Raw genomic sequence first — 115,343 nt, 5'->3', positions numbered from 1 at the left:
AAAGTGCCACTTTACCACGTGGGTCTGTAATTTAAGACTCCAGAGAGCCACTTTCTGTGTTTCACCCCTCCACATAGACCTTGATTACAGGTGTGGTGGGGAGGGAATGAAATTGTGAAAGATTTTAAAAAATCTGCCTCTACAGAAGGTGTACAGTGAGAGCCCGCAGTAATTGGACCGGCAAGGAAACTATGCTTAGTGAGCGTACTCCTTGCCGATTCATTCCAATTTCTATTTTTCGGGAGAGATCACGATACTACTTCTATGCACCTCTTGTGGTTGCAATGTAATCAAGGCATCCAGACAATTTGCATGCTCGACACACACAAAGGTATTCCATGCTTCGGCAATCTCAGGATTTGCCATCCCGGAGATTTGCCCAGGATTCCAGACTAATACCTGATTGAATGCGTCATGATGTAGGGCGATAACTCTTGTGTCGTTGGAATCTTTCAAAACAACATCTTCATTGACCTTTTCAAACAATCTTACAAACTCATCAGATACCGTCACCGGTCCAGATTGGATATACCGTTCTTCGTTAGCAAGTCGATTGCGTGCTTGCAACCCTTCAAGACCCTCCACTCTACACTGTTGCACATCATCGACAGAGAAATAGGTATGAAAAGCTTCTTCATAGGTAAAACTTTCCGTATCGGTGTTTCTTACTTCTATTTCCACAGTAAGCGAATGTGCCACACTTACCGTAAGATTGATAGCAAAACGATGTGGCCATATGGTACGGGTAGTCTCATCGTCGCAAGTAGATAATACCAAGGTGGTTGATTTGTCTTCACCAGTAGAAATCCGTTCAAGTTTCCACACTTGTGTACGGACTAGACCATGAAGAAACAGATCATCGCGATGTGGATGCTTGCCGAACCAGGGAAAACACACCGGTATGCCCCCTCGAATCGGCACTCCTTTTTCGAATGCACTATGTGGACTCATGAATAATACTTCCGATGTGCCCTTCGGTTTGAATGAAGCTATATGTGCTCCATATAAGAATATAGTACATTCAGCGAGGTCATTGTCTATATGGATGGCTGGAAGTCCTCCAGGACCTTCGACAATTGATGTCTTTCGTTCTTCTACAGGGGGAGCATTGAATTTCATAGCGGTTCTCTCCATTTGTGATAAATACCACATAATATTTTTTTTGACAAACCAACAAATATAAGATATCATCTATCTAAGATATCAGCAATGCTGAAGGAGGCATGTCGTGAAAAGGATTATTGCAATCACTTTACTCGTGCTGTTGGTTGGATCAACTATGTTGTTCGCAGCCGGAGCACAAGAGTCACAAGCGGAGAAGAAGTATGTTTTGAGGTTCAATCACGTGCTTACCCCACAAGATCCCTACCATGGGGCATTTTTGAAATGGGCAGAAGCGGTGAAGGAGAGAACCAATGGCGGTTTGACAATTGAAGTGTATCCAAGTGCTCAATTAGGAGTCGAGGAGGACATTCTTGAACAGATTCGCCAGGGAGCGAATATCGGTCAAAACACCGATGCAGCCCGGTTGGGAATGTATGTCCCCGATATGGCAGCTATGAACGCACCCTATTTTGTCGAAACGCTTGAAGAAGTTGAGAAACTCAAGTCAATTCCTGTTATGCAAGAGTGGAAGGCTGAACTTGAAAGAACGCAAGGTTTCAAAGTACTCTCATTCTTCTGGGTACAAGGCTTCAGACAGATGGTTACTAACAAACCGATTACCAAGCCGGCGGATCTTGCAGGGCAAAGGATCCGAACTCCAGGCGCTCCGATATGGCAAGAGTCAATCAGATCTATAGGAGCGACCCCAGTAGCCATGAACTATGGGGATATGTTCTCAGGTTTACAGACTAAAGCCATCGATGGTCTTGAATTGTCATTCACTGCAACTGCAACTGGAAACTTCCATGAAGTCTGTGACTATGTAAGCGAAACAAAGCATATTCTGCTTATCAACTTCCAGGTAATCAGTAGCAAATGGTTCGACTCTCTTCCCGAAGAATATCAGACGATCCTAGAAGAGGAGTGTAACAAGGCTGGTCTCGAAGTATCCCGCCAATATCTTGAGGAGATCGACCCGAAGAACCTCGAATTGCTCAAATCGAGAGGGATGAAGATTATTCCTGCATCTGAAATCGATATGAAGGCATTCAAAGCCGCAGGTGATGCTGCGTATGAAAAACTTAATCTCACAGCAGCACGCGATCGCGTCTACAAAGAGTTGGGAAAATCGAAGTAATGTCTTTTTATACCGCGGATCGCACGATAGGTTCCGCGGTATCTCCTTCTCTCTATCGGTGGCGAGTGCGTGCCGAATCCTTAATCCTACACGCACCGCATTTTAGTATATGCAGATTTTAACGTGTTCAACCGGGCAAAGGGAGCATTTCATGCGAAAATTTTATGAACGTGTATGCAAAACAGAAGTAATATTGTCGGCTGTGTTTCTTAGTATCAGTTGTGTATTGATATTCATTGCAGCCATAGCCAGATCAATTGACCATCCTTTCAACTGGTCGCAAGATCTATCGCTATTTCTCTTCGCATGGAGTGTATTTCTCGCAGCGGATGTTGCCTTGCGCAATGACAAGTTGGTGAAGATGGAATTACTGCTTCTTAAGGCTTCAGAGAGAACTACGAGGATAATTACGATTATCAACTATATCCTCATAGTTTTATTCTTGTCAGCATTGGTAGTATATGGCATAAAACTCAGTTTTATCTCCTATAGAAGAGTGTTCCAAGGTATTCCCGGATTCAGTTATACCTGGGTAATTCTTTGTGTACCTGTCGGATGCTCGCTCATGATCATTACATCGGTGCTCAAGCTCAAACAACTGCTGTCTCCAAAGCAGCAACAAGAAATTCAAGGGGAGGCATGACATGTTGTTGGTAGGAATCTTGTTCATTATTTTTCTTGTCATGGGAATGCCGGTAGCTTTTGCCATAGGAGTCGCCGGAATGGCGTTCTTCCTGCAGCATCCTGAATTACCGTTTACTATTACGGTACAGTTGCCCATTTCTCAGACCCAAAACTTTGCCATGTTGGCAGTTCCCCTATTCATATTCGCCGGTAACCTGATGAATTCTTCGGGTATTACCAAACGTTTGATGAAACTCTCTTCGGTACTTACCGGACATATGCATGGAGGCTTGGCGCAAGTAAGTGTGGTGTTATCCTCTTTCATGGGCGGTGTATCGGGTTCTGCGATAGCCGATGCTTCGATGGAAGCACGGGTCCTCGGTCCCGATATGATAAAACGTGGTTACTCTCGTGGATATACAGCCAATGTCATTAGCTGGACAGCCCTGATTACCGCGACGATACCTCCCGGAGTTGGTATAATTCTGTATGGTACGGTTGGAGAGGTCTCAATCGGACGTCTGTTCGCCTCTGGCATTCTTGTTGGCTTGCTTATGATGATCGCATTAATGTTCACCGTATGGCTTACATCCACGAGAAGAGGGTATGGTGCGGAGCGGGAGAAAGCTTCAGCAAAAGAGGTCTTCTCTGCATTGGGAGAGTCTATCTGGGCTTTGATGTTCCCGATACTGCTCTTGGTCGGTATCCGAAGTGGAATTTTTACTCCATCGGAAGTGGGTGCCTTTGCATGTGTGTACGCCATTATCGTAGGTACGGTGGTGTATCATGAGTTGAATTTCGAAATTATCGCCAAGACTCTGGGAGATACCGTGATTGACGTCGGTGCGATAATGTTCATCATCGCTCTCTCTGGGATATTCGGTTATGGTATTCCTTTGGAAAACATCCCTGCATTGCTGACCAGCACTATTTTGAGTATTTCCCAGAGTAAATACATTGTCATGCTCATTATTTTGTTATTTTTAGTCATCCTCGGTATGTTTATGGACGGTTCAGTGGTGATTCTACTTTTTACCCCGATTTTTCTACCGCTTGCCAAAGCCGTAGGGATCGACCCTGTCCATTTTGGAATCCTCTTCTGCACGATCATTACAATGGGGAATATGACTCCACCTGTAGGATTGGCTATGTATGCGGTCTGCCAAGTCCTCAACATTTCAATTAACGACTATGTACGAGAAATGTGGGCATTTCTCATTACTATCATGATCATGGTGGGAATATTGATGTTCTTTCCACAACTTGTGTTGCTATTACCGAACCTCTTGTTCGGTTGAACCACTACTACGGAATAAAAGAGGTGCGTTATGAGACTTGAAGGGAAAACAGCCGTTATTACAGGAGCTGCACGTGGAATCGGCAAGGAAATTGCAATCAGGTTTGCCGAAGAAGGTGCTGCTGTAGTCTTGGTCGATATGCAGCCATCCGAGGAGACAGAATCACAAGTTCGTGCTTTGGATGGACCGGTATTGTCACTTGCTGTGGATATCACCGATTACCATGCCATAGAATCGATGATGACCCGTATTCATGAATGGCGGGGCTCAGTCGATATTCTGGTCAACAATGCGGGAATCATAACCCGTGAGGGAATTCTCGATTTGACGAAGAATCAATGGCAAAAAATAATGGATGTGAATCTCAACGGGACTTTCTATATGTGCAAGGCGATCCTACCGGACATGGTAGCGCAAAGATATGGAAGGATTGTGAATATCACCTCCATAGCGGGAGTGATCGGGGATATTACCGCCAGTCCCGCATATGGTACGAGTAAAGGTGCGGTCAACACACTGACTAGATCGTTAGCACGCCAGATGGCTGAATACGGTATTACGGTGAATGCCGTTGCACCCCATGCAATTGAGACCGATATGAGTGCCCAGTGGTCTGATGAAAAACGATCTAGTGTGATAGAATCGATTCCTTTGAACCGGATGGGTACAGCTCGTGAATGTGCTCATGCAGCGTTGTTTCTTGCCTCAGATGAGGCGTCATTCATCACTGGTGAGACGTTGAACCTAAATGGTGGCTTCTTGATGGATTGAGATCATGCATCTAACCGTTCTTTGCTGGTAAAAAATGATCCACTGAGGATATTTTCCCTACTTATATGCAAATGTTTCTCGATGATTTCTACTGCGATCGGAGAATGTTTTTCTAGCGCTTGTACGAGATCGATATGATCTTGAAATGTTTGTGAATAATTGGGTTTGATACCGATATCATACATATAGTTCATATTCAGATGTAGGTTCAATTCTTTGTAAGAACGGATAATGAACTCATTGTCACAAAGTGAACAGAGCTCAGAGTGAAATTGCCAGTCGAATTTAATATAGGTGCGCAGGTCCACCGGTTTATTAGCCAACGTCGAAGCCATAGCTTCAGTAAGTACCCGAAGTGGTTCCAATCGCTTGGTATCGATGTTTTGATAGACTGATTTGACGGAATAGATTTCCAATAATTCCCGCACCTCTATGGCAGATAGGATTGTTTTCTTGGTGGGTGTTTTCAACACACACATGCTTCTTGGGCGAATCTCAACCAATCCGTCGACTTCAAGGCGCTTCAGAGCCTCGCGAATCGGCATCATGCTTACATTCAATTCATCGGCAAGTTGCTTGGTACTGAGCGTATCGCCATAATTGAATCGTCCCCCTATGATTGAGTCACAGAGATAATGATACACTTGTTCTGCCAGACTACGTTTTTCGATTACTGAAGGAGGGTCTTGTTTCATGTCTACCACCTCGAATTGCCTACACTTATTGGATAGTTCACTGAAATCTATTATATCAGATTCTAAAAACTATGCAACGACTCTTCTTCTCTCTTGTCTCGCTTACTGCCCGTCCCCTCCTTGACCAAGGAGCCAAATTCGGGCATTTTCAACGAATTGGCATAGCCTATACCCCAATATAAGAGGAACACAGCCCTATGCAGACCTTTATTCCAGATGTGGTTTTAAAGGGTGAATGAGTAGAGGCTTCCGAAGAGCACGAATATTCTGGAAAAGATTTCATTCCGTTGTATCTCACGAAAATATTACAATTGATTTCCCGTCCTCTTTTAAGTACTCTTGTATGCATGCAAAGCAACAGTGAAGATAAAATGATTCTTGAAAGTTATATTCCATTGATGAAATTCTTGGCACAACTGATGCCCGATACGGAATTCGTATTACACGATGTTTCTCGACTGGAGAAATCTATCATTGCTATCGAGAACAATCAGATCAGTGGGAGGAGTGCTGGTGATCCTGCAACTGATCTCGTTTTAAGAATTATGAAAAGGAAGGAGTACGAACAAAAAGACTATACTCCAGCATACACCAGCACGAATGAAAGTGGACGGTTTTTGAATTCGGGCACATTCTATATCAAGAATAAAGATCGGTTGATTGGATTGTTTTGCGTAAATACTGACCAAACTGCGTTGCACAAAGTAACAAAAGCAATCGATGAGTTGATAAAATCTAGGACTCCTGAAGTTGAAGAGCATGAAAGTCCGACTAATTTCGATGAGAAACTCAGGCATTCGGTGAATGATATTCCCGTAGAGAGTGTCTTGACGATTCTCAAGGAACGTGACGTTGAAGTGAATGCTTTAACCCAAGAAGAGCGACAAGAGATTATTGCAGAACTGAATAATCGTGGAGTATTCCTATTGAAGGGTGCGGTTACGAGCATTGCACGCGTACTTCATGTTTCGGAAGCTACCATATATCGCTATTTAAGAAGAATCTCATAGATTTCCTTTGACAACGTAATAAAAATCTTTTATCATGCAAATAAATTTGCATTATAGAGGTGTATTATGAAGGAAATCTTTCACAGTGAAAACGCTCCTGCAGCTGTCGGTCCTTATTCACAGGCGACGGGAATCGAATCTTTAGTATTCGTCTCTGGCCAATTGCCGATTGACGTGAAAACGGGAAAATTCGCATCCGAAGATGTTGTTGGACAGACCCATCAATGCCTTAAGAATCTCTCTGCAATCCTCGAAAAAGCAGGTAGTTCGCTTGCCCATGTTTTGAAGACAACCGTGTATCTCAAGAACATTAGCGATTTTGGCGCAATGAATGAAGTCTATGCAACCTATTTCCAAGAGAATCCTCCAGCACGTGCTGCATTTGAAGTCGCATCCCTTCCAAAAGATGCATTGGTGGAAATCGAAGCGATAGCGAGTAAATCATGAAAGACATTAAAGAAAAAATGAATAGTCGCTTCTCTTCCCTGAAAGGGGGACTGTTCGAGACAGTGACAAAGGCAGATGTTGGGGAGGGAGTGGGAAAGCTGATAGAACAGGGTGTCGATATCATGGCGTGGGCTGACCCATTTTTTCCCGATCCTTCGATTCCTGATTCGGTGAAGAAAGTGATGGTTGAAGCTTTGGAAGATGGTTTTCCGTCCCATTATTCCATGCCGATCGGAAAGTTCGAGTTGCGTGAAGCGATCTCGAGAAAAATTCAACGCACAACAGGATTACAACTTGATCCAAGTAGGAATATCATTGTCACACCCGGTTCCGATTCAGGATTATTGTATGCGATGATGCCATTTATCTCACCTGGCGATGAAGTTCTGGTCCCTGATCCAAGTTATCCAAGTAATTTTCTCAACCCAAAACTTTTAGGTGGGGTAACAGTTCCGGTTCCCCTACATTCTGAGGACAAATGGCAATTGTCCATTGAGGAGTTGGAAAAACGGGTTTCGGATAAGACCAAGATGCTGGTTCTTTGCCACCCCAACAACCCCACAACTACAGTATTCCGAAAGGATGTGTTGGAGAAAGTGGCGAAATTTGTGATTAAGCATGATCTGGTATTGGTATGCGATCAAGCATTTGAAGATCACATCTATGACGGTATTGAATTCATCGCTCCAGCAACAATCGAAGGAATGTGGGAAAGGACCGTTACAGTCTGTTCAATCTCCAAAGGCTTAGGATTAAGCGGTTTTAGGATTGGCTATATCTATGCTGATGAGAAGATTATGGATGTCCTATATGGCGGAGCTGTAAATGTGTTGGGAGCATCAGCTACAGTCACTTCGATTGGAGCTATTAAGGCATTGGACGACGAGAGTATCCTTAAGGATATCAATCTTCGCTTGGAACGCCGGAGGAACTTAGTCCATGAAGTGTTCAAGGATAATCAATCTATAAGAATCCAGAAAAGCGAGAGTGGGTTCCTTACGTGGATCGATGTATCACGATTGGGTACTTCGAGTGAAGTCGTAGCTCACATCTTGGAGCATGCGAAGATATTGGTAAATGAAGGTACACCATATGGAAAACAGGGGGAAGGTTACATTCGGATAGTAACTGGATGTTTTGCTGATGACGAACGAGCTAGAGAAGCTTGTGAAAGAATCAACGAGGCTCTTAAAGCCTTAGCTAAAAAAAAGGGAGTATAGTATGGAGAAGAAGTCAGTTTTGGAGTTCAGGGGAGGTTGGCGCTTTTCATTCGTACCGCTGGTAGTATTTTTTATTTTCTGTATTTTGTTGTTTCTTGTTTACTTATCATATGATATGCATGCATTGGCGATGGGTGGATTTCTCGGGCTACTTATTGGTGCTCCGTTTGCTAAGGATTATAAAAAATACTGGGATTCTGTAATCAAAGGTATAGCGAGCCCCAACTCGGTCACCATTGTTATTATCCTTTTCATAATTGGAATGTTTTCGCAGATGATGAAGGATAGTAGTGCTTCTGAAGGCTTTGTCTGGGTCGCAAACAAAATTGGAATGAAAGGAGGGATGTTTGTTGCATTTACATTCCTTGCCACTTGTATCATTTCAACTGCTACAGGATCTTCTATTGGAACGATGTTCGCAGCATTCCCGATTTTCTTTGGTTCGGGTATCGCTCTAGGTGCGAATCCAGCTTTTCTCGCTGGAGCAATCACCAGTGGCTGTATTTTTGGTGATAACCTCGCACCTATTTCAGACACAACAATCGCTTCTTCCTCAACACAAACGTATCGAGACAAGGAAAGGACCGCTGAGATTGCAGGTGTCGTCGCTAGTCGGTTCAAATACTCTCTTGTGGCTTCTATAGCTGCATTCGTTATTTATCTGATTATTGGTGGTATTGGGGGTACTGTCGATGCTAATGTCGGGGCATTAGGAGATCCCAAAAGACTGTTCATGCTCATTCCCGTCACCTTACTTCTGGTAGTTGCCGTAGTGAGTCGGGATCTGTTCAAAGCTATTTCAGTGGGTCTCGTTACTGGAATTATCACGGGGTTGGCTACTGGAATATTTACATGGGATAGCCTGTTCGCCTCTTCAGGTGAATTGGGAAACCATGTCACTGGGTTCTTACCAACCGGTGTGGAAAGCATTATGAGTACCGTCACTTTGGTTATCTCAGTTTTTGGTATTATGGGAGTTCTTCAAGCTGCTGGTGCTCTGGACCTCTTGGTAGAGGCCATCCTAAAAAGTAGGATGGGACAGACAGTTAAGGGAACTGAAGTTGCTATCGGATTAGGAGCATGCCTGACTACCATGATTTTCGGTGGCGTGACAAGTGCTTCAATCCTTACGTTCGGTCCAGTAGTAAATGAGATTGGGAACCGTAAAGGAATTCATCCCTATCGTCGAGCGAATTTACTTGATGGTTTTGTAAACAGCCTTCCTGTTGTCATTCCATTTCTCAGTGTCTTCGTTTTCATTTCTGTAGCCCTCAGTGGGGTGAGTCCTGTTGCTATAGCTGGAGGTTTAATCTATCCAATAACACTCTTTGTCACGCTTGTTTTTGCAGTAGCTACTGGATGGGGACTCCGTTATGAAGGTGAGAATGGGGAGCAACTCAAAGAGCCCCTAAGTAATTGAAGTAAAATTTCTTTTAGACATGAACTATGAGGCACATCGAGTTAGTATAGGCGATGTGCCCATTTTACATTGTTGGGTTCTCCATCAATTTCCCTGTGAAGTAGTGATTGGGCATGCAAACTTGCCCCTGTTTTACGCTCCTCCTTGACCAAGTGAGGAAATTCGGGCATTTTCAACAAATTGGCAACAGTTTTCGGTAGATCAAGAGTATTGAATCAGCCATGTAAAGGAACAAAGCCCTATGCAACCATCAAAGAAATCCACAATAACTTCAGAAGTAGATATGCACTCCTGGCGTCATCAATCCCCCGATGCCTGGGGTTTCCATACCGTGATATCACCCGATACATGCGACAGCACTGTCTCTTATGTATTTAGGTTGAACCTGGCCTCAAGGGATTCGCATACCTTGATATCGGGGAAGTTGGAAATGGCGGTAACTCTGATACAAGGTGAAGCCAATCTGTCGGGTAACGCCGATCTTCCTCAAGCTATGAAGCGCTTCGATTCCTTCTACATTCCAGCGGATACCGAGGTAGTCATCACAGCAAGTACCGATTGTGTCTTCTATATCGGTGGTGCCCAGTACGCAGGAATCGGAAAGACCTCCTTCCGCACCTATGATGAGAAGCTCCCCATAGGTGACATCCACCAGATTCATGGGAGTGGAGCAGGACAACGGGAGGTAATGTTTACCCTAGACCCTGAGACACCAGCCAGCCGACTGATCTGCGGTCTTACATGGAGTGGAGATGGCGGGTGGACGAGCTGGCCACCACACCAGCACGAAAAGGATCTGGAAGAGGTATATTGTTACTTCGATATGCCGACGCTAAAGCAGGGCTTCCACCTGAGCTACCTGGAAAGCGGCGCTTTAGAAGATGCCGTATTCCACGAAGTCTCTTCGGGGACGATGGTTGAGGCCCCGCGAGGATACCATCCTACCGTGGCTACACCAGGGACTAAGAATGCGTATATGTGGATACTGGTAGCATTCACACCAGAGAGCCGTCGGTACGATCTAGCTAAGAACGACCCGGCATTCGCATAAGAGTAGGACAAAACAAGGAGAGAAACATGGATTATTTTACCATCAAGGGAAAGAAAGCGATTGTAACCGGCGGATCACGTGGATTGGGAAAAGGAGTGGTTGAAGCATTCCTAGCTTACGGTGCAGAGGTGGTTATCATAGCTCACAGCGATAAAACAGCCGATATCGCCGCCGAGTATCGCAATAAGGGACAAGTATGCCATGGCGTGGCATGTGATCTAGCTGATCGGGCCGACCGTAAACGCGGTTTCGATGAAGCGGTTGCCTTCCTTGGTGGTGATCTCGATATCTTGGTGAATGCTGCGGGTATCCAACGCAGGCACAAGTCAGAGGAATTCCCCTTAAAGGATTGGGATGATGTGTTGGAGGTGAATCTGACAGCAACATTCGATTTGTGCCAACGGGCAGCGAACATCATGTTGCCCAAGGGGTATGGCAAGATCATCAACTTCGCCTCATTGCTCAGTTTCTTCGGAGGCTTCACCGTTCCCGCCTATGCAGCTAGCAAGGGTGGGGTAGCCCAGCTTACCAAAGCCTTTGCCAATGAATGGGCATCCCGTGGAATCAACATAAACGCTATTGCGCCAGGATATATGGCAACCGATATGAACAGTGCCCTCTTGGCGAACGAGGGGAGAAACAAAGAGATCACAGCCCGTATCCCAGCCCAACGATGGGGAACAGGAGAGGATATGGCCGGCATCTCACTCTTTTTGGCTTCGAAATCCTCCGACTATGTGAATGGAACGGTAATAACCGTGGATGGTGGCTACCTCGGTCGGTAGACACGTTGCCTCATTCTAAAGACCTTTCATCACTCCCGGTTTGGCTCAACTCGAACCGGGATTTTTTCTTTTCGGGGATATGAGGGAAAGCATTTTCCTTGGTTCTTTCCGTATTAATTCTCTTGTTCTGATACTCTACCTATGATGGTACCGAAAGAAGCGGATTTATCCCTTCAAGAATATGTTCTTCTAACATGTTTTCCTTGTAGAACCCATATTAAAATTCTGATAACAATGCTTGTACTTGTTCAAATGCATCCCGTCTTATCATTTCGATTTCTTGCTCATTTCGTAGATCCAGAAAATTCGAGACATCTACGGGTCCTGCATGATCTATAGAAGCGAACTTCTCAGATAGTTTTGTTTTCATTCCCTGTACAAGAGGGGTTTCTGAATGCATAGAAAATTGAGATGCCAACTGTCCAATCCCATTACGGTAATGTTTAATCAGAAAATAGATGTCATAGGCATCTTTGGCTTTACCACGTCCCATTGCGGCTGTTTTCATGACTAAGTAGGGGACTGTAGCAACAACATTAACTTTTGCTGTTTCAATGGCACCGTCTGAACGTTGTGCTGTCACCTTGATTTCGTGCGGTTTAAATTTGAATGCGAAATCTCCTCCTGTAGCTTTCAGAGCTTTGAGTCCTTGGATATGTTGGCTCCATTTATGTTCATTGGTTCCACCATACATCCCAGCGAGGATATCAACATCGACATCAAATCGAGTGCCATTGATTACAACCTGTTTTAGAAATGAGAAATATTTTTCAGGATGTACTTGATACCCATTTTTCAAAAGGATTCTCTTCATAGTCTGATAACCTTCGTCCTGTAAAGCTAGATGGTTAATCAATACATCCACGTCGACACTCCCTACATGTCCTTGCTTCGGGAACATTAACTCTGGAACCCATCCACCTACTATGCGGATATCGTCATTGTATTGCTCAAACAATGAGCAAAGCTCTACCAATACTCGGTATGCTGCGTCCTTTTGGCCTCCCGAATAATCAATACAGGTGTGTAGATGATCATCTTCATTCACTTGATTATCTCCTTTGCTAGGATTGCTTCCGCCATTTCTTCACCACGTCCTTTCAACCTCATGCAATCAAGATACGCTTGTACTGGGGATACCACCAGAGCTTCGTTGATTTCTCTTGAATCATGGAGCAACTCATCGCTGGATAGTACAAGTATCTGTATGTTCGCCCCCGTATCAACTGGCTTGCAAACTGCAGTTTCCAAAAATGATTGTACATCCCTAACCCTAAGCAGCAAGTGAACCTTGTTGTATCTGACTACGGGGGTGTATCTTGCGCCCCCAGAAAAGCCTGAAAGAAAACATTCGACTCCACATTCAGTTTTGATTTTGCGTACCCTTTCCTCGAATTCTGAGATCGACAGAAGCGTATAACAATCCAACAATTCAAATAACGCTGCTTTCTTCGAATATGCTTCACTCCAAGCTTGCATGATCAATTGTGGAGCGATGATTCGCAATCCATCCGAGGTCATCCGAGCCCATAGTTGCTCACAGAGGTAGTCCTTTACTTTTGAAACTTGTCCTATACTGCAAAGGAGTTTTTCAGAAATGAGGCTCAATTTCCAAGATTGTGTTGTATCACTCATTATCTCACGAAGGATCAACGAAGATACTTTCGAAGAAGGATCAAATATGGTTTTTGCCTTGCGTTTCATAGCAAACTTGTTTGGATGTCCTTGGTCGCTTATAAAAAGGGAATGAACCAATATCCTACAGTTGCCTGATAAATCCATGTATCCCATATTGAAAATTTCACACTGTTTTGCAGACTCGTTGGATATGTATGGAGCCATGATTACAGGATACGTATTCTTTTGATTGTGTTCCCTGTCCCTTTGTCTATTGGCAAAATTGGCGATAATTGAGGGAAACGCTCTATTCAAGACAGTCACATCAAGATATTCAGTCGATGAATCGATGAAAATGAGACTGGCAATGAATCCGTTCTTCTTATCACGTATAAAGTCACATCGTTCTATTATAGGGATTATCGTTAAGGTTGTAAAAAGTTGATGATATTCTTTCGGATATAGTGTGGTAGTTACTTTCATTAAAAAGCCTCCTTTCACCACCGTGGTGAAACCATTATATATAGTGAAATCTAAAATAGCAATAAAAAATATACTATCATTAAGAATCATGCTTTCACCACCGTGGTGAAAGCATGGTACATAGTGAAACTTGCATTACATGGTAGCTACCCGACTAGTCTCAGCTATACTTCTGAAGTTAAAAATCAGGACCCCTTCAGAACACGTCTAATTCGTTGGTCAACGTGGTACTGTGAAACACAGCGAAACACATAAACCCCCTTTGCAGTAGTCTAATTCGCAGCCCTGCGTGGTGAGGTGGGTTTTTCACCAGGGTGATAATTTCTTCATTCCAAAATATTTTTGGCTTTTCTTTAGGAATTCTAGTTAATGTACTCATTGATAAGGGGGGGGTATACTTAATAAAAAATTACAATATAAAGATTAAATTAATATTACCTCTTTGTATAAATTCGTTGAATAAGCTGTAAGAAATTTTGATAAATTTTTGTTGAATTTGTGGATAGTGTGAGTTACAATTCCATCAGGAGAAAACATTTTCCACGATACGGAAAAGTGTGATTCTCCTGTTTTAATGGTTTTAAGAACCCAAGCTTGTGTTTGGGAAAAAAATAGGAGGTCTTTTATGGGTATGAAAAAGGTATGTAAACTTCTAGGGATTAGCTTAATTCTAGTAGTGATTGTATCTGGTAGCCTTTTTGCTGCAGGAGCGGAGGAGTCCCAAGCAAAAGAAGAAGTTGCCACAATAAAAATTTGGCAACATTTGGACAATCCAGATGATCCGTACTTCTACAATCTGATCGATAGGTTCAATGAACAGCACCCTAATATTAAAGCAGAATTTGAATTGATTCCTTGGGGCGGTGCATTTGACTTGTACACAACCAGTCTAGTAGTAGGAGATGCTGCAGACGTAATTTTTTACGCTACACCCACTTGGGGAAGTGCATTTTGGGATATGGGTGTTCTTGAGCCTCTTGATGATTATATCGCCGATTGGGACAAAGCTGATTTGGTCGAAGATTCTGCATGGTCAAGTTCACGAGTGTCTGCAAATGATCCTGTATTCGGAATTCCTGTCGTATCACTTCCAGGTGTAGTCTATTACAGAAAAGATTGGTTCAAGCAATTAAATATTGAAGTTCCTGAGACGAAGGAAGAGTTCCTCGCAGCTGCAAAGAAAATCACTGAAAATATTCCTAATGCTTATGGTTTTGGTATGAGAGGAGCTCGTGGTGGAACAGGCCAGATGTTGTCTTTCATATTGCCTGCAGTGGGAAATAAGTGGTTCGACGAAAATGGTAATAGCACATTTAGAAAGCCAGAAGCAATTGCTGCAGCTGAATGGTATATTAATTTGCACAAGACTGCTCGAGTTACTCCTCCAAGTGCACCAAGTGATGGATTTGCAGAGATTATGGATGGATTCCGTAGCGGTCTAACAGGCATGATTGTCCACCATATTATGAGTGCTAATGCTCATGTGGAAGCTTTGGGAGAGGATAAAGTTGGTATCATGTACATTCCAGAAGTCGGTGGGAATCGTTGGGTTGAAGCAGGACTTCACCACTATATTATTCCCAAGGCATCTAAGAATAAAGAAGCGGCCTTTACCTTCGCTTCATGGATGGCCGAGCCCGAGCAGGCTGCATACTATGGGCACTATATCGGGTCAATTCCTGTCGTGAAGGGTGCAGCGGAAGCTGACTCATACTTTAAAGAAAGTGAATTTGCCATGACATCGGTTGAATCCACTGCATGGGCTTATAACCCACCATATATTGATACTCTTGGTACTTTCTGGGAGCAAGTATGGCCTGCAAGGACTCAACAGGCACTATTGGGTGAGATCACACCTGCACAGATGATGAATTATTTCGCGGATGCTTTAGAAGGTAAATAGTCTGAACTATCCAGGCGGTGAACGATTCGCTCTTCACCGCCTCTATCTTTGTTAGATAAGGAGGTCTAAGTGATAAGCTTGACATACAAACAAAAAAATACCCTTAGGCCATATGTTCTACTTCTTCCTGCATATATTGCAATCTTAGGAGTAATCGCATTTCCAATATTTAGGGCATTGGTGATGTCATTCCAGAGTTATTCCTTGCTTAAACCGAATGATATCAAGTTTATTGCATTTGGTAACTATTACAAGGCTTTGCAGGATCCGGTCTTTTGGTCTTCGCTTGTAAAAACTGGGGTATATGTTTTTGGAACTGTCTTATTCCAATTCTTATTTGGATTGATTTTCGCACTAATGTTGAACAGTACAAGTTTTATTTCCCGGGTTTCTAGAAATTTGATTCTTATACCTTGGGTAATTCCTGGAGTTCTGGCAGCTTTTATGTGGCGATGGTTATTTAATGCAAATTATGGTCTGTTTAATACAATCTTGAAGAGTATGGGGCTGATCAACGAGAATATTGCGTGGTTGACCTTGCCGGATACGGCCATGTTTGCTGTCATCGTCGCATCAATATGGAAAGGGGTACCTTTCTTTACCTTGATGTTGCTCGCTGGTCTACAATCGGTTCCGAAAGAGCTTTATGAAGCGTCCAAGATTGATGGCGCTTCAAAGTGGCAACAGTTGTTCAGCATAACAATTCCTTCAATTATGCCTACAATTGTTACTACAACTTTATTAAGAATTATTTGGACAGCTAATTTTGTAGATATTATTTTCAATATGACAGAAGGAGGTCCTGGATATAGTACTCAAGTACTTTCAGTTTATACGTTTATGACTGCTAGAAGTACTTTGAACTATGGATATTCTGCCTCTTTATCCATATTTATGACAATTCTTCTCATTGTTGTAATCATGATTTATGTATCCCGTGCACGGAAAGAAGAGATTATATGATGACAAGATATTTTACATACAGAAAATTTCGAAAAAGTATTCCCGATCTACTAATTATTCTTGTGATTCTGGTGATGTTATTCCCTTTCTTATGGATAATTCTCACTTCAATTAAACCTTCAAAAGAAATAATAACTCTCGAGTTACAATTTTTTCCTACTAAAGCAACGTTTGAACACTATCGGAGTGTATTCAGTACTCTCCCATTCTTTAGATATATTACCAACAGTCTTATCGTTGCATTAGGTTCATCGATCCTCTCTTTGATTATCGCGACAACCGCAGCATATAGTGTTTCGCGCTTTAGGTTTAAAGGAAGAAGCTTCACCATGCTTCTATTCTTAACCTTGAATATGTTTCCTGTTGTTCTTCTTCTGATCCCTTTGTATGTAATCTTTCTAAAGTTAGGTATTTTGGATACTTATATTTCGCTAGTAATTGCCTATTCAACTTATTCCATACCTTTCAGTTGTTGGATGTTAACCGGTTTTTTCAATTCGATACCGAATGAGCTAGAAGAATCTGCTATGGTAGATGGTTGTACTCATGGAGGAGCCTTTATAAGAATAATACTTCCTCTAGCGACATCTGCCCTAGTTGCTACTTTGATTTATATCTTTATCTATGCATGGAATGAATTTCTCTTTGCTGTGACATTTACGAGAAGTGTTGAGACTCGCACTTTACCAGTTGGTTTATCCACCTTGATAGGACAGCATGTTCTTAATTGGGGGCTCTTGGCGGCTGGTGGTGTGATTAGTTCGATACCTGTAATTATTCTTTTTATGTTCATCCAAAAGAGTATGGTAGCAGGATTAACAGCTGGAGCTGTAAAAGGATAATACGATGAATGAGACTGTCGGAATTTCTAAAGCACAATTATTCTTACAACAAATTAAACGACAAGAAGTGCCTTTCGGAGGACATGTTTTTCTGCAAGATCCAATGATAACCGAGATTATGGCCCTCACCGGATACACATATATTTGGATTGACGGAGAACATTCTTCCTATACCGCAGAAAAAATCTATGCACATATCTTAGCTGCACATGCAGGGGGAGCATTATCATTTGTACGAGTCCCATGGAATGATCCTGTTCGACTGAAACCAATCCTCGAATTGAATCCTGACGGGATAATTGTACCAATGATCAATAGTAGAAAAGATGCGGAAAGAGCTGTTGAAGCGTGTACATATCCTCCCAAAGGGATTCGTGGGTTAGGACCAAGAAGGTCTAATCAATACAATAATATGGATTTCTCTGATTACGTGGAGAACACACGAAAAACGTTCCTTCTAGCTCTTCAGATCGAACATGCTGATGCTGTAGAACATTGCGATGAAATACTGGAAGTTGAAGGCTTTGACTTGGTCATCCTAGGACCTTTGGATATGTCTGCTTCGTTAGGATGTCCTGGAAAAATTGGCGGTGATAAGGTTAAATCTGCATGCTTGAGTGTATTGGAAAAATGTAAGAAAGCTGGCATACCCTGTGGTATTTCCTTGGGATTCAATGATTTGACTCTAGTAAAGTGGTGGCTAGACAATGGTATCGACTTTCTTTCGAGTGGCGATGATCTGGGTTTTATTCAAAGTGAGTCGGCGAGAGTTTTGGAAAATCTTAGTAATTTTAAAAAGGGAAAATAGTATATGCCATTAACAAGTGCAAAAGAGATGCTTCAAAAAGCAACAATAGAGAACTATTGTGTAGGAGCTTTTAATTTTACAAGTTTTGTGCAAGCAAAAGCCATTATCAAAGCTGCTGAAGAAATGAATGCTCCAGTAATACTACAAACATCGGTCAGTCCTGCAAAATTCTATTCGCCACATATGATTGTTGGAGCAATCAAGAGTCTGGCTAATAATAGTACTATTCCAATATGTCTTCATCTGGATCATTGTACCGATGTCGACTTCTGTCTTGAATGTGCTGATGCCGGTTACACGAATATTATGTACGATGGTTCGAGTCTGGATTTCGACAAGAACATCGAAAATACAAAAAGAGTAACCGAGTATTGCCATTCTATTGGAAATATCAGTGTCGAGGGTGAGTTGGGTACTGTTATGGGCGTAGAGGATCAGATTGTAGTCAATGAAGATGATGCTGCTCTATGCCCAGTCGATAAAGTTTTGGAGTACGTTGAAAGATCCCAAGTCGATTTGTTCGCGCCGGCAATAGGCACAGCACATGGTGTATATAAGACCGCCAATCCTTTTATTGATTTGAAACGATTGAAAGAGATTTTTACTCTATTGCATAAACGTGATTCGATTGTTCCTTTGGTTATACATGGAGGAACTGGGTTACAGCAATCGATGGTGAAACAATTGATTGTCAATGGTGGAGCCAAATTTAATGTATCTACCGAATTGAAACATGTACTGATCGACACAACCTTCAATTATCTAACAGGACATCCTTCGGAATATAATCCTGGGAAGTTAGACAAAGAGGTCTTCAATGCTCATGTTGAAAAAATCTCCGAATGGATTGGGATTTTAGGTTCTGGCGAAAAAGCGTAAGGAGTTGAATTACATGATAGAGGCAGTTTTTTTTGATCTGGACGGAGTTTTGGTCGATACAGAGAGGCAAGGTCATCGAGTAGCTTTCAATAAAGCTTTCAAAGAGTCCGAAATAGCTGTTCAATGGGATGAAAATCTATACCATGAATTACTTTCAGTCGCTGGGGGAAAAGAGAGGATAGCATACTATTTTAGAAATATTGTTGGCCGTTTGCCGGTAGAATCAGATAAATTTGAGGATTTTGTAAAAACATTACATAAAAGGAAGACGGAGATTCTGATCGAGATGATAGGTACTGGGGAGTTGCCCTTAAGACCTGGTGTTCGTCGATTTATTGGGGAAATAGTAGGAACGAATAAGAAAATCGCACTTTGTACCACCTCAAATAGGAATTTTGCCGATAGTGTACTTAAGTTTCTCTTGCCTGAATTTTCTTTCGATTTGGTTTTGGCGGGAGATATCGTGAAAAAGAAAAAACCAGATCCAGAAATATACAATATGGCACTAGAAATCTTAAAGATATCTCCCCAATCAGTATTGGTCGTGGAAGATTCCCAGAATGGAGTTCAGGCTGCAGCTGCAGCTGGAATCAAAGTTTTGGCGACAACCAATGCATACACGGAATCTGAAGATCTTTCATCCGCAACGATAATTGTTGATAGTCTAGGGGATGAATATACTCCCGCAAATTGTACAAAAATCCCTAGCGATTTTCATTTAGGTCCAATGATTCACTTCTCTGATATTGAAGAAGTGATTACAAAAAAATCTTAAGGATGGAGGAACGTATGCTGAAAGGAATTTGGGCGCCATTGACAACCCCATTCAATGATCAAGATGAGATAGACTTTGATGCCTTGGTTCATAATATTCTTCGCTATGAGAAATCTCGGCTGGAAGGATATCTATTGCTCGGAAGTAATGGTGAGCCTCGTAGTATGCTCGAATCGGAACGTAGAAAGCTTTTGGAATTTTATGCGTCCCAACCGATTGAGAAAAATGTTATGGTGGGAATATCTGTTGAATCAATGAAACAGGCAAAATATGCTATACATCAGGTAACAGATCTAGGATTCAATACATGTCTAGTGTCCCCTCCATCATATTTTTCGAAAATGGCTGATGGGGAGGTTATTGTTGATTTTTATCTACAACTCGCCGCTAGCTCATCTATTAAAATCATCCTATATAACTGTCCCGGCTTTCTTAATAATGTTGCAATCAGTCCCAAATTGCTCCACCGGTTCTTCGGAAACCCAAATATTATCGGAATTAAGGATTCTGGGTCATCGGGACCATTTGCATTCCTCAGCAGGGCAAATTTGGATAATCCTGATTTTTCAATTTTGTCAGGAACGGCAAACTTCCTTTATCCTGCACTGCACTGCGGTGCGACAGGAGGCGTTGTTTCCTTGGCAAATGCGATACCTGATACATGTGTGGAATTGTATGATCTCTTTTTGAAGGAAGAATATTCACAAGCAAGAGAGCTGCACAATCGCCTTCAACGGATTAATCAGGAAGTTTCAGGCATCTACGGTGTTGCGGGAGTCAAAGCAGCCATGGATATCTGTGGTTATAACGGGCTGAACCCAAGATCTCCCTATAGAAAATTGGATGAGAATCAAAGAGCAAAAATACGGCAGATTCTGGAAAAGGAAAGAATGATTTGAGAAATACTATGAGGATATTGGGAGTTGATATTGGAACTACCTCTTTGAAGATGGGTATTTATGAGGTCAAGGAAGATTTCTCTCTCTCATTGATCCAAACCTATTCTGAAACCTATCCTCTCAATCCACAAAAAGATGCTAGCTTCTCTGATATTAATTCAGAGCATTGGAAACAAGCCTTCGTGCATGGATGTGAAGCAATGAAGGATGATTTAGCCCTCGTCAAAGCAATTGGATTATCAGGTAGCACTCCAGGATTCACCCCCATGGACTCTCAAGGTGAAGCTCTCTTTCCTTCGATCTTGATGTTTGACCAAAGATCGAGAAAACAAGCTCAACAAATAATTGATACAGTTGGAGAAGATGCAATTTTACAACGCACAGGTAATCTGCCTGTTGCAGGTGGGTGTTCCTTGGCTAGTCTATTATGGATTAGAGAGATGTATCCTGAGATTGATGAAAATACTGTATGTTACGGTCATTCCAATACGGTACTCGGAGCTTGGTTAACTGGCGAATTTGGTATTGATCCTTCTTCAGTTTCACTTTTTGGTCTGAATAATGCCAATGCTGGGAACATGGAATGGGATGCAGAACTTCTCGAGATGTTCGCTATAGACAGGAGTAAACTTCCCAAGATAATTCGATCTTTCGACTCGATAGGTACCGTGAAACAAGAGTTGGCAGAACAACTGGGATTTCATGAGCCACCAGCCGTGGTAATCGGGGGGAATGATGCCGCCGTAGCGATGTTTTCCCTTGATGAGCTACAGGTGGGAGACGTTATCAATATTAATGGTACTTGTGAAATATCTTCTGTTCTCCTTGATAAGTTCATACCCTCGAAAAATTACAATATCAGATCCCAAATCATTCCTGGTCAATGGTTAACTCTCTATGTGATGAACGCTGGAGGAAAAGCCTATGAATGGTTTCGAGATGTTTTTTGTAGTGAAATGGATTACCGGGCTTTCTTCGATAATTTCGTACCTTCAGCTTTGACATCATATGCCAACAAACAATCTGATGTAGAATATATTCCATTCCTCATGGGGTCCCGTTATTCCCTTGAAGCATTAAAAGCAGGATTTACAAATTTGACTCAGGATACCACGAGAGAAGAGATGTTGGTTGCTATGGTTCGTTCTCTTTGTTCATACCAGCGTAACCATTTGGACGAATTGGATCAGAAGATATCGCTTTCCAATAAAATATTTATCACTGGAGGGGCTGTTAATGAAGCAATCATCGAAGCGAAGCGCAGATGGTATAGAACAGCTGACTATTGTTTTACAGAACAGTCTTCGATGAAAGGAGCTGCAAAACTTGCAGCAAAATATGTAGAGTCAAATTCCCTATAGATGGGAAAATATAAAAGGAGTATCACATGAAAATCACTCGAGTTCAAACACAGGTTCATCGTTATGAAAGTGCCCGGCCACTTGCAGACGCAAATTTTCCGTATGGTCAAAGTTCTTGGGCATCTTTAGCAATATTAATCACTACAGATGAAGGACTACAAGGAACTTCAATAACTTTGCCAGCAGCAGAACAAATGGTTCATAATCTTGCTCCCTTGTTGATAGGAAAAGATCCACGAGGAGTAAAGGGTTTATATAAGACCTTGGTTGATTATGTTTTTAAAAGTGGATGTAGAGGAATAGCCAGTGAGGCAATTGCAGGACTTGATCTTGCTTTATGGGATTTGAAAGCAAAAGCAAATGATGAACCTTTGTATCGAACTTTGGGAGCATCTAGTCCAAAGGTAAAGGCTTATGCTAGTGAAATCGGATCTTCACTATCGAGCAAAGAGTTGAAAGCCTTCTACGACGAAATGGCCAAGCTTGGAATAACTATGGGAAAAGTGAAAATCGGCTTGGACCAAGAATTTGATATGGCTCGCCTTCGTATTGTTCAGGATGCATTGTCTGTTAATGGTCGTAAGGGACAGGTAGCTATAGATTCCAATGAATACTGGGCGCCTAAAGAGGCGATCAGACGTATTCGGGAGATTGAACAAGAGTTTGACTTAGCCTGGGCAGAAGAACCTGCTGGAAGATGGAATGTTCAAGGGCTCAAAAAAGTTTCTGATAGCATAACCGCTGCGGTTGCAAGTGGAGAGAACTTGAAATATGTCACTGAATTTGTTCCACATTTTGAAGCGAACTCCATGGATATAGTTGAGATCGGTAATTACACTACTGGAATAACAGGAGCGCTCCATGTTGCAGAATTGGCATATGCATATGAATTGCCAGTATGTGTCATGAATACACCAGGTAATTTTATGGGACATTTTGCTGCAGCTCTTCCTAACCACATGATGATAGAGGTTGTAAATGCTTGGGAAGATTGGGGCTACACAGTCGATAATAAGATTGAGGATGGTTGGTTAATCTGTGGAGATTCGCCAGGATTTGGAATAACTTTCAGTGAGGACTTACTCGAAAAATTCAGGCAACAAGAACAGGTTACCTATAAGTCTTTTGTGATGCCTGGAAGACGTGAAGGTGCAGGTCTTTATGTTCTAGCTCCTGGATTTTCTGAAGACGACCCAAAATAATTGGAATCTTTTAATGATTTTGGTAAGTTCAATCGGCAATACCGCAAGGTGTTGTCGATTGGAAGCCATTATGCCAAAATACGGTACACTTATTAAAAGGAAGTCTTATGAAAGTTCAGTCTATCGACAGGACCTTTGATCTTATCGAATTGTTATCTTTTGAACCAAATGGCTTAGCTTTAACTGCTATTGCTCAAAAAGTTGATTTACCAATAAGTACGGTATTTAGATTATTAAGTAATTTGGTTGAGCGTGGATACGTTGAAAAAAGAGATAGTGGAATCTATAAGATAGGTCTGAAATTTATTGAAATCTCTGCTTTATTCCTCAATAGACTTGAACTGAAAACAGAAGCACATCCAATTTTAGTCGAATTGACCAAACGTGTCGGTTTTGTATCATTCATGGCAATTAATATTGAAGATCACGTATGTTATACGGATAGAGTCGATACAAGTGATACATTAAGAAGTTATTCTTACATAGGACAACGTAGATCACTTTTTTCTACAGGACTGGGTAAATCTTTATTATTAAGATGGGAGAAGGATTCCTTAGAGAAATTTATTTTAGAGCATGAATTGACGAGACGAACACACAATACGATTACAGATCGAAAATTCTTGTTAAAAGAGTTGGAAGAAAGTCGCAAACGTGGGTGGACATATGATAATGAAGAAGACCAATTAGGGTTTCGCTGTATTGCTGCCCCAGTCAGGGACTATCGAAAGGAAGTCATTGCTGCGATTAGTGTGAGTTGGGCTTTGGAGTATTTTGATGAAGTCGATGAAGAAAAAGTAGCTTCTGCTGTTGTCCATGCAGCTACCGAAATTTCTAAGAGATTGGGATGTATCTGGACTTCATAATCTAAGATAAATTATTTGAAGTGGGTGTTTGATGAAAAAAATTTATATTTGTGATTGTGATCATTCCAATATTGATCAGGAGAAAGCTGTCTTTGAAAGTGCTGGTGTAGAATATCGATGGCTTCATTGCAAATCGCAAGAAGAGGTTATTGCACAGTGTCAAGGTGTTGATGCCTTGTTGAACCAATATGTTCTGATGGATAAAAAAATATTTGAAAGTATTCCTTCACTAAAATGTGTGGTCCGCTATGGTGTGGGATATGACAACATCAATATTGAGGATGCTACAAGATATGGAGTGCAAGTTTGTAACATTCCTGATTATGGTGTAAATGAAGTTGCTGATCATGCTCTAGCGCTGATGTTAGCGTTAGTTAGAAAGGTAGATAAAATAGTAGCCCAAACTCGGAAGGGTGTATGGGATTATAAACAAACTATTCCAATTCATCGTGGTAGTTATAGAACTGTGGGGATAATCGGCGTAGGAAGAATTGGATCAGCTTTTGCAAAGCGTGTAAAAGCCCTTGGTTACACTGTGATCGGTTACGATCCCAGATATGAAGTTGAGTCAAATCAGTTTCCTGATGATATCGGTTATGTTTCTTTGGAAGAAGTATTAGAAAAATCTGACATCGTTTCTGTACACTGCTCTTTAAACGAATTGAGCAATAATTTGTTAAATGAATCAACAATTGGAAAAATGAAAAAGGGTGCGTATCTCATCAATGTATCGCGTGGTGGGATTGTAGATGAGAAAGCACTGCTTGAAGCTATCCGATCCCATCATTTGGCTGGAGCTGCTTTGGATGTCGTGGAGTCTGAACCGCTGATAGCGGGTGATCCGATTTTAGCTTGTGAAGACATTATCGTAACTCCACATATGGCTTGGTATTCGGAAGAATCCGCAAAAGAGTTGAAACAAAAATGTGCTGAAGAAGCATTACGGTACGTACAAGGATTACCGGTACGATATCCCATAAATGATGTGGCTATCGCACAAGGAAAATGATGATGAAAGCAATAGTATATAAAGGTAAAGATCAAATCTCACTCGAAGAGATTGAACTACCAAGACCAAAGAAAGGTTGGGCTTTAGTGAAAGTATCCCATGTTGGAATTTGTGGTACTGATTTGAATATATATGCGGGTACTCATCCTCGAGCAAAGGCTCCCCTAGTTATGGGACATGAATTTTCTGGAGTATTGGAACAGGATACTTCGCAAATACCGAAAGGAAGCAGAGTTACTTCATACCCACTTCTGTCCTGTGGAAAATGTGAAGCGTGTCTAACTGGTAACAGTCATGTATGTAGTACTCTTGGTCTGTTGGGTATAGATTGTGATGGAGCTATGGCTGAATATATTCAAGTCCCTATAGAAACTTTGGTGCGGTTGGGAGATGGTGTATCGAATGAATTGGGAGCCTTGGTTGAACCAATAGCTGTGGCAGTGCATGCGCTTCGTGAATCCAACTTCACCTCAGGTGACAATGCCGTTGTATTCGGGTGTGGAACGATAGGATTGGTTACAGCATTGACTCTCAGACAATTCGGGGCATCCTCTGTAACCATGGTAGAGACCAATCCACTTAGAGCAGAATTGGCAAAAAATCTTGGATTTAATGTATTGGACCCTACGGATACGCATTTTTTTGATAGAGTTTCAAAAATTACTTACGGAACTGGCTTTGATTGGGTTTTTGACTGTGCTGGAGTACAAGCGGTAGCTGGACTCTTATTGGATACCGTGAAAGTGAAGGGGAAAATCGTAATTATTGCAGCATATAAATATCCTGCGAGTATGCCTTTGATTAAAGGCATGTTCAAAGAAGTATCTATCCAGTTTGTCAGAGTCTATAGAAAAAAGGACTTTGAGATTGCAGCCCTACTTGCAGCCAAGGAACCATTATACAGAAAGATCATCACCCACGTTCTTGATAGCAAAAGTTGTCAAGAAGGGTTTGATTTGCTCTTATCAGGTAATTCAGATGCCGTAAAGGTGATGTTTGCATTCTAACAATCATAGTGATAGGCAATGGAAGTACGTTTGGTTTGAGGAAAACAATGAATTCTTACAGATGGCACGAGTGGAATAATTTCGGAGGTTTTTATGTACAAGGCAAATGAAGGACGTTACGAAACCATGCAGTATAATTACTGCGGAAAGAGTGGACTCAAACTACCTGCGGTCTCGCTCGGATTATGGCACAATTTTGGTGACATCACTTCGGTCGCGAATTCCCGAGAGATGATCCACACCGCATTCGATCTGGGAATCACGCACTTCGACCTAGCGAACAACTATGGACCACCCCCAGGATCGGCTGAAAGCAATTTCGGAAAGATCCTGCATCAGGATCTGAGTGCATACCGTGATGAGATGATTATCTCGACAAAAGCGGGTTATGATATGTGGCCGGGTCCCTATGGTGATTTTGGTAGCCGGAAATACCTGTTGGCGAGTCTGGACCAAAGCCTGAAGAGGATGGGACTTGATTATGTCGATATCTTCTACTCCCACCGATTCGACCCCGATACGCCCTTGGAAGAGACGATGGGAGCCCTGGAAAGCGCCTATAAGCAGGGAAAAGCTCTCTATGTCGGAATATCTTCCTACTCGGCGGAGAAAACCCGGGAAGCATACGAAATCTTGACATCACGCAATGTGCCGGTCTTGATCCATCAGCCAAAGTACTCCATGTTCAACCGCTGGGTGGAAGAATCATTGTTGGATACCGTGGAGGAACTGGGAATCGGTACCATCTGCTTCTCTCCATTGGCACAGGGGTTGCTCTCGGACAAATACCTTGGGGGAATTCCCGAGGGAAGCCGGGTAACCAAGAACAGTTCACTGAAGAAGAATATGCTGTCCAAGGAGAACTTGGAGCGGATTTCCAAACTCAATGAGATAGCGAAGAGACGTGGGCAGAGCCTAGCGCAGATGGCATTGGCTTGGGTGTTGAGGAGAAAAGAGGTTACCTCTGTCCTTATTGGAGCAAGTTCTTCTGAGCAGATTCGGGAGAATGTGAAAGCATTGGATAATCTGGCATTCACCGATGCCGAATTGGCCGAGATCGATAGCCATGTGCTCTAGATTGTCAAGAAAGTTATATACTACGAAGCTTGTTGCTCTCCTCCTTGCCAATACTCGCCAACTCGTCGTAGAATAGCAGGTGATGAGGAGGCACTCCATGATAGAGAAGAGAGAATTCGGCAAAACCACCGCTTTTGGTGAACCGGTAATGGCATACACGTTGACCGCTGGTGATTACAGCATGACCGTCTCTACCTACGGAGGGACCATCCTCAACCTCATCGTGCCTGATGCCCATGGACGTAAGGCCGATATCGTATTGGGCTATAAAAGCCTTTCTGAATATGAGAAATGCACCACCTACTTCGGAGCCCTCATCGGCCGCTTCGCAAACCGTATCAAAGGTGGCAAGTTCACCATCGATGGCCGTAATTACCAGGTCCCCTGCAATGACCATGGGATTAATTCCCTCCATGGTGGACCGGAGGGACTCAATACCAAGATCTGGGATGTCCTCACCAGTGAAGTCGACGGCGCTCCCGCCCTGCACATGTCGTATGTGAGTGAAGATGGTGAGATGGGCTTCCCCGGAACGCTGAAGGTCCATGTCGATTATATCCTCTATCCCGAAGGTAAGCTCGAAATGACCTATGCTGCCATTTGCGATCGGACCACACCGGTGAACCTTACCAACCATGCCTACTTCAACCTTGCTGGCGATGGAAGCGACGTCCTCAACCACGAGTTGAAACTCTACTGCGACAAATACCTTCCTGTGGATGACCAGCTTATCCCAACCGGGGAGGTCAAATCGGTTGAGGGTACTCCCTTCGATTTCACTTCAGGAAAGACGATTGGCAAAGATATCGAAAAGGCCGGAGGGTACGATCACTGTATGGTGCTCACCACAAAAGGCGATCATCTCAAGAGCTGTGCCTATGTGAAGGAACCGAAATCGGGAAGGACCATGAAGGTCAGTACCACCATGGAGGGGGTACAGTTCTATAGCGGAAACTTCCTTGATGGAAGCGATACATCTCGAGACGGGCATCCCTATACCCAATACACCGGTTTTTGTCTGGAGACACAACACTTCCCCAACGCTATGAACCACAAGGACTTTCCCAACTGTCTCTTGCACCCTGGTGAGACCTACAAGCACACCACATTATTAGAGTTCAACATCTAAGACTTCTGTGGCAAATTTGGACCAAGTTCACGTATATACTGTGATCTAGAAGGCTGTAAATATACAGCATTCTTGAAATAGCAGCAAGAATTTGCCATAAATATTATAATTTTTCCACAATGTATTGATTTTCCATGGTATAATCAGATCAACCTCAAGAACATTCACACTGCAGGACGCAATCGACAGCAACTCGTTCGCTGCTATCTTTTTACGCAGCCCACTTCGTAGCAGATGCAAAAATCTGACTCGCAAGTGGCATAAACGTGTAGTGAAAAATTCTTATAACTATATACTGTAAAACAAAATAAATAAAATTTTATCTTGACAGCACACTTTCCATCCTCCACACTTATACCTGTCCTGATCAGGCATCACGATACTACAGATAAAGGAGAATCATATACATGAAGTATTATGCCCTAATAGCACTGCTCGCTGTAGCAGTTCTCGTACTCATAGGATGCACTGGTTGCGACTCCAATCCTGGTAACACCACCGTAGACCTTTCGACCGACCGGGCACTGCTATGCAATGACCTGGGCTGGGTAGCCCAGGAAGATGATTATGTGGTCAGAAACTGGGAGGGTGAAAAGATAGTCGATGCTTTCCGAATAGAAGATTTTACAGCAAACAACGGGACATTACAGGGGGCTCTGATAGACGATGATACAACGAATTATGAAATCGACAAGGGAACTGTGACTTTCGAAAACAATGAAGTCACCATCGACTTCCAGAACTACGGTCCCTATACTATTCGTATCACCGCCAACAGTGAAGACCCCCAGCCGGTTTTGAGCCTCACTGCACTCAGTGACGATGCTCCTATCGATAAGATGTATTTTTCCCTATCAGGAGGTGATGCTTAGGAAAAAAAACAAAAAATCAGTCATTTGGGAATCGGGCGCTAACTGCATTCTTGAGGCAACATAGTGGTTGATATAGCGTCCGGTTCCTCTTTTGTAACGTAACACCACTCATGGTTGTTCTTTCCATATCTGCCAACGAGGAGAGGCCAAAAAAGATGAGACCGTTTGTCCGAATCTGTAACAACCTCATGACCCACACCAGTTTCCATAGCATCAAGGTCGGCACCTTTCTCATCCCTGCCTACTCCATCATCTGGCTTGCGCTACGAATTAGCAGTCTGTTTTTCAAAGAACAGTAGATAGCCAAGATATTCTGGTATTTGGCTCATCAGTAACATTCTTATCACTGTATACACAATACTCCAGTTATCATTATCTAGATTTGTTTGCCTAGTGCATGGTTTTCTATAAGCGAATCTATAAATAAACAAAAAAGTTGTTTATCTTGACTTCTGAACTTACGAACATTATACTAACCATGAGAGTGAAGAAAGGAAGTTCGTTATGTTATTATATTATAAAGTAAGAAACTATCGTTCGATTGAATATGTGGAAGTCAACTTTCGGTTTGCTGAAAAGAAAGCTCCAAATGGTTATAAAGAGAGAGAAATACTACCTTTTATCGGAATTGACTCGATACGAGGTGTTCCTACTCTAGCCTTGTACGGACCGAATGCCTCTGGGAAAACCAATATTATCAAAGCCTTCGACACATTGCAGAGGATTGTGAGAAATCGTTTCAAAGAGAGTTTATCGTATCCCAACAAGCTTCAAGACGTTGGTGAGGAATCGGGCTATGAACTTGGTTTCTGGTACAAAGGTATTACTTTCCAATATTTCTTATCACACGATGATAGACAAATCACCAAAGAGAAATTGATTGTTGATACACATCTAGTCTTTTCGATTGAAAAGAACTTTTTGGATTATGCAAAGCCGTCGAAAGAAGTCTACACACTAGATAAATTGAGGACCATCTTTAAAGTTGAATGTTTGGACAAGGAAAAACATTTTAATACCCCGTTTCTCTCAGTCATTGGGAAAAACTACGCAAATTTGAATGATACCATCACTAGTGCTTTCACATACATTACCCGAAATCTGGAGATTTATAAGAAAAATGATTTTCCTTTCGATTATTGCATGACACGTTTGGCCAATGGCAAGGATAAAAAGCAACTACAGAGTGCCTTTGATCGTATCGTCTCTATTTTACGAAAATTGGATATCGATATAACCAAAATGGAGTACCAGCGGAATGAATTGAATGTGCTACCCGATACCATAGACAAAGAAAAATTTGAGTATGTTTTTTTTCCAAAAAAAGATCTTGTAGTGGAAACAGATATAAAGTCATATCATCGAAATCACCAGGGAGACGAGATTCCATTGGAGTTCCTACAAGAATCTGCCGGAACCCGGAAGATTGCATGTCTTCTGGGAATAATCCTTGCAGTCTTGGACCATGGCCATATCCTCATTGTCGATGAACTGGAAAATTCGATACATCCGCTTCTATTGGCAGAACTTATAAGGCTTTTCAAGGACAGACGATATAATAAATCCAACGCACAATTGGTCTTTACCACACACAATACCGATGTTATGGATCATGAGCTTATGAGAATCTCAGAAATCGGAATTGTGAGTAAAACGTCCAAGTCTGGAACCCGATTCGTACGGGTCTCTGATTTTGAAGGGGTTCGAAATGTAACTCGATTTCGCAAGCAATACTTAGATGGGAAATTCTCAGGCATCCCATATCCCTATATCTAAGAATGGAATGATGGTTATGAGGTTCTTTTCAAGGATCTTGTTGGAGGATCCTATCAAAAAGGAGAAATTCCATTTGTCATCGATAGGAATCATCTGGAAAATCTCATAGCGAATCTTGAGAATGATTCGATTCCTTTCGATTCTGATTTCCATCGATACATCCTCAACTATTTGAAAAAGTAAGATACCATACGCATCAGGGTAGCCTTGGGACGACGTCTCCTGGCTCCAATGTTCTACCTAGGGGAACGATACTTCATACTTCTGTTGTTTTCTCTCGGTCGCTCTTAACGAAAATATCCGAGTTCTTCCAACCAAGCCACATCATCCTCGTCAAGCTCGGGACACAGTGTAGTGCGGGCTTCCCACGCAATCGCGCTATGTTGGAGTATCCCCAATGATTCTTTCACGCGTGCCGCATCGGCATGGGGACCACAAATCTCGGAATATTTATACCACGGTGCCTTGATATCCATAGCGACGTAATCTACACACCCTGCATCAAGCAATTGAGTCAGCATCCTCGGATTGCTCCCATTGGTATCGAGCTTGACAGAAAAATCCATAGAGCGAATCTCCTCCAACAATATCTGCAGTCCGGCATGGATAGTGGGTTCACCACCGGTAACCACCACACCATCGAGCAATCCCCTGCGTGTTTCCAGGTAAGCATAAAGCTGTTCAGGAAAATCGATGTGGCTGCGCTCACGCGATCGCAACATTCCTCCATCGGAATCTGAAGTGGACAGGGGCTCACCGAGCCCCTGAGTAGGATACGAAACGCTATTTTCGGCCGCCTGTAAGGGAATAAGCGCCTTATTATGACAATAGGTGCAATTCCAGTTACAGCCCTGCAGGAATACCACACACGCAATATGCCCCGGATAGTCAATCAATGAAGAACCCAATACACCTGCGATTTTCACACGACCTCCTTGGTTCCCTCAGTGGGAACGCGATACAGGGTCCGCTGCTTGTATTCTTCCTGCTTACCCTGGTGGAAATCCCGCACGGGACGGAGATACCCAACCACGCGTGTCCAGACCTCGGTTTGTTTACCACAGACAGGGCAGGTATGTTGTTCGCCAACAAGATAGCCATGGTCCTCACAGGTCGAGAAGGTGGGGGTAAGAGAGACATAGGGGAGACGATAACGGGAGAAGATCCGCTGCAAGAGACGCTTTGCTACTGCTGTGGATTCAATGCGCTCTCCTAGGTAGAGATGCAACACTGTTCCTCCAGTATATTGGCATTGCAGGTCATCCTGTAGGTCCAATGTCTCGAAGAGGTCGTCGGTAAAACCGACGGGCAATTGGGTGGAATTGGTGTAGTAGGGGACATCAGTTCCAGCTGTAATGATATCGGGGAAATCCTCCTTGTCCCTTCGGGCAAGACGATAACTGGTACCTTCGGCAGGAGTGGCTTCGAGATTGTAGAAATTACCACTGCGCTGTTGGTATCCCTCGATCAACTGACGTAATCGATCCAGGGTACGTAATGCGAAGCGCTGGCCGTTCTCGGTCACCAGACTACCAGAAGAGCCGAAAAGATTCAGACAAGCCTCCTCCATTCCCACTAGGCCGATAGTGCTGAAATGGTTTGCCCAGTACGCCCCCTCCTTCTCCTTGATTGATGATAACCATCTTGCACTGAAGGGATACATGCCACGTTGGGTTTCCCGTTCGACGACCTTTCGTTTCAACTCAAGACTTTGGAAAGCCAAATCGGAGAGTATCTCCAATTTCCCAAGGAAGTCCTTCTCATCATAAGAAAGATAAGCCAGCCGGGGAAGATTGAGTGTGACCACCCCAATGGAGCCCGTCAGAGGATTGGAACCGAACAAGCCACCACCGCGTTTACGTAGTTCTGTGGTATCCAGACGAAGACGGCAGCACATCGAAAGTGCATCCTCTGGTGACAAGTCGCTACTCACATAATTTGAGAAGTAGGGAATACCATACTTGCAGGTCATTTCCATGATAGCATCGGCAACCGGCCCATCCCATGGGAAATCTTTGGTCACATTGATAGTGGGAATAGGGAAGGTAAATACGCGGCCGCTTGCATCGCCCTCCATCATCACTTCACAGAAGGCCAGGTTGAACAGATCCATCTCCTTCTGGAAATCGCCATAGGTGGAATCTTGTACCTCTCCGCCAATTATCACACCCTGGTCCCGCATTCTGGAGGGTACGGTAAGGTCCATGGTCAAATTGCTGAACGGACATTGGAAACCGACCCGAGTAGGGACGTTCATGTTGAAGACGAATTCCTGCAAGGCTTGTTTGACTTCGGTGAAACCCAATCCATCAGTACGGATAAAGGGAGCGCAGTAGGTATCGATGGAGGACCAAGCTTGCGCTCCGGCACTTTCACCTTGGGTGGTGAATGTGGCATTGACGATTTGTCCCAAAAAGGAGCGCAAATGCTTTGCCGGTCTGGAAGATACTTTTCCGGTGATACCACCGAATCCCATCGTCAACAGTTGCTGCAGGTCCCACCCGCAACAATAGGGACCATAGAAACCCAGATCGTGGATATGAAGGGATCCACTTTGGTGGGCTTCACGGATTTCGGTGGGGTACACCTCATTGAGCCAATAGCGACGGGTGAAAGCTTCACGGATATAGTTGTTCATCCCATTGATCGATTTCCGTGTATTGGCGTTCTCTTGGATCATCCAATCCTTGTCATCCAGATAATCGTTGAACAACCGGGTAGTGGCATCGATCAGGATTCTTCCCTCACGGACTTTCCGACGTTCCTCACGATAAAGGATATAGGCTTTCGCGGTAGCCGATGCACCGCTGAGCATCAACTGCTCTTCTACCGCATCCTGGATCGTCTCCACATCGACCGAGGTGGTCGATCCGTTTTCCAGCTGTTGCAGTACTTCTTGGGTGAGCTTTTCGCTATCGATCGATTCTTCGGCTACACGGGCAGCCTTTTCCACAGCAAGGGCTATCTTCTGTCCATCGCAAAAGACGACCTGCCCATCTCGTTTGACGACACGAGTAATCATGGGTTCCTCCTGCTGTCAGAGGATGTAATGAAACAACAGGAGAACAAAAGGACGCAATTCGCCCATTTTTGCACGCCAATGCCATACTCCGTGACAGCGTGTCCATACAGGGAGGTCTTCTGGCTCAGGCTCAGCGGAGCATTGTCTCCTTCCCAGATTACTCCAGTGGATGCGACAGACTCCTAACCTTCACAGCGGCGGGACCGCGTGGGTATCCGTACCCAACTTCCCTGTCCTGTATGCACAATATATAGTGTAGGTGTACCGTACGGTACGCTACCCATAGTAAGGGAGCCTGCCTCCAATGTCAACGAAAAAGATGCCGGGCTTGTACCTAGCTCCATCCTTAGTGATATTGCTATCGATAGATCTCTACAATTAGATGCTCTTCTTGCATAATCTATGACCAGTAATTAGACTATTCCTATGAATACAGAGAAAACAAAAGTCATCACCACTATAGACGGATACATAGCTCAATCCAATCCTGAGTACCGGCAGATCCTCACTCAGATTCGTAACATCATACGAGAAGAGGCACCCATGGCTACAGAAAAGATTAGTTATGGTATGCCCACGTTCTACTACAAGGAGAACCTCGTTCACTTCGCTCTAGCGAAGAAACACCTCGGTTTCTATCCTACTCCCAGCGGAGTCCAAGCTTTTGTCTCTGAACTTGGTCCCTACAAATGGTCCAAGGGTGCCATACAGTTTCCACTTGATCAACCTATCCCCTATGATCTTATTCGGAGGATAGTCCGGTATCGGGTGGGGGAGGTTGTGGGTGAAAATAGGTAATTACCCTGCTTTAGATGGATAAGATTTTATAACCTCGTTACCACATGATTGAATATTTCACTCTTTACGAGCCTTCAATTATAAAGTAGGTATGTATTTGTGCACTTCACTACCAAACTGTCAAAAAAAGCGCCTCTCCATACGAATCCTAGTTGCGTCCTCCCTTCCCATCTGCTACTATAATCTTCAATGGGTGAAAGCTAACCGATATAGAAATACTATTGGTAACCTTTTACTCCGATACATGGTTTCTTTTGCATTACTGCAAATATGCGAGGGGGACAATACACCGTGCTTGTTCCGGCATTCCGGTGTATCGCGCAGCCAGTGAGTATGGCAACCTCTCCACCACTGAAAATGGTGGAAATGGCGAAGCTGTGCATTGCTAGCAATGCCGCATGTATCAAGACCTAAGTTCTAATCAAGCAATAACGTGAGCAAAAGTATCGAGTGGCAATGCCCGCTCGAATACCGGTGCCCACCACTTTTGTTCATTTGTTGAACACTTTTAACCACAAAACCATGTATACAGACACCCATGCCAAAGAACTAGCCCTCCTCAATTACATTGAGCACAACGCCCATGCAACACAGCGTGAACTCAGTGAACAGGTAGGCATGTCCCTTGGCGCCATCAACCTTTTGCTCAAGACCCTCATCAAGAAAGGCTTCGTGAAGGTTGAGAAACTTACCCCCAATTCAGTCAAATACTTTCTCACCCCTGCCGGCATAGCCGACAAACTCGATCGTACCTACTCCTATATCGTACGTACTTATCGTGAGATAGACCACATGAGAAACCGCATTGTCACCGTAACCAACAACCTTGCAAGCTTACACCAAGCAGACAAGATACTGTTCTACGGTCCAAAGGACGACTTCTCCCTCATGGTTACCGATCTTGTGAATATAGAGAGTTTCGATATCCCCGTCACTGTCTGCCATAGTATGGAAAGGGTGAAGGGGGAGAGTGGGGAGTTTAAAGCTGAGGATGAAAAAGTTCAGCATGGTGATGGGAAGACTGGAATTTCAAAGATTGAAGATCGAAAGAATGAAAGTCGAAAAAACGAAATCGATCAACATCAGGGTAGAAGCAAAGAAAGTGCAGAGATTGAAGAATCTAAGATTGAATTCTTGAGGAATGAAAAAGTAAAGATTGAAGAGCAAAAGATTCAGAGCGATAAGATTGAATACATAAAGAATGAAATTTCTACCCCCATTATTGTCTGGCGAGAGGATGATGAACGAGAATTGAAAGCTATTGGCTTGAGAAGTGTGAATTTGTTGGGGATGGTGAGTGTGCTGGGTCCGAAGGAAGTGGCGGTGTATGAATGAGAAGAGGATATTTCTTTCGTTTTCAACCATGTTCTTTTCTAGTGGGTTAGAGCTACATATAAGAGGAAGCAGACTGGAACGTTTGGGCAATATTCGGCGTTATCGTTAGTCGTTTTGAAGAATAGGATGAGTGATAGATATACGGGAATAAGGTCTGGGGGCTCGAAAGCTGCATAAATATGCAGGAATCGAGGGGTTTTGGGATATTGGATTGGTTGAGTTGAAGCAGGATGGGAGAGGGCAAAGAAGAGGGTGCCCACACCATAATTTTGGCGCAGAGCTGAAATTGGTGGTGGGAAACTTATGAACATAGGGTGGGAGTGTTGAGTTCCTGCCCTATCTGTTTTCAACATGATAGTAACTTTATATGGGTAATGAAACCTTGGAACTTGAAGAATCAACAACTCAAAAGATGGTTGCTCCATCGAAAAACTATCTGCATATTAAGAGAGTAGTTGATTTCATCTGTTCTCTATTGGCTTTAATTGTCCTCTCTCCCATATTCCTGATTCTCATCATTGCCATTAAGCTTGATTCTAAAGGTCCTGTCTTGTTCAAACAGAAACGTGTTGGTATTCATAAGACACATTTCAATATTCTCAAGTTCAGGACCATGCGTATTGATACTCCTAATGATGTCCCGACTCATCAGCTCAAGAACCCTGAGCAATATATTACCAAAGTAGGTAAGTTCCTCAGAAAGACTAGTTTGGATGAGCTTCCCCAGATCTGGAACATTTTCGTTGGTCAGATGTCTGTCATTGGCCCCAGGCCAGCTCTGTGGAATCAGTATGATCTCATTGACGAGCGAGACAAATATGGGGCCAACGATGTTCCTGTAGGTCTTACTGGTTGGGCACAGATAAACGGAAGAGATGAGCTTCCCATTAGACTAAAAGCAAAGCTCGATGGTGAATACGCCAAGCGTATTGGCCCATGCATGGATATTCGTTGTTTCTTCGCTACCATCTTCTCAGTCCTCAAAAGTGACGGGGTGAGAGAAGGGGGGACGGGGAGTGAATAAGTTGGTAGTAGTATGAAACGTATTCTGATTACAGGCGCAAATAGTTACGTAGGAACCAATGTGGAACGTTGGCTAATGCGGGAACCAGATAAGTATCAGGTTGATACTTTTGATATGATTGATGGCTCCTGGAGAGAGAAAGACTTTTCTGGTTATGATGTAGTCTTCCATGTAGCTGGTATTGCGCATGTGAATGCCAAGAAGAATATGGAATCCTTGTACTACAAGGTGAATACTGATTTAACAATTGAAACTGCCCAACATGCTAAGCAGTGTGGTGTGAAACAGTTTATTTTTATGAGTAGCATAATTGTCTATGGTGAGAGCAAGTCTCTTAAACCTGTTGTAATCACCAGAGAGACAGAACCAAAGCCCAACGGTTTTTATGGTAACAGTAAGCTTCAGGCAGAGATTGGAATAAAGAAGCTGGAAGACCAAGACTTCAAGGTTGTGATACTCCGTCCTCCTATGATTTATGGTCCTGGTTCCAAAGGAAACTTTTCAAAGCTTATTGCCTTAGCAAAGAAAACACCAATCTTCCCTGCGTATCACAACCAAAGAAGTATGCTCTATATTGATAACCTCTGTGAATTTGTCCGGTTAGTCATAGACAATGAAGAGCAAGGTGTATTCTGGCCACAGAATGGGGAGTATGTGGATACGTGTGAGGTAGTGAGGCAGGTAGCTGAAGAGGCTGGGCATAAGGTATGGATTACAAGGGTGTTGAATTTGTTTGTTTTCCTTGGTTCTTTCTTTGTTTCTAGTATAAATAAGCTATTTGGTAGCTTGATATATGAAAAGAGCCTTTCTGAATTCTTCAATAATGACTATTGTTTAGTGGATTTTGATTCTTCAATAACCAAAGTGATTAATGCATGAAGCGACGAGTTCTCTTTTTAGTCAATCATGAAGTAGTCATATATAACTTTCGTCTTGAGCTTGTTGAGCGATTGCTACAAGATGGTCATGAGGTGCTGATTTCTTCTCCATATGGGGAGAGGATCAGAGAATTGGAAGAACTAGGTTGTACTTCAATTCATACAACAATGGATAGACATGGTGTAAGTATCCTTCAAGATCTGAAACTGCTTTTGCATTATAGAAAGATATTGAAGCAATACTCTCCAAGCGTCGTATTAACCTACACTATCAAACCCAACATCTATGGGGGGATTGCCTGTAGAATGCAAAAGATTCCCTATATTGCCAATATTACTGGGCTTGGTACTGCAGTAGAGAAGGCGGGATTTCTTCAATCTTTTACCAGCTTTCTTTACAAGCATGCGTTAAAGAATGCGCAGAAAGTTTTTTTCCAGAATAAGGAAAACCAAGCTTTCTTTGAAAAGAAACGAATTGCATTGGGGAAACATGGTTTATTGCCTGGATCAGGAGTGAATCTAACTAAGTTCCAACCTTTGGAGTACCCTCCTGATGATACAATTGAATTTGTGTTTATCTCTCGCATCATGAAAGAGAAGGGCATTGATCACTACCTTGAGATGGCAAAGGTTATTAAAGCAAAGTATCCTAATACCCATTTCCATATCTGTGGCTTCTGCGAAGAATCATATGAAGGTATTCTCCATAAGATGCAAGAAGAGGGAATCATTCAATACCATGGTATGGTGAAGGATGTGAGGGAAATTCTACGAATAACACATTGCACTGTTCATCCTTCCTACTATCCTGAAGGACTTTCCAATGTACTTTTAGAGAGTAGTGCTTGTGCTAGGCCCATAATCACAACTGATAGAAGTGGGTGCAGGGAAGTGGTTGAGGAAGGGCAGAATGGCTTTCTCATAAAGATTAAGGATGCTAAGGATTTAATAGCCAAAGTTGAATCATTCATTGCTTTACCCTATGAAAAGAAGAAGCAGATGGGTATTGCGGGAAGAGAGAAAGTTGAAAGAGAGTTTGATCGAGACATTGTTGTTGAGAAGTATCTTAGTGAGATTTGGGATTAATAATTTGTTATTATTTTTTCCGAATAATGGGAAATTTATATGAAGAAAGATATAATTTTATATTTTGGAGGGTTTGATTTACCAGATAAGAATGCAGCAGCTCAGAGAGTAATAGCTAATGGAAAAGCTTTTAGGGAATTAGGATATTCAGTAGTGTTTATTGGGATTAACCATGAAATCGATTATCCTGATTATGAGGTGCATAATAACCCCCAAAAGTACCAAGGTTTTGATTTCTATAATAGACCCTATCCAAAGAAAATTAAAGAATGGGTTAGATATAGTAAACAGATCAAGATAATTAAAACTTTTATATTAAAATATTTTAACAGAGTTTCTGCTGTGATTTTTTATAATTATCCAGCTTTACCTATCATTCGTATCATACCTTTTTGTAGGACTAATTCAATAAAGGTAATTTCTGATTGTACTGAATGGTATTCTCATCAGATCACTGGGATTCAAGGACTTGTAAAATTTGTAGATAGCGAATTGAGAATGCGATTAGTAAATAAAACTGTTGATGGTGTTGTAGCAATCAGTTCATATCTTTTAAATTATTATAATGAGCATGTACCTACTTTCTATATTCCCCCTTTGGTTGATCTTGAGGATCCCAAATGGGCCATAGAAGCAATTATTAAAAATTCAAATTTTACAATTATCTATGCAGGTTCACCTGGTAGAAAAGATCGAGTAGATCTTTTAATTGATGCTGTATCCCAAATAAAAGTTCCTGTATTGCTTAAGATTATTGGTATTACAGAAAATGAGTTTCATGAGCAATTTTCTGGTTCAAGGAATAGCATTCCTAGTAATATTATCTTTTATGGGCGTCTGTCACATGAAAAGGTTATAACAGAACTAAAAGGATCAGATTATAGTTGTTTCTTTCGTGATAAAAATAAAATGACTCAAGCTGGGTTTTCAACAAAATTTGTTGAAAGTATTAGTGCAGGAACTCCTGTAATTACAAATAGAACCAGTGATATATCTGATTATTGCTCAAAACTTAATGGTTGTATTCTTGTTGAAGATATTTCTGTCTCTTCGATAGTTCTTGCTTTGGAGAGAGCATATAGCAATAAGCGAAGAATCGAAAATCATTCAATTTTCGATTATCGGAACTATCTTTCAGATTTTAAAGAAATTACTGAGCTTTTCTGAAGATAGTCAATTTTAAATATAAGAGTTATTAAATGTTTACTAACAAAACCATCCTAATCACTGGCGGTACCGGCTCTTTCGGAAATGCCGTGTTGGAACGCTTTCTTAACACTGACATAGCAGAGATCCGGATATTCTCTCGCGACGAGAAGAAACAGGATGACATGCGCCACTTCTACAAGAACGACAAGATCAAGTACTACATCGGTGATGTGCGCGATTACCGCAGCATCCGCGATGCCTTGAACGGGGTGGATTTTGTCTTCAGTGCAGCAGCACTGAAACAGGTTCCCTCCTGTGAGTTTTTTCCTATGGAGGCAGTGAAGACCAATGTGGTTGGGACAGATAATGTCCTGACCGCCTGCATCAATGCGGGGGTGAAGAAAGTCATCTGCCTCTCCACCGACAAGGCAGCCTATCCGATCAATGCCATGGGAACCAGCAAGGCAATGATGGAGAAGGTATTTGTCGCCAAGTCAAGGACGGTTTCCGAGGACAGGACTCTTATCTGTGGTACACGGTACGGGAATGTGCTTTGCTCCAGAGGGTCCGTGGTCCCTCTCTTTGTTGAGCAGATCAAGGCAGGCAAGCCCCTGACGGTGACTGACCCGTCTATGACTCGCTTCATCATGACCTTGGAAGAGGCAGTCGATCTGGTTCTCTATGCCTATGAACATGCACATACCGGGGACATCCTGGTACAGAAGGCACCTGCAAGTACCATTGGTGACCTTGCCCAGGCAGTGAAGGAGCTCTTCCATGCAGAAAATGAGATAAAGACCATCGGTATCAGGCATGGCGAAAAGATGTACGAGACACTGCTCACCAATGAGGAGTGTGCAAATGCCATGGACCTGGGTAACTTCTACCGCGTCCCTGCCGACAACCGTGACCTAAACTATGACAAGTACTTCTCTGATGGCACAGAGGCATGTAATACCCTCAAGGAGTTTAACTCCAGCAACACCCAGTTGCTGACCGTCCCCCAGATCAAGGAAAAACTGCTCACTCTGAAATACATCCAGGAAGAGCTACAAGCATGGGAGAACCGCTAGCATGAAGATACTGGTAACCGGTGCAAACGGCTTTGTGGGGAAGAACCTTGTCTGTGAACTACGTAACAAGGGCTATGAGGAGTTGTACCTCTTTGACATCGATACAGAGGAGAGCCTTCTTGACTCCTTCACCAAGGACTGTGAGTTTGTCTTTCATCTTGCCGGCGTGAACCGGCCTAAGGAAGAGAAGGAGTTCATGGAAGGCAACTTCGGTTTCACCAGTACCCTGCTCGCCTTCTTGAAGAAACATAAGAATTCTTGCCCCATTCTTATCACCTCTTCCATTCAGGCAGCCTTGGACAATCCCTACGGGAAAAGCAAAAAAGCAGGGGAGGACCTGCTCTTCTCCTACGGAGATGAGAAAGGGGCTCCTGTATACGTCTACCGCCTTCCCAACGTCTTCGGCAAGTGGTGCAAGCCCAACTACAACAGTGCGGTTGCCACCTTCTGTTACAACATCACAAGGGACTTGCCCATAACGGTCAATGACCCTGGGGTGGTCATGAACCTCGTCTACATCGATGATGTGCTGGACAGTTTCATGAATGCACTGGAGAAAGGTGATGTTCTGGAGGAAAATGGGTTCTGCAAGGTACCCACGGTACATACCGTGAAGCTGGGAAGGATTGTGGAGCTCCTTGAGGGTTTTAGGGACAGCCGAACCAATCTTTCAGTGCCGAACATGTCTTCCAGTTTCGAGAAGGTGCTATACAGCACCTACCTGAGTTACCTACCGGAGGACCGGTTCAGTTATCCACTGAAGATGAACAGTGACAACCGTGGTTCTTTCACCGAAATCATCAGAACAGTAGAGCGTGGCCAGTTCTCGGTGAACATCTCCAAACCCGGCATCACCAAGGGGAACCACTGGCACCATACCAAGAACGAGAAATTCTTAGTGGTAAGCGGGAAGGGCCTGATCCAGTTCAGGAAAATCGGGACCACTGAGGTGATAGATTACCATGTCTCGGGGGAGACGCTTGAGGTTGTGGACATCCCCCCTGGGTATACCCACAACATCATCAACGAGGGGGAGGGAGATTTGGTGACCTTCATGTGGGCTAATGAGCCGTTCAATCCGGACAAGCCGGATACGATATTTGAGAAGGTGTGAATGGTATGGATAAGATGAAGGTGATGACCATCCTTGGGACAAGGCCCGAAATAATCCGGCTCAGTGCAGTCATACAGAAGTGTGACCAGTACTTCAACCACATTCTGGTCCATACGGGACAGAACTGGGACTACACGCTTAACCAGGTGTTCTTCGAGGACCTGGGCCTGAGAGCCCCCGACTACTATCTGGACAGCGTGGGCAAGGACCTTGGCGAGACGATGGGAAACATCATTGCCAAGAGCTATGAGGTTATCCAGAAGGAGAAGCCCGATGCCTTGCTAGTCTTGGGTGATACCAACAGTGCCTTGTCGGCCATCAGCGCGAAGCGCCTGAAGGTTCCCATCTTCCACATGGAAGCAGGGAACCGCTGCTGGGACTGGAATGTCAGCGAGATGATCAACCGGAAGATTGTGGATCATATCAGTGACATCAACCTTCCGTATACCGAGCACTCAAGACGCTACCTGCTTTCTGAGGGATTGGATGGGAAGACCATCTTTGTTACAGGCTCCCCGATGCGGGAGGTTTTGGACAATCATATGAAGAAGATCCAGGAAAGCGATGTATTAGATAAACTGCATCTCAATAAGAACAACTACATCCTTGTCTCAGCCCACAGGGAAGAGAACATCGACAACGAGGATCATTTCCTTTCCCTGATGACTGCCATCAATGACATGGCAGAGACCTACCAGATGCCGGTCATCTATAGCACACATCCTAGGAGCAAGAAGTTCATCGAGCAACGAAACTTTCAGTTCCATCCCTTGGTGCAGAGCCTGAAGCCTTTCGGCTTCCTGGACTACAACAAGCTGCAGATGAATGCCTACTGTGTACTCTCTGACAGTGGCACCCTCAGCGAGGAGTCGGCAATGCTGGACTTCGCAGGGGTTCTCATCAGGACCAGTACTGAGAGACCTGAGGTACTGGACAAGGGAACCGTTGTGGTTGGTGGAATCACCACCAAGGATATCTCTCAGGCCCTAGAGATGGCGGTCTCCATGCGGGACAACCAGGAGAAGACCGAGATGCCTGATGACTACCATGACACCAATGTATCGGTGAAGGTGGTAAAGCTTATACAGAGCTATGCGAAGATAGTGAATGAGACGGTGTGGGGGAATTAAATGGAATTTTTAGTTGAAAGAGATCCACAATTAGTGGTCAAACCACGAGTTTTAGTTTTTATTTACAATGAAGGCAATGTAAGCGGAATAACAACATCTATGAGGGCAATACAAAAATCATGGCTTAAGGAGAAGTATGATTTTCAAGAGATATACATAAATGAAAAATTAGGCAGTATAGTACGGATAAAATTAATTATGAAGTTGGTAAAAAGGATTAGATTCATTCAACCTGATATAATCCATGTAAGTGGATTAGGTTTACATGGTTTTTATGCAGTATTATCTGCTCGAATCGCGGGTTATACACAGATTCTTACTACTGTACATGGGGCTACAATTGATATGATACAATATCCAAGAATTAAGAAATGGATGTTTGTTAATATAATTGAGCCACTTACTTTGAGATTATCAAAGGTTGTAAACACAGTATGTATTGACATGGCTAATAAAGCAATAATTAAAAAAAACACAAAAAGCAGTCAAATGTCTGTAATATATAATGTTGCACCGAAAATAGATTTTCTGAAATTACAAAAGAATGCAATCAAGCGAGAATTAGGATTAAGTAGTACAGATATACTTGTTGTTTATACAGGTAGAATAACTGATGAAAAAGGGATACAATATGCCCTAGACGGTTTTAGCGATCTCAACGATTCTAATTTGTATTTTGCGTTATGTGGTTCTGGAAAAGATCTCGATTTATATAAGAATAAGTATAAAAATATAATTAAATCAGGACGTGTTTTTTTCTTGGGAAATCGTGAAGATGTTCTTCAGATTCTATATGGGAGCGATATATTTCTATTTCCGACGCTACATGAGAACTTATCAAATTCATTACTTGAAGCCTGTTCAATTGGTCTTGCAATTATTGCGACAAATGTAGGAGGAAACCCTGAAGTGATAATTGATGGCTTTAATGGCATTCTCGTACCTCCATTCAATTCAACTCGGATTCGAGATTCACTGATATCGTTAGCAAGAAACAGAAATTTGCGATATCAGATGGGGAATGCGGCACAGAAAGTATCTAGAGAAAAATTCTCTCCAGAAATAATATATGCTCAAATCGATAGACAATATAAGACATTAATACAATGAGTAAATCAATTGGAATTAATAATGCGTATAAATATCGCATTATTATATATCTATTATCAATCATAATTTCTATAATTTATTGTGTAGTTTCTCTGCAACCAGCAATATTTCTATTTATTACTTTTGGGATTATGAGTGGATGCATAGTAAATGTTATCCTTTTTGATCAGAAGAGTATTTCGATAACAAACGGTATCTTTTTTCTTTCATTTTCAATATATATTGCATATATGCTTGTGACACAGATGTTATATGTTAAAGATCCACTTAATTCCTATTTTTTTACACCTGATTCAAGAACTTATTATAGTAGGTTTGTTCAATTAGCAAATTTTAGCAAATATACAGGACCAACAGCTTTTGACCTAGGTTCATCGTCTTTTCTATACAAGGGAGTAGGTATTTATTATCTTGGATGGTTTTTGGGAAGAATGTCAGTACTCATCACAGGAAATCATTCTATTACCATCCATCTGATTGTGGTTGTTTGGTGTGCCTCAATGATAAATGCAATTATTTATCAAACACTTTTACTCTATTTTAAAAAAACAATTGCACTTAGTTCAACATTGTTCTACGCTATATTTTCTTATAGTCTCATATTCTCAGCCACCCTTTTAAGAGACATGCATGTTGCGTTTTTTCTTGCTCTAGGGTGTTATGTTTTACATAAGCAACTGTCAAGACGTACAGTTTTTCAAATGATCATCATCATAATCTTTATATTTTTATTTAGGCCATCGCATGCTTTGTTTTTTTTATCTCTAATTATTTATAGAATATTAAACAACTATAAAGTCAATAAAGTAATATATTTATTATTTTTTATATTTGTTGGAATCCTTTTTTTTGGTTTGACAATTGTAGGTAATCATTTTGGTTATTTAAACCAATTTCTTGATTGGAGTGAGTCCTACCAAGAGTTCCATGTTGCTACTGCTCAACAAAGCGATGGAGGTGCAAACTTTGTATATAGCTTGATACCTAGGAGCTTATATCCTTTTGCTAGGATTCTGCAATCTCAAATAAATCCCTTTTCCCTGTTTTGGATTTACAAAGTTCCTGAGAATATGGCAAATGGTGAATTCCCTAGATTTCAGTTATTGACCTATGCGTATAGTATTGCTAACTTATTTTGGTTTGTTGTGATAGGTTTCTTTTTTATGGGCATTGTGATTAGAAAATATAGAAGCAAAATCCCAAAACGAATTTTTGAAGGTGCTGTAGGATCAATATTCCTTCTCATCTTAGCAGGGTATAGTTCTAACGATGTTAGACGACTATTAGGAGTGTATCCTTCAATGTTTGTTTGCTCGGTTTATGTCTATAATGCATTATTAGCTGAAAGAAATAGAAAAAATATTATAAAAATCTTGATTATAGTTTATATTTCTATTGCAGTTACTTATGCAGTTGTGAAGATATTCATTTAATATTATCTGAAGAAAACCAATAATACCTCTTGTTAGAGTTGCATACCTTAGAGAAATTTTCTCATATAAAATCAGATGAAAATAACTTGATGGGAGAAAAAAATTGTCAGAAGAGTTCTCAAGCAAAAGTATTGAAAAGATATTATTATCGATATGTATTCCAACATATAATAGATGTGACCATCTTAAGAGGCAAGTAGCATTCCTATTACAAGAGATTTCACGCGAAATTGAAATTATTATTTCTGATAATTGCTCAAATGATGGAACTTATGAATATTTGCTTTCTTTGCCAGTAAGAGGTAATGTTCATATTAATCAAAATGAAGAAAATCTAGGGGCTGAAAAAAATATGTACAAGTGTATAGAGATGGCTAAAGGCCAATATATATACTTGTTAGGAGATGATGATTATCTAAGATCTGGATTTATTGAAAAACTCCTCGGATTGATTAAGAATGAAAAATGTTCATATTTTCATTTCAATTATGTAGCATTTAATGAAAAAACTATGTCTATTTCTACAATTAGAGGAATAAAGAGGGATTTGAATTTAAAGAGAATCGGATTAAGCAATGAAGAAATAACAAAAATTGTAGCTAAGTACTATAGTGCACTTTTATTTATGTCTAGCAACGTATTTCGAAGAGAATTAATTATTAATAATAAAGATAATTCAATTAATTGGGTAGAAACTTTACGGCTTGCAATATTATCAATGCAATCCGGTTCTTCATATTTTGATAATAGTGTATCAATCCTTTGCGGTGTTAACACCTCTTGGACTGATAGAAGGGGACAAGTTTGGTTCGAGAGTTTTCCAACATTTTTTAATTCATTGAGGGAGTATGGATTTTCTAAAAAGCAAATTCTATATATGAAGAATCATGCAATTGCTGATTGCATTTTTTCGTATAAACGAACTCGTTCAAACGAGTTTTCTGAAAAAGATTGGTCAGAGCGAATAAATGAACTAACCACATTAAATATATTGGTTTTACTCTTCTTAATATTTCTAAAAAGGGGGTTAATGAAAGTTATTAATTATGTTTTAGGAAGAAGGACAAAAGTAGCAGTTAATGAACAGATGATTAAGGAATTTCAGCTATTAGCGCAAGCATGACTAATGTTATGTAAAGAAATAGTGAAGAAGTATCCATATAGTTCTCACTCTCTTCATTCCAGTAAGATGCTTGAATTAAATCTACAGATTACGAATTTGAGAAAGAAATTTTTAGGAAAATTGATGCAGAACGGAAATAAATTAATCATAACCAACATATTCTGGAAATTTTCAGAAAGAATGTTAGCACAACTAATATCTTTCATAGTTTCTATAGTCCTTGCAAGGCTTCTCTTTCCTGAGGCTTATGGAACTATTGCTTTGATGACGGTTTTTATCTCGTTTCTAGATATTCTCGTAACTAATGGGTTGCCCATAGCATTGATACAAAAAATAGATACTGATGAGTTGGATTTTTCCTCTGTCTTTTATTTTAACTCAATTTTTTCTATCTTTCTTTACATACTCCTTTTTTACTCTGCACCTAGTATTGCTTCATTCTATAGTAATGATGAGTTAATTCTTTTAATAAGAGTGATGGGGATAAGAATAGTTATTGCCTCCCTGAATAGCGTACAACACTCATATGTATCAAAACATATGATGTTTAAAAAATACTTTTGGTCCACTTTTTTTGGTACAGTTCTATCTGGTTTGATTGGTATCTTGTTGGCAATAAATGGCTTTGGAGTCTGGGCTTTAGTTGCTCAGTATATGACAAATACAGTAGTAGATACAATTGTATTATGGTTTACTGTTAGATGGAGACCAATACTTAATTTCTCTTGGAATAGAATTAGACGTATGATTTCTTTTGGATGGAAAATTCTTGTTGAATCTATCTCAGAAAACTTTTCTGTACAGATTAGGGGTTTGATTATTGGAAAGGTTTACTCTCCTGGAGATTTGGCTTATTACAATAAAGCACAGCAGATGCCAGCTTTACTCATAAAAAACATAGCCGTTTCAATTAGTTCTGTTTTACTTCCTTCAATGTCAAATAATCAAAACAAAGAGGGGTTTGTTCTATCGTTACTACGAAAATCAACAAAGGTAGCTTCTTATGTTCTTTTTCCATTGATAACTGGTCTTGCATTGGTTGCTTCTCCTCTAATTCGCATATTATTAACTGAAAAATGGATTGAGTGTGTTCCATATATGCAGATTTTCTGTATTACTCAAGGTGCAACAATTGGGATGATTACGAGACACCAAGCATTAAATTCAATAGGAAGAAGCGATGTTTATATGATTGAACATATTGCCTATAGGATATTTTTTCTTACTATAATATTTTCAATATATAGAACAAGTGTGATGGCAATTGCTTTGAGTGGTATAGCTGGCGCTTTATTCATGACACTAACAGTTATGTATACAAGTAAACGATATAATGGATATATGTATAAGGATCAAATTCTTGACATTTTACCAACTCTAATTGGTTGTCTTCTTATGTCAATTCCTGTTTGGTTGATTCAGAATCTTAAATTATCCGATATGCTTACTTTAATACTTCAAATTGGTGTCGGGTCAATTATCTATATAGGTTATTCGATTTTATTCAAAATTGATAGTTTTACTTTTTGTAAAAATTATTATTCACATTTCACAAAAAAAATTAAAAGCTCAAATTTATATAAGAAATAATTTGATTTGTATTCTCTGAACAATGATTTATAGGATTATTAAAATATGCAAAATATTGAATACTTGGTTAAAAGGCTTATCTCACTAGGAATTACAGATGTATTTGGTTATCCTGGGGGGATGGTTACTCATCTTCTTGATGCTTTAGATAGGCATCAAGATTTGATTTCTGTGCATATCAATTATCATGAGCAAGCTGCGGCATTTGCAGCTTGTGGCTATGCACAGGTGAGCAACAACCTTGGAGTTGCTTTTGCCACAAGCGGACCAGGTGCAACCAATCTGATTACTGGGATATGTACTGCCTATTTCGATTCCTTGCCTGTTTTGTTCATTACCGGACAGGTAAACACGTATGAGTCCAAAGGGACTCTTCCGATGCGCCAGAAGGGTTTTCAGGAGACGGATGTTGTTGAATTGGTTAGAAGTGTTTGCAAGTACGCCAAGAAAGTAGAGAAACCGGAGGAATTGCCGGAGATTCTGGAGACAGCAATCAAGACTGCGATGGAAGGCAGAAGGGGCCCTGTGTTACTTGATATCCCCATGAACATTCAGAGGGCAGAAATTTCATCCGTCGAATATGCAAATGATTTCCTTCCTATTTCTTCAGTAGACTCAATCTTGACAGGGCACATTGAAACAATCATCGCCGAGATTCTCAAAGCTAAACGGCCATGCTTGTTGATTGGTGCGGGAGTGAGACATAGCGGTAATGAACTTTTGGTGAGGGCGATTGTTGATTTACTTGGAATGCCAGTAGTCACGAGCATGATAGCCGTGGATATTCTTCCCTCACCACATCCCCTTAATTTCGGATTCATCGGGGCATATGGAAATCGATTTTCGAATATCATCGTAGCAAAGTGCGATTTGTTGATTACACTTGGATCTCGGTTGGATATCAGGCAGACCGGGGCCAATCCGTCAGGATTTGCATCGAAAGCAAGAATTCTCCGTGTAGATGTGGATAACGGAGAACTTCAAAATAGGATATCTAAAGATGAGATACATATTCATTCTGACCTATCGATGTTATTACCAGCATTGATTGCACACCTCGAACAGCGAGATATAGATAATACAGATATTAATAAGCAGTGGTTGGGCATATGCAAGCAAATACGGGAAAAGGTTGAGGGAATGGATGACCTATTGCCGAATCAGATGATGCGTGAAATCAGCAATCAAATTCCTGAGAATTCAATTATTACCACTGATGTTGGGCAGAACCAAGTCTGGGTATCCCAATCATTCCAAGTAAAGGCCGGACAACAGGTCCTATTTTCTGGCGGGCATGGAGCCATGGGTTACTCACTTCCTGCCGCAATCGGGGCATACTATGCCCAGAAATCTAATATGCGCGTCTACAGCATCAATGGTGACGGTGGTATCCAAATCAATATTCAGGAATTACAGTTTATCGCAAGGGAAAGTTTGCCTATTACTGTTGTGATTCTAAACAACCAATCGCTGGGAATGATCAGGCATTTCCAGGAGATGTACTTCAATTCTAATTTTGCTCAGACTGTTGAAGAAAAGGGTTATTCGGTGCCAGATTTTAAAAGAATAGCGTATGCCTATGGTTTTACTTATTACCGGGCTGATAAGCTGACAGATATCACTGAGGCTATGACCCCTCATGCTGGACCGGTACTTCTTGAAATCCAATTGGGGTCAAAAACCTATGTATATCCTAAATTGGCCTTCGACAAGCCGATTCACCTCCAGGAGCCACCCTTACCAGCTGAGCTCACAGAGTATTTAATGGGATTATAAGATGAGGAAAATTCTGATTACCGGCGCAACTAGCATGATTGGAGTCGCCTTGGTAGAGTACCTATTGGCTCAAGATTGTGAAGTAACTGGGCTTGTTCGCCCTCACTCGGAACATATTTCCCGCTTACCGAAGCATGCGAATCTTAGAATTGTGGAATATGAGCTTGCATCAATTTTACAGTTGTCGGAATTTCTGGAGCATAACTATGATATCATGTATCACCTTGCCTGGGCCAATACAGGAGCTGACAGGGATAAAGATGTTCTGGGACAAATTGAAAACATTAGGTTGTCTTTGGATGCTCTCGAATTGTGTTCAAGGATTGGGTGTAATACTTTCGTTGGAGCAGGGTCCCAAGCAGAGTTCGGTCCAAAGACACACGGTCCCATCGGCAGGAATTCATCCGAAGAGCCTGTCACTGCGTACGGGATATGCAAGTCATCAGCCGGAAAGTTGGTTTTATCTAGAGGAGCTGAATTGGGAATTCGATGCTTTTGGCCAAGGATTTTCAGCATTTTCGGCCCATACGATCGGGGTTCCTCATTGATCAGCCACACGATACAGTGCCTCAAGCAGGATAAGACACTCCAACTTACAAAAGGAACCCAAATCTGGGACTACCTGTATGTAATTGATTCTGCGAAAGCACTTTATCTGATTGGAGAAAAAGGGATAGTCGGCAAGAAGTATTGCATAGGGAGTGGTATTGGACGTCCATTGCATGAATACATCGACTTCATCAGATCCCAGATTAAATCCACATCTGAAATTAGATTTGGGGATATCCCTTTCGATGAGAATTCTGTCATGTATCTTATTGCAGATATCGAGGAATTGATGGAAGATACTGGGTTCTCTCCTGATTATACATTTGAGAGAGGAATTAAGGATATGCTTGAGAAAAAGCATTAGTAAATTTTATAGGACTGAGAAATCCCGTGGATTTTCAGATTGTTGCACCTAGGTATTGGTGCTGGACAATTTTTACCAAATGAGGTGAGTAATGAAAGTAGTAATTCTGGCAGGCGGTTTTGGTACTCGAATCTCTGAGCAGAGTCATCTAATTCCCAAACCCATGATTGAGATTGGGGAGAAACCAATCCTCTGGCATATCATGAAGTATTATTCATCCTTCGGTTTCAATGAATTCATCATCTGCTGCGGATACAAGCAATATGTGATCAAGGAATTTTTTGCAGATTACTATCTGCATATGTGTGACATCACCTTCGATTTCACAAAAGAAAATCATTTTGAGGTTCATTCGAATACAACCGAACCTTGGAAGGTTACGCTCATCGATACCGGCCTGAATACGATGACCGGGGGAAGACTGAAACGGGTTGCCAAGTATGTCGGTGATGAGACCTTTTTCATGACATATGGTGATGGGGTAGCAAATGTTGATTTGAACAAATTGCTTGCTTATCATCGTAGCAACAGTAAAAAAGCCACGCTGACAGCTATTCAACCCGGTGGGAGATTCGGTACTTTGGACATCAATAATGGCAATCTTGTCGAGAGCTTTAAGGAGAAGAGAAAGGAAGATGGAGGATGGATCAACGGTGGTTTTATGGTTTTGGAACCAAGTGTTCTTGAATACATCGCTGGTGATGAGTGCGTATTCGAGAAATATCCGCTTGAGACGTTGGCTTCGGAAGGAAATCTGATGGCTTTTGAACATACGGGATTCTGGCAGTGTATGGATACCATGAGGGATAAAGAATTGCTTGAGACCTTATGGAAAGAGGATAAGGCGCCATGGAAGATTTGGTAAAAAGCTTAAAGGAATTCTACAATGGGAAGAGTGTCTTTGTGACTGGGCATACTGGTTTCAAGGGAACTTGGCTTACGAGAACCCTACTTATGCTTGGGGCAAAAGTAACTGGGTATGCTTTGGATGCTCCTACCAGTCCATCAATGTTTGCATTGACCGATACCGGTGTCAGAATCCAAGATAGCCGAGGTGATATTCGGGATTTGGCTTATCTTAAGTTAGTTTTTGATTCCGTCAAGCCGGAAGTTGTATTCCATTTTGCTGCACAACCCATTGTCAGGCAGTCTTATCAGGATCCTGTAACAACCTACTCAACCAATGTGATGGGGACCGTGAATCTCATGGAATCCATCCGGTTATCTAAATCGGTTAGGACTGTAGTCAATGTGACAACCGACAAGGTATATGAGAACAAGGAGTGGATTTGGGGGTATCGGGAAAACGAGAACCTCTGCGGGTATGACCCGTATTCGAACAGCAAGTCTTGCAGTGAGCTTGTCACATACAGCTATCACAATGCGTTTTTCCTCAACGAAGGTTCCCCGTCGGTTTCCACTGCACGTAGCGGGAACGTCATCGGTGGTGGAGATTTCGCCAAGGATAGGATTATTCCGGATAGTGTCAGGGCAGTGATGAATAATGAGCAGTTGGTTGTCAGAAACCCCCATTCCATACGTCCATACCAACATGTGTTGGAATGCTTGTATGGATACCTCGTTCTTGCAATGTTTCAATATTCTGAGAAAAATCTGGAGGGTGCTTACAACTTCGGTCCAAACGAGGATGGTTGTGTCACGACCGGGATGCTTTCAGATTTATTTTTTGATGCATGGGGCAATGGTTCCTGGAAAACCCAAGGTGATTCAGGTCCACACGAGGCTTCCTACCTACGTCTGGATTGTTCCAAGGCGAAGCAGAATCTCGGGTGGTCTCCTAGATGGGGTATTGAGGAGGCAGTACGACGAACAGTTGAATGGTATAAGGAGTATGTATCCGGGAATGATATGAATTTATGCACCGACAACCAGATAGCATCCTTCTTTGGATTGTAAATCGAGTGACATCATCCAAGATTCAACTACTTCGATAAAGGAATCCTATTGAATGCCAGCCCCAACAAGAATACAAGCAACCATCAGCAATATCATCAACCACGGTGATGGGATCCATACCGTGCAATTTTCTGTCCCTTCACGAGCCACCCGTTTCAAGGCAGGGCAGTTCCTTCATCTGGCACTAGATTCCTTTGATCCTTCAGAAGGGTATTGGCCGGAATCAAGGGTGTTCTCCATCGCCTCCAAACCAGAGAGTGATTTCATCGAGATTGTCTATAGTGTGAAGGGTACCTTCACAAAGCGGATGGAGAAGGAACTATCTGTTGGCAGACAGGTTTGGCTCAAGCTTCCGTACGGCGACTTCATCGTAGAGAAACATATAGCCCCAGGCCAACATACAGTCTTCATCGCCGGAGGGACCGGAATTTCTCCATTCATCTCGTATTTTCATCAGGCTGTTGATCAGGGTTTCACAAATCCCATTTCCATCTATTATGGTATTCGGGACAAAGAGCACTTTCTTTACAAATCAGTTCTTGACGATGTATCTTCCCTTGCAGAAGTCCATGTGGTGGAAGGCTTGTTTGATATACAAGCTATCTGTAGTGAGATAGCAAAGATTGGAGATTCGGTGTGTTTCATCTCAGGACCGCCGAACATGATTCATGCTTTTCAGAATGAATTGGGGGTACAAGGATTTCCCCCAGAGTCAATCATTATAGATGCTTGGGAGTAAGATAGATGGAAAAGACCGAACAGCAGTTGCGTGCACAGATTCTTGCAATGGTGAAAGAATACCATGATGTAAAATATTCAAATCGGGAATACATTTCCGGCAAAACCCCGGTACGGTATGCAGGCAGGGTTTTTGATGAAAAGGAGTTGCAACTTCTTGTTGATGCCAGCCTTGACTTCTGGCTGACCAGCGGGCGGTACAGCGAGCAGTTTGAGGCAGAATTTGCTGATTTTGTTGGTGCTGAGTATGCCATGCTCACGAACTCCGGATCCTCAGCCAATCTCCTTGCTCTTACCGCCTTGACCAGCCATCTGATGGGGGAGAAGCGGCTGAGACCCGGTGATGAGGTAATCACTGTAGCCGCAGGATTCCCGACCACGGTTAATCCGATCATCCAAAATGGATTGGTCCCTGTATTTCTCGATATTGAGCTGGGAACATATAATATCAAGGTTGAGGACCTCAAACAGGCTCTCAGTCCAAAAACTCGGGCAATCATGCTGGCACATACGTTGGCAAATCCCTACAACCTTGATGAAATTACAGACTTCGTAAAGCAACATGACTTGTTTCTTGTGGAGGACTGTTGTGATGCACTTGGTTCCACCTATCGGGGAAAGCACGTAGGTGCTTTCGGACACGTTGCAACGTGTTCTTTTTATCCGGCCCATCACATAACGTTGGGGGAGGGGGGCATGGTGTTCACCGATGATGATGTGATAGCCAGGGCTGTCACGTCCATCCGTGATTGGGGCCGTGACTGCTATTGCAAAGGCGGGGAGAACAATACTTGCGGGAAACGGTTCGGCGGCACGTACGGCGAGCTCCCCCATGGATATGACCATAAGTATGTGTACTCTCATATCGGTTACAACTTGAAGGTGACAGATATGCAAGCTGCAATCGGTGTAGCCCAGATGGAAAAACTTCCACACTTCATTGAGATGAGAAAAGCCAATTTCAAGGCTTGGTCTGAAGGCTTTAGGCAATTTGAGAAATATTTCATTCTCCCTCACGCTACCGAGCATTCAGATCCCTCTTGGTTTGCCTTCCCTGTATCTGTCCGGGAGGATGCCCCATTCACCAGAACAGAACTGACGAATCATCTGGCGATGAAGGGGATTGAAACACGAAACTTGTTTGCAGGAAATATCACAAAACAGCCGGCATACTTGGATATTGAGAAGCGGGTAGTTGGAACCCTGAAGAATACGGATTTTGCGATGAACAATACATTCTTTCTTGGGACGTTCCCTGGAATGAAACCGGAGATGATACAGTATTCACTTGAAGCTATTGCAGAGTTTGTTGGATTGAAAGAAGCATGATCTGCCTCATCCTGGCAGCCGGCTATGCAACCCGGCTCTATCCCCTGACCGAGAACTTTCCCAAGCCCCTCTTGGATGTACAGGGAAGGACCGTCCTTGACTGGCTTCTTTCCGATGTCGATGGCATCGAAGGGATCGAGAAGTATGTGATTGTCTCCAACCACAAGTTCCATGATCACTTCGCTGCTTGGAAAGAGAGTTGCTCTCTCTCCCATCCTGTCGTCGTCCTCGATGACGGCTCTACCGACAACTCCAACAGGCTCGGTGCGGTGAAGGACATCCTCTTCGCCATAGAAGAGCTGGAAATCGACGAGGACCTGTGTAGACAGCATCGCAATTTTCGGCATTTCCAGCATTCCAATTTTCCGGATTGGAAAAGACATGGTTTCCCCGCCTTTTGAGAAAAGGTACTTTTTAAACGTAAGTGAATTTTCGGGGTTGGTGATTACCGGGTAGCCTCGGAAGGTGAGGAAGTGTTTTCTGTAGACAGCATCGCAATTTTCGGCATTTCCAGCATTTGAATTTTCCGGATTGAAAAAGACATGGTTTTCCCGCCTTTTAGGAAAAGGTACTTTTTAAACGTAACTGAATTTTCTGGGTTGTCGGTTACCGGGTAGCCTCGGAAGCTGAAGAAGTGTTTTCTGCCTCATCAGTTCTGGGAGCCTTCTCGTCGATGGACAGCAGGGTCCCGCGACCGTACAGGATGTTGATGATCTGCAGCACCTTGAAGTCGTCACCGATCAAATGGCGCGGCCAATCTTCAAGATGCTGATGGGTCGTGACAAAAGTGGCGCGGATCTTCTTTTTGGTCTTCGGGCTGAGATGATCGTCGATCCTGGTTCTGAGCAACACATAGAGGCTGTCAAGCAGATCAGCATCATGGATGTTCATGCAGGCGAAATCGTCGATGATCAAACACTCCACCTTGGTGAGTATCCTATACAGGGTGTTGCTGGAGGGAAGTCTCCCATGGGTCTGCAGCACCTCCATAAGATGATGGAAATCAATGAATCGCGCCGATTTTCCCTCCCTACACAATCGGTCGCCCAATCCGATGGCGACCTTCTCCTTACCGCAATCGGGAGGACCGTAGAGAACGAGATTCGGTTTCCTGTTCCTGTCGGTGAGACAATCGAGTGTCATGAACGTATCATACACCCCCTTGTCCGTCTTTGACAGACAGGATGCATCAAAATCGGAGAGGGTGGGGTGATCGGGATACCCGGGAAGAAACGCCTCCTCCAGAAGCTTGTTGACGTTGTCATTTTCCTTGGCTGCAACCGCACCGATGATGGAATTGGCAATCTCCTCCCGAAGCTCGGGATGCGATTCAAAGAGGTTTACAAGAATACCTCCAAGATAGCGATTGTTGAATGAGGCGATATCCTGCAGTACCTGCTTGGTGAATGGGTCACGCATAGATCAGCTTCCAGTCAACCGATATTTTCTGCGGCAGGTTGCCGCCAAGCCATTGGGAGATGTTGGAATGGATATGCTTGGAGCGTTTCTGTTTGATCTTTCCTGAATGCCTGCTGTGGCAATACTGATGCCGGACATGAACGGGCAAATCGCGCTTACCCAGGATGACCAGTTTGCCGTCGAAGTAGCCGAAGATGGTGTCCTCAAGGTCGATTATCTTGCCCTCGATTCCGGCAAAGCGCATATCTACATTGAATACCCTGCCACGGAAGGCAACGCATCCATCCTTGGAGACCTTGGCCGTGGTATCCTCCAGATAGGGAATCCGGGGAAGTGGATTCAGGTTCTCCGAACCAAGGCGATCATACGGAATTTCCATGGTGGTCATGTGCTCCTGGTGGTTTACTTCATCACACCACTGTATGGCCTGCTCATTCAGATCGATCAGCGAGTGTCCTGTCTTCTTGGGAAGCATGGGCATGAAGCCTTCTTTAAAATATTTCACGACTCGCTCGACTTTGCCTTTTTGTTGAGGTCTCCTTATCCTGCAAAGAGTTATGTCAAATCCTACATGGTCTGCGAAGGCTGTGAACTCGGGAATCAGCATCCGTTCGAGCGAGTTGCCACCCTTGGTGGTAAGACAGCGATTCACGATCTGGGGCATGTTGTCAAAGAGCACTTCCTTGGTGCTGCCGCCGTAATACGTGAAGGCGTTTTCGATGCATCTGATCAAGGTCATCGTGGTCATCTCGGTTACGAATTCCACATACCGCATTCGTGAATAGCCGAGGATCATGAAGAAAGCGTAAATAGGGCGTTCAATACCATCGATGGTTGCCGAGAACCCTTTGAACGAAGCCCAGTCAGCCTGGGCTTGCTGGCCGGGGGATGTTTCATACCGGATGGCTGCCATGTCCAGATCGTATTTGATTTTTCTCACGGCTTTGGTAACCGTCGACAATGACAGACAGGCACCGAGTCTTATGAGAAGCTGGAATATGGATGTGGCCTGCATATCTCCGCGCTGGAGTTGTTCCTTGATGAAAGTCTGGTACGGGGTGATCAACAGATTTCCCGGCGTGGAAGTCCTGCGGTAAATATCCCGATCCTCGCACCTGCTGAGCACATTCGTGATCGTATCTGGGTGTACGTGGTATTTTTCGGCAAGTGCCTGTTTGGTGAACAGTCCGGTTTGATAGTCGCTACGGATGAGCGGTGCGTCTGATGTGATCAAGGTTGGCTCCTATTCCAAATCACATTATTGAAAAATATGATTTGTGTAACATATCAAGATTATTATTCAGAAGGATTCTGCTGTCAATGGATATCGACCCTGAAGCAAAAACAAGTGAAGAAGCCCATACGGATATTCTGGAAAAAGATATCGGGAAGGCTATCACAATATTGCGTAAAAGCTATCAACTTTCCATTTCAGCTTTCTCCATGAGCACAGGGTATTCCAGGGTCCATATCAGCGAGGTGGAATCAGGCAAGAGAAAAGCAACCGATGAATTGATAAGCGTCATACGGAATGTTTTTCATCTTGATTCTAATTGGCCTTTCTCTGAGGAACGGCCCGGTGACCCAGATGGTAACAAACTTCATCGGAAATTCAGTGAACAAGAAGAACTGAGCAGCATCAAGGCCGTTGCAGAGAGGTTGGTGGACTTGAGAAAGGAACTGCATATCAACCAGAAGGATTTCGCAAAGCTGACAGGAATTTCAGTGGCTATCATCGAGGATGTTGTGTATGGCCGTAGGAAGTTGACCTTGAGGATGGCTCAGCGAATAGAGGACGCCTGCGGTATCGGTACTGAATGGTTGTTGCATGGGGATGAGGACGCGAAGTATCTTCCGTGTGGACAAAGAATGACCAGTTTCTTGAAAAAACATCCAGAAGCCAGAAAGCTTGTGTGGGAGATGATGGAGGAAAAAGGGTTTTGACACATCTCCTTCCGTTTGAAGATTGGGTGTGTGGGATCAAGGATAGCTCCTTCGTCAGCAGTGGTTTTGAATCAATGCTTTACTATTTTGGCGTTTCAAAGTATATTTTTATGGAGATTTAGGCATTTGTCAATCAAAAAGAGGGTTGAAAACAAGGAGATAGAACACTCACTGGACAATACGGTCTGCGAGACGATTGTGCTGTTGAGAAACAGGCTTCAACTTTCTAAAGCCGATTTTGCAAAAAGGATCGGCTACTCACTTGCCCATTTGCGTAGGGTTGAAAAGGGAGAAAGCCTTCCGACAATGGAAATGATTGAATCCATTATCAAGGAGTTTCAACTGAATCCTACATGGCCGTTTCTTGATGAGGGAGAGGATCTTTTTACAGGAACATCCAGGCTGCAGGCTGATGAGGTTTCATCATCTGCCGGTAGCAGGTTGGTACAATGGCGTAAGGGAAAAGGAATCCAGCAAAAGGAACTGGCGGCTATAGCGGGAATTTCTCTTCCCAACCTGGTGGAAGTTGAATTCGGACGCAGAAGGATGACGACTCGATTTGCAAAGAAGATCGAGGACGCATGCGCTATAAGTGCATCTTGGTTGCTGTATGGAGATGAGCAATCGAAGGAGAATCCCTGTGGGGACAAGATGATTGAATTTCTCAGAAAGACACCAGAAGCCAGAAAGATTGTGTGGGAGATGATGGAGCGCGAAGACGATTGACGCGCATTCTTTTTTGGCCTATAATATCAATATTCTGAACATTTATAATAACAATATTAATAATAAGAACAAAAATAGAAATGGAGGAAATTTGCTTATGGACGACCTGAATTCCTTGTTGAAAACCGCAATCGATGAGACCTCGCATGTACGGGAAGGGGAGACCTTCCTGGTGAAGGATCTGTTCAAGGGATACGAGTGGAACCGTATTCCCAAGGGAGACCGACTCATGCTGGGTTCGATGTTCCTCAGCTATATCGGCACACATGACTGCAAGGTTACCGTTGCCGACAAAGGAGCTTCGGGCCAGCAGCGGTATCAGAAGCATTGATTAGGGGATTACACGTTGGGATGGTGTGGATCTGGTGATTTGAATCGCGAAACTTACAAATGTGTAGTACAATTATGCAGTATCAAACGTATTGCAGGAGTCTTCCATGAAAATAGCTGTCGCAGGAACAGGATATGTCGGCTTGTCCAATTCGGTGTTGCTGAGCCAACATCACGAGGTGGTAGCCGTTGACCTTATACAAGCCAAGGTCGATATGATCAACAAGCGTGTGTCACCCATAGTAGACGCCGAGATCAGCGAATACCTCGCGCATCATGATCTGAAATTGAAGGCGACCACCGATGGGGATAGTGCCTATCGGGATGCCGATTATGTGATCATCAGCACACCGACCAATTATGATCCAGATAGGAACTTCTTCGACACTTCCTCGGTGGAAGCGGTGATCCAGCAAGTGATGGCGGTAAACCCATCATCCATCATGGTGATCAAGTCCACAGTTCCCGTCGGATTCACAGCCGAGGTGAGAGAAAAATATGGATCACAGAACATCCTTTTCAGCCCCGAGTTCCTTCGTGAGGGGCAGGCGTTGAAGGATAACCTGTATCCTTCGCGCATCATCGTCGGCTGTCCCTTGGACGATGCTCGGTTGCAGGATGCTGCACAAACATTCGCCTCCCTGCTAGCAGAAGGAGCGATAAAGAAGGACGTGCCCATACTGATCATGAAACTCACCGAGGCTGAAGCGGTCAAGCTGTTTGCGAACACCTATCTGGCCTTGCGCGTCTCCTTCTTCAATGAGCTTGACACCTACGCAGAGGTCAGGGGCTTGGACACCAAATCGATCATAGATGGGATCGGGCTGGACCCTCGCATCGGGACCCACTACAACAACCCGTCTTTCGGCTATGGCGGCTATTGTCTTCCCAAGGACACCAAGCAGCTGTTGGCCAATTATGAGTATGTTCCCCAGAACATCATGACCGCGATCGTTGATGCAAACAGGACCCGAAAGGACTTCATCGCAGATAGGATCCTGCAGAAGGCGGGCTTCAAGTGGAACAATGCCTCCAGCATCGTGGTTGGCATCTACCGCCTCACCATGAAGGCGGGGTCTGATAACTTCCGTCAATCCTCGATCCAAGGCGTGATGAAGCGTATCAAAGCGAAGGGTATCAAGGTGGTGGTCTATGAACCCACATTCACCGAGGACGAATTCTTCGGCAGCAAGGTCTACAAGGAGCTGGAAGGATTCAAGCAAGTATGCAATGTCATCGTCGCCAACCGGTATGCCTCAGAGCTTGAGGACGTCTGGGACAAGGTCTACACACGCGACCTGTATGAGAGGGATTGAGCATGGGATTGAATAACAAACATACACTCCAAAGCGGTACCATCGTATTGGTCACCGGGGCCGCGGGCTTCATCGGATTCCATGTCTCCCAGGCACTTCTCGAGAGAGGTTGCATCGTCATCGGCTATGACAACTGCAATGATTATTACGATGTGTCGCTCAAGGAGGGCAGGCTGGGAGTACTCTCTGCCTATCCCAAGTTCACCTTCATCAAGGGAGACCTCGCGGACAAGGAGGCTCTGGATGGTGTCTTTACCACATATGCTCCAACGATCGTCTTGCACCTTGCTGCCCAGGCGGGAGTACGCTATTCCATCGACAATCCCTATGCATACCTGCAATCCAACCTCGCAGGATTCTTAAACATCCTCGAGGCCTGTCGGAACTTCAAGACCGAGCATCTGGTTTATGCATCGTCATCTTCGGTGTATGGCATGAACGAGAAGGTTCCATTCAGCACCTCCGACAATGTCGACTCTCCGGTGTCGCTCTATGCCGCCACCAAGAAGAGCAACGAGCTCATGGCGCATTGCTATACCCATCTCTATGGATTCCCGAGCACTGGCCTTCGGTTCTTCACCGTCTACGGTCCCTGGGGCAGACCCGATATGGCATACTTCTCATTCACCAACAGAATCGTGAAAGGAGAACCGATCAAGATCTTCAACAACGGGGACATGTGGCGGGACTTCACCTACATCGACGATGTGGTCGCGGGTATTATCAACATCCTCCCTAATCCACCGGTGCCGAACGAGCATGGTGATCGGTACAAGGTCTACAACATCGGCAACAACAAGCCCGAGCAGATCATGGACTATTTCGCAGCATTGGAGAAGGCTTTGGGAATGACTGCCAAGAAGGAATTCCTTCCCATGCAGCCCGGTGATGTCTACCAGACCTATGCCGATGTTGACGACCTCATGAGGGATTTTGATTTCAAGCCTACCACACCGATTGAAGTGGGACTACAGAAGTTCGTGGATTGGTACCGCACCTATTACGAGGTGTGAGTATCATCGGCGCAAGGTGACCGAGAAGTGGCGTCTCTTGCAAGGTGATCAAATCATTTGCTTAGGACTCACATCCCGGCCGGTCCAACCTTGGCCCCGTGCCCACTCTCTCATCTCCATCGCTTCATCCCTATCGCCTTCATGGATCGTGCGGAGCATGTCGATATACCCATGAACATTTCCACAGTCATCGAGCACATGCAGCCCATCTTTAGCGATGCAGATCGGTTTGAGATCGGCAATGACCTTCGCTGCTGTCTCATCATCCACCGTCTGACTGTCTTTACCAAATTCCCTCACGAGCGTGATATCCACCTCCCACCCATCACCATAGTCGTAACTATAGAGAAGCTCTGTGGCGATCGGCATGATGTGCTTCGGTTCATACTTCTTTTGCAGTTTTACCATCTGCCCGAAAGCATGGGAATATGCAGATTCATCACGATGACCTTTCTCTTGTCTAGCATCAGAAACAACAGTGTCACGATAGTGCTTGTACAATCCTACAGCGCTTGTATCTTCTGACAGGGCACTAGCCTTAGCCTGCTCGATGTCCATGGGATCCCGTGAAAGAATCTCGTTCAAACGGAGACTTTCCTTCAATGCATCGGGCATCCCGTCATCGAAGACGATTGCATCCAAGAGTTCCTGCAATGAGGCATCCTCGAATCGTACCTGTCTGGGCTTCACTTTCTCTCTGAATCGGAACGGATGCACAGTGAGCATGGGAATTCGTTGTGCCAAATTATGTATCTCGGCTTGGTTCTCTATCCAGTACTCACTGAAACCGCCATATTTGTACTGCTTCAGATACTTTGAACGCATCCATGACCTAGGGCTTTTGGACTCATCATAGTCGTCATCCCAGAATGCATCACCAAAGGTGCTGTTCGGGAACTGCAGGTAATAGCCGAACACCGGCGCGATGTTCATGAACTTTCCCGCGGTGAGTGTTTGGAACAACGGCTCTGGCAGCTGGAAATTATGCAGATGGCTGTTCGTCCACCCAAAGGCCACGTTGATGAGGAAATGCAGCTGATGCAGAGCCAAGGAGGAGGGGACGATGATATCCCGGGAAATGGATTTTGCCACGCCGCCATATTTCGCGAGGATCTTTGCTTCATTGGCAGACAAGGACTCAAGATGACTGTCACGCAACTCCAGATGCAACTGCATGGCATAGGGGGCCTTCTTCTCTATAAGTGCTGTAGTCTCTGGATCAGCCGGCAACCCATCTGGTTTCTGCTGTTCGCGGGATCGACTCTTTTGCGCGTACGAACGATTTCGCGTACGATACTTCTCGCTACGCATCGCCGTGTCTGTCTTCTGTGGTTCATCATACAGCCCTTTCTCGTAGGGCAGATAGTTCTGAACCATCACTATGCTGATCTGCAATGTCTCGGCAATCTCTGCTGAGGATTTCCCCTGATCAGATAATTCACGGATCTGCTGAGATCTTGGACTCGACCACAAGCCCATGGTGATCAGGATTTTTCTCACCTTCGTAGTTGAGATTTCTGCCTGCAAGGCGGTTTCACTGATGGATCCTGTCTTCTTGTAGACACTCGCCACTTTTTCGACGGTCTCTGCTTTAGGTGTTTCTCCATGCTTCGCCATTTCCCATTCCTCCTTTCTTCGTACTGTAGGTATAGCACAGCGGTAATGTCGTGTCAATAAAAACAATGTCGTGGCAATAATATTATTTCTGTACCATAGGATTTCACTGGCGATATGAAAGTTGAAAGGCAGCGATACGTATGGACGCGTAGGCACCATGCAAGATAACGCGCAAGTCACCCGCCTCACAAGTTGCCCCACAAGTTGCCCCACAAGTTACCCCACAAGATACCCCACAAGATACCCCACAAGATACCCCCCAAGTTACCCCCCAAGTTACCCCCCAAGTTACCCCCCAAGTTACCCCCCAAGTTACCCCCCAAGTTAGTATTGAAGAAATGATTCTTCAGTACTGTTCCATTCCACGAACAAAGAGAGAAATTGTTGAGCATTTTGAATATAGCGATATTAAGTATTTTTCTAAGGGTTTTCTGAAACCACTCCTTGAATCGGGGAGATTGCAGATGACTTTTCCTGATAAACCAAGCAGACCCAATCAAAAATATGTAGCTGCTGAAGCGTAGCTTTCTGGCTTTATTGGGACGGTCAATGAAAAAAGGTCGTACTGTTGCAATTAATGTGTTGCTTACGGTGAGAGCCCACCCAACAGCTGTATCCAATCTCGCCTGGCATACAACATCCTGATGACCGTGATTGTCCTTGCATCCTCATTGACGGTGTAGAACAGCATATAGTTCTTTACTTTCATATGCCGTATTCCACGATGCGCGATAAACTCGTCGTGAGAAAGAGGGAAAAGATACGGATTCTCTGCGAGAACTGCAGTTTCCTTTTCAATGTCATCCAGAAGTTTCTCTGCAGCGAATGGAGCCTTGAGCATATCGGCGATGTAGGTGACGGCACAAACCAGATCTTCCTTCGCCAGCGATGTCCACTGTACTTCGTACATCACTTTTTCAGAGATTTCCGGATATCGGCGATCACCTCGTTCGCCGGTTCGACCTGAGCAGCATCCCGGGCCTTCAATCCTTCGTCAAGGAGGTTGTACAGTTCCTTTTTACCGGTGAGCATCTCATAGGTTTCAATGCTCATCACTGCCAGGTCACCCTGTCCGTTTTTTGTGATGAACACCGGCTCGGGGTATTGGTGACAGAATTCGGATATCTCGTGGTATTTGTTTCTCAGATCAGCACTGGGACGAATGGTTGGCATATGCGGAACCTCCATATATCGTTATCATATCGCTTTCATGATATGGATGCAAGCATTCGCTGCATTGTACAGAGGGCGCTGTGCATCAGTACAGCATATACAGATTGTAACGAAAGGGTTGCAGAATCCATCAATTTGGTATAGGAACTACCTCTGAGCGTGCAATGGAAGTTTAACCCACATGCTTTACTACAACCAGAAGAAGGGGAGTGTAAGACTCATGGTAACACCTACACCCAAGAAACGCAAAACCACAGCAATCATCGACGAATCCCGCATGGATCAGATCAAGGCTTTCGTGCAAGGTGCCGTCTATTGCTATTGCAATGTCGCAGGCCAGGGATCGAAGTTCTCGGCGCGAGACCTGTTCGGTGCATATGACAGCCTATGGAGTGCCACCCCATTGAAGGCATTGCATCAATGGCATACGGATAACGATGCTGACGACCCGGCAGGGATGGCGGGAAAGGACCTTGGATGGATCCTGCTCGATGTGCTTGATAGTGATGTCCGCCAGTTCCGTAAGAGCAAGGAAGTCGTCAATGTCTATGAATGGCTGCCCTCCGAGGAAGTAGGAGTCTGATCAGATCAGGGTGGAAGCCCCCCAGGTTGAGGTCAATTTTCTTACCAAGACCATCATGGGGGACTTTTACTTGAAATTGAGTACCACTCAATACACGCTTCAGATCGCCCTTCTCATCATATCAGGCGGGACACCCCTGCACCCGGAACAGACCGTTGTTAGCGGGTGTCCCCATACTGTCCCAAGAGGCAACTCATGCCAACACAATATATAAGCGAGGCTTTGGGACAGTGGGACAAGAACTCATATAACAAGAGTTTTATTGATGGAAGAGGGGTGGATGCAACACGAGCACCCGTATACACGCGTATACGTATATAGGGCGTAGTGTCCAGTCCGTCCAGCTGTCCCAGCAGCGGGTGAACACAACTGGCGTTCACAACACAACTTTTCCCCTTATATTCAAAATCGATTTCCCTTAGACGGAAGAACCGGCCTGTAGGCGCATACCCGCGTTAGCATATATAAGGGAAAAGTTGTTCAGTTGTGTCACTTGTGATCACAAGGGGATGATGTCGTAACCGTCGATTGGCCTGGGGGAGACACTTTAGCGCAAAATTGAGCGAAAGTATCGCCTTCATGGGTTTCTCATCGTGAAGATCTTTGAAGAGCTGAACGGACCCAGTTCGTATCATCCTCTTTGCCGGTGGCCGAAGAGGTTCTTGGGAACCAGCGGTTCTCTCGGGATCAACACGTCAATTGTTCCCGAGTTCCCACCAAAGCAATGGGTTACATACGCGGTAACAAGCAGCGTCTCATTGCCAAGTTAACAATTGCGGAGGATGTGTTCTTATGTTCCTGAAATATCATGTGTCATCAATACCAATACTATATGGAGAGAAGACCAGCGTGGCATGCCCGTATATGCATATTCACGCGTATAGGGGTTTTTCGGCTCTTGGGTACAGTTTTCGGAACAACAAGAGTTTTGAAAAGCTGGTCCTATCAGCGTGAACGCTCCAGACTCAGGCGCGGAGACTCCAACGACGTCATCGCAATCCTTGCCATCATCTTGTATGATTTGGGGAAGATGCGAAAATATCTTACAGAAATGATTGTACATGCATGCTAAAATGATGTAATGTATATAGCATGAAAGTACAAAAAGAGTTGGTGAAAGCCGATGATGATGAGAAGATTCTCCATATGGCCGAAACACACCAGGGGATGATCACGAGTACCCAGGTTACGGAGGCTGGTATTCCAAGACGGTGTCTCTCCTCCATGGTTCACAATGGATTGCTTGTCCGAGTCGAGCGGGGTGTATATACCCTCCCGGAAACTTGGGAGGATGAGTTGTTTATTCTTCAATGGAGGTTCTCGAGGGGAATCTTTTCCCATGAGACTGCACTGTATCTTCATGCCATGACCGATCGAACTCCATCACGATATACCATGACGTTTCCCTTCGGATACAATCCTGGCAATGTTCTCAAACGAGGTGTGGTAGCCAAAGTGGCCAACGAAGAAACGTATCCGTTGGGAATCATGACGCTAGCCTCACCAAGTGGGAACTCTCTCAAGGTATACAATATAGAACGTACCCTCTGTGATATGGTCAGGACCCGTCACAAGGCCGATATCCAGGTGGTGAACCAGGCGATGAGGATGTATGCCGGTTCACGGGAGAAGGACATTGGGCGCCTCATGGATTATGCGCAAAGGCTTCGGGTGAAGCCGAAGATCCTCACGTATATGGAGATTCTGCTATGATTACCAACAATCCCATGCAATTGAAAGCACGGATCAAGAACCTTGCAGCCGAAAAGCACCTGCCAGCCCAAATCGTTCTGCAAAATTATCTGATGGAACGCTTGTTGGAACGACTGTCCCTTTCCGGCTACAGGGAGAATTTCATCATCAAGGGAGGATTCCTGATTGCAGTCATGGTCGGGCTCGAATCACGATCAACCATGGATCTTGATGCAACCATAAAGGGCTTCAAACTGAATCATGAATCTATCAGAACCGTACTTGAACATGTCTGCGCCATACAAGTGGATGATGATGTGACATTCTCAGTCAATCGAGTTGCCGATATTCGGGAAACCGATGATTATCCTGGTATCCGTGTCAGTCTAATTGCCAGCTATCCACCTTTACGGGTTCCCCTTTCAGTTGATGTGACGACAGGCGACAAGATTACACCACGCGAAATCGAGTATTCATTTCCGCTGTTGTTTGATGATCGTACCATTTCGATGATGGCATACAATCTGGAGACCATATTAGCTGAGAAGTTGGAAACGATACTTTCCAGGAACATTGCCAACACCAGACCAAGAGATTTCTATGATGTATACCTTCTGTATTCCTTACGATGGGGAGACTGTGATCTGTCGCTTCTGAGATCTGCTTTAGAGAGGACAGCCGCCAAGAGGGGAAGCATTTCACTTATGACTGATTATCAAACCATTATGACCAATATACGAGAAAACCCTCGTATGCATGATTTCTGGGCGAACTATCAGAAAGCATTCGACTATGCAAAAGAAATTGGTTTTGAGCAAACCTGTGATACCGTGTTGATTATCATGCAAGCTTTGAAGTTTGAATATTCCCGCTAAATACCTTTGTACGGACTGAAAGGAACAAGAATCAGCTCGTTCCAAGCTTGTTCCAGAACTCGTTCCACGAGAAATCGACGAAATTCCACCCTGGAATGCAGATTTTCAAGATTTTGGAACAATGGAATAAGAATATACCAAAAAGACTTTTATGAGGAGAGCAGAGAGAAAAGGAAGGACGGATACGCCTATACGCACGCGTATAATATATAGGGATTCCTTGTTCTGCTTGTTCCTTCGTTCCATGATGGGACGGGTTGCTCCTTGATTTTGGGAATTTCTCAAAATCGACTTGCATCCGCGCGGGAGGTGACGGTCGTGACAGTCTTATCCAGGACTTCGCATTAAGGGGATTTTCAGAAAAAAGTACCTATAGGAGGTTTTAGGAATAGAGTTTCACGACCGTCACCCGATGAAGGATATCTGCTTAAAATCAAGGTGCCTTTTCATGAAGCAACTGCCGCAGTGATATTTCTGGAATCGACCTGCTCTGACCTTGCACATTGCCAAAGTGTGCAGGTCGAGAAGGTCATAGAGAGAACTTCGCTTTAAGGGGGATTTTTGGAAAAAAGAGCCTATAGGGGGTTTTAGGAATAGAGTTTCACGACCTGCACCGCCATGATACAGCCAAAAATCTGAAGGATCAGCCCATCTTTGGAAAGTACCCTACTGAACTGTAGCGCATTATGACCACCAAGCCTATGGAAACGGAAAAAGCATAAGTAAGAGGCAACAAGGGGACAATCTATCCCCCTGTTGTTATTCAAAAGCCTTACTTTCCATTTCACGATGTCAAAAATAATGGTAAAATATGTAGAAGGCGGTGATAAAATTGGCAACACTAATTGCAGCAGAATACAAACAATTTGAAGATATAAAGCACACTACTGAAAACGGCATAGAGTTTTGGTATGCCCGTGAACTTGCTAGTGTCCTTGATTATACCCAATGGCGTAATTTCACAAAGGTAATTGATAAGGCGATGTTGTCCTGTCAGAACAGCGGTTTTGAATGTGCAGACCATTTTCTTGAGGCCAGAAAAATCGTGGAGGCAGGTGCAACCTCTAAGCCGATAAATGATTTTCAGCTTTCACGCTATGCCTGCTATCTTATCGTACAAAACGGCGATCCACGCAAAGAGCCTATTGCTCTCGGTCAAACCTATTTTGCTATACAAACCCGCAGACAGGAAATAGCTGATCGGTTTAATGAGCTTGACGAGGATAATAAACGCCTTGTTATCCGTGGCGAGGTCGCAAGTTGGAACACTATGCTTGTGGAAGCAGCACATAAAGCGGGCATCACCGACCAGTTGGAATATGCTCAGTTTCAAAATGCAGGCTACATGGGATTGTATGGCGGCTTGACCGCCGCAGATATTCACAGACGGAAAAAACTCAAAACAAGTGAGAAAATTCTCGACCATATGGGCAGTGAAGAACTCGGTGCAAACCTGTTCCGCATTACCCAGACCGAGGCAAAACTCCGACGTGAACAGCCGCAAGGACTGGAAACGGCAAGTGGCATGCATTACCAAGTCGGACAGACTGTTCGTGAAGCTATCGCAAAAAACGAGGGTACAATGCCGGAGAATTTACCCACTCCTGAAAAGAGCATTTCCGAAATTGGCAAGGAACAGCTTAAAAAGCTGAAAGAGAAAAAAGAGCCACCTATGCTTGATGAATAGCACATCCTTACGATTTTGCTGACCTCAGCAAAATCGCAATACTGAAAGAAAGCAATTGCGTTTAAGCCGCTTGTAGAAACGAGCCTATGTCCAGTCATTGGCAGATACAAATGAATACACAAACACCAAGGGGGAATCTGGCAACAGGTTCCCCCTTGGTGTCTCAGCTGCACAATCCTTTTCCTGGGTAGATGATCGGTGATGCATCTGATCAAGTTCCCAGAAAGTGTGGTGGCGCGGCTGTGAAAATCACCTGGGACAAGAGCCTCCCTGAGAGGCAATATCTCAGGTGTGCAGTATCAGTTGGCCGTCCACTTGCGCACATCCTGCTTGAGCCACGTGGTGTACTCTTCAAGTGCGATCTTGCCTTCACGCACATCCTGCAGACGCCTTTTTGCCTCGTCGCGCCAGGATGAGAACTCGGCCTCACTCATCGTACCCCGTCTCTGACGGGCATAGAAGGTCTTGTAAGCGGAGTTGTAGGCCTTCAGGGCGCCATCTCCTTCCAACAGCCGTGAGAAGGATTGCTTGGGCCCGATGACATCACAGGGGGCGCTCTCCCCCGGCGCGATGCGAGTGCAGTACTCGATGGTGGTCTTCTCTGCTAGGAAGTAACGGCTGCAGTGTCGGCAGCGCTTGACCGAGGTGCTCTCACCTGCCATCAGGCGCACCTCGAGGGCCACCAGGTGAGCGAAGTCATTGACTTCATATTCATTGAACAGCGCGACCTCATCGCTTTGTTTGGCTTTATCGATCTCACCCTTCAGGTATCGATCCAGCTCTCCATTCAACTCGACGGCATCCCCATCCAGTTCCCTGAAAGCTATTGCATAGTCCTTTCTTTCCCCAGTCCCCTCTTGCCATTCGAGGATCTCCTCGGGGCGCTGGACCAAGGCGTCGACCGAGAGGATCTCGCGCCGGGGTTTGCTCCACGAGAAGCGTTCGGTGAAGATGAGGTCGCTTGAGATGCCGCTCGTGTTGAATACCTGACGGTAGAGGCGGCAGCGTTCGTCGATGGTCAGCTTGGAAAAACGAGCGGCCGAGGCATCCAGGATCCAGTACAGCCAGAGCCTGAGTTGCTTTTGCAGCCGCACCATGTGCACATGGCCTCCCATCAGGGCTTTCGTATCCCGCTTCTCATAGATGCGGTATTGGGCTTCAAGCAGCTCGTGCCTGGGCTTGATGCGCCCCCGGGCAATACCACAGTGGAAGATGGGGTCAGTCAGGTGTATTGCGGTCTTAAGGTACTGCTCCTCGGTAAAGTCGATACTGCGGTGGATCAACATTGCGTTCAGGTAGTCGATGAGCATGGTGGACAGGCTGTCCAGGTACGAGTCGTTTCCCAGCAGGGGATGGACCTCACGCGCCCGATCACACAGCTCTCTTGCGAGCACCGATTGGATCCCGGCGCCGATGCATTCTGCAGATGCCTTGTCGATGCGGCTTTCGAAGAAGGAGGTGAAGGACTGTTGGAACAGGGTGAGGTCGGCCTCGACGAAATCGAAGAGCTCCTGGTGGTCGCCGCTTTGAAGCACCACATCCCCGTAGGGCGTACCAGCAGAGTAACCCGTCTCTCGCGGCCTGATCAGCAGCATACACTTCTCCTTCAATCCATAGTATTAACTGGAGGAATGCTCCTCCCTGTCCCGAATGTAGCGTGAGGTGGGGGAGCCTGTCAAGAAAAATCGAATGTAGAGAGAAGTGAAAGTAAAAAGGGTACTTTTGACTATTGACCCACTATTCCGGTCCTGCTATAGTAAAGTCGTAAGCTGGAAAATCTATATACAACTCACGACATTAACAAGGAGGACCCGTACATGAACCTACAGTATTGCCCGTCGGTTTGGACGGCCAAGATGGAACTCAGGTCCCTGCAGGATGAGCTCGAGGGGTGCGTGGGACGCAGGTCCCCAAATCCCATGGGCATGCGCATGGGAGGCGGCACCCACGGAGATCCAACCGGAAGCGCTGCAATCAGGCGCGAGGCATTGAGACGGCGGATCGATGGAATGATCGAGCGCTGCGAGACGATCATCGACCGCGCCGAGGATGAACTGGAATTGATAGCGGATGCGGAGTTCCGCGCCCTACTCAGATGGCGCCATTTCTTTCACCGCTCGTGGCGTGAAATCGCCAGCGAGTATCCCAACCGCCTCTCGGCCGATGCGATCAAGAAACGCTACCAGCGCTTTTGCACCGAGTACGGCATCGAGGTCAACGATGAGGAGGTCCGCTTGGGAACCTTCGTGAAGGAGGCCTATGCCTATGGAGCCTCGTGAATATTCCGAGCTGTTCTTCGGTCCGCTGTCGCCCGATGACAACATCACCCTTTCCTGGCTCGTCGGCAAGCGTTGCCGCAGCAAACGATTCAAACGGAAGGATCTGGATGCGTTCGTCGAAAAGGCTCTGAAGCTGGGAGAGCAGTATAACACCTTCTACAGCTGTGCCCCGACGAATCTGCCATTGGAGAGCACCGCCAGGGGATCGAACGAGCAGGTGACGGCCATGTTGGCCTTCCATTTCGACATCGACCTGCTCAGCCTGGCCGCCCACGTCAAGCGTGAGCTGCCTGAGAGTGAGGAGGAAATCAAGGCCTTCGTAAACGAGGTGTTGCCGCCTCCTACGGCGATCATCTTCAGTGGCCACGGAATGCACCTCATCTACATCCTCGCCGTACCGATATGCATCACCGACGAGGCATCGCGCAGGCGTGCGATCGAGTTGCAGCAGGCGTTTTTCCGCTATGTGAGTGCCAAGGCATCCGAGCGTGGCTGGAAGATCGACAATTGCAGTGATTTGGCCAGGATGCTGCGCTTTCCCGGTACGATGAACCTCAAGGACAGTGAGCACCCGGTGCGCTGTGAGATCCGCGAGATGGACGGACATCTGTACACCTTGGAGGAGCTGAAGCCCTACCTGGTGTTCGCTGATGTCAAACAAGCCCCCCAGGCCTCGCCAGTGCCCCAGAAGGGTGAAAAGGCGTATCCTGATGCTCTCGAGGCTTCTCGCATCTATGAGGGGTGTATGGTCATCAGGGATCTGATGGAGCACCCCGAGAAACAGACCGAGCCGCTGTGGAAAGCATCACTGGACAACCTTTGCCTGGCATCGGATGGGGTAGAGGCGTGCCACGAGTTCAGCCAGGGCTATGGCGGCTATTCGTTCGAGGAGACCGAGCGCAAGATCGCCCTTGCCCGAAAGAGCCGAAAGCCGTGCACCTGTGATCATTTTCGCACCCTCGGTGCCGACTGCCCCGAAGGCGGCTGTGGTGTCAAGGCTCCCATCGTATTCGCCCTTCCCACCGCTTGGGATCGGATCCAGGGCCTGCTTGGCCATGAGAAGCTGGATCCGGCGATGTTTCTGGATGAGGGCAATAGGGAGTTGCTGGCAATTGCGATGGACCGGTATCCCGCCGAGTATGCCTATCTGAAGATGAGGCTGAACAAAGCTGGATTTAGCCTGCGCGATATCGAGCGGGCGGTCAAGCAGACCAGGGCGCTCCTATACCAAGCAAGTGCCGAGAATGATTTCAACGTTGAATCGTGCGAGATCGAACTTGAGGGCTTGGACCTTGGGGGGATGATGGATCCTCCGGGTTACCGTGTGGATATGGAGGAGGGCGTGCGGTCATTCCACGAATTCAAGGGTGAGATGCAGTGCACCGAGTTGTGCAGCCGTCCGGTCGTGATCACGCGCATCATGGAGAATGTCGACACCGGCTGCGAGCGCATGGAGCTCGCCTTCTTGCGTAGTGGCCGCATCAAGCACCTGGTCGCACAGCGCTCGGAGCTGCTGAACAAGAACTCGCTGGTAAAGTACGCGGATACCGGCCTTCCGGTAACCTCGAGCAACTGCGAAGGGATGGTGATGTACTTCAATTCCTTCGAGGTTGCCAACCAGGAGCTGATCCCGCTCTCGCGCAGCCTGGGCCGCATCGGGTGGCTCTCCGGCTTCAAGGAATTCTATCCCTGTCACTACCAGGGGCAGATCGTCTTCGAGGATGCCGACCAGGACCTGATCAAGGCGATCGGCGAGCAAGGCGACTACGAACTATGGAAACAGACGGCGTTGAAGCTCAGGGAGAATCCTATCTCGCGTGCGATGCTGAATGCTGCGGCGGCCTCGGTGCTGCTTGAGCCCTTGAAGCTGAGGATCTTCATCCTGCACAGCTGGTTCTCATCGCGTAGCGGCAAAACAGCGGCGTTGAAGTTTGCACTCTCCTTCTGGGGGGACCCGATGAAGATGATCGGCAACTTCAACAGTACTGCCGTCGGCCTGGAGCGGAGAGCGGGCATGCTCAAGCACCTGCCGCTGGGAATCGATGAACTGCAGCAGATGGCACGAAATCTTACCCCTGCGATGGCGGTCTACCAGTTGGGAAACGGTCAGGGCAAGACCCGGGGCATGAAGAACGGGGGATTGCAGGAGACATTAACCTGGCGAAACAGCATCATGACCACCGGCGAAGAGCCTCTGAGCAGCGAGAACTCCATGGACGGGGTGATCAGCCGCGCGATCGAGCTCTATGGGGCCCCGATCGATGATCCCGAGTTCGGCCGCCTGGTACACCAGGTGAGTGAAGCAAATTATGGATTCGCCGGAAGGCTCTACATCAGGCATCTGATCGACCACGTGATCTCCGAGAAGGGTAAACTGGAATCTGACTACCATGATTTGCGAGCCCGGCTCAAGGATGCTTTCGAAGCCAAGGACCTGGGCAACGTCGGGGTGCACCTGGACAGCGTTGCGGTCATGTGTCTTGCTGATCTGTATGGTGCCCGGTGCCTCTATGGCGAAGCGACACTCCCGATCGAGACGATCATCAAGGAAGTGATCGATATGGGGGTTTCGGTGCTGGTGAATGTGAAGGAGCAGGAAAAGGAAGACAGTATCGAGCGGGCGTGGAGTTTCGTACAGGGGTGGGTTGCCTCCAACCGCAACTGCTTCAAGCCCCATGCCACCCCACGGTATGGAAAACTGGAGAAGGATGGGGTGTACATCACCATCGACATCCTTCGGGAGGCCATGCAGAAGGCGGGGTACTCGTATGCAAAGTGCATCAGGGGCTTTATGGACCGGAGCTATTTGAAGGTGTTCCAAAAAGGATCGAAAAAGGGCACCCATCAACTGCAAAAGAAGATCAACGGCATGAACACCCGTGTGGTATGTGCCAACATCGAGGTGGGTGATGTCGAGGATGATTGTTCGGAATTCCTCGAGGCGGGGGAGGGCTTTTTCGCCCGCCAACAGGTAGGGTAACGCGGTAACGCGATTTTTTCACATATACCCATGTTATAGGAGAAAAAAAACATGAGGGTGCCACACGCCACGCCACAGGTGGGAAATGGCGGGTGGGAGTATACTTTCTTTTTTTCCCTATACGAGCATATTGATTTTACGTTACTTACGTTACCTATAGTTTTTATCTTTCTAATTGCTTTCAATGGAAACACATGGATAGGGTAACGTAGTGGTAGCGTAGTACCAGTTTTACGTTACCTTTTTAGGGTTTTGGACGGTTTGGGCCCCGGTGGCGGAGCCTTTCCGGTTTTGCCTGTGGTTCGGCACGCCATTCGGTCCACCATGTCACAAGGGCTCCTCTCGGAAGGTAACGCACATAGGTAACGCGGAGAAGCCTTTTTGCGTTACCCAAACGGCCGCTCGGGCGGGTACTCACACACATCAACAGGAGACAGACACAGTATGTTCATCAAGGCATTCAACAAGGATTTGAAAGGGTATGGAGGGTTTCAGTTCGCGGTGGGGGAAACCTACACCACAGAACAGGAGCACCCCTGGGATTGGTTCCATTATGGGGACAAGGCGAGCACGACGTTGTGCTTTTATCACAAGCCGGACTCACGTTTCTGTGAGGTGCAGCCGTTGGGCAAGATCTACAAGATGCGTCAGCGCGATTGCATCCGTATCACCGCCCATAGCAGCAATTCGCTCAAGATCGTCAGGGAGCTGAGCCGCGACGAGGTATACGCCATGCTGCTACAGGAGAATTGCCCGTGGTGGCTCACCAACTGCCTGATGCCACCGTTTGAGGTAATGGCGCAGTACGGCAAGCGCATACGCGGCAAGTGGGTGATCAGGGAGATCATCAAGGATCGCGATGATTTCACCCTCGAGCAGAAATATGCGCTGCTTCCCAAGAAATACCATGCCAAGGCCCGCTACCACGACATGACGATGTCCATTATCAAGCAGCACCAGCAGCGAGCCGGGGCGTGACCGCTAAAGGTAGCAGGCTCTAGAACTCACAAATGACCGGGAGGTAAAAAAGGATATGTACATCAAGGCATTCGACAAAGATCTGAAAGGGAGCGAGAGCTTCCAGTTTGAGGTAGGCAAGACCTATACGACCAAGGCCGACAATCCGGTGGTGTGGTTCCATTACGGCGACAAGGCGACCACGGCATTATGCTTCTATCCCAAGGAAGACACACGATTTTGCATTGTCGAGCCGTTGGGGAGGACACATTCGCGGTATCATCACCGATGTGTCACGGTGAAAAGCTTTGCCACCGATGCCATCAGGATCGTGAGGGAACTCTCCCATGACGAGGTGTGCCGCTTGCTTTTTGAGGAGCATTGCCCGTGGTGGCTTGCCAATTACCTGAAACCGCCATTCGAAGTGATGGCAAAGTACGGTAACAGTCTACGCGGAGAACTTGCAGTTAGCGAGATTCTCACTAAGCGCAGCGATCTTACGGTGGACCAGCATCTGGCCTTGCTTCCGAAGAAGCATCACCTGACTGTGTACAAATATCACTATAGGAAGACAATAGCTATGCAAAAGCTGAAATGCGCAGAGCAGCCAGCACAACCGACAGCAAACAGTGCTGGGGTGGGGGCCCCCTAGGGGGGTCTGCATCTCTGGGGGGTATCGGCCTTACAACGGGCAGCTCCCCTCACGCGAAAAAACGGCGAATTCGAACGGGGGTATACCCCCCATTACCATTACAGATGAAGGAGGCCCTGGATGGCCAAGGACGGAACGAACCGCGGCGGTGCCCAGATCGGCGCCGGTCGCAAACCCAAGGCGCTCGCCGAGAAGATTGCAAACGGCAATCCCGGGGGCAGGAAATTGAAGATATTGGATCTGAGCAAGGATGCGACGGACCTGGAGGGCTCGGACATGCCTCCGGTGAGGGATTTTATGAAGGAGGCCCAGCGCAGCGGCCTGGATTTGTGCGCCGAGGAGGTGTTCACCGAGACCTACCTATGGTTGAAGAAACTGGGGTGCGAGGAGCTGATATCTAGGCGGATGCTCGAGGAGTACTCGATGTCGGTGGCTCGGTGGATCCAATGTGAGATGGCCATCAGCCAGTTCGGCTTTCTGGCAAAGCACCCCACCACCGGGGCTGCGATCCCCAGCCCGTATGTCGCCATGTCCCATGCCTTCATGAAGCAGATCAACCAGAGCTGGTATCACATCTACCAGATCGTGAAGGAGAACTGCACCAGGACGATCCCGAGCAACAATCCCCAGGACGACATCATGGAGCGTTTGCTCACTTATAATCCACGAAGGTGATTATCATGCTGGTCCTCCCCCGATATTCTCCTGATGGACCAACGGTCTGTGGTATCGGGTGAAGCGGGGGAGGGGGACTTGCAATTATAGCAAAGCTGAGCGATCAATGCACACTGACATGGAGGATACATATGGATGAGATGAACCGTAAGAGAGTCGAGGTCCTCAAAAAGCAATACCCAAGCGGGTGTACAGTCGAGCTGGTGCACATGGATGACGAGTTCGCACCGCCGGCGGGCACCAAGGGTAAAGTAATCCACGTGGATGACATCGGTACTATCCACATTACATGGGAAACCGGCTCGACTTTGGGAGTGGTTCCGGGGGTCGACATGGTGAGGCGCCTGGACGAAGAGATACCCAGAAAATAGTGTATCTTATTTGCATATATACACTTGCTATATATCTCTCTTTGAGTGATTACTACAGTACGAAGAAAAACACACCAAAGAGAGGTAGACGGCATGGAAAAGACAACACGGTTCGGAATCGAGATCGAGATGACAGGCATCACCCGCAAGGACGCAGCCCTGGCTGCCCAGACGGTCCTCGGTGGCACTCTAGCCTACGGTGGCTCCTACTACGACACCTACGAACTGAAGACCTTCGATGGCCGCACATGGAAGTTCACCTACGACGGTAGCATCCGATGCGAAACCAAGACGCGAGGGATCAAACAGAGTGCATCGCGCCTGTACAGCGTCGAGCTGGTCAGCCCGATCCTCACTTACGAAGCTGATATCGAGAACCTGCAGGAGGTCATCAGGGCGCTGAGGAAGGCTGGAGCCTTCACCAACAGCTCCTGCGGCATCCACATCCACCTTGATGGGGCGGCGCACACACCGCGCTCGATCAGAAACTTCGTGAATATCATCTACGCCCGAAACGACCTCTTCTACAAGGCTCTTGGCATAGAAGCCCAGCGGGCCCGCTACTGCAAGAGGATGGACGAGCACCTTGTGGCGACCATGAACCGAGCCAAGCCGACCACCTTCGCCAAGATCGAGAGCATCTGGTACGAAGGCTACCGGGGAAACCGGGACGCACACTACCACGAAAGCCGCTACCATTTTTTGAACCTGCACTCCTTCTTCCACGGCCACAAGACCGTCGAGCTGCGCGGATTCAACAGCACGCTGCACGCCGGAGAGGTCAGGAGCTACATCGTGTTCGCCCTAGCATTGAACACCCAGGCGCTCACGCAAAACTCGGCGAGCACCAAGAAGCCCCAGGCCGAGAACGAGAAGTTTGCGATGCGCACCTACCTCAATCGCATCGGCTTCATCGGCGACGAGTTCAAAGCCTGCCGCGAGCATCTGACCAAGCGCCTCACCGGCTCAGCGGCATGGAGACGGCGGGTTGCCGCCTGAAGTGGCGACGGATCTGCAAGCTGAGGGCGGGACAACCGCCCTTTCAGGTGGTAGAAGACCAAATGAAGGAGTAAAGCAACGATGAAGAAAATCTATCTGGCCTATGGAAGCAATCTGAACCTCCAGCAGATGGGATACAGATGCCCCGATGCCGCAGTCATCGGATCAACGATACTGCACGATTATCAGCTGTTGTTCCGGGGAGGCCGCCACAGCGGAGTGGCCACCATCGAGATGAAACGGGGCTCCAGCGTCCCCGCGTTGTTGTGGCAGATCACCGAAAAATGTGAGAAGGCACTGGACCGCTACGAGGGCCACCCCCACCTGTACCGCAAGAAGCGCCTGATGGTGCACCTGGATGGGGAGGAGCTGGTGGCGATGGCCTACGTCATGAACGAAGGACCTCCGCTGGCGATGCCGGATGCGTATTACTACGCGACAATCCTTGACGGTTACCGCGATTGTGGTTTGGACGAGCAGATCCTCAAGCAGGCGGTTATGTACACAAAGAGCTTGCATGATGTTCAATAGCGCAAATCCTTGGTGCCTTTTTGCACCGATGTGCTTGCCAAGCTCCCCTAGATGCGGAAACAATGCATTTCCAGAAGGAGGTTCGCTGATGGATTACGAGTGCGATAGTACCCTTGCAGAGCTGAAGAAGCGATTCCCTGCAGGGGCGCTGGTGGAGTTGGTGAAGATGGAAGATGGGGATTCGCCCCCTATGGGTGCCAAGGGTGAAGTGTTGCACGTGGATGCATTGGGAACGGTACATGTGCTGTGGGAGACCGGCTCGACGCTGGGAATCGTCCCTTCAGTCGATGAGATCCGCTTGGTTTCGGAAGCACAGGGAGGCGGCAATGGATGAGACGATCAAGGCTCAACTGGAGCAGGTGAGAACTACTGCTTTGACGAACATGTTCGATGTGGCGGCGGTGATCAGGATCGCCGAGCACCTCGGGCTTGACGAGCTTGCCGCCTATCTGACAGCAGGCAACACGGGTGAATACACGCGATTCATCCTCACCGGCAAGACTTGAACTTACCATATGATCAACCAATTACGAGGCCCTTCGGGGCCTTTTTTGTTGCCCGGACGGCCGCTGGGCAAAGTACAAAACCAGGCTGGCATCCAGGCTTTTATAACCGCGTATATAGTGGTGTATTATGCAGATAACTCTTTGTATTGACTTGATATGATGCGCGCTATTAGCGAACATGCACCAACGCGGAACCACACCCGACGGCGCGTGGTTTTCGAAACTTGTACACCGGAGGACCTTCATGGCAAAGACCAACATCAAGATCATCGAGGTTGCCCCGCACCAGAAGCACTCACGGAAGAGGAAGGGGTCGGACGTGGTACGGGTGGCCGCCTACTGCCGGGTGAGCACGCTCTCGGAGGAGCAGGAGCTTTCATATGAGACCCAATGTGCATATTATCGCAACCTGGTTGCATCCGACCCTGCCCTTGAGCTGGTGGGTGTCTACGGAGACCGTGGATGCTCGGGAGTGATGATGAAAAGCCGCCCGCAGTTTTTGAGGATGATGCAGGACTGCAAGGACGGCAAGATCGATTATGTGATGGTCAAGTCGGTCTCGCGCTTTGCGCGCAACCTGGCCGACTGCCTCGAGTGCGTGCGGGCGCTCAAGGGCATGGGCATCCCGGTTCTGTTCGAGCGCGAGGGTATCGACACCATGGACGATCGGGCCGAGATGATCCTCTCGATGCTCGCCGCCATCGCCCAGGAGGAATCCAACAGCCTGAGCATGAACATCAAGTGGGCGTTCGAAAAGCGCCAGGAGAGCGGCATCGCAGCGCGCCGCGTCCCCTACGGCTACCGCAAGGCAGCTGTATCTGATACCCACGGCAGCGAATGGGTGATCCATCAATCAGAGGCCAAGCGGGTGAGGTTGATGTTCTCCATGGCAGAGCAGGGATGCCGGTATAAGGAAATCCTCGCTGCATTGAGGGACTTGGAGACCAAGGAAAACCAAGCGACGCGGTGGTATCACGACAAGCTCTATCGGATGCTGCGTAGCGAGGTCTACAAGGGTGATGTGCTGACCACCAAGCAATACGTGGTCGATTACCTGTCAAAGAAGCAACGGCGCAACGAGGGCCAGCGGCCCCAGTTCTACATCGAGGACCATCATCCTCCGATCGTGGAGGTATCTTTGTTCGATCACGTTCAGAAGCTCTTGGATTCAGGGGCACTCAGGCACTATGCGAAACACTAGGAGGCATGCGGATGGAAGGACACACGTATCAGGCAACAGGCAACACTCCGGTCGGGGTCAGAAGGCTCTATCGCGACAGTGCGCTGCCGCAGGTGAGGGCGAAGCGGGTGGCGGCGTACTGTCGCGTCTCCACCGAGCTCGAGCAACAGCAAAGCAGCCTGGCGACCCAGATGGAGGCGTTCAACGACATGATCGCCCGCCATGCCGATTGGCAGCTTGCCGGCATCTATACCGATGAGGAGACCGGCACCAGTAGGCGCAACCGCGACGGGTTCAACTCCCTGATGGCCGATGCGGAGGCCGGCAAGATCGACATCATCCTGGTCAAGTCGGTCCAGCGCTTTGCACGCAACACCGTAGACGCCCTCACCGCTACACGCAGGCTCAAGGCCCTCGGGGTATCGGTGTTCTTCGAGCGTGACAACATCAACACCTCCCAGGCGACCTCTGAGTTGTACCTTACCCTGATGGCGGCAGTCGCCCAGGAAGAGAGCCACAGCCTTTCGGAAAACATGAAGTGGGGCATCCGAAAGCGTTTCGCCGCCGGTATTCCCAAATGGGCGGCCACCTACGGCTACCGCAAGACCGGGGAGGGCGATTGGGTGATCGAGGAGAACGAGGCCGTCCAGGTACGGAGGATCTTTGACATGTACAAGAACGGATCGGGCCTTCCCGCCATCGTATCCGCATTGGAGCAAGACGGTGTGATCACCCAGATGGGAGGGACCAAGTGGTATCCCCATACGCTTGCCACGATGCTCAAGAACGAGAAGTATATCGGGGATGTGAGGATGCAAAAGGATTATACGGCCGACCATCTCTCCCACCGCAGGGTAAAGAACCGCGACCTCTTGGTGCCCCAGTACTATATCCGCGACCATCACCCGCCCATCATCGATCGTGAGACATTCGCGGTCGTACAGCGGATAGCACTCCTCTGTGATCCCCATCGCGGCTCCACCCAGTATCCCTACTATGGGTTCCTGCGATGCCCGCATTGTGGCCAGTTGATGATCCGCTTCCAGCTCCCCGGGCATTTCAGCAAGGAGAAGGATTGGACCTGCGGCGGTGCCGCGGGGCAAGAGAAGCGCGGTGATCGCACCTCCTGCATACCGCAATCGATCAGTGAGGGGTACATCCATGAGGCATTCTGGCAGGCGTTCGATGATCTGGACGAGGGCGGTTTGCTTGCCATTTCCCACTCGTCAGGCGATATGGCCGAAGGAGCACAGTTCGCTTTGGAGGCGAGAGGGTGTGATCGATCTGGGTTGGTTGGCAAGCGCAATGAGCCCTCCTACCATCTGTTGGTCAAGACGGTAAAGGACATCTCTTTCACCGAGGATTACCGGACGCTGCTGGTGACCTGGAACTTCGGTGTGGTAAGCCGCGTCGACATCAGCTACCACAGGCCATGGCACCGTCCCACCAGCGTGTTGACCTACAGCGGCGGACGGTTCCGTATCGACGGCAAGCCGATCGGAAGCGGCAAGCAGGTGGCCACCTCGCTCAAGGCAAGGATCATCTATATCGATGCGATCAGGATCGTCGATCCTTCTGATGATGACGAGGTGCAGATACCGAATGTGTATCCACCATTGAGCAAGAAGCACAACAGCAACGAGGAGGACCCATGCGAGTTACCAGGGTAGTAAGAAGTCAGGATCTCCAGGCCAAGCGGGTCGCCGCCTATTGTCGGGTGAGCACCCTGAAGGAAAACCAGGAGGAGTCGTTTGAGACCCAGCAACGCTATTACACCGATCTGATCAACCATACCGCCGGCTGGCAACCGGTGAAGGTCTATGCCGATGAGGGGTTCTCGGGCGTCCTTGCCGAAAAGAGGCCGGGCTTCATGGCCATGATGGCCGATGCACGAAACAACCTGATCGACATCATCCTGGTCAAGTCGATATCGCGCTTTGCCCGCAATGCGAAGGAAGCACAGCGCTATGTACATGAGCTCAAGGGCCTGGGTGTCGAGGTTCGCTTTGAGCGCGAGGGCATATCGTCAATGGACGGGTCGGCGGAGATGGCGTTCTCCATGCTGGCGGTTGCAGCCCAGGAGGAGTCCCGCTCGATATCGGAGAATATGAAATGGTCGCTTCGCAAGCATGCCGAGCAGGGTATCAGGCATCTGGGAAGCAACCGCATCCTCGGATACAATGAGGCCGATGGAGTGCTCGTTCCTAACCAGGATGCCTGGATCGTCAGGGTAATCTTCGAGGATTATGCTGCGGGTTTATACCCTATAGAGATTCAGCGTCATCTGGAGGACCTCGGAGCTGCAAATTCCACGACCAAGCGGATTCCCGGATCAGGGAACATGAGGAAAGTGTTATCCAACGAGGTGTATGTGGGAGACCGGATGATCCAGAAGGGACCGGTGAGGGACCTGATCACCAAGCAGCCGGATTTCTCCAAGCCCTATACCAGCTACTATCTTACCGACGACCATGAGCCGATCGTGGACCGCCAGTTGTTCGAGCAGGTGAAGGCACGCCTTGAGTGGGTTGATCAAGAGCGCAAGGCCGGCATCTACCGGAACTCGCAATCGCATTACCTGTATGGACTGGTATACTGCAGTGAATGCGGCTTGCCCTACAGGAAAGGTGATGGCTCCGAGTACAAGGGTACCGAGTATGATTATCTGGTGTGTAGCTGTAGAAAGCGCAGGGACAGGAAGCAGCGCACCTGCACAAACCGTTCGATCAGGATCGATCAGCTTCTGAAGACACTCTCGGAAACTCTCGGATTGCCATGGCGAACTGTTGAGGAATTCGATTCCGATGCACTAGTAAATGCGGTCGAAAGGGTAGTCATTCAGCTGGATGGCATCGATGTGGTGATGAAGTATCAGCAGGTGGCGAATGGATAATTGAATTTACGTGAAAATATTACAATAAAACAAACTTGATATTAGTATTTTAGAAGAAATCTCTTGTAATATTAAACTTCAAGTGATAAAATCACGTATATGTTTATACGATGCATGTTGCGCAATATCTATTCATTCGGCGAAGAGAAGGAATTCAATATGATTCCTGCTCCTCGATTTACTCGTTTGAAGGGTCACAAGTACCAGAAGCAAGGGATTGAAGTCTTGAAATTGGCTTCATTCTACGGAGCCAACGGTGCCGGCAAGTCGAACCTGATCCGTGCACTCGAGTTTCTTCAAGACATTGTCGTCACAGGAGACCTGCCCAGTCCGATGAAGTTGAAAAGAATGAAGCATTTCCACTCATCCGGGGAGCCGATGATATTGGGCGTTGAGTTCATCAATCAGGAGGTCCCTTACCTCTATGCTGTAGAGATTGGCGAACAGTCGGTCCTCAAGGAAGAGTTGTATATCTCTGGGTTGGGAAAGCGTGAAGACGAACTCGTGTTCGAGCGATCGACTCATACAGGTGGAAAGACAGTCTTGCGACTTTCCGAAGGGTTCCTGAACAGCGAGGAAGGTCGTGTGCTGAAAGGGATCTTGGAGAACAACCTGATCAAACAGAACAAGACTTGTCTGAAAATACTCTCTGAGCTCGATAATTCGTTGTTAGTGGATACCAGAAATGCGTATCGATGGTTCATGCATAAGCTGGCTATCATCACGCCAGAGGTACGTTCCGGGGGACTTGCCCACAGGCTGGACATCGATAAAGAGTTCCACCGCTATGCCGAACAGGTGTTGTGCTCATTCAGTGTCGGGATTAAGAAACTGCTGACTGTGAAGAAACCGATCGCGGAGTTTTTCGGTGATGACAATAAGACTGACATGGATGTGCTGCTGAATAAGGTGGCAGAATCTCCTGGATCAGTTCTCGGGTTATTCAACAAGGATGGTGAGGAGATTATTGTTGTCGAGGAAAACGGAGAGGTGTTCGTGAAACAGTTGAAAACAGAACACGCAACGAAAGACGGCCGTTCTGTGATGTTTGACCTCTCCGAAGAGTCTGACGGGTCGATACGGTTGATGGACTATCTCCCTGCGTTCAAGGACCTGTTGACCAAGGATGTGACCTATTTCATCGATGAGATTGAGCGCAGCATCCATCCTCTTCTCATTAAGGAGATCATTGGAAAGTTTTCTGCCGACGACAATACCAAGGGGCAACTCATCTGTACGACCCATGAATCAAATCTGCTAGATCAGGAGATCTTCCGGCAAGATGAGGTTTGGTTTGTCGAGAAAGACCTCTCGGGAAGCTCAGACCTCTATTCTCTGTGCGATTTTAAGGAGCACAACACAAAGGATATCCGCAAGGGCTATCTCTCTGGACGGTACGGATCCATACCATTCCTTGCGAACCTGAAAGATATCAACTGGGATGCCTATGATTTTAAGAAATAGGCTATATGAACGCAAAGAGCCGGATAGAGATGCAACCCTTTGCATAATCTATTGTGAAGGGAGCAAAAGAGAACCACAATACTTCAAGTACTTCGAGGGGCTCAGTTCCAGGATCATCCTTGAAGTCGTGAAGGCCGAATCTCAGGGTGACAATTCTCCATCAGGTCTGTACGAGCAAGCTTGTTCCGATATCGAAGGATCCGGTCCGGATTCACTTGTCAAGTATGAGGTGGGGGAAGGGGATCAGGTCTGGTTTGTCATCGATACTGATACGTGGGGGTCTCACATACCTCTTTTACGTCTCGGTTGTGCGGGTAAAGCGAATTGGCATGTGGCGCAAAGCAATCCCTGTTTTGAAGTTTGGCTCTACTATCACTTGTTTGTTGACGATGTAGCATCTGTCGTGTTGGCTGACTGCATTGCATGGAAAAATCATGTGAACGCATTGATCCCGGGCGGGTTTGATAGTAGGAAGCATCCCATCTATATTGCAGATGCCATAGCCAATGCTCAAAGATATTTCAGGACAGCTGGTGAGGAAGTTTTATACGGCTCCACGGAGATGTTCAAACTTGGGAAAACGATCTACCCCATGATCGCTTCGGCCGTTGAGAGGGCCAGGCGGATATCCAGTTTGTAGACTGAAAGTGATTCTGATGCACCTCTTAAGCTTTGATCATGTATTGTTCAATCACTTCAGGATTGTCTCTGATCAGCTGAAGTAGTCTTCGTGAAGGGCCTTCTGGAGTATTTCTCCCTCGTTCCCAAGCCTCGACTGTTTTCTTGGACACGCCAAGAGAAGATGCAAAGATAACCTGACTCAAGCCGACTCGCTTTCGGATTTGCTTGATGTCCTCGCTGGAAAAAGACTCCACCGGTTTAACTGCGATTTTTGTCTTTCGCGCGTCGATCTTTCCTTCTTGGTATTTGACGGCTTCATCAAGCCCTTGCATGATGCTTTTATATACACTCATTTCCTTATCTCCTGTTTCTGCAGACCTTTTTCCAGAACGGCAATCACTTTCGCGATTTCATTCCTTTCTTTGCCCGTTAGGTTGTCCTTCTCGGATTTTGGATATGCCGTGATCAAGTAGATTGTTTCATGTACGGTGAAATCAACATATGCCACTCGACCACCGCCGCTCTTACCGCGACCCGGAAAGGCAATCCGATATTTACGAAGCCCTCCAGTGCCTCTCAGCACAGCGCCTGCCTTGGGATTCTCCAATAATTCTTCCTGTAGCTGTCGAAGTTCCTCATCACCAAGCCCAAGGCGCCCCCATTGGTGATCGAACTCCGGCATCATGACAAATTCACGATTGATCTGCATAAGCTGTCTATAAAATACCCTATCAGATAGGGTATAGTCAAGTGCTTGTCACATCTATTTGGTCACTGCTTAATTCATCAGGAATAGTCATTGACATCCTGTTCCAGAACGGAGGCCTCCTGTGAGGGGAACAGCCGATCTACACGCTCTATCGGTTCTTAATTCATGCGTAGTTTTGGTCTGTTTGAGCTTATGTTGTACAGATGAGCATCAAACCAAATACGCCTTACCCCGGAAGTACCCCGGAAGTTACCCCGGAAGTCTGTATATGATGACAGCTTCCCGATGAGGAGGCCGAACGAACCTGGTTTGTTTTCACTAAAAACAGTACTTTCATCACGGTAGTGAAAGTATATGAATGAGTGAAAATATGATCAGCGTGCTCGCATGTTCTCTTGATCGATGGTAGGCTATCTTGAAATAACGATCCTGGATTTAGTTTCTTATTACAAAATAGATCTGAACATCGAAATTAGCATGCTAAGGAGATTGGAACATATCATGGTAAGCACAACAGTAGATATTGAATTTCGAGTTGATGCCCAGCTGAAGAGTGAATACGAAAAGGCCTGCACAGAACTTGGATTGACAACTACCGAGGCTTTCACCATGTTTGCTACGAAAGTAGCCGTTGAGAAACGTATTCCCTTCGAGATTACCGTCGATCCATTCTTTTGTGAACAGAATAGAACAAGACTCAAAAAATCAATTGATCAGATGGAAGCGGCCCGAGAATACTTTAAGGTTGGAGTCCCTGGTTCAGGGGTAGACAAAGAGGATGCGTGCTTTTAAGCGTTGGACAAGGCGAGGCAAACGACGCCGGTCGTGATTCTTTTCCAATACCACCAACAAGTATAATTTTGCTAACTTCCACATACGAAGCCAGTAATAGTTTGCCCTCGGTTAGCCTATGTGATATAAAGATTAAAAACCCTCTTTTGCACAGTGTTGGTAAACTGTTAGCAAAATATTGAAATTAGTGGTAAGGTAATAAGGCATTGAGAGGGCGATGGAGCAGAAGATGTGGTAGTCCCTGCCCATTGTTCTCCCAATGCTTAGGACTACCACAATGCCCAAGCATATCACTTCATCCAGGAAGGAGACACCCTGGACCGGCAAGGACGATGCGACCCCGTTGCAATCATTCATTGATGCAAGCAATCTGTCCAACTACAAGAAGAAGCATCCCTCAATTTCGGATACCGAAGAAAGTGAGCTTCTCAACTCCTATGCACCCCAGGAGTGCCGGTATTGCCAGAGCCTCAAGATCCAGAAATACGGATTCACGAGCAACCATGTCAGACGTTACCGGTGTTCGGATTGCGAAAGGACTTTCACGGTCACAACGGGCACCATATTCGACAACCACAAGATACCCATAAGCGAATGGGTGGATTATCTGCTCGGCTTGTTCAGGATGCAGAGCTTCAACTCAGTATCGAAATCAAACAGAAACAGCGACACAACAACGAATTACTGGACATCCAAACTCTGCCTTACACTCAGGGGATACCAAGATACTACTGTTCTCAGGGGAAAAGCTTACATCGATGAGACCTTCTACAAGCTGAGGAAAGAAGATATCCAGATGAAGGAGGATGGGCTGCAGTATCGTGGTCTATCACGAAACCAGATCTGCATAGGGATAGGATGCGATCTCTCCGGCCATGTTTTCTGTACCATCGAGGGGAACGGAAAGACATCCTCCAAGAAAACGTTGGAGGCATTCCTTCATCATATCGAGCCAGGGACAACCCTTGTCCATGATAGAGAGAAAAGCCATGACAGTCTGGTGAAAGACCTGCACTTGGTGAGTGAAGCTCATAGCTCGAAGTCGCTCAAAGGCTTGCCTGACAAGGAAAATCCAATGAACGAAATCAACCAGCGCTGTCGACAGCTCAAGCAGTTCCTGAACTCGCATTCCGGTTTTGACAGAGCCAATCTCTCTGATTACTTGAACCTCTTTGCTTTTATTGTCAATCCTCCCAACGACCCGTACAAAAAGATTGAAATTCTACTCAACAGGGTTTTCGAAAACCCCATTTCGCTCAGTTACAGAGATAAATACTCAAACTAACTCTCTATTTGCAGTTGGCGACCAACACTATGCAAAAGAGGGTTTTAAGATTAAAAGGCAGAACATCAGCAGCATGGATTTATATTTTGACGAATCAGGAACATTAACTCAGAGGTATTGTGAAACTAATCCTTATTTCATTATTGCCATGGTGAGGCCCCTGGATAAGGATAAGTTGAAAAGAGCTTATAAAAGGTTTATTCAGGAGAATTTGGACAAGCTGAAGCGGTTGGATAACGGCGAAAACAAGATGTTCAAAGACGGGAAATTTGTAGAATTAAAAGGTTCCCAGTTCAATCGCGAGATGCGGCAAGAATTTGTTAAATATTTCGCCCGAAACAATTACTTCCAGTTATATTACATCCTGGTGGACAATTCCCTTATAAAGCCACATTTCTGTGACAATACCGCACGAGCTTTCAACTACATCATCAAATTATCATTGAAGTTCTATTTCAACAAAGGCCTTCTCCCTGATGAGGACTACAACCTTCAATTTGATGAGAGGAATGAGAAGACTGAGACCAAACACTTCCTAGAAAATTATCTGAGGACAGAGTTCCTGTTGGACCAAACGCTTACTCATGAGATTCACGTGCAATATTTCGATTCCGCTGATAACATGTTGGTTCAGGTAGCGGATGTGTTAGCAAATATTCTTTACGCCCATAAACGTACAAATGCATACTTGAGGGAGATAAACTATCTTTATCAAAACGGCTATCTCAAATATGTTTTCAGGTTTCCTTATAATGGGAATCATGGGGTATGAATGCATGCAATTGATAGCAGATATGTGTGTGAACTTGCAATCCCTCAAGGATTCACTTGGTGATGGAATGCAACAAATAAGCAACAAAAAGGTAACATTTTTATTGACATTAGCCCGGGCTAGAGGTATATTCAGGGTGTCAGCAGTAAGTCCTGTTGCAGTGCCGTTATCTAGGTAAGTGTCATGTGTTGGCATCACGGACAGGCGAATGACTTCATTTTGCAACATGCAGGCTTCGGGCCTGCTTTTTTTGGCTTCGAAGACATGAGTCGGGACTCACGAGAGTACGACTGAAGCACAAAAACGCATTAGCGATTTCGTTTCAAGACCGTTTTCATCTGGATTGCATTCTGCAGCAGGATTTCCTTCTCATCATGTGTGCAGTCATCAAGCAGTTCCTTGAAGTCTCTGTCATAGGCATCAACGAGCACAGGCGTGCTGTCGTACAGCAGCGAATCGATGGTCGTGTCCAATGCCTGTACGATCGCTACCAAAGTCGGTAGGTTGATCTTTGCCTTGCCGCTTTCGATGTGCGAGTAGTGTGCTGGTGAGAGACCGATGATACCTGACAAGGTTGCTTGGGTCATGCATGCCTTGATACGTGCATCTCGGATGCGTTGCCCGAGCAGTTCATAATCGATTCCCATGAAAACCTCCCTTAGAATGATCTTCTGCAGACTTCGGAAGCAGCAGATCTATACAGCATGGGCCTGCGGTCTCGCCGTAAGTGATAAAAGAACGAGTTTTTATTGTAATACCCGGAAAGCGAAGTTATAATAAACTGCAACAACAGTTTAATAGAAAACTGTGCATAGAAATAAACATTTCATATGTCCCAGGGGTGTGTTTATGGCGAGGAAGAAGGCAAGGGAACAGGAATTGGATACGCTGGAGCTTGAGGTTCCGAAGGAAGATCTGCCGCGCGTGAGCCTCGAGGGATGTGAGATCGTCCGCAGACAGTTCCTCTCCCATCTGAAAGAGAACATACTGACCATCAGGCCTGATGGAATCCAATTCAACAATGCATGCATCACCCGGATGCCCGATGTGCGGTACATCTATCTGATAATCGATAGAAGCAAGCGCTGGTTTATCATCAGCGCCTGTGACGAGGATGACAAGGATGGCCAGCGGTGGTGTACCTTCAAGCACGGCGAGCGAAAGAGCCGGAAGATCCAAGGCAAACCGTTCTGCGACCGCATCTATTCCATGATGGGGTGGAACAAGGGGTATGGCTACAAGATCTGCGGAACTTTTGCGCTGCAGGTCGAGGATGAGGATAAGCTGCTCATGGTATTCGAGCTCGATGAGGCCGAAGCCCATGCAATGTCCTCCAAGGCTCGCGCGTATGCCGGGGTGGAGGATATCGAGGTCGGCGCCGAGGAATTGGCAAAACTCGATGAACTGGAAAAGAAACGACAGGCCGATCGTGAACAGCGTGCAGCCGCCAAGGCCGCCGGTGAGAAGATTATCCGTCGATATCGCAAGCGCGCCGTGCTTCCCCAGCAGTGGGGTCCCGAAACCTTCGGCGTTCCGTTCGAGGAACACAAGGCGAAGGCCGAGGTGCCGCATCTGCCAGCCAGGGGTGATTCCGGTGATCTTTTCATAGCGTCCGAAAATCGCGGGTGGTGAACGAATAAATCGGATGGGAGGATGCGGCATGGCGATGGAAAGTGGCATCACAGTGAATTTCTCCAACAATGAGATCAACATCAGGATCAAGACGCTCAAGGACCTGAGGTCTCCCCGGTTTGTGCACATCTTCATCAACGAAAAGGAACGCCAGCTTCTGATCCGCCGATGTGAGGAGCGTGACAATGATGCGTTCCCGATAGACTATGCTGCGGTAGAGATCGATAATAAATGCCGATTCAAAGCCAAACCACTGGTCATCTATCTCGCAAGCGTGATCGGTCTTCCGTACCCGTCCAAGACCCTGCGCTTCTGTGGCAACCTGCTGGAGGATGGCGATACCGTCCTCATAGACCTCGACGATCATCAGTTCCTCCCGTATCCCGATAGGAGCATATTGGGGGTACGCCATGGGTGATTCGGTGAAGCGGCTGAGCAAAGGATTGCAACCGGTGGCGCCTAAATCATCGTGTGCAAGCGCGCTCCAAACAGCGAGCAAGGATGATGTGCGTGAGCGCTACAACCGGCCTCGCGATCTGAGCAAGATCAAGGTGATACCGGCCCGGCAGGAATCGGATCCGTTCAATCCAAAAAGTCGCAAGCGGGTGGTGGTCTATTGCCGCGTATCGACCGATGGGATATCCCAGACATCGTCGTTCGAGCTGCAGAAGAACTACTACCTGAGGTTTGTCAGGAAGAAACCTGACTGGAAGCTGGTCGGGCTCTATTCCGATGAGGGCATCACCGCAACGAGCATGGAAAAGCGCGTGGGGCTATTGACGCTGCTTGAGGATGCCAGGGCGGGCAAGTTCGACATCATCGTGGTGAAGAACCTCTCTCGGTTGGCAAGGAATCTCATGGACTGCATGAACATCATCTATGAGCTTCGCTCTCTGCCTCACCCCATCGGCATCCTTTTTGAAACCGAGAACATGTTCACTTTGGACAAGAATGTGGACTTCACCTTGCAAGTGCTTTCCCTGGTAGCCCAGGAGGAGAGTCACAAGAAGTCCGAGGCCATGAACTCCTCGTACCAGCAGCGATTCGGATCGGGGCAGTTCACCAAGCCTGATCTGCTTGGTTATGACAGCGTCGGGGTCAACGAGATCGCGATCAATGAGGAGGAGGCACAGACCGTCCAGCTGATCTTCATGATGTTCCTCGCCGGCATCCATCCTTCCACCATCGCTGATGTATTGGTCATGCTGGGGCGCAAGACGCATACCCACAAGTACAAGGACGGACGCATCAAGGAAGGGGTGGTGAAGTGGACCGCCAATTCGGTGAGCAACATCCTGCGCAATGAACGCAGATGCGGAGACGTGCTTGCCCAGAAGACCTACACCCCGAACTATCTTGATCACAAGCCCAAGAAGAATGAGAACCATCTTCCCCAGTATTATGCGAAGGACCAGCATCCGGCTATCGTTGCCCGCGAGGATTTCCATCTGGTGCAGAGGATACTGGAAGCCAACCGGGGAGGGTGGAAGTTCGGTCTTCCTGAGCTGGGCATCTATGAACGTGGTCCCCTGGGCGGCTTTGTTACCGCCGTGCCGAATTGGCGAGGATTCACTGCTGAGGATTACAATCGCGCCGCCCTCAGGGCGAACGGAATATCTGAGGCTGAGCTCGATGCATTCGAAAAGCGTCTCGCTTCGAGAAACCATGACGATGATACCAACCAGGTGCAGACCCCTGAGTTCCAGCATGCCTATGCGATCGACTCCGATGATTATGACCAATTCCCCGAGGATGATGGCACACAGGTGGAAGAGGGTAAGGGGGAAGTGGTCGAAAGCTACAGGAGTTTGGTTGAGTCGATGCGTGAAGGCCAAGATGATGAGGTGGACAAACGGCAGTTCGGTGGCTATGACCTGAGTGGCTGCGAGGTTGTTCGTCCGCATTTCTTCAATGTCCGCGACAAGATCAGTTTCACCGCCGATAGCAAGGGCCTTTATTTCAATCGGATGTGCAGCCAACAACTGGAATTCGGAACACAAGCGGCTCAATTCGTGGAGCTTGCCTACAACCCGGTCGAGCGTCTGCTGGTGGTAAGAAAGAGTAGAAAGGAGTCCGATCGTACCATCAGGTGGATTGGCGAGCAGAACGGTAATCCCTGCATGCGCCGTTGCACCTGCAGAGGTATCTCGGGTGCACTCTATGAGAACATGGGGTGGAATGCCAATTTCAAGTATCGGGTCCTTGGATCGGTCCAGACCATCGGTGATGAGGATGTGTTGGTGTTCTTCCTGGATGAATCGATGGCGATCGTTCCAGCAAAAGCCGGTAGCATCCGTAACATCGATACAGATACCATTGATGAACAACAGGCCAGGGATATCGTGAGGGAAGGGTATCTTCCTGAGCAAGGCTATGTGCCCGATCTGTCTGACTTCGAGCTGGGAAATGGTCCCATGGCAACATCGGTGAAGAAGCTCTCGAGAAGCAGAGCTATCTACTACGACGAACTGACCGAGAAGACGACAGGTGAATTGCATGTCGCCGATCTGGGTGACAGGAAGTACGATCCCGAATGTGTGCAGCGGATGATCCAGAAAGGCATAGAGCCTGCCGAGGGTTGGCTGTACCTCAAGGGCATGGCTGTGATCCGGAAAAACTATTTCACCATCCTCCCCATGGAATGGTCCGATGGGTTCGGTGAGGAATTCTACCAAGCCCAGCGCAAGAAGCAAATCCGAAGGTTTGGTGATCCTGACATAAGGGCCATGAGGCGTGCCATTCCGTATGGTTGGACAGTCGGCTTGGATTTGCCAACCGAACGGACCGTGCAGGAGACAATCGAGATCTTGAAAAACAGGACCGCATGATGATGGTCCCGTCATGCTACGATACACAACCTATTTTTCTCAACAATGACTACAGTCGGACAGCTCTGCCCGACATGGACCTTCAACAACAGTATAACAATTATGGTACTGAGCGCCGCTCGGATCCCGATGCAAAAACCGGCGCGGAGCAACTATTTTTTGTTCAAAATATCCCCTATAATTACCCATCCGCCCATTTTCTTGGGCTCCTGCGTCGTCTTTAATAACCTGACGACCACTATATATAGCGTAACAAATAACACAATTTAACGATAAGGCTCCATATATAGCGTTTTACCTGCTAAGACGCGGACGGTTAGTCGTTTTGAAGAATGGGATGAGGTGCCAAAAGAGGAGCCAGGTAGGAAACCTGGCACCAGCTGGCTCCTTCCTTAGCAAGTTTAATCGTTCTAATAGAAAGAGATATATGTCACCAGCAAGTTCCGAAAGCTGCATGAATATGCAGGAATCGAGGGTTTTTGGGATATTGGGCTGGATGTGTTGAGATTGGGTCGAACAAACTGGAGAACACGTTAGCCACACCAGTATTTAAGCGCAGAGCTAAAATTAGTGGTCCTACCAGATATAGAATTCTTGTTCTCCATGTAGATAGGCATAATATTGGGGTGTATGCCATGCAGTACAGAGCATGTTGAAGTAGACATCGATTGCGATTTTCCTGAAGGCTGTCGCTGGGTTGTCCCTTACGGCCGCCTTCAATTTGTTTAGATCGCGATAATCTATAGATTCTCTATTAATCAACGAGAGAGCTTCTTCACCGATTCCCGTTCAACCAACTCAGGTCGAATCGAGAGAGCAACTCCATATCTTTTCTCTTTTTCCTTCATTGCGTCGACCATGAGTTGGCAAGCCTTCTGGCCCAAAGTGTAGGATGGCATATGTACGGTCGAGAGGGTGGGTGAGATCATACTGGATAGTGGGATGTCGTCCATCCCCATGACTGAGATATCTTGGGGAACACTCAATCCATATTTTTTTAAACCTTTGATGATGCCGCAAGCGATGAGATCGTTGACTGCGAGAATTGCCGTATATTTCTTGACTCGATTGATAAGAAGATCGACAAGATCCCGTCCAACTTCAAATTCATAGAGACCATCGTCCAATTCCCGTTCGAAAGGAGCTATGATGATATCTTCATCAGTGAACTCCAGTCCGTGATCGACCATCGCATACCTACAGCCTTTAATTGTGTTGCGTCTCGATTGCTTGCTTAAGGGAGTTGTAATGATTGCGATATTGCTATGCCCCATTTCGATGAGATAGTTCATGGCAAGCCTGCCAGATTCTACCATGTCAGTTTTAGCTAGGATGAATCGATGAGAGTCCTTAAAGTTCGATTCGAAGATACAGGCTCTACCACCATTCTCTATGTAGTGGGAAATGGTTGATGATGAAGTGTCAACCGATGCGATCATGAGACCCAGAATCTGTTTTTGAAGCATCTGGTTAATAATAGTACGTTCTTGCTGTACATCACGTTGCGAGCTGAATGTCAGAACGGTGTATCCCAAGGCTGTGGCAGTCTTTGTGATGCCATGGATGATCTGAATGTAGAAAGCGTTCTGAAAAGAGGGAATAAGGACTCCAATGGTTTGACTTTGGTTTGTTTTCAACATCTTGCCAATCAAGTTAGGAGTATATCCCAATTGCTCTGCTGCCTTGGTGACATTCAACCGTGTCGCCTCGCTCACTGGATAGGAACTACCACTAAGTGTTCGAGACACAGTAGCAATTGAAGTTCCTGCGAGTTTCGCCACATCAACAATTGTGGGTTTCAGCCTCTTTCTCGTTTCTGACACTATCTGCTCCTTCCAACTTTTTTCACCTAGAGTTTAGATTAATCCGGTTCCTCATGCAATCTAAAAAAGAAAAATATATAGAAAATATAGTAAAATTTACTATATGAAATGTGATATTAATTGTTAGATACATGTTCTAGCAAAATTTGTTTTCTTGCCTTTAGGTTCAGATGGATAAATCTAATTATATTTAAGATTTTATACTAAAACAAAATGAGTCCAAATTTTAATGATTTGGATATCAAATAGCTGATGGAGGGAAAAAATAAAACTTGACAGTAAACGTTTGCTGTGTTAGTCAATATACAGGTGCATTCTGCACTGGTAAAAAGAAGAGGAGAACATGCTCCATACAATGGAGTGAGAGCAAAGGGAGGATTTTATGAAAAGAGTAATGGCGATGTTGTTGATTCTGTTGATAGCCACCAGTATGTTTGCTGCTGGACAGTCAGAGGCAACCGCAACGACTGATGTCGTTGAAATGCGCTGGTATCAACCGGAACCTGAAGGACATCCATGGACCGATGTCGGGTTTATGATAGCAGAGGAAATCGAGGAGAAATCGAATGGAACCTTGAAGATCACCATGTATCCTTCAGGTGTTCTGGGAACTCAAGCTGAAGCAGTCGATATGTTGCGAACAGGTTCGTTGGCATTGTTGACATCAGGACCAAGTATCCTTGCTTCATTCTATGATCCCGTGCAAGTCATGTCCCTTCCATATGCATTCGACAATGCCACACAGGGGTATGCCTATTTCGAATCCGAGGCAGGACAGAAGATTTTTACCGATATCATGAAGAAAAGCGGAGTCAGAACACTTGATGTGTGGTATTTCGGTGACAGGAATCTGACATTGAATGGTATCAACGTGCAAGTGCCGAAAGACATCAATGGTAAGGCAGTGCGCTGTATGGATACTCCAGTTGCCAAGACCGTCGTGGGATCCTTGGGTGCAAGTCCAGTACCCATCAACTTCAGTGAATTGTATATGGCATTGCAGACAGGTGTTGTGGTGGGACAAGAGAACCCCATTCCAACCATCATTGCCCAGAAGTTCTATGAAGTACAGGATACTTTGGTGCTCACCAAGCACTCTGTCCACTTGGGCACGGTACACGTCTCTGAAACCATCTGGCAGAGTTTGACGGATGCCCAGCGTGATGCGATCACAACCACTTTGGCCAAGTATCGACCGATGATCGAAGAGCGGATAAACAAGAATACTGAGGAAGGTTTGAAATTCCTCCGTGACAAGGGTATGAAGATTTTGGAACCGGATTTGGCTCCTTTCAAGGAAAATGCCAAGAAGGTCATTGCTTCTACCTTTGGAAATAATGCCGAGTGGATGAAGGTCATCAATGATCTTGAAGCATTCAAAGCCTCGTACAAGTAAATTCACCAACGTGCCCCTGCGACATCTACATAGACATATGGAACGGTCGTAGGGGCTTTCTGAATGCATATCGTAAGGAGTCCTCTGTGAAAAAGATATTACTCGTGTTAGATAAAATTGAAGATTATCTTGCCCCTGGATTCTTCGCCATCATGTGTGTAGCCGTCGCGGCACAAATTTTTTTCAGAATGGTGCTGCATCGTCCTTTGTTGTATACCGAAGAGGTGGCACGATTCTCCTATGTGTGGTGTGTCTATATCAGCATCTCCATGGGTGAAAAATACCGAGATCATTTCAGCGTCGACATATTTGTAAAATTTCTCAAAGGCCGATCAGATATCATCGTCCATCTCATTGAAAAGATATTAGGGAGCATCATGTTCGCAGTGATGTTCATGTGGTCTCTGAAGTTCGTCTCATTCCAGAGGATTCTTCAGTCTCCTGCATTCGGCATTTCCATGGGTATAGTAGCCGCATCTATGAGTTTTGGTTTTTTCCTGTCCTTTATCAGACGCATGCAACATATCGTGAAGGATGTGAAAAGACTCATTACTTATACCAAGTCGACCGAATTGAATTCATCTATCGAGGAGTAGTGCAATGGAACCTGTAGCCTGGTTTTTCTTAGCGTTTGTAATTCTATTGATCATCAGAACTCCTCTTTACCTCTGTCTCTTGGGGTCTTCGTTGATCTATTTTGGGTTTAATAGTGACCTGTCAATCATGACAGCCATGAGCAAGATGATGAATGCACCAAATTCATTCACTCTGTTGGCAGTGCCCTTTTTTATTCTTGCCGCCCAAATCATGAATACCGGTGGTGTGACAGATAGAATCTTCGGGTTTGCCCGCACTCTTCTGGGACATCATCGTGGAGGTCTCGCATACGTGAATGTGTTCAGTAGCCTGATCTTCAGTGGCATCAGCGGTTCCGCACTTGCCGATGTCGGTGGTTTGGGAGTCATTGAAATGAAAGCCATGCGGGACGAGAATTATGACGATGACATCATACTTGGAGTGACTGGTGCCAGCAGTACTGTTGGTCCAATCATTCCTCCCAGTATTCCCTTCGTCATCTATGCTGCGATGTCAGGTGTTTCCGTTGGAGGCATGTTCCTAGCTGGAGTAGGGCCTGGTGTGCTTATCAGCATCGTCCTGTGCATATATATTTATGTAATTGTGAAAAAACGGAATTATATCCGTCATCCCAAAGCAACATTCAAGGAGATCTTTTTCTCCTTTTGGGGAGCCTTACCGGCGTTGTTGTTTCCCGTGATTATGCTAGGAGGTATCTGGGGAGGTTTCTTCACTCCAACAGAAGCGGCATTGATAGCCATCGTCTATGGATTGATCGTCTCCACATTGGTCTATAAGGATATGAAGATTTCGAGTCTTCCGAAGTTGCTGTTGGTGTCGGTACGGCAAGTGGGTCCCTCGATTGCAGTAGTGGTGACAGCAGCCTTGTTTGCTTGGATATTGACGTACGAGAAGGTGGACAAGGTAGTGGTGGAATTTATCCTCTCCTTCACCCACAATAGGATTGTTATTCTACTCATTATCAATATGTTCCTCATCGTATTGGGAATGTTCGTTGAGGTTGTGGCAGCAATTATGATTACCTTGCCAATCCTTACTCCATTGATGATGATCGCTGGGGTCCATCCTATCCATATGGGTATCATTCTTACGTTGAACATGATGATAGGGTTGCTCACTCCTCCTGTGGGGTTCTCCCTCTACATGCTCTCGTCCTCATCGGGACATCCTTTGAACAAGGTGGTGCGCATGGTCATGCCGTGGTGGATACCTCTGTTCATCTCATTGTTGATAGTCACATATGTGGAACCGGTGGCTATGTGGCTTCCGAAAATTCTTGGTTTCGCTTGATTGGAGATGGGTTTACATAGCTTACATTGAATTCAAAAATAAGAGGAGATTAGTGATGAAAATCAGAGTAGGAGTGGTTGGTGCTGGTATCTACGGAAGTGTCCTTATCAATGCGTATTACGGAGCGCATCGTAGAGGCGATATCGAGTTTGTCGCCGTCGCCGATATCAGTTCCGACGCACTAGCAAAAATTGATAAGAAATATGGTATCAAGGGATATCTCGATTACAAGGAGATGTACGAAAAGGAACATCTCGATGCTGTTGCCATAGTCACTCCGGATTTTCTGCATGAAGCTTGCGTTATTGATGCAGCGAACAGTGGGATTCATATATTGGTTCAAAAGCCATTGTCCACCGATATCGGAGCTGCAGAACGGATGATCAAGGCAGCGAAAGATAATGATGTCATGTTGTACGTCGATTTCCACAAGCGCTTTGATCCAGGGCACATGCATTTGAGGAAGGCTGTCAAAGACAAGAAGCTTGGAGAGATTGAATATGGATATGTCTGTATGGAAGACAAGATTTTGGTTCCTACGGAATGGTTCAAATCTTGGGCTCATAACAGTTCTCCCGTGTGGTTTCTTGGAGTCCACTTCTTTGATTTAATCTATTGGATTCTTGAAGAGAAGCCGGTACGTGTCTATGCCACCGGACATAAGAAGAAGTTGGCATCACTTGGTATCGATAGCTACGATTCGATACAGGCAAAATTCGAATTCCCTTCTGGAGCGACAGTTTCGATCGACTCTTCCTGGATAATTCCCAACAGTTTTTCCTCAGTTGTCAATCAGCAGATCCGTCTTGTCGGAACAGATGGCATGCAGGAAGTGGACAGTCAGGATAGAGGAGTCGTTGCGGTGTTTGGATCAGACGATTACAGCCATGTGATAAATCCTTATGGCCAACTACAAGTTGATGATATCGATGCAGGTTCAGTTCCTACAGGGTATACGATTGAGTCGATGCTCTACTTCTTGCGATTGGTGAATAAGATGAAACGTGACAATCTGACTCCTATTACATTGCAAGCCGATTACCCCACCGGTGATCAGGCATTGGTCTCCACTATCATGTGTTCCAAGGTGCACGAGAGTGTAGAGAAAGGCAAAGTGCTTGAGATCACCTATTGATTTATCAGTATAGGAAGCAGATACGATGGCAGAAAGTTTATACGAGGCGATTGGAACGATAAAACTTCCCCGATTTCTGAAGGTTCGACAAAAGTTCGAGGATAATCGGATTGAAGACCCTATCACGGTGATCGAAGAACAATTTTCCGACCCTACGATTCGGAATACTATCAAACCGGGGATGCGAATCGCACTCACTGCAAGCAGTAGGCCAATTCACAACCTCGACATCATCATCAAGACGATAGTCAGGTTGCTCAAGGAGCTTGAAGCTTCTCCATTTGTCATTCCGGCGATGGGAAGTCACGGTGGAGGAACAGCTGAAGGACAAAAGGCCATACTCACTGCCTATGGCATTACTGAGGAAAAGGTTGGATGCCCCATCGTTGCTTCCATGGAGACAGTTTGTGTGGGGTATTCGCCGGAAGGGCATCCGGTTCATGTCGATGCGCAAGCCAACGCAGCCGATGGAATTATTGTGATAGGCAAGATTCGCCCACATTCTGGATTCACGGGGACGTATGAAAGTGGTCTTATGAAGATGATGACCATTGGATTGGGCAAGCAGCACGGAGCCGCAGTCTGCCATAACGCAGGAGCTAAATATTTGGCAACCTATATTCCTATGTTCGCCCATGTGATCCTGGATAATTGCAACATACTGTTTGGTATTGGGATATTGGAGAACGCCTACCACAAGACTTACATGATCAAGTGTATCCCTGCGAAAGAGATCCCTGAAGAAGAACCCAAGCTGCTGCAGAAAGCCTACACTCTGATGCCTCGTTTGATGTTGAAGGATATCGCTGTTTTGGTGCTCGATGAGATTGGGAAGAATATCAGCGGAGATGGCATGGATCCCTATGTTACGACACGGTTCGGGACTCCCTATGTGACAACAGATGAACATATCCAAAAGGTGGCTGTCCTTGATATTTCCAAGGACAGCAACGGAGGAATGCTGGGTGCAGGATGGGCCGATGTCGTTACCAAAAGATTCTTCGACAAGTGTGCTCTCGAGGAGAGTTACGTCAACGCGATCACAGCGACCATCTTTGATGGAGTGAAGATCCCCATGATCTTGAAGAATGACTATTACGCGATCGCAGCATGTGTTCGAGGGAGTGTTGAAGTCGATCGTGAACAGATCAGGATGATTCGGATGCACAATACGCTGGAAGTCTATGAAATCGAGATTTCAGAGAGTCTCTTGGATGAGGCTCGGGGGCATCCCGATATGGAAATTCTCAGCGAACCGTATGAGTTAGAATTCAATGCTGATGGCAATTTATGGTAATGAAAAATTTTTATGAGGATATAGGTGCAAAATGGAAATCTACAGAAAGAACAATGCGAGAGAAATGGGAGAGTTTGCTGCCGAATTGGGGGCGCAGGCTATAATTGAAGCGATCAACAAGCAAGGTTCCGCAAGAATCATCCTTGCCACTGGAGCTTCCCAGTTTGAAATGATTAAACATCTGGTGACACTAGAGATTCCTTGGAGCAAGGTTGAGATGTATCATTTGGATGAGTATTGTGCTCTTCCTATGACACACATAGCGAGCTTCAGGAAATATTTGAAGGAACGGTTCGTCGACATCGTCCATCCCGCGATAGTCCACTATGTTGATGGAGAGGGTAATGTGGACCAGCACATCACCAAGTTGACCGAGAGTATTCGTGAGAGACCCATTGATGTTGCTTTTGTCGGAATTGGAGAGAACGCACATATTGCTTTCAACGATCCTCCGGCCAATTTCACAACCTTGGAATCCTACATTGTCGTGAACCTTACAGACGACTGCAAGCAGCAACAGGTCTCCGAAGGATGGTTCGCAACAAAGGATGATGTTCCTGCACAGGCGATCTCCATGACGGTGCACCAGATGCTTAACGCAAGGAAAATAATCTGCACAGTACCGGGCTCACGGAAAGCCAAGGCTATCGAACAAACCGTCATGGCTGAGGAGATCTCACCTATGGTTCCGGCGACCATGCTTTGGAACCATCCCGATTGTGCGATGGTCTTGGATGCCGATTCGGCATCTCTCTTGTAGAATCGACAAAGAGATGGGGAGCAGAGCATGAGTCGTACGAAGACAGTAAAAGGATTGTCGATATTTTCTGATGAGTCCCTAGTGATCACCTATAGTCCTGGAGGTATCGAATCCATCGAAAGAATCCCATATGAGGAAGGATTGCCATTCATCAGTCCAGGATTCCTTGATATGCAGGTGAACGGCTTTCATGGTGCCGATTATAGTTTGGAACATCTTGAACCGGCACATGTGAAGACACTTGTCGATTTTCTGGCTAAAACAGGCACTACTCGACATATCCCCACATTTGTAACGATGCCACAAGAGCGTCTATTGAAGAACTTGCGTCTGGTACGTAAGGCTATCGATAATGATAAGTCCTTGGCTGCAGCCATTCCCGGGTTCCATGTTGAAGGTCCTTTCATCTCTCCAGTTTCAGGTCCCCGTGGTGTGCACGATCCCAAATACATCCGTGAGCCAGTGTACGAGGATTTCCTTCTATGGCAGGAAGCTGCACAAGGGAGTATCTTGTATGTAACCGTTGCACCTGAGGTCCCCGGTGCGATTGATTTCATAAAACAAGTGGTCAGAACTGGAGTGAAGGTGGCTATAGGCCATTCTGGAGCTGATCCAGAGGTCATCTTGTATGCCGTGGAGGCAGGAGCGACAATTTCCACACATCTGGGGAACGGCAGCTTTACTGAGATTCCCCGATTGAAGAACTATATATGGGAACAGCTTGCATCGGATCAATTGACCGCGGGAATCATCTGTGATGGATATCATCTCCCGCCTTCTGTCGTGAAGGTATTCACCCGTGCCAAGAGCCTTGACCGTCTTGTCTTGGTCAGTGATGTGGCTCTTCTTGGTGGATATCCACCTGGAGAGTACAAATGGGGAGACATGGATGTCGATGTGCATGAGGATGGGCATCTGGGTTTGCATGGTACCAGTGTATTGGCAGGAGCTGCCCACACGCTGGATTGGGATATCGCACATTTCATGGCTTACACCAACCATTCGTTGCAGGAGGCTGTCAGACTATGTACCGTGAATCCCGCAAAACTCCTGGGAATCGACACCTCCGGTTACGATGCTTTCACAATTGGGGGACCTGCAAATCTCTGTACGTTCCACTATGAGAAAGGAATGGATCGATTGCAGATTGTCTCATCTCCCATTACATAAATCTCATTGACTGCGAATCTGCCTATTGTCGATTTAACAGTAAATCTCTCAAGAATGATAAATAACCGTTAAATCTTCGATAAAGAAGACCAATAAGAGGGCTAAGACACGAAATTCTGATGGCCGTTTGATAATAATGATGAAGTGTCTGTCTCATGAAGCATGAATTTGAGATATTTAGAGTATATGACCATGCAAGTATATCGATTTCTCCAAAATCGAAAGGGTTCATTTCTATTATCTCATGAGATCGTTACTCCTCTAGTATTCTTCCATTAGTATTACCTTCATTTTGTGAAGCCCGCGTATTATCCTTCTCAATGTACTTATTGATTTTTATTTATCGGGAATCAGGAGAATATGAGATAAAATTTTTTGTTGACAACCGTGAACGTTCACGCTATTATCGTAAACGTTCACGGAGTCAATATAATCTTGCTTTTATGTATCATGTATGATTATCAGGAATTGAACTGTGAAACACCATAAAAGGAGTTGGTAAAATGAAAGAGAAGAAACTGTTTGTGCTTTCGCTAATCTTGGTATGCTTCCTGTTGGGTAGCAGCAGCGGTTTGTTTGCCCAGGGCCAAGATGAGTCTGTATCGTCTGACAAGATCATCATCGAGACATTCTCGGACTTGTTTCCCGAGTATTGGATGGAGGCTTTGGAAGAGAAGGGCTTGGCCGACAAAGTCGAGTTGCGAATGGTTCCCCAGAACCAGTACGAGAACAAAATCCGCATGATGCTCGCAGGAGGTGAAGTGGGGGATATCATCTGTATAGATGCTCCGAACATCGGGTACTATGCCGAAATGAATGCTTTGGAACCTCTCGATGCATATTGGGATAGGGATGACTTCGATGATCTGGTGGGTTCTGCTCAAGAAGCTATGCAATGGCAAGGCAATATCTGGGCAAGTCCTCTCAATGAGGCTAACTGCGTCTTATACTACAACCGAGAGATGTTCAAGGAAGCTGGTATTGTCGCTCCCACCACGTATGAAGATGCATGGTCGTTGGATGAACTGCTCGAAGCTGCGATCAAACTGACCAAACGTGATAAGAACGGCAATGTGGAAGTCTATGGACTGTTCCCGCAGATGTTTTCCGTGGACAACCGTAACGAAGGCATGACATTCACCCAGATGTTATGGACCTGGTGGTATGGATCTGAGATCATCAGCCCGGACGGCACCACCGTCGATGGATATTTCAATAGCCCGGAAAGTAAAGCGGCTTTGCAATTCTATGCCGACCTGTTCAACAAATATGAAGTTGCTCCATCAATCAGCATGAATAATCCATTGGCATCCGAGCGTGTCGCCATGTATATCAACGGTCCATGGATGGTCGGTACCTGGCAGAACAATTTTCCCGAATTCTTTGACGGGAAATGGGGTGCGATGCCATTGCCGAAAGGTGCTGCGGAAGCGAGTAATTCCGGTAGCTGGAACCTTGCGATCACCCGTCAGAGCAAGAACAAGGATTTGGCATGGGAAGTGGTCTCTGCGATCACCGATACCGAAGGTTCATACATCTATTGCAGCAACACAGGTAATCTTCCGGCGCGTGAATCCACCTTGGCAATTTCCGACATGTCGCAACCCCCGTATGACATCATCAAAGATCAGTTGATCCATTCGGCGAAAAGTCGACCGGTAACTCCCGTGTATCCGAAGATTTCGGAGGCACTCATGGATGCATACAATGCTGTTGCATTCGGTGAATCTGTTGACGTAGCTTTCGAGGAAGCCGTACAAAAGATGAACGCCGCATTGCAATAAGAGTACTTGATATCAAGTGACACAGAGGTGGGGCGGAGTTCCTCAAAAGACCCCGACCCACCACCATTTATATTAGACGATACGAGGTAGGCATGACAGGTTCCCACAGTAGAAGAAGAAATTTGATCGACGGATATGGTTTCATAGCTCCGGCACTGATCATTATCGCCGTCTTTGTGATCTTTCCCGCGCTACGATTGGTGTATCTGAGTTTCTTCGATGCAAACATCATGGGAAGAACCATATTTGCAGGATTGGATAACTATCGTGATCTTGTAAAGAACAGGGACTTTTTCCGCTCATTCACGGTCACGCTGAAATTCATGGCCTCGGTGGTGGTGTTCCAAACCATCTTGGCTTTCATCGGTGCCTTGATCGTGCAAAGCGGACGAAAGATGTCATCAGTGGTCAGAACCATCTTCTTCATACCCGTGATCATATCCTTCGTGGTCGTAGGCTATCTCTGGAAGGGACTGTACAACCATGACTATGGCCTTATCAATTCGGTGATTGTAGCATTCCAGGGGTCCAGACAGGGGTTCCTCAATGATCCCACGCAGGCACTATTCTCGTTGATCATCACCTGTATCTGGAAAAGTTGGCCTTACTTCATGATGATCTTCATCGCAGGATTGAACGAGATTCCCGGTGAACTCTATGAATCAGCGGAAATCGATGGGGCGAGTGCTTTGAGGAAGTTGTGGAATATCACCATCCCAATGCTTCGGCGCACCATCTTATTCATCTTGCTCATCACCACTATGGATTCTGTGGTGAAAGTCTTCACACCCGTATTCGTCATGACCAACGGTGGTCCACGGGGTTCTACGGATTTGTTGGTCCACTATGCATGGCGCATGGCATTCCGTTTCGGAGATGTGGGATACGCCTCGGCTGTCATGGTGGTTGTATTCATTTTTCTCATTGCAGTGGGAACGATCCAGATAAAAATTGGAGAGCGACATGAACAGTAGACAAGAAATTCCCCAAATATTCCAAACAAAACAGTTGGTCGGTCTCATCCGGTTCGTACTCCTCGTACTCCTGCTACTGGTGACTTTGGTGCCAGTCGTATGGGGATTCTCCCTCGCCTTTAGAAGCAACCAGGAAATTGTCACGATGCAGGGAATCGATCAATATACATTCATACCAAAGACTCCCACCCTACAAAATTTCACCCGGCTGTTCGAGCTGGTGAATATTCCCCGAGTCTTCTTGCTCACCGTATTCGTGAGTGTCACCGTCACTGCGTTGAATCTGATACTGAATTCCATGGCCGCATATGCGTTCGCCAAGATCCAATTCCCTGGGCGTGACATCATCTTCATTCTCATATTGGCTACATTGGCCATTCCCGTGGAAATCCTAATCATTCCACTCTATAGACAGATTTATCAGATGGGGATGATGAATACCTTGACTTCGTTGATCATTCCATTCGGTGCCAATGCTTTTGGGATATTCTTCATGCGGCAATTCTTCCTCGGGATACCGAAGGAGATCGAAGAGGCGGCATGTATCGACGGGTGTTCCAGACTGCACATCTTCGGAAAACTCATGCTGCCGCTTTCTAAAGCCGCACTTATCACTCTGGGACTTCAGATCTTCCTCCAGCAGTGGGACAGTTTCCTTGTACCAGTGACCTTCATTTCCTCGGAGTCGAAGATGCTGCTCCAGGTAGCCATCAACTATATCTATTCGGGATTGTATTTCAACGATTTCGGTGTCCTGTATGCCGGAATGCTGATTGCCACTATTCCTATCATCTTCATATTCCTCTTTCTTCAGAAATACTATGTCGCAGGTATCACATCGACAGGAATCAAAGGATAACTCATGGACACTACAACGACTAAGACAAGAATTTTCTTCGACATGCACCTCCCCGAGTGGAACGAATCGGATGTGGCGCGAAGGTTCGACGTGGACGATCTCTCTTCCGCGTTGATTGCATCGGATGCCGATTCGGTCATCCTCTACGCGAAATGCCAGTATGGCAACGCCTACTACGATACAAAGATCGGTCACAAGCATGCGGGACTCGGTTCGCTTGATCTCTTACGTGAAACCACCAAACGTCTCCATGCGGCGGGGAAAGAGGTGATAGCCTACTATTCAGTTGCTTGGGACGAGTTCCAAGCAGCACTCCACCCCGAATGGCTGACCTTGGACCGTGAAGGGGAATTCGATTCACAGCAATTTAGGTGGAAAACATTGTGCGTGAACTCTCCATACCGGTCTTTTGTCTTGTCCCAGTTGCAAGAGATAGCCGAGGAGACCTCTGTCGATGGCTTTTGGATAGACATGACCATCATTGGAGATGGCAAATGCTACTGCAATCACTGTCGAAAAAAATACGAGACTCTCCATCCGGATGGTCAAGATCTTGGGGACCTGACTTTGGATGATAGCATGTTCCTGGATTTCCGTTTCGACTACATCGAGGAATTTTTTAGGGATGCATACGCGGTGTTGCGTAAAGTGGACCCCAAGTTGCAGATTCTCAACAACTATTGGGGATATCCCTATTCACCGCTGTCCATGGGAAGTCGGGCCATAGGAGCTCAGACGGAAGCTGACATGGTCACCGGTGAAGCATATGCCGATTGGACAGGCCTGCAATCACCCGAATTCTTCTCCCGATTCCTCCGTGGGGTGGCCAATGGTCGTCCCTATGAAGCTCTTATCGGGCGATTTGTGAACACGTGGGATTTCACGAGGAAACCATACGACCAATTGTTCTTCGAGTGTATGACCGTCTTCAGTCATGGAGGCATGGTGACCCTGGATGACGAACCATACTATGACGGAACTATCGATGGGCAGCTGTATCACGAAGATCTCAGGACCATTTTCCAGACCATACACAAGCATGCAAGCTGCTTGGAAGGAGAGCGGTTGTGCTATGGTGCAATCTACCATTCCCAATATACCAAGACTATGCAAAAACAGACCGATTTTATCAAAGATGTGGTGGGCGCCTACAAGTTGCTTCGTGATGCGCACTTCCCGGTGGATTTTCTCTTCGATGAAAACGCGACGAGCGAAATGCTGGCTCGATATCCCGTGGTGTTCCTTCCCTCTGTCTCACATTTGGATCCCCATGCAATCGGTGAATTGGAGGCGTATCTCCTCCAAGGTGGTTTAGTGGTTTCCTTTGGTCTCAATGCCTTGATGGATTCCTCGGTTGTCAATGGGATATTGTCTGATGGACAAAGCACGTACAGCCTCTCCTATATCAGAAGTGGCGATGAAGCCAATCCCGCATACCTGTTGGTGAGGGGAGCCTACCAGCAGTACCGATTAGATGGAAAGCAAGCCTCTTGCGAAACCGAGATGATGCATTCACCGGCACTAGTCGATCCGATAGTGGAGAATGATGCCAAGACGTTCTATCACAACAATCTTCCCTCACCTTACAAGGATTCCCTTTATCCGTTGGCTATCAAGATCAGATATGATAAAGGGATGATGATCCATTTCAACCAACCAATCGCGCGCAGTTATGCCAAACAACCGAGCAAGGGGCTGCGTGAACTTGTTCTGCAGACCATTCATACAGAGCGGGATTGGCCAGTTGTCCAGCTGGACGCACCCATGCGAGTTGCCTCGGAAGTCTATGATGATAGGAGCAAGGGCAAGATGCATGTTCATCTGATGGTCGCAGGCAGCGAGTCGAGTCTGAGTTGCGGTATTCTCGATACGATGCAAGGTAATTTTGAACGTCCATTCGTCTACATGGAGCAGCGTGATCGTGTCAGTGGTATCAGCATGGAACTCACATTAGCGAATCGGGTGAAAACAATCACTTCTATTTATGAGGAAAATCAACTATTCTGGAAACAAGAAGGCAATAGCGTCTCCATCAAAATCGATGGAGTTTCTCTCTGGGATATAATTGAGGTAGTCTATGAGGAATGCGAAACGGCCTAAGATCACAATCAAGGATCTGGCCAGGCTCTGCGATGTTTCCATAGGGACCATCGATCGAGCGATACACAACAAGCCTGGCGTCAGCAAGGCTACCCGTGATAGAGTGATGCAAATGGCAGAGCAGCATGGGTACAAACCGGATCGGATAGCCCAGAGTCTGCAAAGCGGCAAGACCTATGAGATAGGATTGGTTGTTCACGACTTAAATAACCGGTTTTTCTCGTTGCTGGTGGATGCGATCCAGCAAGTCGCTTGGGAACATAACTATTATATCCAGTTAGCCATCTCATTGCGTGATACCAAGCGCGAGTACGAGATCATAGAGCATATGCTGCAACGCAATGTCGACGGTATCCTCCTGTTCGCAACGAACACCGGACAGGAGTTCTATCGGTATCTCATGGACATTGATAAGCCAGTGGTCTTGCTGGCCAATAGGGTACATGGACCTAAAGGTGCTCCTGAGATCCCTTTTGTTGGGTTGGACAATTGCAAAGCCATCGAGAAGGCATTGATGGGAATCATTGCCAAAGGGTATCGGGCGATCAACTTCGTCAGTCCGTTCTTCGATCGTAGCTATAAGCACAACTACTGGGAAATCGATCAGCGATTTCGTACCTTTTCCCGATTTGTTGAGAAACGCGGTATAGAACACCATGCTTTCATTACTGAGATGTATCTGAAAGAGATTGCCGAAATGAAGCTGGAGAAGCGGACAGCATTCTTCTGTGCCAGTGATATTTTCGCTCTGGAGCTCATTAAACTTTTCCAGGATTTGGGAAGGGATATTCCTCAGGATGTTGGAGTGATGGGATTCGATAATATCGACGTACTCAAGTATGTGAGACCAGGGTTGTCCACAATCAAGTATCCTGTGGATCAGTTGGGAACCTCCGGTTTTCTCTTGCTTGATGATCTGATGGCCAATAAACAATCGATCAAGGAAGTCATCCTTGATGCGGAGATCATCTGGCGCGATTCAATCTAAGTCCTGCACAAAATATAAAGAATATATCGTACCTTTACAATCGGTGTCCACAGTGACCTTGTGGCACTGATTCCCTATCATGCCGACTATCGGTACCAGGTACGGACTCCACATTTCCCAAAATAATCGGGGTTTTAAGGGGGTAGGTGCATGATTTCGGGATTTCGGGTACCGGGTACGGTTTCCAATAAAACCACATTGCGAATCAGGTTTTAAGTACGTGTCAACCCAACACCATGGATGGCAGATCTGGAGGGTTTTGACCATACTCATTTCTAGGAGGGATGGTATGGGAACAATGAATTATCATCAGTACACTCACGACCAAAGGATCGCATATCTCAAAGAATTCGATGAAAGCGGACAGTCAGTTCGTGCGTTCTGCGAGACTATCGGTGCCAGACAATATGAAGTGACCTCCCAGTTTGCAAAACGTGGATTCACCGAGCATACTGGGAATAAGAACAACTTAAACCGTATGCGGCTACCGCATGCAAATGGAGGTCACTATGAATATAGTAATCCACATTGGTATCGATGTCCACAAGGATAGTTACTCGCTGAGCGCCTTTCGCTTAACGAGCAACCGGAATTTCGGGGAGAGCCGCATAGCCAGGACTATCGGTACCAGGTACGAAATCCACATTCCCCAAAATAATCGGGGTTTTAGGGTGCTAGAAGCATGATTTCAGGATTTCGGGAACCGAGTACGTTTTCCAAGAATTCCACATTGCGAATCCGGGTTTGAAAACTTCGGATTTTTTTTGATCATTTAATAGCAATATCGATAACAATAACACAAATAAATTCATCTATCCTTTATACTCTCACTGGAGGACAAATAAAACACATAGACTTCCCAGAAAGGGTAGTGACGCATTGGCCAGCACTTCCTGCGTACAGAATGTGAGCAGAACCAGAAGAGCTGAACAGCCAACAGGCGCGTAGGGAAAGGCCTTTCCCTCCATTCCCTCTTTCCACTCCTTCAGACTTCCGAGTGATGCTGAAGAATGTGAATTACTCTACTATGGCCGATACCGCGAAAGCTCCCATGCAGGATAACCAACAAGATAACCAACAAGATAACCAACAAGATAACCAACAAGATAACCAACAAGATAGCATCCATGAAGCAATACTACAGTATTGTGTAATACCACGAGGAAGAAAAGAGATTGCGGAACATTGTGGCTATAAGGATGTGAGACATTTTTCTTTAAATTTTCTTAAGCCGCTGCTTGAATCGGGGAGAATACAGATGACCCACCCAGACAAACCGAGCAGTCGCAATCAAAAATATGTAGCCGCTGAGCAAACGGATCATCAATGAACGGATGATTTTGAATCAAGCCGAAACATAATGCTGTAGCTTTTCGTAATTTTCCGGGAGACTATCAGAACCAGTTTCCGTCTCCACCTCTTCAAGTTAAACAGGGTTTCGGGTGCTAGAATCATGGTATCGTGATTGCAGGCGCCTGCTACTGATTCCAGTGTAACCTTCCGAAACCTTTGGACATACTTTCCTTATAAGAAGATATACGTGAAGCAGAATTCACTTCTTTACCGTAAGTAGGGGTGAAGGAGGAAATGGAATGCCATGGCTACAGTGATAAGGAGTCTGGGTATCGACGGTATCGCGGGATACCCGATGGGAGTGGAAGTAGCCATAATCGCCGGAATGCCGGGTACTACGATTGTGGGATTGGGTGACAGTGCGGTGAAGGAGGCGAAGGATCGTATGGAGGCGTGCACCGAAGAGCTCGGTTATGCGTATCCTACGAAGAAGGTAGTGGTGAACCTAAGCCCGAGCGATATTAGAAAGCGTGGAGCCTACCTCGATCTACCGATGATTTTGGGCATGCTGGTCGAATCGGCGCAGGTAATGCCGATCATAGAGGATTGGGAGAAGACTGCCGTGGTAGGCGGGATCAGCACCACCGGTAACCTGGTAGGATTCAATGGGGTGCTACCCATGGCAGTGCAGGCACGTAAGCTCGGGTGGAAACGTCTGATCGTACCCCTCGATTGTGCCGATGAGGCATCGTTGGTTGGTGGTATCGAGGTTATCGCCTGTAAGACAGTAGCCCAAGTGGTCGCGTATCTGGAAGGGAGACTGTATATTGCTTCCCATCGACGTATGGTAGTGGTCCAAAATCCTGCTGATAAGGAGAAGATGGGCGATTATGCCGATGTGGTAGGTCATGAGGACATTCTCCCTTTTCTGGCAGCTGCAGTGGCTGGAAACCACAACCTGTTGTTGATAGGACTGCCCGGTAGCGGAAAATCACTGATGGCGAAACTGTTGCCCACCATCTTGCCTCCCATGGATGAACAGGAAATCCTGGAGGTCTCCTCGATATATAGCATAGCGGGTGAACTCGATGGACATGAACTGAAAGAAAGCAGACCATTCAGGAGTCCCCACTACAACATGTCCAGCCATGCCTTGATAGGAGGAGGCCCCTATGCGAGTCCGGGAGAGGTCACCTTGGCCCATCGTGGTATCCTCTTTCTGGATGAGTTACCCGAGTTCAGCCGTAAGACCCTGGAATCACTCAGATTACCATTGGAGGATAAACGGGTCACCATAAGCCGGGTGAACCAGACCAACCGGTATCCCTCCGATTTTATGTTGGTGGCAGCCATGAATCCCTGTCCTTGCGGGTATGGTGGGACCAACCGCTGCGAATGTACTCCCCATGCGATTCGTACCTACCGTCAGCGGGTATCGGGACCGGTTCTGGACCGCATAGATATGCAAAAATTCGTCGGAAGGGTGGCATTCAGTGACGGTCATCTGATGAGCGGTAAGATCAGCAGTGCGACCCTGCGGGAGTCCGTCATGCTAGCCAGAGAACGGCAATCCAGCCGGTTTCGTAAGGGTGGGGATGCCATTTCCACCAACTCGGAGATGAGAAGCTCACATCTCCGAAAATACTGCATTCTGGATGATCGGTGCGCACGATTGTTACAACGTGCCTATGAAAGGGAGCATCTCTCCGTGCGGGCACGCTATAAAACCCTCCGTCTTGCTAGGACATTCGCCGATATCGATGGATGTGACGATATAGGCAAAGATCACCTTGTTCTCGCTTTGTCCTCAAGGGACTTGGAAAAGGATACCCACCATGTATGATCGTGATGATCTGTTGCTCTACTGGGTGTGGCTGAACGAGCTGCGTGGAATTCCCCTGTCATCCAAAAGAAAGCTCCTGAAGATCTTCGGCGATCCCAAGGCGATTTACGATGCCGAGGTATCCACTGTGATAGAATTGCTAGCTAGGAAGGCCAGTACCCGCTACGGATCTTCCAGTGTGGCCGAGCGAGCCGAAGGGAGCGAATTGTTCACAGCTTGGCCTAAAGGAGACCTCAAAGAGGCAGAGACGATCATGGAGCACCACCTGCACCATGAAATTTCGACCCTGTGCGCACACGACAGTTGTTACCGCCGCATCTTCGACGCCGATAGCAAGGCGCCATTGGTGGTGTACTATCGTGGGGAATTGGCACCTGCCGATACAAAGCTCATAGGGATCGTAGGATCCCGATCTTGTACGTCCTATGGCCGTATGGTAGCTACAGCGGCTACCGAAGAGGCTGTGGGGTAGGGCAAAGTAGTGGCATCCGGCCTCTCCTTCGGCATCGATGCCCTCTCCCACAAGACCGCGTTGGATCATGGCGGTATTACTTACGCATTTCTCCCTTGTGGCCTGCATAAGGTTCAGCCGGCATCGCATACCGCACTTGCACAGCGTATTGTCGAAAGAGGAGCAATCATCAGTCCCTATCCTTATGGCAAGGAAGCCTTGCCATTCAGGTATATCGGTCGCAATGACCTCCTCGCCTCCTGGTGCGATACCCTGCTTGTCGTGGAGGCAAGCGTAAAAAGTGGCAGCATGCATACCGCCCGTAGCGCCATGACCAAAGGGAAACAGGTTCTGGCCGTTCCCAACAGCCTCTTGGAACCCAAAAGTAGGGGAACCAATGTGCTCCTTACCGAAGGAGCTCGTGCCTATATCAATAACAGGTTAGCACAAAAGGACACAGCTAGACTTTCACATACCCTGGTCGAGGGTGATGACCGCCAAACTTCTGTCTTACAACGTCTCGCAGCGGGTGGTATGGCAACCGGTGAAATTGCCTATGCCCTTGGTTGTGAAATTACCGATACGATGGGACTGCTTACCGATTTGGAGCTTTCCGACAGGGTGGAATACCGAGCGGACGGCAGGTGGCACCTGGTGGGAGGACCCTAGACCATGAGTCGACAAAAGAGGGAACATGTTCCCCACAGTGTCCACCATGTGATCCAACGGGGGAACAACCGCAACTACATCTATGAGAATACCCGGGATAAACGTGAGTTCCTCGAAATCCTCTCCCATGCCATCGATACCAGTGATGCCACGCTCCTCCAGTACGTCCTCATGGATAATCATTACCACCTGCTCATCCGTGTGGAAAAAGAACCGTTATCCCAACTACTATGGTTGGTCAACAGGAACTATACCCGCTATTACAACCGACGCTACAACCGTATTGGCACTATCTATGGAGGACGATACAAGAGTTACCTCCTGGAGGATGAGCGGAAGCTCTTCAGCACCATCCGCTATATCGTCCAAAATCCCGTGAAGGCTAATATTGCAGTGACTCCGGGAGCCTATCGGTGGAGTGGCCATGGTGCGGTGATCTCCGGTCAAGGTGGCATCATCGACCGCCTTGCGCTACTCTCCTATTTCGCTCCCGAGAGCACACTTGCTCTGCAGCGATATCGTGCATGTACCGAAAGCGACACATGGAATGCCGAGGTGGGATTCGCCACTATCGTACAACCGGAGATCGAGACCGAAGAGCGTCTGGCTTGTCTCCTTGACGGATTTCTCGAGCAACAGGAACTCTGTGCATATAGGAAAATGATCGTCTCGGGATCCCGCCTCCCCGTCGTACGACAACTACGTAGCCGATTCATCACCCTTGCCATGACCGATGGCCATGCGATCAAGGATATCGCAGCATTCCTGCATGTGAGCCATGAGACGGTGCGGCGGATCGGCAAGAGTTCTTTTGGTTGAAGTATCATGGTTTCAATACCTAAAC

The 115,343-nt window shown here is 46.1% G+C and carries 112 protein-coding genes, 1 pseudogene and 1 riboswitch; of the genes and pseudogenes, 94 read left to right on the top strand and 19 right to left on the bottom strand.

The features are described 5' to 3' along the window. Positions 1–231: 231 nt before the first annotated feature. Positions 232–1,119, bottom strand: a complete 888-nt coding sequence (locus ACODJP_RS05655) for a D-hexose-6-phosphate mutarotase (RefSeq protein ID WP_422479385.1) — start codon at positions 1,117–1,119, stop codon at positions 232–234. Between the two features lie 109 nt (positions 1,120–1,228). Between ACODJP_RS05655 and ACODJP_RS05650 the strand changes: the two genes are divergently transcribed. The 4 genes from ACODJP_RS05650 (at position 1,229) to ACODJP_RS05635 (ending at position 4,935) form a co-directional block, all read left to right on the top strand. Next, positions 1,229–2,242, top strand: coding sequence for a C4-dicarboxylate TRAP transporter substrate-binding protein (locus tag ACODJP_RS05650; RefSeq protein ID WP_422479383.1), 1,014 nt, complete (start codon positions 1,229–1,231; stop codon positions 2,240–2,242). A gap of 151 nt (positions 2,243–2,393) precedes the next feature. Then, complete coding sequence (locus ACODJP_RS05645) at positions 2,394–2,885, top strand: TRAP transporter small permease (protein ID WP_422479381.1); 492 nt, start codon at positions 2,394–2,396, stop codon at positions 2,883–2,885. Position 2,886: 1 nt separating this feature from the next. Then, positions 2,887–4,164 (top strand): TRAP transporter large permease, encoded by a 1,278-nt coding sequence (locus ACODJP_RS05640; protein WP_422479379.1) that lies wholly within the window; start codon positions 2,887–2,889, stop codon positions 4,162–4,164. Between the two features lie 30 nt (positions 4,165–4,194). Continuing rightward, positions 4,195–4,935: an SDR family NAD(P)-dependent oxidoreductase gene (locus ACODJP_RS05635; protein WP_422479377.1), complete on the top strand. Its 741-nt coding sequence runs from the start codon at positions 4,195–4,197 to the stop codon at positions 4,933–4,935. A 2-nt stretch (positions 4,936–4,937) separates the two neighbouring features. Here the strand turns inward: ACODJP_RS05635 and ACODJP_RS05630 are convergent, their stop codons facing one another. Further along, positions 4,938–5,630, bottom strand: a complete 693-nt coding sequence (locus ACODJP_RS05630) for a GntR family transcriptional regulator (RefSeq protein WP_422479374.1) — start codon at positions 5,628–5,630, stop codon at positions 4,938–4,940. A 347-nt stretch (positions 5,631–5,977) separates the two neighbouring features. Between ACODJP_RS05630 and ACODJP_RS05625 the strand changes: the two genes are divergently transcribed. The 6 genes from ACODJP_RS05625 to ACODJP_RS05600 all read left to right on the top strand — a co-directional run bounded on the left by ACODJP_RS05625 (position 5,978) and on the right by ACODJP_RS05600 (position 11,563). After that, a complete protein-coding gene (locus tag ACODJP_RS05625) occupies positions 5,978–6,640 on the top strand; it encodes a helix-turn-helix transcriptional regulator (RefSeq protein ID WP_422479372.1) in 663 nt (220 codons plus the stop codon). Positions 6,641–6,706: 66 nt separating this feature from the next. Further along, positions 6,707–7,087: a RidA family protein gene (locus tag ACODJP_RS05620; RefSeq protein ID WP_422479370.1), complete on the top strand. Its 381-nt coding sequence runs from the start codon at positions 6,707–6,709 to the stop codon at positions 7,085–7,087. Further along, positions 7,084–8,307, top strand: coding sequence for a pyridoxal phosphate-dependent aminotransferase (locus ACODJP_RS05615; RefSeq protein ID WP_422479368.1), 1,224 nt, complete (start codon positions 7,084–7,086; stop codon positions 8,305–8,307). Before ACODJP_RS05620 ends, ACODJP_RS05615 begins: the two co-directional genes overlap by 4 nt. A 1-nt stretch (position 8,308) precedes the next feature. Next, a complete protein-coding gene (locus tag ACODJP_RS05610) occupies positions 8,309–9,727 on the top strand; it encodes a Na+/H+ antiporter NhaC family protein (RefSeq protein ID WP_422479366.1) in 1,419 nt (472 codons plus the stop codon). 241 nt (positions 9,728–9,968) lie between these two features. Next, positions 9,969–10,778: a 5-deoxy-glucuronate isomerase gene (locus ACODJP_RS05605; protein ID WP_422479364.1), complete on the top strand. Its 810-nt coding sequence runs from the start codon at positions 9,969–9,971 to the stop codon at positions 10,776–10,778. 26 nt (positions 10,779–10,804) lie between these two features. After that, positions 10,805–11,563: an SDR family oxidoreductase gene (locus tag ACODJP_RS05600; protein ID WP_422479362.1), complete on the top strand. Its 759-nt coding sequence runs from the start codon at positions 10,805–10,807 to the stop codon at positions 11,561–11,563. Between the two features lie 217 nt (positions 11,564–11,780). Here the strand turns inward: ACODJP_RS05600 and ACODJP_RS05595 are convergent, their stop codons facing one another. Together ACODJP_RS05595 and ACODJP_RS05590 are read right to left on the bottom strand one after the other, a co-directional pair. Next, positions 11,781–12,611 carry a hypothetical protein gene (locus tag ACODJP_RS05595; protein WP_422479360.1) on the bottom strand — a complete coding sequence of 277 codons (831 nt, stop codon included), beginning with the start codon at positions 12,609–12,611 and terminating at the stop codon, positions 11,781–11,783. Then, positions 12,608–13,663: a type IV toxin-antitoxin system AbiEi family antitoxin gene (locus ACODJP_RS05590; protein ID WP_422479358.1), complete on the bottom strand. Its 1,056-nt coding sequence runs from the start codon at positions 13,661–13,663 to the stop codon at positions 12,608–12,610. The genes ACODJP_RS05595 and ACODJP_RS05590 overlap by 4 nt, the downstream gene beginning before the upstream one ends. Before the next feature lie 631 nt (positions 13,664–14,294). Between ACODJP_RS05590 and ACODJP_RS05585 the strand changes: the two genes are divergently transcribed. The 17 genes from ACODJP_RS05585 to ACODJP_RS05505 all read left to right on the top strand — a co-directional run bounded on the left by ACODJP_RS05585 (position 14,295) and on the right by ACODJP_RS05505 (position 31,031). Continuing rightward, positions 14,295–15,566 carry an ABC transporter substrate-binding protein gene (locus tag ACODJP_RS05585; protein ID WP_422479356.1) on the top strand — a complete coding sequence of 424 codons (1,272 nt, stop codon included), beginning with the start codon at positions 14,295–14,297 and terminating at the stop codon, positions 15,564–15,566. 78 nt (positions 15,567–15,644) lie between these two features. Then, positions 15,645–16,529 carry a carbohydrate ABC transporter permease gene (locus ACODJP_RS05580; protein ID WP_422479354.1) on the top strand — a complete coding sequence of 295 codons (885 nt, stop codon included), beginning with the start codon at positions 15,645–15,647 and terminating at the stop codon, positions 16,527–16,529. Then, the gene (locus ACODJP_RS05575) at positions 16,529–17,371 is read left to right on the top strand and encodes a carbohydrate ABC transporter permease (RefSeq protein ID WP_422479352.1); all 843 of its coding nucleotides are present in this window, start codon (positions 16,529–16,531) and stop codon (positions 17,369–17,371) included. The genes ACODJP_RS05580 and ACODJP_RS05575 overlap by 1 nt, the downstream gene beginning before the upstream one ends. Before the next feature lie 4 nt (positions 17,372–17,375). Continuing rightward, complete coding sequence (locus ACODJP_RS05570; protein WP_422479350.1) at positions 17,376–18,179, top strand: HpcH/HpaI aldolase family protein; 804 nt, start codon at positions 17,376–17,378, stop codon at positions 18,177–18,179. A 3-nt stretch (positions 18,180–18,182) separates the two neighbouring features. After that, positions 18,183–19,058, top strand: coding sequence for a class II fructose-bisphosphate aldolase (locus tag ACODJP_RS05565; protein WP_422479348.1), 876 nt, complete (start codon positions 18,183–18,185; stop codon positions 19,056–19,058). Between the two features lie 13 nt (positions 19,059–19,071). Then, positions 19,072–19,833 carry an HAD-IA family hydrolase gene (locus ACODJP_RS05560; protein ID WP_422479346.1) on the top strand — a complete coding sequence of 254 codons (762 nt, stop codon included), beginning with the start codon at positions 19,072–19,074 and terminating at the stop codon, positions 19,831–19,833. Positions 19,834–19,835: 2 nt separating this feature from the next. Beyond that, positions 19,836–20,732: a dihydrodipicolinate synthase family protein gene (locus ACODJP_RS05555; protein ID WP_422479344.1), complete on the top strand. Its 897-nt coding sequence runs from the start codon at positions 19,836–19,838 to the stop codon at positions 20,730–20,732. After that, positions 20,729–22,093, top strand: coding sequence for an FGGY-family carbohydrate kinase (locus ACODJP_RS05550; protein WP_422479342.1), 1,365 nt, complete (start codon positions 20,729–20,731; stop codon positions 22,091–22,093). Before ACODJP_RS05555 ends, ACODJP_RS05550 begins: the two co-directional genes overlap by 4 nt. 26 nt (positions 22,094–22,119) lie before the next feature. Beyond that, positions 22,120–23,295, top strand: coding sequence for a mandelate racemase/muconate lactonizing enzyme family protein (locus ACODJP_RS05545; RefSeq protein ID WP_422479340.1), 1,176 nt, complete (start codon positions 22,120–22,122; stop codon positions 23,293–23,295). A 107-nt stretch (positions 23,296–23,402) separates the two neighbouring features. Beyond that, positions 23,403–24,161: an IclR family transcriptional regulator gene (locus tag ACODJP_RS05540; RefSeq protein WP_422479338.1), complete on the top strand. Its 759-nt coding sequence runs from the start codon at positions 23,403–23,405 to the stop codon at positions 24,159–24,161. 31 nt (positions 24,162–24,192) lie between these two features. Beyond that, positions 24,193–25,170, top strand: a complete 978-nt coding sequence (locus tag ACODJP_RS05535; protein WP_422479336.1) for a C-terminal binding protein — start codon at positions 24,193–24,195, stop codon at positions 25,168–25,170. A gap of 2 nt (positions 25,171–25,172) precedes the next feature. Next, on the top strand, positions 25,173–26,177 hold the full coding sequence (locus tag ACODJP_RS05530; protein ID WP_422479334.1) for a zinc-dependent alcohol dehydrogenase: 1,005 nt from the start codon (positions 25,173–25,175) through the stop codon (positions 26,175–26,177). 93 nt (positions 26,178–26,270) lie between these two features. Then, positions 26,271–27,254: an L-glyceraldehyde 3-phosphate reductase gene (gene mgrA / locus ACODJP_RS05525; RefSeq protein ID WP_422479332.1), complete on the top strand. Its 984-nt coding sequence runs from the start codon at positions 26,271–26,273 to the stop codon at positions 27,252–27,254. 97 nt (positions 27,255–27,351) lie between these two features. After that, on the top strand, positions 27,352–28,383 hold the full coding sequence (locus tag ACODJP_RS05520) for an aldose epimerase family protein (protein WP_422479330.1): 1,032 nt from the start codon (positions 27,352–27,354) through the stop codon (positions 28,381–28,383). 407 nt (positions 28,384–28,790) lie between these two features. After that, positions 28,791–29,255, top strand: coding sequence for a hypothetical protein (locus ACODJP_RS05515; protein WP_422479328.1), 465 nt, complete (start codon positions 28,791–28,793; stop codon positions 29,253–29,255). A gap of 155 nt (positions 29,256–29,410) precedes the next feature. Next, positions 29,411–29,554: a hypothetical protein gene (locus tag ACODJP_RS05510; protein ID WP_422479326.1), complete on the top strand. Its 144-nt coding sequence runs from the start codon at positions 29,411–29,413 to the stop codon at positions 29,552–29,554. Between the two features lie 205 nt (positions 29,555–29,759). After that, positions 29,760–31,031 (top strand): AAA family ATPase, encoded by a 1,272-nt coding sequence (locus ACODJP_RS05505; RefSeq protein WP_422479324.1) that lies wholly within the window; start codon positions 29,760–29,762, stop codon positions 31,029–31,031. Here the strand turns inward: ACODJP_RS05505 and ACODJP_RS05500 are convergent. From ACODJP_RS05500 to ACODJP_RS05490, 3 genes are all read right to left on the bottom strand, one after another. Then, positions 31,005–31,184, bottom strand: a complete 180-nt coding sequence (locus ACODJP_RS05500; RefSeq protein ID WP_422479322.1) for a hypothetical protein — start codon at positions 31,182–31,184, stop codon at positions 31,005–31,007. The genes ACODJP_RS05505 and ACODJP_RS05500 overlap by 27 nt on opposite strands. A gap of 134 nt (positions 31,185–31,318) precedes the next feature. Then, positions 31,319–31,957, bottom strand: coding sequence for an anaerobic ribonucleoside-triphosphate reductase activating protein (locus tag ACODJP_RS05495; protein WP_422479320.1), 639 nt, complete (start codon positions 31,955–31,957; stop codon positions 31,319–31,321). Continuing rightward, a complete protein-coding gene (locus tag ACODJP_RS05490; protein ID WP_422479318.1) occupies positions 31,954–34,053 on the bottom strand; it encodes a ribonucleoside triphosphate reductase in 2,100 nt (699 codons plus the stop codon). Before ACODJP_RS05490 ends, ACODJP_RS05495 begins: the two co-directional genes overlap by 4 nt. Positions 34,054–34,145: 92 nt before the next feature. Then, positions 34,146–34,307, bottom strand: a riboswitch (cobalamin riboswitch). Positions 34,308–34,479: 172 nt separating this feature from the next. Between ACODJP_RS05490 and ACODJP_RS05485 the strand changes: the two genes are divergently transcribed. From ACODJP_RS05485 to ACODJP_RS05390, 20 genes are all read left to right on the top strand, one after another. Beyond that, complete coding sequence (locus ACODJP_RS05485) at positions 34,480–34,851, top strand: iron chaperone (RefSeq protein WP_422479316.1); 372 nt, start codon at positions 34,480–34,482, stop codon at positions 34,849–34,851. 522 nt (positions 34,852–35,373) lie between these two features. Beyond that, the gene (locus ACODJP_RS05480; protein WP_422479314.1) at positions 35,374–36,186 is read left to right on the top strand and encodes a winged helix-turn-helix transcriptional regulator; all 813 of its coding nucleotides are present in this window, start codon (positions 35,374–35,376) and stop codon (positions 36,184–36,186) included. A gap of 367 nt (positions 36,187–36,553) precedes the next feature. Continuing rightward, positions 36,554–37,210, top strand: coding sequence for a sugar transferase (locus ACODJP_RS05475; RefSeq protein WP_422479311.1), 657 nt, complete (start codon positions 36,554–36,556; stop codon positions 37,208–37,210). Between the two features lie 12 nt (positions 37,211–37,222). Next, positions 37,223–38,089 carry an NAD-dependent epimerase/dehydratase family protein gene (locus ACODJP_RS05470; RefSeq protein WP_422479309.1) on the top strand — a complete coding sequence of 289 codons (867 nt, stop codon included), beginning with the start codon at positions 37,223–37,225 and terminating at the stop codon, positions 38,087–38,089. Next, complete coding sequence (locus tag ACODJP_RS05465) at positions 38,086–39,174, top strand: glycosyltransferase family 4 protein (RefSeq protein WP_422479307.1); 1,089 nt, start codon at positions 38,086–38,088, stop codon at positions 39,172–39,174. The genes ACODJP_RS05470 and ACODJP_RS05465 overlap by 4 nt, the downstream gene beginning before the upstream one ends. Positions 39,175–39,213: 39 nt before the next feature. After that, complete coding sequence (locus tag ACODJP_RS05460) at positions 39,214–40,341, top strand: glycosyltransferase (RefSeq protein WP_422479305.1); 1,128 nt, start codon at positions 39,214–39,216, stop codon at positions 40,339–40,341. A 32-nt stretch (positions 40,342–40,373) separates the two neighbouring features. Continuing rightward, positions 40,374–41,396 carry a polysaccharide biosynthesis protein gene (locus tag ACODJP_RS05455; protein WP_422479303.1) on the top strand — a complete coding sequence of 341 codons (1,023 nt, stop codon included), beginning with the start codon at positions 40,374–40,376 and terminating at the stop codon, positions 41,394–41,396. Between the two features lies 1 nt (position 41,397). Then, positions 41,398–42,510, top strand: coding sequence for a capsular polysaccharide biosynthesis protein CapF (locus ACODJP_RS05450; RefSeq protein WP_422479301.1), 1,113 nt, complete (start codon positions 41,398–41,400; stop codon positions 42,508–42,510). 5 nt (positions 42,511–42,515) lie between these two features. Then, positions 42,516–43,640 carry a non-hydrolyzing UDP-N-acetylglucosamine 2-epimerase gene (wecB, locus tag ACODJP_RS05445; RefSeq protein WP_422479299.1) on the top strand — a complete coding sequence of 375 codons (1,125 nt, stop codon included), beginning with the start codon at positions 42,516–42,518 and terminating at the stop codon, positions 43,638–43,640. Beyond that, positions 43,641–44,750, top strand: coding sequence for a glycosyltransferase (locus tag ACODJP_RS05440; RefSeq protein ID WP_422479297.1), 1,110 nt, complete (start codon positions 43,641–43,643; stop codon positions 44,748–44,750). Positions 44,751–44,980: 230 nt separating this feature from the next. Further along, positions 44,981–46,183, top strand: coding sequence for a hypothetical protein (locus ACODJP_RS05435; protein ID WP_422479295.1), 1,203 nt, complete (start codon positions 44,981–44,983; stop codon positions 46,181–46,183). A gap of 103 nt (positions 46,184–46,286) precedes the next feature. Next, complete coding sequence (locus ACODJP_RS05430) at positions 46,287–47,306, top strand: glycosyltransferase family 2 protein (protein WP_422479293.1); 1,020 nt, start codon at positions 46,287–46,289, stop codon at positions 47,304–47,306. Between the two features lie 123 nt (positions 47,307–47,429). Further along, a complete protein-coding gene (locus ACODJP_RS05425; RefSeq protein ID WP_422479291.1) occupies positions 47,430–48,896 on the top strand; it encodes a lipopolysaccharide biosynthesis protein in 1,467 nt (488 codons plus the stop codon). A gap of 45 nt (positions 48,897–48,941) precedes the next feature. Further along, on the top strand, positions 48,942–50,672 hold the full coding sequence (locus ACODJP_RS05420; RefSeq protein WP_422479289.1) for a thiamine pyrophosphate-binding protein: 1,731 nt from the start codon (positions 48,942–48,944) through the stop codon (positions 50,670–50,672). Between the two features lies 1 nt (position 50,673). Further along, the gene (locus ACODJP_RS05415) at positions 50,674–51,585 is read left to right on the top strand and encodes an NAD-dependent epimerase/dehydratase family protein (protein ID WP_422479287.1); all 912 of its coding nucleotides are present in this window, start codon (positions 50,674–50,676) and stop codon (positions 51,583–51,585) included. Positions 51,586–51,676: 91 nt separating this feature from the next. Further along, positions 51,677–52,450, top strand: coding sequence for a glucose-1-phosphate cytidylyltransferase (rfbF, locus tag ACODJP_RS05410; protein ID WP_422479285.1), 774 nt, complete (start codon positions 51,677–51,679; stop codon positions 52,448–52,450). Continuing rightward, positions 52,435–53,502: a CDP-glucose 4,6-dehydratase gene (rfbG, locus tag ACODJP_RS05405; protein WP_422479283.1), complete on the top strand. Its 1,068-nt coding sequence runs from the start codon at positions 52,435–52,437 to the stop codon at positions 53,500–53,502. The genes rfbF and rfbG overlap by 16 nt, the downstream gene beginning before the upstream one ends. Before the next feature lie 52 nt (positions 53,503–53,554). Then, positions 53,555–54,241 (top strand): ferredoxin--NADP reductase, encoded by a 687-nt coding sequence (locus ACODJP_RS05400; RefSeq protein ID WP_422479281.1) that lies wholly within the window; start codon positions 53,555–53,557, stop codon positions 54,239–54,241. 5 nt (positions 54,242–54,246) lie between these two features. Next, the gene (rfbH, locus tag ACODJP_RS05395) at positions 54,247–55,569 is read left to right on the top strand and encodes a lipopolysaccharide biosynthesis protein RfbH (protein WP_422479279.1); all 1,323 of its coding nucleotides are present in this window, start codon (positions 54,247–54,249) and stop codon (positions 55,567–55,569) included. Continuing rightward, positions 55,566–55,970, top strand: a complete 405-nt coding sequence (locus ACODJP_RS05390) for a sugar phosphate nucleotidyltransferase (RefSeq protein ID WP_422479277.1) — start codon at positions 55,566–55,568, stop codon at positions 55,968–55,970. The genes rfbH and ACODJP_RS05390 overlap by 4 nt, the downstream gene beginning before the upstream one ends. Before the next feature lie 205 nt (positions 55,971–56,175). Here the strand turns inward: ACODJP_RS05390 and ACODJP_RS05385 are convergent, their stop codons facing one another. Further along, positions 56,176–56,988, bottom strand: coding sequence for an ATP-binding protein (locus ACODJP_RS05385; protein WP_422479275.1), 813 nt, complete (start codon positions 56,986–56,988; stop codon positions 56,176–56,178). Beyond that, positions 56,981–58,222 carry an IS21 family transposase gene (gene istA / locus ACODJP_RS05380; protein ID WP_422479273.1) on the bottom strand — a complete coding sequence of 414 codons (1,242 nt, stop codon included), beginning with the start codon at positions 58,220–58,222 and terminating at the stop codon, positions 56,981–56,983. Before istA ends, ACODJP_RS05385 begins: the two co-directional genes overlap by 8 nt. Positions 58,223–58,308: 86 nt before the next feature. On the opposite strand from istA, the gene ACODJP_RS05375 reads away from it, so the two are divergent. The 5 genes from ACODJP_RS05375 to ACODJP_RS05355 all read left to right on the top strand — a co-directional run bounded on the left by ACODJP_RS05375 (position 58,309) and on the right by ACODJP_RS05355 (position 62,317). Then, positions 58,309–58,932 carry a helix-turn-helix domain-containing protein gene (locus ACODJP_RS05375; RefSeq protein ID WP_422479271.1) on the top strand — a complete coding sequence of 208 codons (624 nt, stop codon included), beginning with the start codon at positions 58,309–58,311 and terminating at the stop codon, positions 58,930–58,932. Positions 58,933–59,058: 126 nt separating this feature from the next. After that, on the top strand, positions 59,059–59,658 hold the full coding sequence (locus ACODJP_RS05370; RefSeq protein ID WP_422479269.1) for a helix-turn-helix transcriptional regulator: 600 nt from the start codon (positions 59,059–59,061) through the stop codon (positions 59,656–59,658). A 97-nt stretch (positions 59,659–59,755) separates the two neighbouring features. Next, complete coding sequence (locus tag ACODJP_RS05365) at positions 59,756–59,989, top strand: single-stranded DNA-binding protein (RefSeq protein WP_013605969.1); 234 nt, start codon at positions 59,756–59,758, stop codon at positions 59,987–59,989. Positions 59,990–60,095: 106 nt separating this feature from the next. After that, positions 60,096–61,304 carry a nucleotide sugar dehydrogenase gene (locus ACODJP_RS05360; RefSeq protein WP_422479266.1) on the top strand — a complete coding sequence of 403 codons (1,209 nt, stop codon included), beginning with the start codon at positions 60,096–60,098 and terminating at the stop codon, positions 61,302–61,304. 2 nt (positions 61,305–61,306) lie between these two features. Then, positions 61,307–62,317 carry an NAD-dependent epimerase gene (locus ACODJP_RS05355; protein ID WP_422479264.1) on the top strand — a complete coding sequence of 337 codons (1,011 nt, stop codon included), beginning with the start codon at positions 61,307–61,309 and terminating at the stop codon, positions 62,315–62,317. 48 nt (positions 62,318–62,365) lie between these two features. Here ACODJP_RS05355 and ACODJP_RS05350 read toward each other — a convergent pair whose 3' ends face one another. Beyond that, positions 62,366–63,934: an IS1096 element passenger TnpR family protein gene (locus ACODJP_RS05350; RefSeq protein ID WP_422479262.1), complete on the bottom strand. Its 1,569-nt coding sequence runs from the start codon at positions 63,932–63,934 to the stop codon at positions 62,366–62,368. A gap of 338 nt (positions 63,935–64,272) precedes the next feature. Between ACODJP_RS05350 and ACODJP_RS05345 the strand changes: the two genes are divergently transcribed. Next, positions 64,273–64,458, top strand: a complete 186-nt coding sequence (locus tag ACODJP_RS05345) for a Fic family protein (RefSeq protein ID WP_422479260.1) — start codon at positions 64,273–64,275, stop codon at positions 64,456–64,458. 62 nt (positions 64,459–64,520) lie between these two features. Here the strand turns inward: ACODJP_RS05345 and ACODJP_RS05340 are convergent, their stop codons facing one another. Continuing rightward, positions 64,521–64,844, bottom strand: a complete 324-nt coding sequence (locus ACODJP_RS05340; protein ID WP_422479258.1) for a type II toxin-antitoxin system RelE/ParE family toxin — start codon at positions 64,842–64,844, stop codon at positions 64,521–64,523. Continuing rightward, positions 64,844–65,107 carry a type II toxin-antitoxin system prevent-host-death family antitoxin gene (locus tag ACODJP_RS05335; protein ID WP_422479256.1) on the bottom strand — a complete coding sequence of 88 codons (264 nt, stop codon included), beginning with the start codon at positions 65,105–65,107 and terminating at the stop codon, positions 64,844–64,846. Before ACODJP_RS05335 ends, ACODJP_RS05340 begins: the two co-directional genes overlap by 1 nt. 181 nt (positions 65,108–65,288) lie before the next feature. On the opposite strand from ACODJP_RS05335, the gene ACODJP_RS05330 reads away from it, so the two are divergent. The 4 genes from ACODJP_RS05330 to dinD all read left to right on the top strand — a co-directional run bounded on the left by ACODJP_RS05330 (position 65,289) and on the right by dinD (position 69,944). Further along, entirely contained in the window at positions 65,289–65,690 is a 402-nt protein-coding gene (locus ACODJP_RS05330; protein WP_422479254.1) for a hypothetical protein, read from the top strand. A 1,092-nt stretch (positions 65,691–66,782) separates the two neighbouring features. Next, on the top strand, positions 66,783–67,403 hold the full coding sequence (locus ACODJP_RS05325; protein WP_422479252.1) for a type IV toxin-antitoxin system AbiEi family antitoxin domain-containing protein: 621 nt from the start codon (positions 66,783–66,785) through the stop codon (positions 67,401–67,403). Then, on the top strand, positions 67,400–68,257 hold the full coding sequence (locus ACODJP_RS05320; protein ID WP_422479250.1) for a nucleotidyl transferase AbiEii/AbiGii toxin family protein: 858 nt from the start codon (positions 67,400–67,402) through the stop codon (positions 68,255–68,257). Before ACODJP_RS05325 ends, ACODJP_RS05320 begins: the two co-directional genes overlap by 4 nt. Positions 68,258–69,089: 832 nt before the next feature. After that, the gene (gene dinD / locus ACODJP_RS05315) at positions 69,090–69,944 is read left to right on the top strand and encodes a DNA damage-inducible protein D (protein WP_422479248.1); all 855 of its coding nucleotides are present in this window, start codon (positions 69,090–69,092) and stop codon (positions 69,942–69,944) included. 299 nt (positions 69,945–70,243) lie between these two features. On the opposite strand, the gene ACODJP_RS05310 is transcribed toward dinD, so the two are convergent. Next, the gene (locus tag ACODJP_RS05310) at positions 70,244–71,539 is read right to left on the bottom strand and encodes a DUF6076 domain-containing protein (protein ID WP_422479246.1); all 1,296 of its coding nucleotides are present in this window, start codon (positions 71,537–71,539) and stop codon (positions 70,244–70,246) included. A gap of 222 nt (positions 71,540–71,761) precedes the next feature. Here ACODJP_RS05310 and ACODJP_RS05305 point away from each other — a divergent pair, with 222 nt between their 5' ends. The 15 genes from ACODJP_RS05305 to ACODJP_RS05235 all read left to right on the top strand — a co-directional run bounded on the left by ACODJP_RS05305 (position 71,762) and on the right by ACODJP_RS05235 (position 86,071). Beyond that, on the top strand, positions 71,762–72,223 hold the full coding sequence (locus tag ACODJP_RS05305) for a hypothetical protein (RefSeq protein WP_422479244.1): 462 nt from the start codon (positions 71,762–71,764) through the stop codon (positions 72,221–72,223). Then, entirely contained in the window at positions 72,210–75,203 is a 2,994-nt protein-coding gene (locus ACODJP_RS05300; protein ID WP_422479242.1) for a DUF927 domain-containing protein, read from the top strand. Before ACODJP_RS05305 ends, ACODJP_RS05300 begins: the two co-directional genes overlap by 14 nt. A 444-nt stretch (positions 75,204–75,647) precedes the next feature. Beyond that, the gene (locus ACODJP_RS05295; protein WP_422479240.1) at positions 75,648–76,181 is read left to right on the top strand and encodes a DUF7666 domain-containing protein; all 534 of its coding nucleotides are present in this window, start codon (positions 75,648–75,650) and stop codon (positions 76,179–76,181) included. Between the two features lie 55 nt (positions 76,182–76,236). After that, complete coding sequence (locus tag ACODJP_RS05290) at positions 76,237–76,812, top strand: DUF7666 domain-containing protein (RefSeq protein WP_422479238.1); 576 nt, start codon at positions 76,237–76,239, stop codon at positions 76,810–76,812. Between the two features lie 120 nt (positions 76,813–76,932). Beyond that, positions 76,933–77,487: a hypothetical protein gene (locus ACODJP_RS05285; RefSeq protein WP_013605981.1), complete on the top strand. Its 555-nt coding sequence runs from the start codon at positions 76,933–76,935 to the stop codon at positions 77,485–77,487. 131 nt (positions 77,488–77,618) lie between these two features. Further along, positions 77,619–77,858 carry a DUF4314 domain-containing protein gene (locus tag ACODJP_RS05280; RefSeq protein ID WP_422479235.1) on the top strand — a complete coding sequence of 80 codons (240 nt, stop codon included), beginning with the start codon at positions 77,619–77,621 and terminating at the stop codon, positions 77,856–77,858. Between the two features lie 93 nt (positions 77,859–77,951). Further along, positions 77,952–78,857 carry an amidoligase family protein gene (locus ACODJP_RS05275; protein ID WP_422479233.1) on the top strand — a complete coding sequence of 302 codons (906 nt, stop codon included), beginning with the start codon at positions 77,952–77,954 and terminating at the stop codon, positions 78,855–78,857. 81 nt (positions 78,858–78,938) lie between these two features. Beyond that, complete coding sequence (locus tag ACODJP_RS05270) at positions 78,939–79,388, top strand: gamma-glutamylcyclotransferase family protein (RefSeq protein ID WP_422479231.1); 450 nt, start codon at positions 78,939–78,941, stop codon at positions 79,386–79,388. 88 nt (positions 79,389–79,476) lie between these two features. After that, positions 79,477–79,722, top strand: a complete 246-nt coding sequence (locus tag ACODJP_RS05265) for a DUF4314 domain-containing protein (protein WP_422479229.1) — start codon at positions 79,477–79,479, stop codon at positions 79,720–79,722. Further along, positions 79,715–79,894, top strand: coding sequence for a DUF5049 domain-containing protein (locus ACODJP_RS05260; RefSeq protein ID WP_422479227.1), 180 nt, complete (start codon positions 79,715–79,717; stop codon positions 79,892–79,894). Before ACODJP_RS05265 ends, ACODJP_RS05260 begins: the two co-directional genes overlap by 8 nt. A 244-nt stretch (positions 79,895–80,138) precedes the next feature. Further along, positions 80,139–81,095: a recombinase family protein gene (locus ACODJP_RS05255; protein ID WP_422479225.1), complete on the top strand. Its 957-nt coding sequence runs from the start codon at positions 80,139–80,141 to the stop codon at positions 81,093–81,095. Positions 81,096–81,106: 11 nt separating this feature from the next. Continuing rightward, a complete protein-coding gene (locus ACODJP_RS05250) occupies positions 81,107–82,744 on the top strand; it encodes a recombinase family protein (protein WP_422479223.1) in 1,638 nt (545 codons plus the stop codon). Further along, positions 82,726–83,967 carry a recombinase family protein gene (locus ACODJP_RS05245; protein WP_422479221.1) on the top strand — a complete coding sequence of 414 codons (1,242 nt, stop codon included), beginning with the start codon at positions 82,726–82,728 and terminating at the stop codon, positions 83,965–83,967. The genes ACODJP_RS05250 and ACODJP_RS05245 overlap by 19 nt, the downstream gene beginning before the upstream one ends. Before the next feature lie 114 nt (positions 83,968–84,081). Continuing rightward, a complete protein-coding gene (locus ACODJP_RS05240) occupies positions 84,082–85,431 on the top strand; it encodes an AAA family ATPase (protein ID WP_422479219.1) in 1,350 nt (449 codons plus the stop codon). Beyond that, complete coding sequence (locus ACODJP_RS05235) at positions 85,415–86,071, top strand: RloB family protein (RefSeq protein WP_422479217.1); 657 nt, start codon at positions 85,415–85,417, stop codon at positions 86,069–86,071. Before ACODJP_RS05240 ends, ACODJP_RS05235 begins: the two co-directional genes overlap by 17 nt. A 25-nt stretch (positions 86,072–86,096) precedes the next feature. Here ACODJP_RS05235 and ACODJP_RS05230 read toward each other — a convergent pair whose 3' ends face one another. Both ACODJP_RS05230 and ACODJP_RS05225 read right to left on the bottom strand, forming a co-directional pair. Next, positions 86,097–86,405 (bottom strand): helix-turn-helix domain-containing protein, encoded by a 309-nt coding sequence (locus ACODJP_RS05230; protein WP_422479215.1) that lies wholly within the window; start codon positions 86,403–86,405, stop codon positions 86,097–86,099. Continuing rightward, the gene (locus tag ACODJP_RS05225; RefSeq protein ID WP_422479213.1) at positions 86,402–86,761 is read right to left on the bottom strand and encodes a type II toxin-antitoxin system RelE/ParE family toxin; all 360 of its coding nucleotides are present in this window, start codon (positions 86,759–86,761) and stop codon (positions 86,402–86,404) included. The genes ACODJP_RS05230 and ACODJP_RS05225 overlap by 4 nt, the downstream gene beginning before the upstream one ends. A 501-nt stretch (positions 86,762–87,262) precedes the next feature. Here ACODJP_RS05225 and ACODJP_RS05220 point away from each other — a divergent pair. From ACODJP_RS05220 to ACODJP_RS05210, 3 genes are all read left to right on the top strand, one after another. After that, the gene (locus tag ACODJP_RS05220; RefSeq protein ID WP_422479211.1) at positions 87,263–87,553 is read left to right on the top strand and encodes a type II toxin-antitoxin system RelB/DinJ family antitoxin; all 291 of its coding nucleotides are present in this window, start codon (positions 87,263–87,265) and stop codon (positions 87,551–87,553) included. Positions 87,554–87,830: 277 nt separating this feature from the next. Further along, positions 87,831–88,838 (top strand): transposase, encoded by a 1,008-nt coding sequence (locus ACODJP_RS05215; protein WP_422479209.1) that lies wholly within the window; start codon positions 87,831–87,833, stop codon positions 88,836–88,838. A 73-nt stretch (positions 88,839–88,911) separates the two neighbouring features. Next, complete coding sequence (locus ACODJP_RS05210; RefSeq protein ID WP_422479207.1) at positions 88,912–89,610, top strand: DUF3800 domain-containing protein; 699 nt, start codon at positions 88,912–88,914, stop codon at positions 89,608–89,610. A gap of 308 nt (positions 89,611–89,918) precedes the next feature. On the opposite strand, the gene ACODJP_RS05205 is transcribed toward ACODJP_RS05210, so the two are convergent. Further along, a complete protein-coding gene (locus tag ACODJP_RS05205) occupies positions 89,919–90,257 on the bottom strand; it encodes a helix-turn-helix domain-containing protein (RefSeq protein WP_422479205.1) in 339 nt (112 codons plus the stop codon). Positions 90,258–90,459: 202 nt separating this feature from the next. On the opposite strand from ACODJP_RS05205, the gene ACODJP_RS05200 reads away from it, so the two are divergent. Next, positions 90,460–91,242: a hypothetical protein gene (locus ACODJP_RS05200; protein WP_422479203.1), complete on the top strand. Its 783-nt coding sequence runs from the start codon at positions 90,460–90,462 to the stop codon at positions 91,240–91,242. Here the strand turns inward: ACODJP_RS05200 and ACODJP_RS05195 are convergent. Beyond that, a complete protein-coding gene (locus ACODJP_RS05195; protein ID WP_422479201.1) occupies positions 91,214–91,654 on the bottom strand; it encodes a hypothetical protein in 441 nt (146 codons plus the stop codon). The genes ACODJP_RS05200 and ACODJP_RS05195 overlap by 29 nt on opposite strands. Before the next feature lie 40 nt (positions 91,655–91,694). On the opposite strand from ACODJP_RS05195, the gene ACODJP_RS05190 reads away from it, so the two are divergent. Then, a complete protein-coding gene (locus ACODJP_RS05190) occupies positions 91,695–94,070 on the top strand; it encodes a recombinase family protein (RefSeq protein ID WP_422479199.1) in 2,376 nt (791 codons plus the stop codon). 576 nt (positions 94,071–94,646) lie between these two features. Here ACODJP_RS05190 and ACODJP_RS05185 read toward each other — a convergent pair. Together ACODJP_RS05185 and ACODJP_RS05180 are read right to left on the bottom strand one after the other, a co-directional pair. Further along, on the bottom strand, positions 94,647–94,832 hold the full coding sequence (locus ACODJP_RS05185; protein WP_422479197.1) for a hypothetical protein: 186 nt from the start codon (positions 94,830–94,832) through the stop codon (positions 94,647–94,649). Beyond that, positions 94,829–95,893 (bottom strand): LacI family DNA-binding transcriptional regulator, encoded by a 1,065-nt coding sequence (locus tag ACODJP_RS05180; RefSeq protein WP_422479195.1) that lies wholly within the window; start codon positions 95,891–95,893, stop codon positions 94,829–94,831. Before ACODJP_RS05180 ends, ACODJP_RS05185 begins: the two co-directional genes overlap by 4 nt. 382 nt (positions 95,894–96,275) lie before the next feature. On the opposite strand from ACODJP_RS05180, the gene ACODJP_RS05175 reads away from it, so the two are divergent. The 17 genes and pseudogenes from ACODJP_RS05175 (at position 96,276) to ACODJP_RS05095 (ending at position 115,318) form a co-directional block, all read left to right on the top strand. Next, positions 96,276–97,289, top strand: coding sequence for a TRAP transporter substrate-binding protein (locus tag ACODJP_RS05175; RefSeq protein WP_422479193.1), 1,014 nt, complete (start codon positions 96,276–96,278; stop codon positions 97,287–97,289). Positions 97,290–97,375: 86 nt separating this feature from the next. Continuing rightward, positions 97,376–97,885: a TRAP transporter small permease gene (locus tag ACODJP_RS05170; protein WP_422479191.1), complete on the top strand. Its 510-nt coding sequence runs from the start codon at positions 97,376–97,378 to the stop codon at positions 97,883–97,885. A 4-nt stretch (positions 97,886–97,889) separates the two neighbouring features. Then, the gene (locus tag ACODJP_RS05165) at positions 97,890–99,176 is read left to right on the top strand and encodes a TRAP transporter large permease (RefSeq protein ID WP_422479189.1); all 1,287 of its coding nucleotides are present in this window, start codon (positions 97,890–97,892) and stop codon (positions 99,174–99,176) included. A 55-nt stretch (positions 99,177–99,231) separates the two neighbouring features. Beyond that, entirely contained in the window at positions 99,232–100,311 is a 1,080-nt protein-coding gene (locus tag ACODJP_RS05160; protein ID WP_422479187.1) for a Gfo/Idh/MocA family protein, read from the top strand. 25 nt (positions 100,312–100,336) lie between these two features. After that, complete coding sequence (locus tag ACODJP_RS05155; RefSeq protein ID WP_422479185.1) at positions 100,337–101,608, top strand: lactate racemase domain-containing protein; 1,272 nt, start codon at positions 100,337–100,339, stop codon at positions 101,606–101,608. Between the two features lie 31 nt (positions 101,609–101,639). Then, positions 101,640–102,368, top strand: coding sequence for a 6-phosphogluconolactonase (locus tag ACODJP_RS05150; RefSeq protein ID WP_422479183.1), 729 nt, complete (start codon positions 101,640–101,642; stop codon positions 102,366–102,368). 27 nt (positions 102,369–102,395) lie between these two features. Continuing rightward, positions 102,396–103,538: an N-acetylglucosamine-6-phosphate deacetylase gene (locus ACODJP_RS05145; RefSeq protein WP_422479181.1), complete on the top strand. Its 1,143-nt coding sequence runs from the start codon at positions 102,396–102,398 to the stop codon at positions 103,536–103,538. Positions 103,539–104,041: 503 nt separating this feature from the next. Further along, the gene (locus tag ACODJP_RS05140; RefSeq protein WP_422479179.1) at positions 104,042–105,322 is read left to right on the top strand and encodes an ABC transporter substrate-binding protein; all 1,281 of its coding nucleotides are present in this window, start codon (positions 104,042–104,044) and stop codon (positions 105,320–105,322) included. A 92-nt stretch (positions 105,323–105,414) separates the two neighbouring features. After that, entirely contained in the window at positions 105,415–106,296 is an 882-nt protein-coding gene (locus ACODJP_RS05135; RefSeq protein WP_422479177.1) for a carbohydrate ABC transporter permease, read from the top strand. Continuing rightward, positions 106,286–107,155, top strand: a complete 870-nt coding sequence (locus ACODJP_RS05130) for a carbohydrate ABC transporter permease (protein ID WP_422479175.1) — start codon at positions 106,286–106,288, stop codon at positions 107,153–107,155. The genes ACODJP_RS05135 and ACODJP_RS05130 overlap by 11 nt, the downstream gene beginning before the upstream one ends. A 3-nt stretch (positions 107,156–107,158) precedes the next feature. Next, a complete protein-coding gene (locus ACODJP_RS05125; protein WP_422479173.1) occupies positions 107,159–109,255 on the top strand; it encodes an alpha-amylase family protein in 2,097 nt (698 codons plus the stop codon). Next, positions 109,233–110,243: a LacI family DNA-binding transcriptional regulator gene (locus ACODJP_RS05120; RefSeq protein WP_422479171.1), complete on the top strand. Its 1,011-nt coding sequence runs from the start codon at positions 109,233–109,235 to the stop codon at positions 110,241–110,243. The genes ACODJP_RS05125 and ACODJP_RS05120 overlap by 23 nt, the downstream gene beginning before the upstream one ends. 289 nt (positions 110,244–110,532) lie before the next feature. After that, positions 110,533–110,796, top strand: a complete 264-nt coding sequence (locus ACODJP_RS05115; RefSeq protein WP_422479169.1) for a hypothetical protein — start codon at positions 110,533–110,535, stop codon at positions 110,794–110,796. 447 nt (positions 110,797–111,243) lie between these two features. Beyond that, on the top strand, positions 111,244–111,573 hold the full coding sequence (locus ACODJP_RS05110; RefSeq protein WP_422479167.1) for a Fic family protein: 330 nt from the start codon (positions 111,244–111,246) through the stop codon (positions 111,571–111,573). Positions 111,574–111,840: 267 nt separating this feature from the next. Beyond that, positions 111,841–113,379, top strand: a complete 1,539-nt coding sequence (locus tag ACODJP_RS05105; RefSeq protein WP_422479165.1) for a YifB family Mg chelatase-like AAA ATPase — start codon at positions 111,841–111,843, stop codon at positions 113,377–113,379. Continuing rightward, a pseudogene (locus ACODJP_RS05100) lies at positions 113,372–114,499 on the top strand (DNA-processing protein DprA). Before ACODJP_RS05105 ends, ACODJP_RS05100 begins: the two are co-directional and overlap by 8 nt. A 3-nt stretch (positions 114,500–114,502) precedes the next feature. After that, positions 114,503–115,318 (top strand): transposase, encoded by an 816-nt coding sequence (locus ACODJP_RS05095; RefSeq protein WP_422479163.1) that lies wholly within the window; start codon positions 114,503–114,505, stop codon positions 115,316–115,318. The last annotated feature ends 25 nt before the right edge of the window (positions 115,319–115,343 follow it).

Source organism: Pleomorphochaeta sp. DL1XJH-081 (genome assembly GCF_049310885.1).
GTDB lineage: Bacteria > Spirochaetota > Spirochaetia > Sphaerochaetales > Sphaerochaetaceae > CAYZJV01.
The sequence above is the reverse complement of the archived record's forward strand: the minus strand, read 5'-3'. Positions and strand labels throughout refer to the sequence as shown.

Bases quoted from the DNA above. Each gene is read 5' to 3' on its own strand.
- ACODJP_RS05480 (WP_422479314.1), top strand. From the start codon at position 35,374: ATGTATACAGACACCCATGCCAAAGAACTAGCCCTCCTCAATTACATT.
- ACODJP_RS05340 (WP_422479258.1), bottom strand. From the start codon at position 64,844: ATGTACGAAGTACAGTGGACATCGCTGGCGAAGGAAGATCTGGTTTGT.
- ACODJP_RS05560 (WP_422479346.1), top strand. From the start codon at position 19,072: ATGATAGAGGCAGTTTTTTTTGATCTGGACGGAGTTTTGGTCGATACA.
- ACODJP_RS05390 (WP_422479277.1), top strand. From the start codon at position 55,566: ATGATCTGCCTCATCCTGGCAGCCGGCTATGCAACCCGGCTCTATCCC.
- ACODJP_RS05535 (WP_422479336.1), top strand. From the start codon at position 24,193: ATGAAAAAAATTTATATTTGTGATTGTGATCATTCCAATATTGATCAG.
- ACODJP_RS05610 (WP_422479366.1), top strand. From the start codon at position 8,309: ATGGAGAAGAAGTCAGTTTTGGAGTTCAGGGGAGGTTGGCGCTTTTCA.
- ACODJP_RS05470 (WP_422479309.1), top strand. From the start codon at position 37,223: ATGAAACGTATTCTGATTACAGGCGCAAATAGTTACGTAGGAACCAAT.
- ACODJP_RS05335 (WP_422479256.1), bottom strand. From the start codon at position 65,107: ATGCCAACCATTCGTCCCAGTGCTGATCTGAGAAACAAATACCACGAG.
- ACODJP_RS05165 (WP_422479189.1), top strand. From the start codon at position 97,890: ATGGAACCTGTAGCCTGGTTTTTCTTAGCGTTTGTAATTCTATTGATC.
- ACODJP_RS05645 (WP_422479381.1), top strand. From the start codon at position 2,394: ATGCGAAAATTTTATGAACGTGTATGCAAAACAGAAGTAATATTGTCG.
- ACODJP_RS05655 (WP_422479385.1), bottom strand. From the start codon at position 1,119: ATGAAATTCAATGCTCCCCCTGTAGAAGAACGAAAGACATCAATTGTC.
- ACODJP_RS05540 (WP_422479338.1), top strand. From the start codon at position 23,403: ATGAAAGTTCAGTCTATCGACAGGACCTTTGATCTTATCGAATTGTTA.
- ACODJP_RS05230 (WP_422479215.1), bottom strand. From the start codon at position 86,405: ATGAGTGTATATAAAAGCATCATGCAAGGGCTTGATGAAGCCGTCAAA.
- rfbG (WP_422479283.1), top strand. From the start codon at position 52,435: ATGGAAGATTTGGTAAAAAGCTTAAAGGAATTCTACAATGGGAAGAGT.
- ACODJP_RS05565 (WP_422479348.1), top strand. From the start codon at position 18,183: ATGCCATTAACAAGTGCAAAAGAGATGCTTCAAAAAGCAACAATAGAG.
- ACODJP_RS05575 (WP_422479352.1), top strand. From the start codon at position 16,529: ATGACAAGATATTTTACATACAGAAAATTTCGAAAAAGTATTCCCGAT.
- ACODJP_RS05360 (WP_422479266.1), top strand. From the start codon at position 60,096: ATGAAAATAGCTGTCGCAGGAACAGGATATGTCGGCTTGTCCAATTCG.
- ACODJP_RS05330 (WP_422479254.1), top strand. From the start codon at position 65,289: ATGCTTTACTACAACCAGAAGAAGGGGAGTGTAAGACTCATGGTAACA.
- ACODJP_RS05275 (WP_422479233.1), top strand. From the start codon at position 77,952: ATGGAAAAGACAACACGGTTCGGAATCGAGATCGAGATGACAGGCATC.
- ACODJP_RS05355 (WP_422479264.1), top strand. From the start codon at position 61,307: ATGGGATTGAATAACAAACATACACTCCAAAGCGGTACCATCGTATTG.
- ACODJP_RS05435 (WP_422479295.1), top strand. From the start codon at position 44,981: ATGCTTGTGACACAGATGTTATATGTTAAAGATCCACTTAATTCCTAT.
- ACODJP_RS05295 (WP_422479240.1), top strand. From the start codon at position 75,648: ATGTTCATCAAGGCATTCAACAAGGATTTGAAAGGGTATGGAGGGTTT.
- ACODJP_RS05600 (WP_422479362.1), top strand. From the start codon at position 10,805: ATGGATTATTTTACCATCAAGGGAAAGAAAGCGATTGTAACCGGCGGA.
- ACODJP_RS05345 (WP_422479260.1), top strand. From the start codon at position 64,273: ATGATTCTTCAGTACTGTTCCATTCCACGAACAAAGAGAGAAATTGTT.
- ACODJP_RS05630 (WP_422479374.1), bottom strand. From the start codon at position 5,630: ATGAAACAAGACCCTCCTTCAGTAATCGAAAAACGTAGTCTGGCAGAA.
- ACODJP_RS05585 (WP_422479356.1), top strand. From the start codon at position 14,295: ATGAAAAAGGTATGTAAACTTCTAGGGATTAGCTTAATTCTAGTAGTG.
- ACODJP_RS05400 (WP_422479281.1), top strand. From the start codon at position 53,555: ATGCCAGCCCCAACAAGAATACAAGCAACCATCAGCAATATCATCAAC.
- ACODJP_RS05320 (WP_422479250.1), top strand. From the start codon at position 67,400: ATGATTACCAACAATCCCATGCAATTGAAAGCACGGATCAAGAACCTT.
- ACODJP_RS05285 (WP_013605981.1), top strand. From the start codon at position 76,933: ATGGCCAAGGACGGAACGAACCGCGGCGGTGCCCAGATCGGCGCCGGT.
- ACODJP_RS05220 (WP_422479211.1), top strand. From the start codon at position 87,263: ATGGTAAGCACAACAGTAGATATTGAATTTCGAGTTGATGCCCAGCTG.
- ACODJP_RS05475 (WP_422479311.1), top strand. From the start codon at position 36,554: ATGGGTAATGAAACCTTGGAACTTGAAGAATCAACAACTCAAAAGATG.
- ACODJP_RS05415 (WP_422479287.1), top strand. From the start codon at position 50,674: ATGAGGAAAATTCTGATTACCGGCGCAACTAGCATGATTGGAGTCGCC.
- ACODJP_RS05490 (WP_422479318.1), bottom strand. From the start codon at position 34,053: ATGATTACTCGTGTCGTCAAACGAGATGGGCAGGTCGTCTTTTGCGAT.
- ACODJP_RS05440 (WP_422479297.1), top strand. From the start codon at position 43,641: ATGGAATTTTTAGTTGAAAGAGATCCACAATTAGTGGTCAAACCACGA.
- mgrA (WP_422479332.1), top strand. From the start codon at position 26,271: ATGTACAAGGCAAATGAAGGACGTTACGAAACCATGCAGTATAATTAC.
- ACODJP_RS05465 (WP_422479307.1), top strand. From the start codon at position 38,086: ATGAAGCGACGAGTTCTCTTTTTAGTCAATCATGAAGTAGTCATATAT.
- ACODJP_RS05635 (WP_422479377.1), top strand. From the start codon at position 4,195: ATGAGACTTGAAGGGAAAACAGCCGTTATTACAGGAGCTGCACGTGGA.
- ACODJP_RS05150 (WP_422479183.1), top strand. From the start codon at position 101,640: ATGGAAATCTACAGAAAGAACAATGCGAGAGAAATGGGAGAGTTTGCT.
- ACODJP_RS05130 (WP_422479175.1), top strand. From the start codon at position 106,286: ATGAACAGTAGACAAGAAATTCCCCAAATATTCCAAACAAAACAGTTG.
- ACODJP_RS05140 (WP_422479179.1), top strand. From the start codon at position 104,042: ATGAAAGAGAAGAAACTGTTTGTGCTTTCGCTAATCTTGGTATGCTTC.
- ACODJP_RS05160 (WP_422479187.1), top strand. From the start codon at position 99,232: ATGAAAATCAGAGTAGGAGTGGTTGGTGCTGGTATCTACGGAAGTGTC.
- ACODJP_RS05145 (WP_422479181.1), top strand. From the start codon at position 102,396: ATGAGTCGTACGAAGACAGTAAAAGGATTGTCGATATTTTCTGATGAG.
- ACODJP_RS05505 (WP_422479324.1), top strand. From the start codon at position 29,760: ATGTTATTATATTATAAAGTAAGAAACTATCGTTCGATTGAATATGTG.
- ACODJP_RS05255 (WP_422479225.1), top strand. From the start codon at position 80,139: ATGGCAAAGACCAACATCAAGATCATCGAGGTTGCCCCGCACCAGAAG.
- ACODJP_RS05195 (WP_422479201.1), bottom strand. From the start codon at position 91,654: ATGGCGTACCCCCAATATGCTCCTATCGGGATACGGGAGGAACTGATG.
- ACODJP_RS05640 (WP_422479379.1), top strand. From the start codon at position 2,887: ATGTTGTTGGTAGGAATCTTGTTCATTATTTTTCTTGTCATGGGAATG.
- ACODJP_RS05620 (WP_422479370.1), top strand. From the start codon at position 6,707: ATGAAGGAAATCTTTCACAGTGAAAACGCTCCTGCAGCTGTCGGTCCT.
- ACODJP_RS05450 (WP_422479301.1), top strand. From the start codon at position 41,398: ATGAAGATACTGGTAACCGGTGCAAACGGCTTTGTGGGGAAGAACCTT.
- ACODJP_RS05270 (WP_422479231.1), top strand. From the start codon at position 78,939: ATGAAGAAAATCTATCTGGCCTATGGAAGCAATCTGAACCTCCAGCAG.
- ACODJP_RS05625 (WP_422479372.1), top strand. From the start codon at position 5,978: ATGCAAAGCAACAGTGAAGATAAAATGATTCTTGAAAGTTATATTCCA.
- ACODJP_RS05215 (WP_422479209.1), top strand. From the start codon at position 87,831: ATGCCCAAGCATATCACTTCATCCAGGAAGGAGACACCCTGGACCGGC.
- ACODJP_RS05385 (WP_422479275.1), bottom strand. From the start codon at position 56,988: ATGCGTGACCCATTCACCAAGCAGGTACTGCAGGATATCGCCTCATTC.
- ACODJP_RS05115 (WP_422479169.1), top strand. From the start codon at position 110,533: ATGGGAACAATGAATTATCATCAGTACACTCACGACCAAAGGATCGCA.
- ACODJP_RS05260 (WP_422479227.1), top strand. From the start codon at position 79,715: ATGGATGAGACGATCAAGGCTCAACTGGAGCAGGTGAGAACTACTGCT.
- rfbH (WP_422479279.1), top strand. From the start codon at position 54,247: ATGGAAAAGACCGAACAGCAGTTGCGTGCACAGATTCTTGCAATGGTG.
- ACODJP_RS05095 (WP_422479163.1), top strand. From the start codon at position 114,503: ATGAGTCGACAAAAGAGGGAACATGTTCCCCACAGTGTCCACCATGTG.
- ACODJP_RS05125 (WP_422479173.1), top strand. From the start codon at position 107,159: ATGGACACTACAACGACTAAGACAAGAATTTTCTTCGACATGCACCTC.
- ACODJP_RS05205 (WP_422479205.1), bottom strand. From the start codon at position 90,257: ATGGGAATCGATTATGAACTGCTCGGGCAACGCATCCGAGATGCACGT.
- ACODJP_RS05460 (WP_422479305.1), top strand. From the start codon at position 39,214: ATGAAGAAAGATATAATTTTATATTTTGGAGGGTTTGATTTACCAGAT.
- ACODJP_RS05375 (WP_422479271.1), top strand. From the start codon at position 58,309: ATGGATATCGACCCTGAAGCAAAAACAAGTGAAGAAGCCCATACGGAT.
- ACODJP_RS05515 (WP_422479328.1), top strand. From the start codon at position 28,791: ATGAAGTATTATGCCCTAATAGCACTGCTCGCTGTAGCAGTTCTCGTA.
- wecB (WP_422479299.1), top strand. From the start codon at position 42,516: ATGGATAAGATGAAGGTGATGACCATCCTTGGGACAAGGCCCGAAATA.
- ACODJP_RS05510 (WP_422479326.1), top strand. From the start codon at position 29,411: ATGAGACCGTTTGTCCGAATCTGTAACAACCTCATGACCCACACCAGT.
- ACODJP_RS05210 (WP_422479207.1), top strand. From the start codon at position 88,912: ATGGATTTATATTTTGACGAATCAGGAACATTAACTCAGAGGTATTGT.
- ACODJP_RS05570 (WP_422479350.1), top strand. From the start codon at position 17,376: ATGAATGAGACTGTCGGAATTTCTAAAGCACAATTATTCTTACAACAA.
- ACODJP_RS05485 (WP_422479316.1), top strand. From the start codon at position 34,480: ATGAATACAGAGAAAACAAAAGTCATCACCACTATAGACGGATACATA.
- ACODJP_RS05200 (WP_422479203.1), top strand. From the start codon at position 90,460: ATGGCGAGGAAGAAGGCAAGGGAACAGGAATTGGATACGCTGGAGCTT.
- ACODJP_RS05245 (WP_422479221.1), top strand. From the start codon at position 82,726: ATGCGAGTTACCAGGGTAGTAAGAAGTCAGGATCTCCAGGCCAAGCGG.
- ACODJP_RS05455 (WP_422479303.1), top strand. From the start codon at position 40,374: ATGTTTACTAACAAAACCATCCTAATCACTGGCGGTACCGGCTCTTTC.
- ACODJP_RS05110 (WP_422479167.1), top strand. From the start codon at position 111,244: ATGCTGAAGAATGTGAATTACTCTACTATGGCCGATACCGCGAAAGCT.
- ACODJP_RS05240 (WP_422479219.1), top strand. From the start codon at position 84,082: ATGTTGCGCAATATCTATTCATTCGGCGAAGAGAAGGAATTCAATATG.
- ACODJP_RS05310 (WP_422479246.1), bottom strand. From the start codon at position 71,539: ATGCTGCTGATCAGGCCGCGAGAGACGGGTTACTCTGCTGGTACGCCC.
- ACODJP_RS05615 (WP_422479368.1), top strand. From the start codon at position 7,084: ATGAAAGACATTAAAGAAAAAATGAATAGTCGCTTCTCTTCCCTGAAA.
- ACODJP_RS05250 (WP_422479223.1), top strand. From the start codon at position 81,107: ATGGAAGGACACACGTATCAGGCAACAGGCAACACTCCGGTCGGGGTC.
- ACODJP_RS05300 (WP_422479242.1), top strand. From the start codon at position 72,210: ATGGAGCCTCGTGAATATTCCGAGCTGTTCTTCGGTCCGCTGTCGCCC.
- ACODJP_RS05280 (WP_422479235.1), top strand. From the start codon at position 77,619: ATGGATGAGATGAACCGTAAGAGAGTCGAGGTCCTCAAAAAGCAATAC.
- ACODJP_RS05325 (WP_422479252.1), top strand. From the start codon at position 66,783: ATGAAAGTACAAAAAGAGTTGGTGAAAGCCGATGATGATGAGAAGATT.
- ACODJP_RS05155 (WP_422479185.1), top strand. From the start codon at position 100,337: ATGGCAGAAAGTTTATACGAGGCGATTGGAACGATAAAACTTCCCCGA.
- ACODJP_RS05530 (WP_422479334.1), top strand. From the start codon at position 25,173: ATGAAAGCAATAGTATATAAAGGTAAAGATCAAATCTCACTCGAAGAG.
- ACODJP_RS05225 (WP_422479213.1), bottom strand. From the start codon at position 86,761: ATGCAGATCAATCGTGAATTTGTCATGATGCCGGAGTTCGATCACCAA.
- ACODJP_RS05175 (WP_422479193.1), top strand. From the start codon at position 96,276: ATGAAAAGAGTAATGGCGATGTTGTTGATTCTGTTGATAGCCACCAGT.
- ACODJP_RS05265 (WP_422479229.1), top strand. From the start codon at position 79,477: ATGGATTACGAGTGCGATAGTACCCTTGCAGAGCTGAAGAAGCGATTC.
- ACODJP_RS05305 (WP_422479244.1), top strand. From the start codon at position 71,762: ATGAACCTACAGTATTGCCCGTCGGTTTGGACGGCCAAGATGGAACTC.
- ACODJP_RS05365 (WP_013605969.1), top strand. From the start codon at position 59,756: ATGGACGACCTGAATTCCTTGTTGAAAACCGCAATCGATGAGACCTCG.
- ACODJP_RS05105 (WP_422479165.1), top strand. From the start codon at position 111,841: ATGGCTACAGTGATAAGGAGTCTGGGTATCGACGGTATCGCGGGATAC.
- ACODJP_RS05520 (WP_422479330.1), top strand. From the start codon at position 27,352: ATGATAGAGAAGAGAGAATTCGGCAAAACCACCGCTTTTGGTGAACCG.
- ACODJP_RS05555 (WP_422479344.1), top strand. From the start codon at position 19,836: ATGGAGGAACGTATGCTGAAAGGAATTTGGGCGCCATTGACAACCCCA.
- ACODJP_RS05545 (WP_422479340.1), top strand. From the start codon at position 22,120: ATGAAAATCACTCGAGTTCAAACACAGGTTCATCGTTATGAAAGTGCC.
- ACODJP_RS05500 (WP_422479322.1), bottom strand. From the start codon at position 31,184: ATGGAAATCAGAATCGAAAGGAATCGAATCATTCTCAAGATTCGCTAT.
- ACODJP_RS05420 (WP_422479289.1), top strand. From the start codon at position 48,942: ATGCAAAATATTGAATACTTGGTTAAAAGGCTTATCTCACTAGGAATT.
- ACODJP_RS05425 (WP_422479291.1), top strand. From the start codon at position 47,430: ATGCAGAACGGAAATAAATTAATCATAACCAACATATTCTGGAAATTT.
- ACODJP_RS05120 (WP_422479171.1), top strand. From the start codon at position 109,233: ATGAGGAATGCGAAACGGCCTAAGATCACAATCAAGGATCTGGCCAGG.
- ACODJP_RS05290 (WP_422479238.1), top strand. From the start codon at position 76,237: ATGTACATCAAGGCATTCGACAAAGATCTGAAAGGGAGCGAGAGCTTC.
- ACODJP_RS05590 (WP_422479358.1), bottom strand. From the start codon at position 13,663: ATGAAAGTAACTACCACACTATATCCGAAAGAATATCATCAACTTTTT.
- rfbF (WP_422479285.1), top strand. From the start codon at position 51,677: ATGAAAGTAGTAATTCTGGCAGGCGGTTTTGGTACTCGAATCTCTGAG.
- ACODJP_RS05350 (WP_422479262.1), bottom strand. From the start codon at position 63,934: ATGGCGAAGCATGGAGAAACACCTAAAGCAGAGACCGTCGAAAAAGTG.
- ACODJP_RS05605 (WP_422479364.1), top strand. From the start codon at position 9,969: ATGCAACCATCAAAGAAATCCACAATAACTTCAGAAGTAGATATGCAC.
- ACODJP_RS05235 (WP_422479217.1), top strand. From the start codon at position 85,415: ATGATTTTAAGAAATAGGCTATATGAACGCAAAGAGCCGGATAGAGAT.
- ACODJP_RS05135 (WP_422479177.1), top strand. From the start codon at position 105,415: ATGACAGGTTCCCACAGTAGAAGAAGAAATTTGATCGACGGATATGGT.